The sequence below is a fragment of the Herbaspirillum sp. ST 5-3 genome (assembly GCF_004804275.1).
Classification (GTDB): Bacteria; Pseudomonadota; Gammaproteobacteria; order Burkholderiales; family Burkholderiaceae_D; genus Noviherbaspirillum.
Genome location: NZ_STGI01000005.1, coordinates 1 through 115,343 on the forward strand (window position 1 = coordinate 1; position 115,343 = coordinate 115,343).

At 61.5% G+C, this 115,343-nt stretch carries 96 protein-coding genes and 2 tRNA genes (1 of these 98 running past the window's edge); 33 read left to right on the plus strand and 65 right to left on the minus strand.

From position 1 onward, the window contains the following. From E6W33_RS11575 to E6W33_RS11585, 3 genes are all read left to right on the plus strand, one after another. A partial coding sequence (locus E6W33_RS11575) for an acyl-CoA dehydrogenase family protein (protein WP_282183692.1) occupies positions 1 to 435 on the plus strand: 435 nt, incomplete at its 5' end. Between the two features lie 326 nt (positions 436 to 761). Continuing rightward, positions 762 to 1,958: an acyl-CoA dehydrogenase family protein gene (locus E6W33_RS11580; protein ID WP_136417478.1), complete on the plus strand. Its 1,197-nt coding sequence runs from the start codon at positions 762 to 764 to the stop codon at positions 1,956 to 1,958. Positions 1,959 to 1,967: 9 nt separating this feature from the next. Continuing rightward, positions 1,968 to 3,101: an acyl-CoA dehydrogenase family protein gene (locus E6W33_RS11585; protein ID WP_136417479.1), complete on the plus strand. Its 1,134-nt coding sequence runs from the start codon at positions 1,968 to 1,970 to the stop codon at positions 3,099 to 3,101. Positions 3,102 to 3,557: 456 nt separating this feature from the next. Here E6W33_RS11585 and E6W33_RS11590 read toward each other — a convergent pair whose 3' ends face one another. Continuing rightward, the gene (locus tag E6W33_RS11590; protein WP_136417480.1) at positions 3,558 to 5,693 is read right to left on the minus strand and encodes a glycoside hydrolase family 18 protein; all 2,136 of its coding nucleotides are present in this window, start codon (positions 5,691 to 5,693) and stop codon (positions 3,558 to 3,560) included. A 351-nt stretch (positions 5,694 to 6,044) separates the two neighbouring features. Here E6W33_RS11590 and E6W33_RS11595 point away from each other — a divergent pair, with 351 nt between their 5' ends. The 3 genes from E6W33_RS11595 to E6W33_RS11605 all read left to right on the plus strand — a co-directional run bounded on the left by E6W33_RS11595 (position 6,045) and on the right by E6W33_RS11605 (position 13,248). After that, entirely contained in the window at positions 6,045 to 9,350 is a 3,306-nt protein-coding gene (locus tag E6W33_RS11595) for a carboxyl transferase domain-containing protein (RefSeq protein ID WP_136417481.1), read from the plus strand. A gap of 162 nt (positions 9,351 to 9,512) precedes the next feature. Next, positions 9,513 to 12,638, plus strand: coding sequence for a GGDEF and EAL domain-containing protein (locus E6W33_RS11600; protein WP_168798615.1), 3,126 nt, complete (start codon positions 9,513 to 9,515; stop codon positions 12,636 to 12,638). A 49-nt stretch (positions 12,639 to 12,687) separates the two neighbouring features. After that, positions 12,688 to 13,248 carry a DNA-3-methyladenine glycosylase gene (locus E6W33_RS11605; protein WP_136417483.1) on the plus strand — a complete coding sequence of 187 codons (561 nt, stop codon included), beginning with the start codon at positions 12,688 to 12,690 and terminating at the stop codon, positions 13,246 to 13,248. Positions 13,249 to 13,278: 30 nt separating this feature from the next. Here E6W33_RS11605 and E6W33_RS11610 read toward each other — a convergent pair whose 3' ends face one another. The 4 genes from E6W33_RS11610 to E6W33_RS11625 all read right to left on the minus strand — a co-directional run bounded on the left by E6W33_RS11610 (position 13,279) and on the right by E6W33_RS11625 (position 19,878). Continuing rightward, a complete protein-coding gene (locus E6W33_RS11610) occupies positions 13,279 to 14,559 on the minus strand; it encodes an HDOD domain-containing protein (protein WP_136417484.1) in 1,281 nt (426 codons plus the stop codon). A gap of 235 nt (positions 14,560 to 14,794) precedes the next feature. After that, positions 14,795 to 16,330: a hypothetical protein gene (locus tag E6W33_RS11615; RefSeq protein WP_136417485.1), complete on the minus strand. Its 1,536-nt coding sequence runs from the start codon at positions 16,328 to 16,330 to the stop codon at positions 14,795 to 14,797. 18 nt (positions 16,331 to 16,348) lie between these two features. Continuing rightward, positions 16,349 to 18,094: an alpha/beta fold hydrolase gene (locus E6W33_RS11620; protein ID WP_136417486.1), complete on the minus strand. Its 1,746-nt coding sequence runs from the start codon at positions 18,092 to 18,094 to the stop codon at positions 16,349 to 16,351. A gap of 14 nt (positions 18,095 to 18,108) precedes the next feature. Continuing rightward, positions 18,109 to 19,878, minus strand: a complete 1,770-nt coding sequence (locus E6W33_RS11625) for a GMC family oxidoreductase (RefSeq protein ID WP_136417487.1) — start codon at positions 19,876 to 19,878, stop codon at positions 18,109 to 18,111. 219 nt (positions 19,879 to 20,097) lie between these two features. Here E6W33_RS11625 and E6W33_RS11630 point away from each other — a divergent pair, with 219 nt between their 5' ends. Then, positions 20,098 to 23,442, plus strand: coding sequence for a hybrid sensor histidine kinase/response regulator (locus E6W33_RS11630; RefSeq protein WP_136417488.1), 3,345 nt, complete (start codon positions 20,098 to 20,100; stop codon positions 23,440 to 23,442). Between the two features lie 6 nt (positions 23,443 to 23,448). On the opposite strand, the gene E6W33_RS11635 is transcribed toward E6W33_RS11630, so the two are convergent. The 11 genes from E6W33_RS11635 to E6W33_RS11685 all read right to left on the minus strand — a co-directional run bounded on the left by E6W33_RS11635 (position 23,449) and on the right by E6W33_RS11685 (position 30,490). Further along, complete coding sequence (locus E6W33_RS11635) at positions 23,449 to 24,048, minus strand: class I SAM-dependent methyltransferase (RefSeq protein WP_136417489.1); 600 nt, start codon at positions 24,046 to 24,048, stop codon at positions 23,449 to 23,451. Positions 24,049 to 24,062: 14 nt separating this feature from the next. Beyond that, a complete protein-coding gene (locus tag E6W33_RS11640) occupies positions 24,063 to 25,142 on the minus strand; it encodes a tellurite resistance/C4-dicarboxylate transporter family protein (protein WP_211097318.1) in 1,080 nt (359 codons plus the stop codon). Between the two features lie 76 nt (positions 25,143 to 25,218). After that, positions 25,219 to 25,662, minus strand: coding sequence for a VOC family protein (locus E6W33_RS11645; protein WP_136417490.1), 444 nt, complete (start codon positions 25,660 to 25,662; stop codon positions 25,219 to 25,221). 27 nt (positions 25,663 to 25,689) lie between these two features. Further along, the gene (locus tag E6W33_RS11650) at positions 25,690 to 26,097 is read right to left on the minus strand and encodes a hypothetical protein (RefSeq protein WP_136417491.1); all 408 of its coding nucleotides are present in this window, start codon (positions 26,095 to 26,097) and stop codon (positions 25,690 to 25,692) included. 49 nt (positions 26,098 to 26,146) lie between these two features. Next, positions 26,147 to 26,506 (minus strand): DUF6463 family protein, encoded by a 360-nt coding sequence (locus E6W33_RS11655; protein ID WP_136417492.1) that lies wholly within the window; start codon positions 26,504 to 26,506, stop codon positions 26,147 to 26,149. Then, positions 26,503 to 27,600, minus strand: a complete 1,098-nt coding sequence (locus E6W33_RS11660; protein ID WP_247869622.1) for a dienelactone hydrolase — start codon at positions 27,598 to 27,600, stop codon at positions 26,503 to 26,505. Before E6W33_RS11660 ends, E6W33_RS11655 begins: the two co-directional genes overlap by 4 nt. A 204-nt stretch (positions 27,601 to 27,804) precedes the next feature. After that, positions 27,805 to 28,305, minus strand: coding sequence for a DUF3592 domain-containing protein (locus E6W33_RS11665; RefSeq protein WP_168798616.1), 501 nt, complete (start codon positions 28,303 to 28,305; stop codon positions 27,805 to 27,807). Between the two features lie 121 nt (positions 28,306 to 28,426). Further along, entirely contained in the window at positions 28,427 to 28,873 is a 447-nt protein-coding gene (locus E6W33_RS11670; RefSeq protein WP_136417494.1) for an SRPBCC family protein, read from the minus strand. 141 nt (positions 28,874 to 29,014) lie between these two features. Next, positions 29,015 to 29,557 (minus strand): hypothetical protein, encoded by a 543-nt coding sequence (locus E6W33_RS11675; protein WP_136417495.1) that lies wholly within the window; start codon positions 29,555 to 29,557, stop codon positions 29,015 to 29,017. Positions 29,558 to 29,724: 167 nt separating this feature from the next. After that, positions 29,725 to 30,138, minus strand: coding sequence for a hypothetical protein (locus E6W33_RS11680; protein WP_136417496.1), 414 nt, complete (start codon positions 30,136 to 30,138; stop codon positions 29,725 to 29,727). Between the two features lie 67 nt (positions 30,139 to 30,205). Beyond that, positions 30,206 to 30,490 (minus strand): hypothetical protein, encoded by a 285-nt coding sequence (locus E6W33_RS11685; protein WP_136417497.1) that lies wholly within the window; start codon positions 30,488 to 30,490, stop codon positions 30,206 to 30,208. Between the two features lie 150 nt (positions 30,491 to 30,640). On the opposite strand from E6W33_RS11685, the gene E6W33_RS11690 reads away from it, so the two are divergent. After that, positions 30,641 to 30,895 carry a phage integrase N-terminal SAM-like domain-containing protein gene (locus E6W33_RS11690; protein WP_136417498.1) on the plus strand — a complete coding sequence of 85 codons (255 nt, stop codon included), beginning with the start codon at positions 30,641 to 30,643 and terminating at the stop codon, positions 30,893 to 30,895. A gap of 64 nt (positions 30,896 to 30,959) precedes the next feature. On the opposite strand, the gene E6W33_RS11695 is transcribed toward E6W33_RS11690, so the two are convergent. Further along, the gene (locus E6W33_RS11695) at positions 30,960 to 31,379 is read right to left on the minus strand and encodes a hypothetical protein (RefSeq protein ID WP_136417499.1); all 420 of its coding nucleotides are present in this window, start codon (positions 31,377 to 31,379) and stop codon (positions 30,960 to 30,962) included. Between the two features lie 284 nt (positions 31,380 to 31,663). Between E6W33_RS11695 and E6W33_RS11700 the strand changes: the two genes are divergently transcribed. Together E6W33_RS11700 and guaD are read left to right on the plus strand one after the other, a co-directional pair. After that, the gene (locus tag E6W33_RS11700; RefSeq protein WP_136417500.1) at positions 31,664 to 32,965 is read left to right on the plus strand and encodes an NCS2 family permease; all 1,302 of its coding nucleotides are present in this window, start codon (positions 31,664 to 31,666) and stop codon (positions 32,963 to 32,965) included. A gap of 42 nt (positions 32,966 to 33,007) precedes the next feature. Beyond that, positions 33,008 to 34,348, plus strand: a complete 1,341-nt coding sequence (gene guaD / locus E6W33_RS11705) for a guanine deaminase (RefSeq protein WP_136417501.1) — start codon at positions 33,008 to 33,010, stop codon at positions 34,346 to 34,348. Here guaD and E6W33_RS11710 read toward each other — a convergent pair. The 4 genes from E6W33_RS11710 to E6W33_RS11725 form a co-directional block, all read right to left on the minus strand. After that, entirely contained in the window at positions 34,330 to 34,794 is a 465-nt protein-coding gene (locus E6W33_RS11710) for a hypothetical protein (RefSeq protein WP_136417502.1), read from the minus strand. The genes guaD and E6W33_RS11710 overlap by 19 nt on opposite strands. A 10-nt stretch (positions 34,795 to 34,804) precedes the next feature. Beyond that, complete coding sequence (locus tag E6W33_RS11715) at positions 34,805 to 37,615, minus strand: ATP-binding protein (RefSeq protein ID WP_136417503.1); 2,811 nt, start codon at positions 37,613 to 37,615, stop codon at positions 34,805 to 34,807. Positions 37,616 to 37,876: 261 nt separating this feature from the next. Further along, positions 37,877 to 38,341 carry a DUF2269 domain-containing protein gene (locus E6W33_RS11720; RefSeq protein WP_136417504.1) on the minus strand — a complete coding sequence of 155 codons (465 nt, stop codon included), beginning with the start codon at positions 38,339 to 38,341 and terminating at the stop codon, positions 37,877 to 37,879. Continuing rightward, positions 38,341 to 39,615, minus strand: coding sequence for an SDR family oxidoreductase (locus tag E6W33_RS11725; protein ID WP_348983160.1), 1,275 nt, complete (start codon positions 39,613 to 39,615; stop codon positions 38,341 to 38,343). The genes E6W33_RS11720 and E6W33_RS11725 overlap by 1 nt, the downstream gene beginning before the upstream one ends. Before the next feature lie 222 nt (positions 39,616 to 39,837). On the opposite strand from E6W33_RS11725, the gene E6W33_RS11730 reads away from it, so the two are divergent. Further along, a complete protein-coding gene (locus E6W33_RS11730) occupies positions 39,838 to 40,335 on the plus strand; it encodes a hypothetical protein (protein ID WP_136417506.1) in 498 nt (165 codons plus the stop codon). Positions 40,336 to 40,362: 27 nt separating this feature from the next. Here the strand turns inward: E6W33_RS11730 and E6W33_RS11735 are convergent. The 8 genes from E6W33_RS11735 to E6W33_RS11775 all read right to left on the minus strand — a co-directional run bounded on the left by E6W33_RS11735 (position 40,363) and on the right by E6W33_RS11775 (position 49,972). Further along, positions 40,363 to 40,458, minus strand: a tRNA-Sec gene (locus E6W33_RS11735). Positions 40,459 to 40,510: 52 nt separating this feature from the next. After that, the gene (gene selB / locus E6W33_RS11740) at positions 40,511 to 42,406 is read right to left on the minus strand and encodes a selenocysteine-specific translation elongation factor (RefSeq protein WP_136417507.1); all 1,896 of its coding nucleotides are present in this window, start codon (positions 42,404 to 42,406) and stop codon (positions 40,511 to 40,513) included. Beyond that, entirely contained in the window at positions 42,403 to 43,797 is a 1,395-nt protein-coding gene (gene selA, locus E6W33_RS11745; RefSeq protein ID WP_136417508.1) for an L-seryl-tRNA(Sec) selenium transferase, read from the minus strand. Before selA ends, selB begins: the two co-directional genes overlap by 4 nt. A gap of 24 nt (positions 43,798 to 43,821) precedes the next feature. Continuing rightward, positions 43,822 to 44,346 carry a UGSC family (seleno)protein gene (locus E6W33_RS27825; protein WP_282183693.1) on the minus strand — a complete coding sequence of 175 codons (525 nt, stop codon included), beginning with the start codon at positions 44,344 to 44,346 and terminating at the stop codon, positions 43,822 to 43,824. Then, on the minus strand, positions 44,343 to 45,779 hold the full coding sequence (locus E6W33_RS11760) for a thioredoxin family protein (protein ID WP_136417511.1): 1,437 nt from the start codon (positions 45,777 to 45,779) through the stop codon (positions 44,343 to 44,345). Before E6W33_RS11760 ends, E6W33_RS27825 begins: the two co-directional genes overlap by 4 nt. A gap of 48 nt (positions 45,780 to 45,827) precedes the next feature. Further along, on the minus strand, positions 45,828 to 47,075 hold the full coding sequence (locus E6W33_RS11765) for a branched-chain amino acid ABC transporter substrate-binding protein (RefSeq protein WP_136417512.1): 1,248 nt from the start codon (positions 47,073 to 47,075) through the stop codon (positions 45,828 to 45,830). A gap of 40 nt (positions 47,076 to 47,115) precedes the next feature. Then, entirely contained in the window at positions 47,116 to 48,804 is a 1,689-nt protein-coding gene (locus E6W33_RS11770) for a long-chain fatty acid--CoA ligase (RefSeq protein ID WP_247869623.1), read from the minus strand. Between the two features lie 205 nt (positions 48,805 to 49,009). Further along, complete coding sequence (locus E6W33_RS11775) at positions 49,010 to 49,972, minus strand: LysR family transcriptional regulator (RefSeq protein ID WP_136417513.1); 963 nt, start codon at positions 49,970 to 49,972, stop codon at positions 49,010 to 49,012. Between the two features lie 337 nt (positions 49,973 to 50,309). On the opposite strand from E6W33_RS11775, the gene E6W33_RS11780 reads away from it, so the two are divergent. Beyond that, the gene (locus tag E6W33_RS11780) at positions 50,310 to 51,887 is read left to right on the plus strand and encodes a sensor domain-containing diguanylate cyclase (RefSeq protein ID WP_136417514.1); all 1,578 of its coding nucleotides are present in this window, start codon (positions 50,310 to 50,312) and stop codon (positions 51,885 to 51,887) included. Between the two features lie 122 nt (positions 51,888 to 52,009). Here the strand turns inward: E6W33_RS11780 and E6W33_RS11785 are convergent, their stop codons facing one another. Together E6W33_RS11785 and E6W33_RS27015 are read right to left on the minus strand one after the other, a co-directional pair. Further along, positions 52,010 to 52,846, minus strand: coding sequence for a hypothetical protein (locus tag E6W33_RS11785; RefSeq protein ID WP_136417515.1), 837 nt, complete (start codon positions 52,844 to 52,846; stop codon positions 52,010 to 52,012). 136 nt (positions 52,847 to 52,982) lie between these two features. Next, positions 52,983 to 53,183, minus strand: coding sequence for a hypothetical protein (locus E6W33_RS27015; protein WP_168798617.1), 201 nt, complete (start codon positions 53,181 to 53,183; stop codon positions 52,983 to 52,985). A gap of 35 nt (positions 53,184 to 53,218) precedes the next feature. Here E6W33_RS27015 and E6W33_RS11790 point away from each other — a divergent pair, with 35 nt between their 5' ends. Next, a complete protein-coding gene (locus E6W33_RS11790; RefSeq protein WP_168798618.1) occupies positions 53,219 to 55,411 on the plus strand; it encodes a CHASE domain-containing protein in 2,193 nt (730 codons plus the stop codon). A gap of 3 nt (positions 55,412 to 55,414) precedes the next feature. Here the strand turns inward: E6W33_RS11790 and E6W33_RS11795 are convergent, their stop codons facing one another. The 9 genes from E6W33_RS11795 to E6W33_RS11840 all read right to left on the minus strand — a co-directional run bounded on the left by E6W33_RS11795 (position 55,415) and on the right by E6W33_RS11840 (position 65,392). Then, on the minus strand, positions 55,415 to 56,125 hold the full coding sequence (locus E6W33_RS11795) for a class I SAM-dependent methyltransferase (protein ID WP_136417517.1): 711 nt from the start codon (positions 56,123 to 56,125) through the stop codon (positions 55,415 to 55,417). Between the two features lie 72 nt (positions 56,126 to 56,197). Further along, positions 56,198 to 57,202 carry a TRAP transporter substrate-binding protein gene (locus E6W33_RS11800; RefSeq protein WP_136417518.1) on the minus strand — a complete coding sequence of 335 codons (1,005 nt, stop codon included), beginning with the start codon at positions 57,200 to 57,202 and terminating at the stop codon, positions 56,198 to 56,200. Positions 57,203 to 57,230: 28 nt separating this feature from the next. After that, positions 57,231 to 58,037 (minus strand): CoA ester lyase, encoded by an 807-nt coding sequence (locus tag E6W33_RS11805; RefSeq protein ID WP_136417519.1) that lies wholly within the window; start codon positions 58,035 to 58,037, stop codon positions 57,231 to 57,233. Positions 58,038 to 58,050: 13 nt separating this feature from the next. Continuing rightward, on the minus strand, positions 58,051 to 59,406 hold the full coding sequence (locus E6W33_RS11810) for an MmgE/PrpD family protein (protein ID WP_136417520.1): 1,356 nt from the start codon (positions 59,404 to 59,406) through the stop codon (positions 58,051 to 58,053). A 31-nt stretch (positions 59,407 to 59,437) separates the two neighbouring features. After that, positions 59,438 to 60,616, minus strand: coding sequence for a CaiB/BaiF CoA-transferase family protein (locus E6W33_RS11815; RefSeq protein WP_136417521.1), 1,179 nt, complete (start codon positions 60,614 to 60,616; stop codon positions 59,438 to 59,440). Positions 60,617 to 60,625: 9 nt separating this feature from the next. Beyond that, positions 60,626 to 61,786, minus strand: a complete 1,161-nt coding sequence (locus tag E6W33_RS11820) for an acyl-CoA dehydrogenase family protein (RefSeq protein ID WP_136417522.1) — start codon at positions 61,784 to 61,786, stop codon at positions 60,626 to 60,628. Between the two features lie 17 nt (positions 61,787 to 61,803). Further along, positions 61,804 to 62,664 carry a MaoC family dehydratase N-terminal domain-containing protein gene (locus E6W33_RS11825; RefSeq protein ID WP_136417523.1) on the minus strand — a complete coding sequence of 287 codons (861 nt, stop codon included), beginning with the start codon at positions 62,662 to 62,664 and terminating at the stop codon, positions 61,804 to 61,806. 562 nt (positions 62,665 to 63,226) lie between these two features. After that, a complete protein-coding gene (locus E6W33_RS11835; protein WP_136417525.1) occupies positions 63,227 to 64,135 on the minus strand; it encodes a LysR substrate-binding domain-containing protein in 909 nt (302 codons plus the stop codon). Positions 64,136 to 64,195: 60 nt separating this feature from the next. Continuing rightward, positions 64,196 to 65,392 carry an iron-containing alcohol dehydrogenase gene (locus E6W33_RS11840; RefSeq protein ID WP_136417526.1) on the minus strand — a complete coding sequence of 399 codons (1,197 nt, stop codon included), beginning with the start codon at positions 65,390 to 65,392 and terminating at the stop codon, positions 64,196 to 64,198. Positions 65,393 to 65,821: 429 nt separating this feature from the next. Here E6W33_RS11840 and leuA point away from each other — a divergent pair, with 429 nt between their 5' ends. Together leuA and E6W33_RS11850 are read left to right on the plus strand one after the other, a co-directional pair. Further along, the gene (leuA, locus tag E6W33_RS11845) at positions 65,822 to 67,519 is read left to right on the plus strand and encodes a 2-isopropylmalate synthase (RefSeq protein ID WP_136417527.1); all 1,698 of its coding nucleotides are present in this window, start codon (positions 65,822 to 65,824) and stop codon (positions 67,517 to 67,519) included. Positions 67,520 to 67,714: 195 nt separating this feature from the next. Then, complete coding sequence (locus tag E6W33_RS11850; protein ID WP_136417528.1) at positions 67,715 to 68,554, plus strand: universal stress protein; 840 nt, start codon at positions 67,715 to 67,717, stop codon at positions 68,552 to 68,554. A 31-nt stretch (positions 68,555 to 68,585) separates the two neighbouring features. Here E6W33_RS11850 and E6W33_RS11855 read toward each other — a convergent pair whose 3' ends face one another. The 5 genes from E6W33_RS11855 to E6W33_RS11875 all read right to left on the minus strand — a co-directional run bounded on the left by E6W33_RS11855 (position 68,586) and on the right by E6W33_RS11875 (position 77,881). After that, a complete protein-coding gene (locus E6W33_RS11855; RefSeq protein WP_136417529.1) occupies positions 68,586 to 71,798 on the minus strand; it encodes a DUF748 domain-containing protein in 3,213 nt (1,070 codons plus the stop codon). A 93-nt stretch (positions 71,799 to 71,891) separates the two neighbouring features. Continuing rightward, positions 71,892 to 72,599, minus strand: a complete 708-nt coding sequence (locus E6W33_RS11860; RefSeq protein WP_168798619.1) for a hypothetical protein — start codon at positions 72,597 to 72,599, stop codon at positions 71,892 to 71,894. Between the two features lie 68 nt (positions 72,600 to 72,667). Continuing rightward, positions 72,668 to 74,287 carry a chaperonin GroEL gene (groL, locus tag E6W33_RS11865; RefSeq protein ID WP_136417531.1) on the minus strand — a complete coding sequence of 540 codons (1,620 nt, stop codon included), beginning with the start codon at positions 74,285 to 74,287 and terminating at the stop codon, positions 72,668 to 72,670. A 24-nt stretch (positions 74,288 to 74,311) separates the two neighbouring features. Then, the gene (gene polX, locus E6W33_RS11870; protein ID WP_136417532.1) at positions 74,312 to 76,066 is read right to left on the minus strand and encodes a DNA polymerase/3'-5' exonuclease PolX; all 1,755 of its coding nucleotides are present in this window, start codon (positions 76,064 to 76,066) and stop codon (positions 74,312 to 74,314) included. Between the two features lie 3 nt (positions 76,067 to 76,069). Further along, on the minus strand, positions 76,070 to 77,881 hold the full coding sequence (locus E6W33_RS11875; protein ID WP_136417533.1) for an adenosylcobalamin-dependent ribonucleoside-diphosphate reductase: 1,812 nt from the start codon (positions 77,879 to 77,881) through the stop codon (positions 76,070 to 76,072). A gap of 286 nt (positions 77,882 to 78,167) precedes the next feature. Here E6W33_RS11875 and E6W33_RS11880 point away from each other — a divergent pair, with 286 nt between their 5' ends. Then, on the plus strand, positions 78,168 to 78,629 hold the full coding sequence (locus E6W33_RS11880; protein ID WP_136417534.1) for an RT0821/Lpp0805 family surface protein: 462 nt from the start codon (positions 78,168 to 78,170) through the stop codon (positions 78,627 to 78,629). 111 nt (positions 78,630 to 78,740) lie between these two features. Here the strand turns inward: E6W33_RS11880 and E6W33_RS11885 are convergent, their stop codons facing one another. Further along, positions 78,741 to 79,244, minus strand: a complete 504-nt coding sequence (locus E6W33_RS11885; protein WP_136417535.1) for a BCAM0308 family protein — start codon at positions 79,242 to 79,244, stop codon at positions 78,741 to 78,743. 306 nt (positions 79,245 to 79,550) lie between these two features. On the opposite strand from E6W33_RS11885, the gene E6W33_RS11890 reads away from it, so the two are divergent. Then, a complete protein-coding gene (locus E6W33_RS11890) occupies positions 79,551 to 79,877 on the plus strand; it encodes a hypothetical protein (protein WP_136417536.1) in 327 nt (108 codons plus the stop codon). Between the two features lie 75 nt (positions 79,878 to 79,952). On the opposite strand, the gene ftsH is transcribed toward E6W33_RS11890, so the two are convergent. Then, on the minus strand, positions 79,953 to 81,842 hold the full coding sequence (gene ftsH, locus E6W33_RS11895) for an ATP-dependent zinc metalloprotease FtsH (protein WP_136417537.1): 1,890 nt from the start codon (positions 81,840 to 81,842) through the stop codon (positions 79,953 to 79,955). 188 nt (positions 81,843 to 82,030) lie between these two features. Here ftsH and E6W33_RS11900 point away from each other — a divergent pair, with 188 nt between their 5' ends. From E6W33_RS11900 to E6W33_RS11915, 4 genes are read left to right on the plus strand one after another with little or no spacing between them, the layout of a single operon-like run. Further along, positions 82,031 to 82,504 (plus strand): YbhB/YbcL family Raf kinase inhibitor-like protein, encoded by a 474-nt coding sequence (locus tag E6W33_RS11900; RefSeq protein ID WP_136417538.1) that lies wholly within the window; start codon positions 82,031 to 82,033, stop codon positions 82,502 to 82,504. 12 nt (positions 82,505 to 82,516) lie between these two features. Further along, complete coding sequence (locus E6W33_RS11905; protein WP_136417539.1) at positions 82,517 to 82,996, plus strand: universal stress protein; 480 nt, start codon at positions 82,517 to 82,519, stop codon at positions 82,994 to 82,996. 9 nt (positions 82,997 to 83,005) lie between these two features. Then, entirely contained in the window at positions 83,006 to 83,671 is a 666-nt protein-coding gene (locus E6W33_RS11910) for a phosphoribosyltransferase family protein (protein WP_136417540.1), read from the plus strand. Further along, on the plus strand, positions 83,658 to 84,668 hold the full coding sequence (locus E6W33_RS11915) for a hypothetical protein (protein ID WP_136417541.1): 1,011 nt from the start codon (positions 83,658 to 83,660) through the stop codon (positions 84,666 to 84,668). The genes E6W33_RS11910 and E6W33_RS11915 overlap by 14 nt, the downstream gene beginning before the upstream one ends. A gap of 120 nt (positions 84,669 to 84,788) precedes the next feature. On the opposite strand, the gene E6W33_RS11920 is transcribed toward E6W33_RS11915, so the two are convergent. Then, positions 84,789 to 85,805, minus strand: a complete 1,017-nt coding sequence (locus tag E6W33_RS11920; RefSeq protein WP_136417542.1) for a ribose-phosphate pyrophosphokinase — start codon at positions 85,803 to 85,805, stop codon at positions 84,789 to 84,791. Positions 85,806 to 85,821: 16 nt separating this feature from the next. Here E6W33_RS11920 and E6W33_RS11925 point away from each other — a divergent pair, with 16 nt between their 5' ends. Then, positions 85,822 to 86,790, plus strand: a complete 969-nt coding sequence (locus E6W33_RS11925; RefSeq protein ID WP_136417543.1) for an acetyltransferase — start codon at positions 85,822 to 85,824, stop codon at positions 86,788 to 86,790. A gap of 26 nt (positions 86,791 to 86,816) precedes the next feature. Here E6W33_RS11925 and E6W33_RS11930 read toward each other — a convergent pair whose 3' ends face one another. Beyond that, positions 86,817 to 87,266: a CBS domain-containing protein gene (locus E6W33_RS11930; protein ID WP_136417544.1), complete on the minus strand. Its 450-nt coding sequence runs from the start codon at positions 87,264 to 87,266 to the stop codon at positions 86,817 to 86,819. A 150-nt stretch (positions 87,267 to 87,416) separates the two neighbouring features. Continuing rightward, positions 87,417 to 88,805, minus strand: coding sequence for a nicotinate phosphoribosyltransferase (locus E6W33_RS11935; protein ID WP_136417545.1), 1,389 nt, complete (start codon positions 88,803 to 88,805; stop codon positions 87,417 to 87,419). A 211-nt stretch (positions 88,806 to 89,016) separates the two neighbouring features. On the opposite strand from E6W33_RS11935, the gene E6W33_RS11940 reads away from it, so the two are divergent. Continuing rightward, the gene (locus tag E6W33_RS11940; protein ID WP_136417546.1) at positions 89,017 to 89,628 is read left to right on the plus strand and encodes an isochorismatase family protein; all 612 of its coding nucleotides are present in this window, start codon (positions 89,017 to 89,019) and stop codon (positions 89,626 to 89,628) included. Here the strand turns inward: E6W33_RS11940 and E6W33_RS11945 are convergent. The 6 genes from E6W33_RS11945 to E6W33_RS11970 all read right to left on the minus strand — a co-directional run bounded on the left by E6W33_RS11945 (position 89,625) and on the right by E6W33_RS11970 (position 95,649). After that, positions 89,625 to 90,209 carry a phasin family protein gene (locus E6W33_RS11945; RefSeq protein ID WP_136417547.1) on the minus strand — a complete coding sequence of 195 codons (585 nt, stop codon included), beginning with the start codon at positions 90,207 to 90,209 and terminating at the stop codon, positions 89,625 to 89,627. The genes E6W33_RS11940 and E6W33_RS11945 overlap by 4 nt on opposite strands. Positions 90,210 to 90,360: 151 nt before the next feature. Further along, entirely contained in the window at positions 90,361 to 90,552 is a 192-nt protein-coding gene (locus tag E6W33_RS11950; protein WP_136417548.1) for a DUF3460 family protein, read from the minus strand. 99 nt (positions 90,553 to 90,651) lie between these two features. Next, the gene (gene dnaK, locus E6W33_RS11955; RefSeq protein WP_136417549.1) at positions 90,652 to 92,574 is read right to left on the minus strand and encodes a molecular chaperone DnaK; all 1,923 of its coding nucleotides are present in this window, start codon (positions 92,572 to 92,574) and stop codon (positions 90,652 to 90,654) included. A gap of 61 nt (positions 92,575 to 92,635) precedes the next feature. Next, entirely contained in the window at positions 92,636 to 93,322 is a 687-nt protein-coding gene (gene grpE / locus E6W33_RS11960; RefSeq protein ID WP_136417550.1) for a nucleotide exchange factor GrpE, read from the minus strand. A 131-nt stretch (positions 93,323 to 93,453) separates the two neighbouring features. Further along, positions 93,454 to 95,292 carry a diguanylate cyclase gene (locus E6W33_RS11965; RefSeq protein ID WP_168798620.1) on the minus strand — a complete coding sequence of 613 codons (1,839 nt, stop codon included), beginning with the start codon at positions 95,290 to 95,292 and terminating at the stop codon, positions 93,454 to 93,456. Positions 95,293 to 95,573: 281 nt separating this feature from the next. Beyond that, positions 95,574 to 95,649, minus strand: a tRNA-Thr gene (locus tag E6W33_RS11970). A gap of 255 nt (positions 95,650 to 95,904) precedes the next feature. Here E6W33_RS11970 and E6W33_RS11975 point away from each other — a divergent pair. Then, on the plus strand, positions 95,905 to 98,160 hold the full coding sequence (locus tag E6W33_RS11975) for an ATP-binding protein (RefSeq protein ID WP_136417552.1): 2,256 nt from the start codon (positions 95,905 to 95,907) through the stop codon (positions 98,158 to 98,160). Between the two features lie 42 nt (positions 98,161 to 98,202). Here E6W33_RS11975 and E6W33_RS11980 read toward each other — a convergent pair whose 3' ends face one another. Both E6W33_RS11980 and pepN read right to left on the minus strand, forming a co-directional pair. Then, entirely contained in the window at positions 98,203 to 99,204 is a 1,002-nt protein-coding gene (locus E6W33_RS11980; RefSeq protein WP_136417553.1) for a class 1 fructose-bisphosphatase, read from the minus strand. A gap of 16 nt (positions 99,205 to 99,220) precedes the next feature. Further along, complete coding sequence (gene pepN, locus E6W33_RS11985; RefSeq protein ID WP_136417554.1) at positions 99,221 to 101,890, minus strand: aminopeptidase N; 2,670 nt, start codon at positions 101,888 to 101,890, stop codon at positions 99,221 to 99,223. A 151-nt stretch (positions 101,891 to 102,041) separates the two neighbouring features. Here pepN and E6W33_RS11990 point away from each other — a divergent pair, with 151 nt between their 5' ends. Then, complete coding sequence (locus E6W33_RS11990; RefSeq protein WP_136417555.1) at positions 102,042 to 102,386, plus strand: hypothetical protein; 345 nt, start codon at positions 102,042 to 102,044, stop codon at positions 102,384 to 102,386. Between the two features lie 113 nt (positions 102,387 to 102,499). Then, positions 102,500 to 103,132: a DUF4136 domain-containing protein gene (locus tag E6W33_RS11995; RefSeq protein WP_136417556.1), complete on the plus strand. Its 633-nt coding sequence runs from the start codon at positions 102,500 to 102,502 to the stop codon at positions 103,130 to 103,132. A 23-nt stretch (positions 103,133 to 103,155) separates the two neighbouring features. Here E6W33_RS11995 and E6W33_RS12000 read toward each other — a convergent pair whose 3' ends face one another. The 7 genes from E6W33_RS12000 to E6W33_RS12025 form a co-directional block, all read right to left on the minus strand. Further along, the gene (locus E6W33_RS12000) at positions 103,156 to 105,060 is read right to left on the minus strand and encodes a DUF1631 family protein (protein ID WP_136417557.1); all 1,905 of its coding nucleotides are present in this window, start codon (positions 105,058 to 105,060) and stop codon (positions 103,156 to 103,158) included. A gap of 35 nt (positions 105,061 to 105,095) precedes the next feature. After that, a complete protein-coding gene (locus E6W33_RS27830) occupies positions 105,096 to 105,227 on the minus strand; it encodes a hypothetical protein (protein WP_282183694.1) in 132 nt (43 codons plus the stop codon). A gap of 33 nt (positions 105,228 to 105,260) precedes the next feature. Next, entirely contained in the window at positions 105,261 to 106,235 is a 975-nt protein-coding gene (locus tag E6W33_RS12005; protein ID WP_136417558.1) for a quinone oxidoreductase, read from the minus strand. Between the two features lie 9 nt (positions 106,236 to 106,244). Then, entirely contained in the window at positions 106,245 to 106,640 is a 396-nt protein-coding gene (locus E6W33_RS12010) for a methylglyoxal synthase (protein WP_136417559.1), read from the minus strand. A gap of 9 nt (positions 106,641 to 106,649) precedes the next feature. Further along, the gene (locus tag E6W33_RS12015) at positions 106,650 to 107,429 is read right to left on the minus strand and encodes an SDR family oxidoreductase (protein ID WP_136417560.1); all 780 of its coding nucleotides are present in this window, start codon (positions 107,427 to 107,429) and stop codon (positions 106,650 to 106,652) included. Between the two features lie 8 nt (positions 107,430 to 107,437). Then, positions 107,438 to 108,349: a DMT family transporter gene (locus E6W33_RS12020; protein ID WP_136417561.1), complete on the minus strand. Its 912-nt coding sequence runs from the start codon at positions 108,347 to 108,349 to the stop codon at positions 107,438 to 107,440. 128 nt (positions 108,350 to 108,477) lie between these two features. Then, positions 108,478 to 110,025, minus strand: a complete 1,548-nt coding sequence (locus E6W33_RS12025; RefSeq protein WP_136417562.1) for a helicase HerA-like C-terminal domain-containing protein — start codon at positions 110,023 to 110,025, stop codon at positions 108,478 to 108,480. A 153-nt stretch (positions 110,026 to 110,178) separates the two neighbouring features. On the opposite strand from E6W33_RS12025, the gene E6W33_RS12030 reads away from it, so the two are divergent. The 7 genes from E6W33_RS12030 to E6W33_RS12060 all read left to right on the plus strand — a co-directional run. Beyond that, entirely contained in the window at positions 110,179 to 110,904 is a 726-nt protein-coding gene (locus tag E6W33_RS12030) for a YebC/PmpR family DNA-binding transcriptional regulator (RefSeq protein ID WP_136417563.1), read from the plus strand. Between the two features lie 162 nt (positions 110,905 to 111,066). Beyond that, a complete protein-coding gene (gene purD, locus E6W33_RS12035; protein WP_136417564.1) occupies positions 111,067 to 112,341 on the plus strand; it encodes a phosphoribosylamine--glycine ligase in 1,275 nt (424 codons plus the stop codon). Between the two features lie 161 nt (positions 112,342 to 112,502). Beyond that, a complete protein-coding gene (hemF, locus tag E6W33_RS12040; RefSeq protein ID WP_247869624.1) occupies positions 112,503 to 113,420 on the plus strand; it encodes an oxygen-dependent coproporphyrinogen oxidase in 918 nt (305 codons plus the stop codon). Next, the gene (locus E6W33_RS12045; RefSeq protein ID WP_136417565.1) at positions 113,411 to 114,067 is read left to right on the plus strand and encodes a nicotinate-nucleotide adenylyltransferase; all 657 of its coding nucleotides are present in this window, start codon (positions 113,411 to 113,413) and stop codon (positions 114,065 to 114,067) included. The genes hemF and E6W33_RS12045 overlap by 10 nt, the downstream gene beginning before the upstream one ends. Further along, positions 114,067 to 114,702: a ribosome silencing factor gene (gene rsfS / locus E6W33_RS12050; protein WP_136417566.1), complete on the plus strand. Its 636-nt coding sequence runs from the start codon at positions 114,067 to 114,069 to the stop codon at positions 114,700 to 114,702. Before E6W33_RS12045 ends, rsfS begins: the two co-directional genes overlap by 1 nt. A gap of 18 nt (positions 114,703 to 114,720) precedes the next feature. Next, positions 114,721 to 115,191, plus strand: a complete 471-nt coding sequence (gene rlmH / locus E6W33_RS12055; protein WP_136417567.1) for a 23S rRNA (pseudouridine(1915)-N(3))-methyltransferase RlmH — start codon at positions 114,721 to 114,723, stop codon at positions 115,189 to 115,191. Positions 115,192 to 115,205: 14 nt separating this feature from the next. Continuing rightward, on the plus strand, positions 115,206 to 115,343 hold the beginning of the coding sequence (locus E6W33_RS12060) for a Maf family protein (protein WP_136417568.1). The gene runs 483 nt beyond the window's last position; 138 of the gene's 621 nt are visible here — the first part of the coding sequence; it begins with the start codon at positions 115,206 to 115,208; its stop codon lies beyond the right edge, outside the window.

Here is a 115,343-nt window from a genome sequence, read left to right on the forward strand (position 1 = left end):
AATTCGGCGCGTTACGGCATTGCCTGGGGTGCGCTGGGTGCGGCGGAAGACTGCTGGTTCCGTGCCCGCCAGTATGTACTGGACCGCAAGCAGTTCGGCAAGCCTTTGGCGGCAAACCAGTTGATCCAGAAAAAGCTGGCCGACATGCAGACCGAAATCACGCTCGGCCTGCAAGGCTGTCTGCGCCTGGGCCGCATGAAGGATGAAGGCACCGCAGCGGTGGCGATCACCTCGATCATGAAGCGCAATTCCTGCGGCAAGTCACTGGACGTGGCGCGCATGGCGCGCGACATGATGGGCGGCAACGGCATCTCGGATGAATTCGGCGTGGCACGTCACCTGGTGAACCTGGAAGTGGTCAACACCTATGAAGGCACGCATGACATCCATGCGTTGATCCTGGGACGTGAACAGACGGGAATTGCGGCGTTTTAACTGCGATTGCAGTAACAAGATGAGATCGTGCCGGACAGTTGCCGCTTCTGACGCTGCCGAAAGAGCCTGGCTCAAATCGGATAAAGAAGCGAAACATGTCTGAGCCGCAGGCGAGTTGGTTTCGCTTCCCGATTTGAGCCAGGCTCTTTCGGGAACCCCGAAGGGGCAGCGGCTGTGCGGTCGCCTTCTTTGGCTTACTTTTCTTGGCGAGACAAGAAAAGTGAGCGGCTGCCGGGCCGCCCCCGGCAAGGTCTTGCGAAGAACCGACTTTATTGCATCACCAAAGAACCAGCCATCGCCGGAACAAAGAACAAACAGAGGAACATATGGACTTGAACTTCACTCCCGAGGAACTCGCCTTCCGCCAGGAAGTCCGCGAATTCGTCGCACAATCCCTTCCCGCGGACATTCAGCACAAAGTCCTCAACGGCCTGGTCCTTCACTCGGACGACTACGTCCGCTGGCAGAAGATCCTGCACGCCAAGGGCTGGGGCGGCACCGGATGGAAAAAGGAATTCGGCGGCCCCGGCTGGAGCACCACGCAGCAATACATCTTTGAAGAAGAACTGGCCGCCGCCGGCGCGCCGCGCATGGTGCCGTTCGGCCTGAAGATGGTCGCGCCGGTCATCATGCAATACGGATCGCCCGCCCAGCAGGAGCGCTTCCTGCCGAAGATTCTCGCCGCCGATGAATGGTGGTGCCAAGGCTATTCCGAACCGGGATCCGGCTCCGACCTCGCGTCGGTGAAGATGCGCGCCGTACGCGACGGGGATTTTTACATCTGCAACGGCCAGAAGACCTGGACCACGCTAGGCCAGTACGCCGACTGGATCTTCTGCCTGGTGCGCACCGATCCGGAAGCCAAGGCACAGCGCGGCATTTCCTTCCTGCTGATCGATATGAAATCGCCGGGCATCACGGTGCGTCCGATCATCACGATGGATGGCGCGCATGAAGTCAATGAAGTCTGGTTCGAACACGTGCGCGTGCCGGTCGAGAACCGCGTCGGCGAAGAAAACGCGGGCTGGACCTACGCGAAATTCCTGCTCGGCCATGAACGCACCAATATCGCCGGCATCGGCATCGCCAAGCGCGAACTGGCACGCCTCAAGCGCATCGCCTCGCTCGAAACCAAGAACGGCAAGCCGCTGCTGAAGGACCCGATGTTTGCGTCCCGCGTCGCGCAAGTCGAGATCGACCTCACCGCGCTGGAAATCACCAACCTGCGCGTGCTGTCGGCGGAAGCCGCGCATCGCGCTCCCGGTCCGGAAGCCTCGATCCTCAAGATCAAGGGCACCGAAATCCAGCAGGCCATCACCGAACTGCTGGTGCAGGCGGTCGGCCCCTACGGCCTGCAGCTGCGCCGCGAGGCCATGGCTGCCGGCTATCAGGGCGATGCGGTCGGGCCCTTCTATTCCGTGCCGCTGGCGGCAAACTACCTGAACATGCGCAAGCTGTCGATCTACGGCGGCTCCAACGAAATTCAAAAGAACATCATCTCGCAGATGATCCTCGGCCTGTAGGAGCACATCATGGATTTCACCTTTACCGAAGAACAACAGATGCTGGTCGATACCACCCGCCGCTTTATCGCGAAGGATTATGGATTCGAAGCACGCCAGAAAATCAAGGCAACATCGCCCCAGGGATTCAGCCGCGAGGTCTGGCAAAGTTTGGCCGACATCGGCCTGCTCTCGCTGAACGTCCCCGAGGCCGACGGCGGCCTGGGTGGCAGCCCGATCGACACCATGCTCGTCATGAACGCGGTCGGCGAAGGACTGCTGCTCGAACCCTTCCTCGCCAGCGCGGTGCTCGCCACGAAGACGCTTGCCTTGCTTGGCAATGAAACACAGCGTGGCACGCTGCTTCCCGCACTGGCCGCCGGCGAAAAAATCGCCGCGCTGGCGCACGAGGAACCCTCCACCCGCTATGACCGCATGGCAGTTGAAACGCGTGCCTTTCAGGTCGGCGACGGCTATGTCCTGACCGGCAGGAAGAGCGTGATCGCGCATGGCGCCTCGGCCGATGTGCTGCTGGTCACGGCACGCATCGCCAAGGCCGGCGAAACCGGCACGCTGGCGGTCTTCGCCGTGCCGCGCGAGACGGACGGCCTGCGCCATGTTTCCTACGCCACGGTCGACGGCGTGCGCGCTGCGGACGTGTGGCTGAATCAGGCCTACGTTCCCGCGTCGGCGATGCTCAATGCCGCTGACGATACCGAAGGCGCACTGGCACAGGTGCTCGACTTCGGCCTCGCCGCCGTCTGCGCGGAAGCCGTGGGCGCACTCGACAAGCTGCTCGCGGCAACGGTCGAATACGCCCGCAATCGCAAGCAGTTCGGCCAGCCGATCGGCAAGTTCCAGGCGCTGCAGCACCGCATGGCCGACATGGTGCTGCATATCGAACAGGCGCGCTCCATGAGCTACCTCGCGTCGGTGCGCTGCAACGATACCGATCCGGCCGTGCGCAACCGCGCGCTGTCGGCAGCCAAGGTCGTGATCGGCCAGGCCTGCCGCTTCGTCGGCCAGCAGGCAGTGCAACTGCACGGCGGCATGGGCGTCACGGATGAACTGGATGTCAGCCATTACTTCAAGAGATTGATGGCCATTGAAATGCAGTTCGGTAACACCGACCAGCACCTGGAGTCGTACGCGCAGCAGCTCTAACGAAGCGTCAAGACACGATCAAGTCGCGCCTAAAGGAAGACCTGTCTCCGCTGTGAGCTGCCGAAAACTTCACCGGCCAGGCGGAAAAAGAAGCGAAATCTGTCTGAGCTCCGAGCGCAGCGAGGGCGAGTTATTTCGCTTCCCGCCTGGCCGGTGAAGTTTTCGGGAACCCCGAAGGGGCAGCGAGCTGCGGTCGCCTTTTTGGCCTACTTTTTTGGCGAAGCAAAAAAGTAGGTGGCCCGCCGGGGCCAGTCCCGGCAAGCCCCCACGAAGTGACTTCGCCCTTGCATCACCGAAGAAAAACACAACAACGAACGCCTGTCGAATTCAATCACATGGGTTACAAAAAAGTTCAACCACATGGGTTACGCCTTCAAGTTCAAGTAGCCACGCTCACCGCCCCTGCACTCATCAAATCAGGCACGGCTTGATGCACTGATCCATCATGCAGGCGTGCTACGGCATGCTGAACCAGCTCTCATAGCTCGTCACCGAGAACCCTCCGAAACCCGCCCGGAATCCGAGATTGACGCGGGCCTGGTCCACCACATCCAGCAAGCTTTGTCTGCCGCACAGCCTGTCGTCGGCGGCCGGGCATCGCACCTGCAAGGCCAGTCTCACGCTCTTCCCGGCGGTCGCGGCATAGTCCAGTTCCGAGCTGGCACTGGAGATGATGCGATCCGCGGTATTACGATAATCCAGCATGACGGTGTAGTCGGTGGCATCGATCGTGAATTCGCTCAGCTTGCGCGTCTGTCCGTCATAGGTCAGCTGATAGGCCGGATCGTCATACCAGTACGCGATGTCGACGCTCACGGGAAGCGTGCCTGCGGGCAGGACGGCAGCGATATTGTCGCGAACCTTTTTCAGAAGCTGCAGGTACTGGCTTGCCGTCGATACATAATTTGTCTTCCATTCGCTCAGCAGGTATGGCCTGACGTCGAGATGCAAACCGGCCGGCGCAGCCTTTCCCTGTGCGATCAGATCGCTGGCGAATCTCGCCACGCGCAGCGCTGCGTCCACCGCCTGCTGATGATTCTGTTCCAATGCCCACTGGCTGTTCGCGGCCAGCAAGGTGATATCGATTCCTCGCGTCTTTGCATCGGCGATCAACTGCGCCAGCAGCGCCGGCTGTAACTGCAGCTGTGCCAGACCGTCGAAATAGACGTGATTGATGCGGTTATCCAGCGCGAACTGGAAGAATTTCTGCTTTTCGACCTCGTCCGTCAGATTGACGGAAGTTCGCACCGAAAACGGCCCGCGGTTGCCGATGCCGTAATTCATTGCGCTGAGCAAGTCGCCATTGTCCGCTCCGAGCTGCCAGGCATAGACGCCGGCCAATCCGCCGGTGACGGCGAATCGCGCTTTTTCCGAGGCGGCGCGAGGATCGTCGTAGCCGATATAGGTGCGTGTCTCCGGATTCCACAAAGCGTAGGCGTGCAAGCTGGAATCGTAGTTCACCTGATATCCGTTCTTGCCGTTGCCCTTGCGGTCGAGAAGCTTGGCCGCCAGCCAAGGGTAGACCTCGGTGCCGCCTTTTCCGTTGTAATTGGCATCGCCCGTGCCCTGGGTCACATCGACGATATTGGTGCAGTTTCCCCATCCGCGGCTGTAGGTGGCGACGCCCTGAACCAGTTTCGACGGCGGCACGCCGGCATTGATCAGGGTCTGGACACCTCTGTATGGCGTACTCGGATACAAGGGCGTGTGGTGGCCGATACCGGACCACGGGCCGTAGTAGTCATAGGTCATCGCAAAGAAGAAGTCGACGTATTGTTGCGCCCTCTGGTAATTGACCTTGCTGACGACATAGGTGCCGGTATTGACGGCTGACGTGAGCAGGTATTTCCGCCCGTTTGCCATGCCGAGCTCATCCAATGCATCGCGCAAGTCGCTCAGGAGATCGGCATACGACTCGCCGTCGCCAGGCGTTCCCAGCGCGCCGGCAGTCGGGCTTTCCCAGTCGATGTCGACGCCGTCGAAATACGGGTGTTCATCGAGGTAGGTCGTCACGGAATCGACAAATACCTCTCTCTTTGCAGCATCACCGGCCAGGTGATAGAACGGCTTGCCGCCGGAAGGGCCGCCGATGGATACCATCAGCTTCAGATTGGGCGACTTTTTCTTCACTTCGGAAAGCTGCGCGTATTGCGTGTTGCTCACATCGGTGACCGCAAGCGCGAAGTCCGGCTTGCCGTTGCAGGCATAGGCCGCATCCGTCGATTGATCCGGGCCGCAGATGTTAAGGAATGCGTACACCAGGTGGGTCAGGTTGTTTGCGGTCACGTTGTCGAGCTTGTAGCCGTTCGCGATCGCATAGCTCGGCAAATAGGCACCGACAATCTTGCCCGAAGTCTGGGCAAACGGCACGGACCTGCCTGGGAAAAAATCGTAGGCTGCATTGGAAAGAACGGCAGTACTCGTGCCGGTCGATGCCACAGTTACCGCAGTGGCAATTTTGTCAGCCTGTGCTTCGGGCCGGTTGGCGAGGGATTGATCCGAGCTGAAGCCCGAGGCGGCAGTATCGCCCTCCATTCCGCCGCCGCATCCGGTGACCGCCAACGCAAACAACAGCGTGCATAGTTTTTTCATGTCTCCCCCCTTGTCAGCCGCTTTTCGGAATTCGGTGCGTGCTGTCGGACGCTCGCACCATGATGACCAGCTTGTTCATGATTGTTTTGTAGCGTCAACGAGAGCCCGTCACGCAAAAGCTGCAAGCGAATGGTCGATCCGACGCGAATCATTCATCGGGGCCGGGCGGTACTTGACGATTTGTCATTCTAGGTGCCGTGCATGAGGTTTCAATATTGGCGCGCCAGTTTTGAGAAAAGTTGAGAATCTGGGGCAGACCAATCTCCCTAGTCAAAACCGTAGACAATAATCGCACGCCCGTGCTAAAACACACTCATCATTCCAGCAAAGACCCAGAGACAAGGATTCCACATGGCCGTCACACGCCTTCTGATCGCCAATCGCGGCGAAATTGCCATCCGCATCGCGCGCGCTGCCGCCGAACTCGGCATTGCCACCGTTTCCGTCTATTCCGAGGACGACGCGTCGTCGCTGCATGTGCGGCGCACGGACGAAAGCCGTGCGTTGAGCGGCGTGGGCGCGGCGGCTTACCTCGACATCGAACAGATGGTGGCAGTCGCCAGGGAAGCGGGTTGCGACGCAATTCATCCGGGTTACGGATTCCTCAGCGAGAATGCGCAATTCGCGCGGCGTTGTGCGGAAGAAGGCATCCTGTTTGTCGGTCCGGGCGCGCAGATTCTTGAACTGTTCGGCGACAAGACGCAGGCGCGTGCGCTCGCGAAGCAGCATGCGGTGCCGGTGGTGCGCGGAAGCGATCAGCCGGTGACGCTGGAGGAGGCACGCGCCTTCCTGGCGGAGCTCGGCGAGCGCGGTGCGATGATGATCAAGGCGGTCGCGGGCGGCGGCGGGCGTGGCATGCGCACGGTGCGAAACGACGCGGAAGTCGGCGAGGCTTATGCGCGTTGCCGCTCCGAAGCGCAGGCGGCCTTCGGCAGTGCCGAGGTGTATGTCGAACAGCTCGTCGCGCGTGCCCGGCATATCGAAGTGCAGATCGTGGGCGATGGCAGCGGCGAGGTCAGCCATGTGTGGGAGCGCGAATGCACGCTGCAGCGCCGCAACCAGAAGCTGGTGGAAATCGCGCCCAGTCCCACGCTGGATCACGCGCTGCGCGCACGCATCGTCGATGCGGCAGTCCGCCTTGCCACGGCGGTGCGCTACAGCGGCCTGGGCACCTTCGAATTCCTGGTCGACGCCGACGACCACGGGCCGGATGCGCGCTTCTATTTCATGGAGGCCAATCCGCGCCTGCAGGTCGAGCATACCGTCACCGAGGAAGTGACGGGCATCGATCTGGTGAAGGCCCAACTGCAACTGGCGGATGGCCATACGCTGCAGCAGCTCGGCCTGACGCAGCATGAGATACCGGCGCCGCGCGGCTTCGCGCTGCAGGCGCGCATCAACATGGAAACCATGGATGCCCAGGGCAACACGCTGCCCTCGGGCGGCACGCTGCGTGCTTTTGAGCCGCCATCCGGCCCTGGCATACGGGTCGACAGTTTCGGTTACAGCGGCTATGCGCCGAGCCCGCGCTTCGACTCGCTGCTGGCGAAACTGATCGCATCCACCAGCTCGGGGCGCTTTCCCGAGGTGGTGGCGCGAGCGTATCGCGCACTGTGCGAATTCCGCGTGGAAGGCGTGGAAACCAACATCGGTTTCCTGCAAAACCTGCTGACGCGGCCCGACGTGATTGCCAACCGCGTGCACACGCGCTTCGTCGAGGAACATATCGCGGCCCTGATCGAGCCGGAAGGCGGCGCGCACCAGAAGCTGTATGCGGTGGCGGCCGAGAGCAGCGAGGATGGCGCTACGGAGAGCCATGCCGCACCGGAGAACACCATTCCCATCGCCGCACCCATGCCGGGCTCCATTGTGTCGATCGAGGTCAGCGAAGGCGACGTGGTACATGCGGGACGCCAGATCGCCATCATCGAGGCGATGAAGATGGAACACATCGTATGCGCTGATGCCAGCGGCTTTGTGCGCAAGGTGAACGTCAGGATAGGCGATGTGCTGTTCCAAGGGCATCCGTTGGTGTACATCGAGCCGGCCGAGATCGATGCGCAGCATGCGGACGCAGCGCAGGAGATCGATCTCGATGCGATTCGCCCCGATCTCGCGGAAGTGCAGCAGCGGCATGCGATCGGCCTGGACGACATGCGGCCGGATGCCGTTGCACGCCGACGCAAGACCGGTCAGCGCACCGCGCGGGAAAACATCGCCGATCTGTGCGATGCGGACAGCTTTATCGAATACGGTGCGCTGGCCATTGCGGCACAGCGCCGCCGCCGCTCGCTGGAAGAGCTGATCCGGATCAGCCCGGCGGACGGCCTGGTGGCGGGCATCGGCAGCGTCAACGGCGGATTGTTCGATGACAGCAAGACGCGCTGCATGGTGATGTCGTACGACTACACGGTTTTTGCCGGCACCCAAGGCATGATGAACCACAAGAAGACCGACCGCATGTTCCAGCTCGCCGAGCAATGGCAATTGCCGGTGGTGCTGTTCGCCGAAGGCGGCGGCGGCCGGCCCGGCGATACCGACGCGATGCTGGTGGCAGGACTGGATGTGATGTCTTTCATCAATTTTGCCCGCCTGAGCGGACTGGTGCCGCGCGTGGGCATCGTTTCCGGCCGCTGCTTTGCCGGCAACGCGGCCTTCCTCGGCTGTTGCGACGTGATCATCGCGACGGAAAACGCGACCATCGGCATGGGCGGTCCGGCCATGATCGAAGGCGGCGGACTCGGTGTGTTCGAGCCCGAGGAGGTCGGCCCGGTCAGCATGCAGGCGCCCAACGGCGTGATCGACATCGTCGTCAAGGATGAGGAAGAAGCGGTCCGGGTGACCAGGCAATACCTGTCGTATTTCCAGGGCCGGGTGGACACCTGGGAATGCGCCGATCAGCGCAAGCTGCGCCAACTGATCCCGGAAAACCGTCTGCGCGTGTACGAAATCCGCAATGTCATCGAAACCCTGGCCGACAAGGATTCCGTGCTGGAACTGCGCCGTCAGTTCGGCCGCGGCATCGTCACCGCGCTGATTCGCATCGAAGGCCGCCCTTTCGGCCTGATTGCCAACAATCCGCAGCATCTGGGCGGTGCGATCGACGCCGAGGCCGCGGACAAGGCGGCGCGCTTCATGCAATTGTGCGATGCCTTCGACCTGCCCATGGTTTCCCTGTGCGATACGCCCGGCTTCATGGTCGGCCCCGACGCGGAAAAGACGGCGATGGTGCGGCATGTGTCGCGCATGTTCGTGACCGCAGGCAGCATCAGCGTGCCGTTTTTCACGATTGTCTTGCGCAAGGGCTACGGGCTCGGCGCGCAAGCAATGGCCGGCGGCAGTTTCCATGCGCCCTTCTTTACCGTCTCGTGGCCGAGCGGCGAATTCGGAGCGATGGGGCTGGAGGGTGCCGTCCGGCTAGGCTACCGCAAGGAACTGGAAGCGGTCGCCGATCCGGCCGAACGACAGGCAATGTTCGACAAGATGGTCGCGCAGTCCTATCAAAACGGCAAGGCCATCAACATGGCATCCTATCTCGAGATCGACGATGTGATCGATCCGATGGAATCGAGGCACTGGATCCTGCGCGGCCTGCTCTCGGCGCCGCCGGCCGCGCCGCGCACCGGAAAGAAGCGGCCCTGCATCGATACCTGGTAGCGGCACGCAAAAACAGTCTCTAAAAGCAAGAGGCACGCGAACGGCTTCGAAATGCCGCGGTCTTATTGTCAATGCCGCGGCCGAATTTCTCGGCGATGCCATTTCGCGATTTCCGGACACCACACGACGCCGGCGGTAGTGCTCGCCTCCATTGATCGGAACATGCTGACGCTGCCAGGAGATACCAACGGCAATAGCCAAAGCCACTCTCGTTTGGCTATCGGCATTTTTGTTGCCCTGCTGATCATCAGCGTGGTGGCCGGATTCCTGGTGTTCCGTCAACTTGTCGAAGGCGAGGAAAAACAAGCGGAGGAATCGCTTAACCACATCGCCGACCTGCAGGCCGCTGCAGTGTCAAGCTGGTTCCTGGAGCGCCTTGGCGACGCGGCCGTATTCGGCGGCGGCTCATTCCTTGGGGAAACGATCAACAACTGGGTCGCACGCGGCCAGCCGGACGACGACACCCGACACGCGGTGCAAAAACAATTGAAGGCGATCAAGAACACCTATAGCTATCTTGATGTCGCCATTCTCGACAACGAGGGGAACATCCGCATTTCGACCGGAAAGGACATCGAGCCGCTCGACCCGGTTGCGCGCGAGACCGTCCGGAAAGCCGTCTCCTCGAACACGACGGAGGTTTCCACCATCCATGCGCTCGGTGCTCCCTGGTTTTCCCAAGGTGTGCTCGACATTGCAACGCCTCTTTTGAACATCGATGCGCAGGGCGCGGCGGCGGCGTCCGTCCTGCTGCTGAGATCCAACGCAGACATGCATCTCGACTCCTGGGTACGCTCGACCCCGCTGCTGAATGCGCCGACCGAAGCTCTGCTGGCTGAGATACACGGCGATCAGGTAATTACGATCTCGTCCGGCGAAGGCACATCGCGCTTTCACTATCTGGACGCACTGCCGATAACGGTGCTGCAACTCGCTGCGGCGGCGCGCGCAGGCACAGGCCACGTTCTGCTGGCTGATGCATCCGGAGGAGAGGCGTTGGCCGTGGCACGCCGGATTGCCGGCATGCCCTGGTTCCTGGTGACGATGATCGACCGCAACGCTGCGCGAGCCAACGCAAGCCATTTCGCGTGGATCGTCGCCGGTGCCGGGCTCGGCATCGTGGCTTTACTGGGCACCGCAGTGCTGTTCTGGTGGAAGCAGCGGGAAAGCGCGTTGCGCCTGCGCGCCCTGCAAGCCACGACCGAAAAGAATTTGCTGCAGCGGCAATACGATTACCTGTCACGCTATGCGAACGACATGATCATTCTCGCCGACAGCAACAACCGAACCCTCGAAGTCAACGACAAGACACTGCAGGTGCTCGGCCGCACGCGCGCGGAATTGAGCGGCTTGCCCGTCGAGGAATTGTTTTTGCCATCCTGTCGTCCGGCGCTCGGCAAGGCTTTCGACAAGTTGCGCGAATCGGGCGGCGCCGTATTCGAAGTCGCTCAGCAAAGCGTCGAAGGCAAAATTGTTCCGGTGGAAGCCAGCGCGCGCGTGATCGAACAGGGGGGGAAACGCATCATCCAGCTCATCTGCCGCGACATTACCGAACGCAAACAGTCGGAGGCGGCGCTGCGTGAAAGCGAGGACCGGCTCAACGGCATTCTGGCATCGATACTCGATGTCGTGTGGTCGTTTTCAGCCGATCTGAGCAAGCTGATCTACATCAATCAATCCACCGAAAATGTCTATGGCTATCCGCCCTCGTCCTTCATGGTCCGGCCGCAACTCTGGTTCGACGCCGTCCATCCGGAAGACCGGGCACATGTCAGAAACGGCCTGCGCGCGCTAAGTGCCGATTTTCCCTTGTGCGATTGCGAATACCGCATCATGCACCGGGACCAAAGCATTCGCTGGATACATTGCCGCGGCCGGCTGGTGCTGGGCAACGACGGAAAGCCGGCGCGCATCGATGGCGTCAGCACCGACATCACGGAGCGCAAGAGCGCGGAGCAGCAGGTGCAAACGCTCGCCTACTACGACAGCGTGACCGCGCTGCCCAACCGCGCATTGCTGCAAGACCGCCTCGAACAAGCCATGCACATCGCCATGCGCAACCGCAACAAGGTGGCGCTGCTGTTCATGGATCTCGACAATTTCAAGAACATCAATGACTCGCTTGGCCATCATATCGGCGACATGCTGTTGCGTGAAATCGGCGAGCGGCTGCAGCAGTGCGTGCGGGAAGAAGATACCGTGGCGCGTATCGGCGGCGACGAATTCCTGGTCGTGCTTCCGAACATCGATCACGGGCCGCAGGCCGTGCAGGTGGCGGAAAAGATTCTTGCGGCGACGGCCAGGCCGTTCACGCTCCAGGAAAATCAGATTCACACGACAATCAGCATCGGCATCAGCGTCTTCCCCGACGACGGCAACACGCCGCACGAGCTGATCCGGCATGCGGATTCCGCGCTGTATCAGGCCAAGAGCCACGGCCGCGACAATTATCAGTTCTTTACAGAGGCGCTGAATCAGCAGATCACGCGCAGTTCCAACATCGAGCGCGAGCTGCGCCGCGCAATCGATCTAGGCGACCTGAGCCTGTGGTATCAACCGCAGATCGACGCCCGCGAAGGCCGCCTGATCGGGGCGGAGGCACTATTGCGATGGCGTCACAACGACGAGCAATTCCTGTCGCCGGCGGAATTCATTCCGGTGGCGGAAGAGCGGGGCCTGATCGGCAAGATCGGTGAATGGGCACTGCGCGAAGCCTGCGCCCAGTGCCGGCGCTGGCAGCTGGAAGGACTGCATCCAGTGCCGATCTCGGTGAATGTGTCGCCCATTCAGTTCCAGCAAAAAGGTTTTGCCGACCTGGTCACCAGCATCCTGAAGGAGGCGCAGCTCGATGCGAATTACCTGGAGCTGGAAATTACTGAAAGCTCCATCATGCGCCGCGCGTCGCTGGTTGCCACGCTGGCAATGCGCCTGCGTGACATCGGCGTACGGATCAGCATCGATGATTTCGGCACCGGCTACTCCAGCCTGAGCTACCTCAAGCAGATTCCGATCGACAAGATCAAAATCGATCGTTCCTTCATTTCCGACATGCTCAAGGATGACGACGACGACGCGATCACCTACGCGATCGTCAACCTCGCGCACAGCCTGAACCTGCGCGTGATTGCGGAAGGCGTCGAAACCCGGGCGCAGATCGATCGCCTGCGCTTCTTCGGCTGCGACGAGGTGCAGGGCCATTACTACAGTTCAGCCGTCTCCGCGCAGGTGTTCCAGGGCTTTCTGAGCGAGCGAAGATTCTTCGGCGAGAAGGAGGAGATCCGGCAATAAAACTGCTGGCGGAACACTTTCCTGTGCGCTCAGGACTACAATTGCGTGCATGAAGCGATACAAGAAACTGCCGCGTACCTTCTATGCGCGCGATACGGCGCAAGTCGCGCGGGATCTGCTGGGAAAGCATCTGGTGCATGTCGTCGACGGCGTGGAACGACGCGCGCGCATCGTCGAGGTCGAAGCCTACATTGGCGCGCACGACCTCGCTTCGCATTCCTCCAAGGGCATCACGCCCCGCACCGCCATCATGTATGGCCCGCCCGGATTCGCCTATGTCTATCTGATCTACGGCATGCATCATTGCATGAACGTGGTGACCGAACAGGAAGGCCATGGCGCCGCCGTTCTGCTGCGCGCGCTGGAACCGATTGCCAATGTCGACGGCAATACAAAGGGACCGGGCCTGCTGTGCCGCGCAATGGCAATCGACAAGCGCATGAACGGGCACGACTTGTTAAGCGAGAATTTCTTTATCGCCGAGCCGGAGACAAAGGAGTCATTTTCCATTGTGGCCGGCCCGCGCATCGGCGTGGCCTACGCCGCCGATTGGGCGGAGGCGCACTTGCGCTTCCATATCGAGGGCAATCCCTTCATCTCGCGCAAATAGCGGGAGGGCCGGTCTGGTGCGATACCCGGGCTAGTGCATGCACCGCGTCACATGATCGCTCCATTCGAACGCCGCCAGCTGGACCATGTACAAATCGTTGTATGACAGATTGAGTTCACGCGTCGCCTGCATCAGTTGCGCGTCGTTCTTGGTCTTCCACTCGGTATGCTCGGCCAGCGACAGCAACTTGCCGAAGTAGCCCTGGCGCCGCAGGAGCGCGTCGCCCACTTCTTCGACGACCGGGATCTGCTTCAGGATTTCCTCCAGGGGCATCGAAAACAAGGTGTCCATCAGGGACATGATGCCGACCGTGAAGCCGGTATCGGCGAAGCTGCGATTGCCCGGCCTGAGTTTCTGTGCCAGCAGTTCGATCAGCCGGCCGCGCGTGGTGGCCTGCGCCATCAGCGGCAGGACACTGCGGCCATGCACGCCCGGTTCGGCATACAACATGACTTGCAGCCAGCGCTGCAACTGGTCGCGGCCCAGCACCATCAGCGCCTGGCGGAGGGAATCGATACGGTGCGCGCTGATGGCAGGCGTATTGACCAGTCGCAGCAGATTCAGTCCGAGCGACACATGGCTCTTGATGCTGTGTTCGATGTCGGCATTGTCGGCGTCGGATGCGATCAAGGACATCAACTCGGTGATCGCCTGATGCGAGGGCGAGATTTTCCTTCCCTCCAGGATTTCCGGATTCAGGAAATAGTAGCCCTGGAAAAGATCGAAGCCGAGGTCGAGGCACATGCGGAACTGCTCGATCGTTTCCACCCGCTCCGCCAGCAAGCGTTTCTGCTGCGCCTTGAATGCGGCGCACAAACGGCCCAGATCTGCTGCACTGCGGCCGGTAATGTCGATGCGCACGCTTTCCACCATCGGCAGCAGCTTGTGCACGTATTCGTCGTCATCATTGACCACCAGGGCAAAACGAAAGCCGGCGGCGCCCAGCTCCGTCAGGCGCGCGATCACTTGCGGCGGCGGATTGCGCAGGGTGGCGATTTCCAGCACTACGTTCTGCGGCGGCAGGAACTGGAAAATGTCGCTCATCAAGGCGTCGGTGTCGATATACAGGATGCCGGTCAGGTCGCCGATCACGCGGGTCAGGCCGTGCTCGTAGACATCCGACAGCACCGATGCCGAAGCCGGCTGCTCCTCCGGCGCGGGGATCGGGGCGGCTGTCCCACAGAAGTTGCAAAACAGGAGTTCGTGCGCCGCAAGACTTTGCTGGCGGTCGACCACCGGGCGGCGGGCCATGAAAAACTCCGAGGCGAGCGGTATCCTGTGCGCGCTGTTGAACGTGACGCTGATACTCATGATGGATCCCACCTCTCCCTGCTGCATGACGGCTCCAGGCAGCATGTATCACTTGCTGATCCTTTGCCTACCGTCCATACCTTCACGATAGGCTAGAAATTGCTTCATTGCAACTACGCAAATGTCATGCGCACGGGTCTTGTATGAGATAACGTCACGCAACGCGCGGACTTGAGCGACGGAAGGTGCTTGTGCGGCGCAACAAGACGATGCGATCCATACTGCCTCGCAGTGCTTACCAGCTATCCATCCGATCGCCCCAGCTTGTCATGTCGCGTACATAAAAACGATAGGTATCGTCGGGCTTGTCCTCGGCCAGCTTGGCGAGGTCGAAAATGAACAAGGCGCGCCCGATGCCCCGGCGCCGATACCCGCGGTTACGCTTGGGCAGAATGGCATCGCGCCATGCGCCGAGATTGACGTAGGTATAGTTTTTCCCTTCCACGCGCGGCCGGGAAAACTGCAGGTCGGCCTCCAGCGCCACATGCGTGTGCCCTTCGACATGCAGGCGCAGACCGAGCTCGCGATACACGCGCTGGAACGCCGGCAGGGCAAGCAGCGTGCGCGTGGTGATATTCGATTCCGGTTCCTGCTGGCGCGCCATCAGACGCATCAGGAGCATGTCCAGCCAATACCACTTGAAGCGGCTCAGGATGGACAGGGTATACAAACCGAGTTTGGTCATGCCCCGCGCGCTTTGCCAGGTCGCGTCGTGCGCCATCCATGCCCGCAGGCTTTCGCGGAAACAGCGCAGCACCTGGTCATGCAGTCCTTGTGCGCCCGGTACTTCGCACGCCATGCGACGCGATTCGGAAAGCAGGCGCACCACCGCCGCGACCGATGGCCGGTACAAGTCCATTTCATCGAGCAGTTTGCCGATGCGGCGCGCGCCCGGCATGGCCTTGTCGAGCGTGCTCGTCACGCTCCAGATGAAGCGCGACAGCATGCCGGCCGCCACCGTGTCGCCGAAGCAGGGATCGCTGAAGGGCTGGTATTGCTCCTCGCGCCATTGCTGCGGCTGCCATCCCTGCGACGGGCGCCAGCGCTTCGTGGCGCGGCAATTGTCGGCGTCGCGCCACTGGCCATGCGTCGCCAGCAGGCGCAGCCCGCAATCGGCGAAATAGAACGGCAGCCTGGGGTACAGTTCCTCTGCCTTCGTGCCGAGCTGCATCGCCACCCAGGCACGATAGCTGTCCGGGATATCGAGTGCGGTCAGGCCGAGGCATTCTTCATAGAGCATCTGGCGCGCCGCATGCACGACCTGCAATTCCTTGTCGTGGTTGCCGACGATAGGCACGATGGTGACCACGATTCCGTTCTGGCGCAGCTTGTCGATGCTCGCGCGCATCCAGTAGAAAAAGCCGGAGTATGGCTGCCTGCTGTCGGCCGGCCGCTGGCGGGCATGGATGGCGACGATGTCGCGCATGACCGCCATCACCAGCTCCTCGAAACGCGGATGGTCACGATGCCAGGGATACACGCCTGCTGCCGCCCATTTGCTGCTGCGGATCAGATCGACTACATCGCCGTTGAGGATCAGCAGCAGTTCCTCGATGCGCTCGCCGGCCGGCGCGTCCGCCTTGTCGCCCGGATTGCATACCGCGAATTCCATCTGTTCGAAGAACATTTGCCAGTCGGTTTCCGATGCCGTCTGGTTGCCCACCGTGCAGTCGGTGCAATGGATATCGCTGATCAGGACACACAGCCGGTTCCTTTGCGCGGTCCCGGCTGGCCAGAGAATCATGCCCGGCGGCAGTTTCATTTCATTCATGGACTTGCTCTTTCAAATTCACGCGTGCGCATGCTCACGCAGGAAGTGAACGATGTGCGGAAAGATGTCGACCGCAACGTTCTTCCCCATGAAGACATCCTGGTGTCCATAGCCGGCGAAGACGTGCAACTTGTGGCGCCCCGGCACGAGTTTTTCCAGCCGTTCGTGACAGCGGATATTGGAATCGGCGAACACATGGTTGTCCTGCCCCTGCACGAAGAAGATCGGGGTTTTGATGTCCGCGGCGTTCTTCAGGTAGTCGTCCGGCAAGGCCGCGTAACGCGGATTGCCGGGATCGTACTTGACCGCCGTATGCCCGCTCCGGACCATCTTGAACACATGACGGTAGTAGTGCACCGCGGTTCCGCCGAACAGGTCGCCCAGGCGCTCGTGCGTCTCGGGCGCGATGTTGGCGTGATTGAAGACCGCCGGCCGGCCGCTGCCCCACATGAAGCTCAGCATGTGGCACTCGGGCGAGTCGCACTCGCCATGCACCAGATCGGCCGCCATGGCGATGATCTTGCCGATTGACCAGGCAGGCTGGCGACGCCAGCTCGGATTGAAATATTCGACACCAAGCAGATAATCCGACACCCACGGCCCGAAGCGCAGCTTGATTTCCGACCAGGCCGGCACATGCGGCGTGAGCGACACGCTGTTGAGCACCATGCTGGTGATGCCCTGTACCGTGCGTGCAAAGACCGCCATCGCGATCGTGATCGATCCGACGCAATGCGCGATCACATGCAAGCGCCTGTTCGGCCCGATATGACGGCGCAATTCGGAAATCGCCGCCGGATGGTCGAACAGGGCCACATCGTCGAAGTTGTAGGTCGAGCGCGCCAGGTTGTACGGAAAGCGGTTGCTGCCGCGCCAGTCGAGCGTCCATACGTCGCCGAAACCCTCGTCCAGCAAATGCTGCACCAGGTTGCGATGTTCCGGCATGATGAACATGTCGGTGGAATTGGTCAGGCCGGGAATGACCAGCACCACGTCGTCGCTGCTGGCGCGCAGGAAGCGCGTGAGCGTCAAGCCCAGCCCGTCGGCGGTGGAAAACGGATGCACGCTGATCGCCGCGCCGGTGACGCCTTCGGTGGTGAACTTCGGATAGCGGCGATGCGGCTGGTTGAGCGCGGGCGGCAGGTGCGGGCCATACACATCCCACAGCTTGCCGGCAAAGAATTCGCCGAACGCAACCAGTCCCTTGAGGCTGGTGTTGCCCTGCGCATCGGTCGCGCGCAAGCCACGCAGCACCTGCATGAAGTCGCCCAGGCCGAGGCTGATGATGCCGGTCACCCACAAGTCCGCCAATGCCGGCTTGGCCGGATCGATATGTCCGCGGAACACGTTCACAAACAGGGTCGTGGTGTCGTGCCACATGTCGAGGGGCGCATTGTGCTGCACCTGCTTTTCCCCCACGAACGTGATCGCCTCGCCTTGCGGGGTAGTGCAATACACCTGGTAATACATCACCTTGCGGTCGCGGTCGGCGGTATTGGGCATCAGGCGAAAGGTGCCCGACTGCACCGGGCAGATGCCGCCGAGAAGCGCGCAGTCGACATGGCCGGTCAGCGTACCGGCGTGATCCGGCGTGTGGAGGAAGGCATCGAGATCGGCGATGCTGACCGTCACATGCAAGGCCAGTGTATGGCCCGCCTTTTCACCATCCTCATAGCCATCGGTGAAAATCGTCGCTTCCGCGCTGACATAGCCCGTCATCACTTCGGCGAATTCGATCCTTACTCCATGCAAGTCGTTCGACATGATGCCTGCCCCTTTCAAAGACTCGCATCCGGTGCGATACCCGTCATCTCGTGCGCGATCCATTCCGAAAGCGCCGTGATGGTGGCCACCGGATTGGCGCCCAGTGCCGTCGGCATCAGCGATCCGTCGGCCACATACAGGCCGCGATAGCCGAACACCTGTCCGCGGCTGCCGTCGCGCGCACTGACCACGCCCTGCTCCGGCGTGTCGGCCAGTGCGCAACCGCCGAGCGGATGCACGGTCACATTGTTTTTCACCGGCCACAACCAGGTCGGCATCGGCAGGAAGGTGCTGGCGCCGATGAAGCGCGTGAAGCGCTGGCCGAGATCGAGGATGGCGTCGTACAGCGTACGATTGCTCTCCTGCGGCCACTCGACATCGAGGAAGCCGTCGCCGTTCAGGCGCAGCACACCGCGCGCATTGTCCAGCCCCATGCACAGCAGCACCGCGCTGTACTGCGACAGGTCATGCGCAAGCAGTTTCTGCATCAGGTAACCGACGCTGCTGTTCTTGCGGCCCGGATAAGCGCGGTCGAAGACGTACAACAGCAGTTGCTTGCCCGCCTGCCAGAGCTTCTGGATGGGGTTCATCACCGGCCCGAGAGCGGCCACGGCCCAGCTCAGTTGCGTTGGATAGCTCGCGTCTTCCATGACGAAGGCGCGCTTGCGGTCGAAATTGTCGAAAAGGTGGTGGTCAATGTACTGGGTAATGACCGGGCCATAGGTGGAATTGACTTCCTTCTTGCCGTCGATCGAAAACGCCAGGAAGTCGCCATTCCCTGAAAACTGCTGCCCCAGCCGCGACGAGATGCGCGGCAGGCTGCGATGCACGTTGCGACAGCGCAGCAGCAATTCGCTGGTGCCGAGCGCGCCGGCCGACAAGACCACGCGCTGCGCGGTGACGCTCTGCTCGCCGCCGTCGGCCGCATTGCGGTACACCACCCGGAAGCCATGCTCGCCATCGGCCGCCGGATCGTCCTGGCCGGCGGCATCCAGCGGAACGATGCGATCGACAATGGCCAGCGTGCGGACCTGCGCCTGATAGCGCTGCCGCGCCACGTGCAGGTAATTGTGATCGACCGAATTCTTCGCCTGCACGTTGCAGCCTATGTCGCATTCGCCGCAATACGTGCAGGATGTCTGCAGCGCACCGTAGCGATTCTGCTCCTGCACGCCCAGCGGAACCGTATCCTTGCTGCCTTCGTAGCTGTAGCCGTTGCCGAAGAAGACGCAGATATCGGCCATCCTCGAACTGAGCTTCGCCTCGCGCGCGAAGGCCTGGAATTGCTCGGTGCGCTTGACGTAGCGCCGGTCATCGGGGCCGCTTGCCGGCGGCACCGGCCGGGCGCCGAGCACCTGTTGGGCAATGTCGTAATACGGCATCAGCGTACTGCGGCGCACATTGCTCGGCCAGCCCTGTTCGAACACGGCTTCCGGCGGGCGCAGGAACACGTTGGCATATACCTGCGAACCGCCTCCATACACTGCGGCGGCGACGGTATCGATCTTGTCGAAATGCCGGATGTCAAACATGCCGTCCAGATGGCCGCGCTTCTCCTTGCGCTTGCGCACCGCGTGCGGACGGCGTGCCGTATCCCATTGGGGACACCAGAAGTTGTCCGCCATGTCGTGCGAGCTGCGCGGATAGCCGCCCAGCGGATACTGCTTGCCGCGCTCCAGCAGCAATACCTTGCCCGGCCAGCGCCTGGACAGGCGTGCGGACATGACCGCGCCGCCGAAGCCGCTGCCGATCACGACGGCTTCGTAATCCCGATCTGCACTCATCGATCGCTCCCCGATTGTGGTGGACCCCGATTTTTTGTGTTGGATGCCGGGGCCGTTTGTCTTTGTTATAGAAGGCGATGATATTTTATTTCTCGTAAGAAATGGTAACTTTTCGAGCGCTGGCTGTATTTGTGTGTTATCGGAACTGCGCAGCACGAAGGGATGCTGCTACGATAAGCATGTTTCTAGTTTGCAATCTCACTTTTCTGGGTGACCTGAATGCCGGATATTCATCGTTTGCTTCGCTGTCTGATTGCGCTGTGGCTATTGAGCCTGGCGGGCACCCTGCATGCAGCAGATTTACGGGTCGACGACAAGCCGACGTCCGCGCCGATCAATCTAACGCCGTACTGGTGGATCCTGGAAGACAAGGAGCGCGCACTCGATATCGGCGATGTTGTAACGCCCGATGTCGCAAGCCGCTTTGCCCAATCGACGCTGCACACCGATTCCATCAACTACGGCCTGCGCCACTCGGCCATCTGGCTGCGCATCACGCTGTCCAACAACAGCGGCCGGCAGATCGAACGCTTGCTCGAAGTACCCTTCCTCTATCTGCATGAAGTCGATCTCTACATGCCCGGCGAAAGCGGGTTTATCCACATCGCGACCGGGCACGCTCGGCCTTTCGCGCAGCGGCCGATCAATCATCGCAACTTCGTGTTTCCGCTGCACCTGCCGCCCAACAGCGAGACGACCTACTACCTGCGGGTCGCATCCGGCACCTCGCTCGATATTCCCGCCAAGTTGTGGGAGCCGCAGGAATTCGCGCACCAGAGTCTGCGCGAATACATCGGTCAGGCGCTGTATTTCGGCATGCTGCTGGCGCTCGGCCTGTACAACTTCCTGTTGTTTGCCTCGCTGCGCGACCGCACCTACCTTTACTACGTGCTGTTCGTCGCCGCCAACGCGCTTTCCATCGGCGCCTACAGCGGTCTCGGCTATCAGTTCGTATGGCCGGAGTCACCCCACTGGGCCATCATTTCGGGCATGATCGGCTTCGCGAGCACCGGCTTCACCCTGCTTTTGTTCCAGCGCAGCCTGCTGGCAACGACCACCACCGTGCCGATCCTGGACCGCGTCATCCGCGGCTTCCTTGCACTGAACGTGGTGCAGATGCTGGCCTTTGTATTCCTTCCGCATGACCAGATCATCCGGATCGGGATCATCATCGATGCGGCCAACATGCTGCTGGCGCTGGTGGTCGGCATTACCTGCCTGGCACGCGGTCAGCGCAGCGCACGCTTCTTCCTGCTGGCGTTCAGCTTCCTGGTATTCGCCGCGGTACTGACCGCGTCGCGCAGTCTTGGCATCAAGGGGCTGCCCAACTTCCTCGCGGTATACGGCATGCAGATCGGCTCCGCACTGGAAATGCTGCTGCTGTCGCTGGCGCTGGCGGACCGCTTCAATCAGATCCGACGCGACAAGGAAGTCGCGCAGCAGGAGCTGGTCGACAGCCTGAAGCGCAGTGAACGCGTGCTCGAGCATCGTGTCGCCGAACGCACCGCCGAGCTGTCGCGCACCAATCAGGATCTGCGCGAACATGAACGCGCGCTAAATGCGGCCAAGGAAGTCGCCGAGGAAGCCTCGCACATGAAGTCGGCCTTTCTTGCCAACATGAGCCACGAGATCCGCACGCCGATGAACGCGATCATCGGCATGGCCTATCTCGCCTTGCGCACCGACCTGACCGGCAAGCAGCGCGATTACGTCGAAAAAATCCATCACTCCGCCGAGTCGCTGCTGGGCATCATCAACGACATCCTCGACTTCTCGAAGATCGAGGCCGGCAAGCTCAGTATCGAGAAGGCCGACTTCCCCCTGCATCAGGTGCTGGCCAGCGTCAGCAATGTCACCCGCCAGGTCGCACTCGAGAAAGGCCTGAAGTACGTGTTCGACGTGGCGGAGGATGTGCCGCCCAACCTGTTCGGCGACCCGTTGCGCCTGGGCCAGGTGCTGATCAACCTGATGAGCAATGCCATCAAGTTCACGTCAAGCGGCCAGGTGCAATTGCGCTGCCGTGTTGTATCCAGTTATGCCGGCGGCGTCGAATTGCGCTTCGAAGTGGAGGATACCGGCATCGGCATCACGCCGGAACAGCGTACGCGCCTGTTCAGCGCATTCAGCCAGGCCGACGACTCGACTACGCGCAAGTATGGCGGCACCGGGTTGGGGCTGGCGATCAGCAAGCGCCTGGTTGAAATGATGGGTGGCAGCATGGATTTGCGCAGCGAACCCGGCGTCGGCTCGACATTCGGTTTTACCGTCCGTCTCGGCCTCGGCGCTCTGACCGCAACCGCGTCGCCGGACTTGCCCCAACGCCTGCTGGACTGCCGCGTGCTGGTGGTGGACGACAACCGCGCAGCGCGCGAAATCCTGACCGCGCTGATTGACGGCATCGGCCTGCAGTCGGATGCGGTCGGCAGCGCCGCCGATGCCCTGACCGCCATCCGTGCGACCGACGAACGCGCGCCGTACGACCTGGTGCTGACCGACCTCGGCATGCCTGACATGAACGGCATGGAACTGGCCAGCGCGATCAGAAACGCCGGCCTCCGGCACCCTCCCAAAGTCATCCTGGTGACCGCGTTCGGCCGCGAAGACGTATTGCGCCAGGCCGAAGGCGCACCGGTTGACGCCGTGTTGTTCAAGCCAATCGATCAATCCCTGCTGCACGATACTTTCGTGCAGGTATTCGCGGCCGGCGGCGTCGAATGCTGCAATGCCCGGCTGAAGCGCATCCTGCCGCGCTTCGACGGCTGCCGCGTGCTGGTGGTGGAAGACAATGAAATCAATCAGCAGATCGCACGCGAAATGCTGATGGCGACCGGCTTGCAGGTCGATATTGCAGGCAATGGCAAGATCGCGCTCGAAATGCTGTTTGCGGAGGAGCCTGGCACCTACGATCTGGTGTTGATGGATATTCAAATGCCCGAGATGGGCGGCCATGCCGCCACGCGCCGCATCCGCATCGATCAGCGCTTCGCCTCACTGCCGATCGTTGCGATGACTGCGCACGCCACCGACGAAGAGAAGAGCGCCTGCCTGAAAAGCGGCATGCAGGATCACATCACCAAACCGATCAATCCGGACCATTTCTACAGCACCCTGACCCGCTGGCTCACCGAGAGCAAACCGACTACTGCAAGGCCGGCGTCCGAAGATGCCGCACCGGCAAAGGCCCTCGGCCTTGTCGACACGCCGATCGACATCCCCGGCTTCAACACGGCCGACACGCTGGATCGGCTGGCCGGCGACATCGACTTGTACCATCGGGTGCTGGCCATGCTGGTGCCCAGCCTGGGGGCGGCGATCAACCAGTTCAATGCAGCGGTCGATGCAGGCAATCATGCGGGGATCAAATCGGTGGTGCACAGCGTCCGCGGCATGGCGGCCAACATCGGCGCTACCGCACTGACGCAGCTTGCGGCAGAGCTGGAACACACGCTGGGCGGTAGCACCGCGGAACCCGCGCAGCTCGACGCTTTCCGCGCGCTGTGCGAACAGTCGCTGCGCCTGGTGGAAGAAGGTCTGGCGCAACGAAAAGCGGCGCTGGCCGCGTGAAGGGAATCAGCTTCTCGCCGCCTTGCGCAGCACGACTTCCCACACGCACTTCGGTTTTTCATAGCGGTCGATGCTCATTTCTTCCACCGCCACATGCGTCCATTCCGCGCCAAACAGTGCATCAATGGCGGCGCGGTCGAAAAACCGCTTGCGGTCGCTGTAGCGGCCGTCGACCTGATAGTAGTTCGGCTCCAGCGCCTGGAAACCGGTCGCACCGTAGTGCACGTCCCTGGTGGAGTTGAGTCGGCAAAGCAGCAAGCCGCCGGGCGAGAGGCAGCGCAAGATCTCGCCCGCGATCCTGTAGGTATCGTCCCATCCAAAGTAATGCAGGCAAAGACTGGCGACAATGACATCGAAACTGCCATCGGCAAATGGAAACGGCTCGCGCAGGTCATGACGCACCAGCACCGGAGCGGGCGTAGCGGGCACGACACGAGCACACTCCTGCAGCGCCTCGGCCGAGATGTCGGTCCCGACCACGCGCAGACCCGCTTCGGCCAGCCGTGCGGTGTCGCGCCCTGTATTGCAGCCGAGTTCCAGCACGGTCGATGTCTTTTCCTTGATGAGCGGCAGCCATCGGTCCAGCCAGCGATCGGTTTCCTTCATCGGTCGGCGTCTTGTTAGTTGTTGCCTTCGGCTTTGGCGAGAACGCCGGCGCGGCGCAGCAGCTCAAGCGCCAGCCCGACAAACGCCGACGTCCATGCAACCAGCGCAATGTAGAGAAAAACGCGCGGCAGGAATTGCAGGAATCCGAATCCCATCGCCTCGATCATCTCCCTGGTGCTGGCGGAATACATCCCCAGCGGAAAAATCGCGCCCCAGTACAGCGGATCGTATTTCAGCGGAAAGCGACGGAAGACATAACGCCACAGGGCTAGCACCACCAGCATGGGAATCCACCAGGTTCCGGTTGCCCAGTAAAAGACCGTGAAACCCTTGATGAAGGGAAGCAGCGACAGCAGAAAAGGCGCGTCGGGCGCATTGATGATGAGCAGCGATCCTGCCAGCGTTGAAATCGCCATCGCGCCCATGTTGATCCAGTACGGCGGGGCCAGATCGCCCGGAGAAAAAGGGAACATGGTGTAGCGGTAGAAGATGAGCGACATCATCCAGATGTACAGCATGCCGCCCCACAGCCACATCGACAAGGCCAGAAAATTGATTTCGAGGCGATAGGGCTGATCGGCGTGCGCCGCAAGCAGCGCGCCCAGCACGGCGATGGATTGCGATGCCACCACTGCCAGCAGCCAGGCGCCACTGATACCCTTCTCCAGGCTAGGCTTGTTCTGCTTGATGGTGAAGCCCGCGAATATCGTGTACGTGAGCCCGACCCAGAGCGTGATCGCCGCGCCCCAGAGCACGGTGCTGACACGGTAATCTGCCCCTATCACCGCGAACTGGCTGCCGAGAATGCTCGTCGCGGCAACCGTCGTAAAGAACCCGGGGCCGCGCAGATGATCGATCATGTCGCCGAAGAAGCGGCGCGGATAGCGCACGGCCCGCAGTATGGTCAGGAGCCACAGCACGGCATAGACAAGGATATTCAGCCGGAACAAGGCCATTGCCAAGCCATGCATGCCGACGCGATAGGACGCCAGCGAAACGATGCCTGTTGCCATCGCCATGCCGAAATACGCCGGCGACAGGCCGGCTACATCGGCGAGGATTTCCGGTTTCTGTGTTTTGTCGTTATTCATCATGGGCGTGTCCCATTCTACCTCCTCATGCCGGGCATCAGGCGATCCGGCGATGCTGCATGGCGACATGCCTGTGCAATTACGACTGGACCTTGTCCCAGTGATCATGGCGCTCGCGCCGTTCCTGCCGGTAGTTGGTGATCTCCAGCCGGATGCCGTCCGGGTCGCGGAAAAATGTCGCCCAGTAGTCCGGCGCATATTCCGGATAGGGCGCGGCTTCACTGGCGTCGATCCCCGCGGCACGCAATTCCCTCGCGGCCGCCCTGACATCTTCCGGCGACTCGACTCTCAGACAGAGATGATGCAACCCCGGCGAATACGAATCGTGACCGTTTCCCGATCTCGCCGGGCGTATCACATAGCCGAAGTGCCGGTTGAAGTACTGCGCATGCGGATCGCCGCCGATGGCGAAGGTGTTCTTGCGAAAGCCGAGAACCTTCATCACACGATCGTAAAATTCCTCCGAGCGGTGCATGTCCGACACGGTAATGTAGATGTGGTCAATTCCAATGATGTCTGGCATAGGTCGGATAATGGCTGGAAGCGTGGATCAGATGATGCAATGCGAACGCGATGGATCTCCGGCCGAAGCCGCATCGTCTTCAATCTTCGAAAGAACAAATTCCTTGATATTGCGGGGAAGCGCCTGCGCAGCATGCTCGAACAACATGCCTGTCTTCTTGATGTCGCGCGGCGCGCCGCCTCTGAGCATCGGCGATGCCTTGTAGCTCAATGCCCCGTTTCCCTCGCCATCGTCGACAAGCATGTGCGACAAACCGCGGTCGCGCGTCCAGTGCAGCGCTTTCTCCGTACGCCCCTTGTCGTAGCAGAGCTGGAAGCCGTCAATATCTCCCTGCGCATCCATCCAGACGATCAGGTCCATCGTGTCGGAGGTGAACCACCTGCGCTTCCGATCGCCCGGAAGCTGTCGAACTTGTGTTATTTCCTGCAGACGCATTGTGCAAGCTCCAGGTCTGTTTGCCGCGATGTTCTGTCCACGCACATCCTCAGACAAGCCCATACACAGAAGCATTGAGCAGCGCCGAAACCAGCAGCGCTGCAATGAAGGGAGATTTTGGAAACGCAGCGACGCCGATCAGGGATGTCACCAAGGCATAAGCGCCGACAATCCGGAGCAAGGACAGGTCGCCGATTGCAACGGCATGCAGCGCCGCATGACCTGCGAGCATGAGCAAGGGCCCGAAGATCAGGAACCAGAATGCCGTGCGCCGCAGCTCCGGCGCATTGAACTTTCCGACAAAGCCAGCGGCAACTGCCGCCGCAAGCGGCGCCTTGAACGCGACGAGGCCGTAGGCAATATGTCCGATGCCGAGCACAAAGAGCGCCCATGCCATTGCATGAGTCATTTTGATTTTTCCCCATTCGATGTTGATGAACTCTTGAGACGCGACGATTGTGCAGACCCGGAAGCAAGCAAGTGACTCGAAAAAAACGCTGCGATCTTGCGATTGATTTCCGGCACGACAGACGCACGGTCAAAGCCAGGCGGATCGGAGACCAACGCACCGATCGATCCATTCAGGCCCGGTGGCAAAGGGGACAGCAGGGCTCCGTGCCCGCCAGTCTGCAGATCGGCCAGTCGCTCGCAAGGTGTGCAAGTCTTGAGAATGGCATGGCTGTGGTAGGTCGGATTGAGCCACTTGTCCTTTTGCGCAGTGATGATGCCAAGAGGAACAATCGGCGACTCAAGAGACGCAGGATCAAAGTCGGCCGCAAACGGGACGCCGGCAACAATGGCGGCAATACGAGGGTCGGTATGGGCGTACCAGGTTTCGTCCGTCAGTTTGAAGCCAAGGATCCAGCGAACAAGCCCGATCTTGATTCCGTCCAATACGCCGCCATTCAGCCTCATCGTCGGACCCGCACATGCCTGAAAGTCGTCACGCATGTGGACGTCGCAGTGCTGACGCAAGCGCGCCGGCGACCAGCGCCCTCCGGCCAGCACCAAAGCAGTATGCCCGCCAGCCGACATGCCGTACATGCCGACCTTCTCCAGATCGAGCATTGCGCGAAAGCGCGGGTCCGCCCCGACGCGATCGATGGCGCGCGAAACTTCGAGCGGACGCCGCTTCCAGCTCGGCGGTCCCGGCTCACTGTCGTCCTTGTAGTTGTCGGCGAAGTGCTCAGGCATCGCAACAATGAAGCCGGCCTCGACCAGCACACGCGCCAGGTCGGCATACACCCAGGGGGACGCCGGAGATCCATGCGAGATCACGACGAGCCGCTTGTTGCCGGCTGCAGGTACGCCGTCGAACGCGACGTCGAGGTCAAACCCGGCGCGATGCTGCAGCTTCGATTCGCTGGTCGACGGATAAAAGACCGTGACAAGACCGCTTTCAGCGTCCGCCGGAATGTCAGTCAGACCGACCGAGGCATGTGCAAGGCCAATGCAAAACAGCAGCGCGTGAAAGCACAAGCTTTTACCGATGGCGAGTCGCATGTCAGAGTTCACTGAAGGCTGGTTTGAAACGGGCTGGACACAGGTAGTTGCCTGCACCTCGGAGTTGCATAAAAAGCATCCCCGCATCTTGCCATGGCCGCGCTGTTATCACAATAAGGGGCGTGCACGGAATCATCCCTGAAGAGTGTTGCCCGCAGCCCGAGGAACACCTTCTTCCCGATCGCGCTATGGAGAAGCAGCGTGTTACATCCCGCTACGACGCTGGGATCCAGGCTTCGCGCGGAACAGCCTCAATGCCACGGGTAGAATAAGAAACACCAGTCCGAGTCCGAACAGAGTGATCATTTCCGTCCATGAAGAATGCGCCTCAAGAACGATCTCCCTAGGGTCGTCAGGAGAATGGAAAACCGCGACTTCCCGTCCCACAGGATAGCGGGCAACCATTTCGAACGTGTCGCCCTTCCCGTCGCCGAAGATGAAGCCGCCGTACCTGACGCGCGTCACGCAAAACTTCCCGCCATCGTCCTTGTACGTTCCGCAAATCTCCGGACGCCAATATGACGCACTCCTGGCGCCGCGCTTTTGGCTTGCATAGGATTTCGTGATGACTCCCGGTCGCGACGGCCACTTCTCCGCCTGCGCCTTCTTGAACATTTCGAAAGGTGCGACCCCGGTCGTGAACAGCCCGAAGACGATTCCAGCCAGGATTGCAACACCGATGATTTTTTCGAAAAACACGCTCACGATTTATCGCCGATTGGCATTGTGAATTGCCAAGTCATTTGCCAAATTGAGACCGGCGCAGCCATGCCGTAAAAAGTATCAGTACCAAGGTGCCAATACCGTACTTTCTCAAGATGCCCTGTCAGCCCGGAATCTCTGGTTCGACAAGTTTCGCCAACTGTGCAAGCGACTCTTGCCAGCCGAGATAGCACATCTCGACTGGAATGGCTGCAGGAATCCCTTCCTGCACAATGCTGATCTCGGTTCCGCAAGACACTTTCTTCAAGCTCACCGTCGTCTGCATTTCTCCTGGGAGGTTCGGATCGTCGAACCTGTCCGTATAGCAAATCTTTTCAAAGGGAAGCAGCTCACGATACTCGCCGCCAAAGGAGTGCCCTTGGCCCGTCCCAAAGTTCGCGAACGACATCCGGTAGGTGCCGCCGACCTTGGCGTCCATATGATGGACCTTGCAAGTGAATCCGTAGGGCGGAAGCCACTTGGCCATGGCATCGGCGTCCAGGAAGGCGCGATAGATGCGCTCGGGGTTTGCCCGGAGTACGCGGTGGAGACGGACGGTTCCTGTGCTCATGATCGGTTCTCCTTTCAATCTGCTATTGGGTAACTATTGGAATTGTCCCGCGGCATAGAAGGGCTGATGGGTGCCGGATGGCCTGAGGAAAGTGCATAGCGTTGAGATGACAAGCGCGTAGCGCCCCGATCGATTGTAGTGTCAGGGCGCGCGCTTGGACTCAACATAGGTACGCAGGTATCTGATGGTAAAACTGGCGCCGGATGCAGAGGAAGTTATCGCAACAGCGTAGTCCTTCGCACAGTCGCCCCATCGAGGGGTATCGACTTCGCACAGTTCAGAAATAACGGTGGTGGGCGCCAACGTCGTTTTATTGTGTAGAAGCGTCACAGTCGGGAATACATATACGCCATCGGCACCCTGTGGGTTTGAATTTGGAAAATCGGCACCGATGGCTATTTCTATTTCACCGCAGCGTTTGACAATTCGTTTGCTCCCGTTGCGATAGCCATCACGAGACCACTTGACCAATTTTTCACTAGAAAAGAACTCGGCAACCTCAGGCTTGCGTCCCGCGAGGTATGCGTCGATTTGGTCTGTATTTGATGGTGAGGTGATCAACAGGCTGGAGTTGGTAAGAAAGCACAGGAATACCAAGTCGCTGCCCGGGGGTACCGGAAGGGCTGACGTTTCAGCGAAAGCTAATCCAGGGAGGAAGGCTAGAAACAGAAAAAGGTGGCTCATGGTTGCGCCCTAACGAGACTGTAGGAAAAGTCGTTTTGCGGTTTTTTTAGCGGCGTAAGTCATTGATTCCCTTGGCTTGAGAATTAGCAAGAATGGCATTTTTGGACTTTTTCTACAGCCTCAACGATTCAGTTCACTGGCGCGAAGCGTCAGTGTGCAACGGTGAGTTAAATGACGGCATATGACGCAACTTCATTTTTATCCTCGATGACGATCTGGGTTCCATTCTCAAACCGAAATAGAACCTTGCTTCCCTCAAACGTCGCGGACATCTCATATGACCCGAGCCTCACGCCAACCACGCCGGCACCAGCCCCGACATCAACATGCGGATAGTTCCACGATTCCTCTTCCACTTCCCAGGGCTTCGGCTGTTCATTCCATTCACGCCAGAAAACCATATGCGGTTCAAAGTAAAGCCGATACCATGCGCCGTCAAATTTCAAGTATGTGACGTTTGCCGATGCCGCCGTTTCACCTTCGAACTCGTAGCCCTCGCAGATAAAACCTTCGCAAATCCGCCCCTTGAGATCGGGCGGAGTACCGACAATTTCGAGCTCAGGTGTAACGGACATAGTCATTTAACGCCGAGATGACGGGCGCTCTTTTGCGTCCCTGTCGATTGACATGTTAAAAAGCATAACGCTCTTATCCCGACACATACTGAAAAAGTGGTCCTAATGTAGCGAATGCGAGAACACCTATAAGGCGCCAAGTATGTGACGCAATCAAAAATATTCCGATAAAAATGACCACGCATGCAATTAATACGGCGAGCTTTAGAAATGCTCCGGCGATGAAGAAATAAAATGCCGCTTTACTGATGAAATAGCAGCCAGCGAAAAAGCCGACGACAAGACCGATGAGTTCCATGCCGGCCAGCCCTTCCGATACCCAACCGGAGCGATTTGATTTGTATGGACCGTCGATCATTTTGCTTTTTAACTTTTTAGTTATACGGACAGCACCTGTCTGTCTAACCAAACCGGCTGTCCGCCTATCCTCAACAGTCGATCCGGCGCAAATGCTTGTCGCGTGGTTGTTTTAACGACGTACTGCACAAAAACACAGTACTAAATAACCATGAAAGATGTCAGCCAGTCTATACCGGCCGTTGAAATAAACACAAGGCCGCCCAAGTTGCTCGATCAATTGCGACGGTGCATACGGGATAAACAGTACAACCTGCGAACCGAAGAAGCCTATGTTTATTGGACTCGCTGGCATATCAGGTTTCACGGCTTGCGCCATCCGGGTGAAATGGGCGCGGCTGAGGTGCAAGCGTTTCTTTCCTATTTCACGAATGAGAGGAAGGTCGCGGCCTCAACACACAATTAGGCGCTCTGCGCGTCGCTGTTTCTTTAGAAGCACTTACTTCAGATGGAGTTGCCCTGGCACGAGCTCACGCCAGCACCAGATGCTTCTGCTGTTCCGGCAGGAACTCGCGAATGTCGCGCGGTTTGCGGCGGCGCGGGTGATCGATCTCATCGCGCCGCAATGCCCTCGCCGCGCGCCAGATGAGGACATCGTCTTCATAGGGGCGCAGTGCCGCGGTCTTTTCCCACAGCACGCGACGGTGCGTGATGAAGTCCCAGCAGACTGGCGTCAGGCCGTCGAGCTTGCCTTCGGCTTGCAGCTTGAGGGCGATGCCCATGACGTTGCCGGCGTGCGGCACGTCTTCGGGGAAATAGATGGAATTGGCCCAGGCGCGCACGTCGCAGAAATCAAGTACCTGTCCGCGAATGGGCTTGTGCCACTGGTCGGGGTGTGCGTTCTGGTTCGGCCAGCGGCCAGCGCCTACCCATGTGCCTGTCTTGAACATCGCGTATCTCCTTCTCCGCCGGCGGCATGATCATGAGAGGCATTGCGTACTAACCGCAGCGCTGCTCCGAGCCACGCCAAATACTGTTCATATGTACAGTATATACCCATTTCCACCTTTGTCCATGCGGCTTGCAGGGCAGCGTGGCGGGATTTCAACATGGCACGGTCACGCATGCGCACGGTCCGCCGGAAAGCACGGCTGCCGAAACATCCCGACAGCGGCACTCTCGACAGAAATCGTGTCTAATATGCAGCGCGATCAACCCACGATAAGGAGAAAAAATGAGCGCGATGGATCGGTTCTTCAAGTTGACGGAACAGGGAACGGATGTGCGCACCGAGTTGCTGGCGGGGCTGACCACCTTTCTCACGATGGCCTATATCATTTTCGTGAACCCTTCCATTCTCGGCGACGCGGGCATGCCCAAGGATGCGGTGTTTGTTGCCACCTGCATTGCCGCAGCGCTCGGTTCGCTGGTGATGGGCCTGTACGCCAATTACCCGATCGCGATGGCGCCGGGCATGGGGCTCAATGCGTACTTCGCGTACGGCGTGGTGAAGGGCATGGGGTATAGCTGGGAGGCAGCACTCGGCGCGGTGTGCATTTCCGGCATCCTGTTCCTGATCGTGAGCGTGCTCCGCATTCGCGAAATGATCGTCAACGGCATTCCGCATTCCGTGCGCACGGCGATCACCGCCGGCATCGGGCTGTTTCTGGCCATCATTTCACTCAAGAACGCCGGCATCGTTGCCGCGCATCCGGCCACCTTTATCACCCTGGGCGACTTGCACAAGACGACCACCGTGCTGGCGATCATCGGCTTCTTCCTGATCGTTGCGCTGGATCGCCTGCGCGTGAAAGGGGCGATCCTGATCGGCATCATCGTGGTGACGATTTTGAGTTTCGTCTTTGCCGGCAATAAATTCGCCGGCCTCGTATCGGCTCCGCCCTCGCTCGCGCCGACGTTGTTCAAGCTGGATATTTCCGCCGCGCTGTCGATCGGCATCCTGAACGTGGTGCTGGTGTTTTTTCTGGTGGAACTGTTCGATGCGACCGGCACGCTGATGGGCGTGGCTACCCGCGCCGGTTTGCTCAAGGCGGGCAAGATGGATCGCTTGAACAAGGCCTTGATGGCCGACAGCAGCGCGATTGTCGCCGGTTCATTCCTCGGCACCTCGAGCACCACGGCGTACATTGAAAGCGCGGCCGGGGTGCAGGCGGGCGGACGCACCGGACTGACCGCCGTCGCGGTGGCGGTATTGTTTCTCGCCTGCCTGTTCATCGCGCCGCTGGCCGGCGCCGTTCCCGCGTATGCCACCGCGCCGGCGCTGTTCTTCGTGTCCTGCCTGATGCTGCGCGAACTGGCTGATCTGCAATGGGATGACACCACGGAAAGCGTGCCGGCGGTGATCACCGCCTTGATGATGCCGTTTACCTATTCGATCGCCAACGGCGTCGCATTCGGTTTTGTCTCCTACGCGGGCCTGAAACTCTTTACCGGCCGCGCGAAGGAAGTGCCGCTGATCGTGTGGATCATTGCAGCGATTTTCATTTTCCGTTACGTGTATCTCGGCGCTGAATAGTTGAGCTTGAGCGATCTTTTGCCAGGAAAACGGAGCGATACCATGACGTCGGATTCCACGGCATTCAGGGCCAGCATTCTGCATTTCACCGCGGACCCCGCGTTCGATCGCAATGCTTCCGTCTGGTATGAAGACGGATTGCTGCTGGTGAACGACGGGAGCGTGCAGGCGGTCGGCGATCATGCGCAATTGCGCGATAGCCTGCCCGCGGGTACGACGGTACAGGACTATCGCGGCAAGCTGATCGTGCCGGGCTTCATCGACACGCATATCCATTACCCGCAAACCGATGTCATCGCGTCTCCCGCGCGCAGCCTGCTGCCCTGGCTGGAGACGTATACCTTCCCTGCCGAACGCAGCTTCGATGACGCGGCGCATGCCCACGAGGTCGCGCGCTTCTTCCTGGATGAACTTCTGCGTTGCGGCACCACGACCGCGATGGTGTATTGCACCGTGCATCCTGCGTCGGTCGACGCGTTTTTCTCGGAAAGCGAACAGCGCGGCCTGCGCATGGTCGCCGGCAAGGTCATGATGGATCGCCATTGCCCGGCTTTCCTGAGCGATGCGGAGCAATGCAGCCTGCGCGTGAATGAAGACCTGATCGCAAAATGGCACCGGCGCGGGCGTCAGCTCTACGCGATCACGCCGCGCTTTGCCGCCACGTCGAGCGAGGCGCAACTGCAGGCGGCCGGCGAACTGGCGCGCGCCCATCCCGACGTGTTCGTGCAGACGCATGTCGCCGAGAATACCGAGGAAGTGGCATGGGTCAAATCGCTGTTTCCGAATTCACGCAGCTATCTCGATGTCTACGACCATTACGGCCTGCTGCGTCCGCGCACGATGCTCGCGCATTGCATCTGGCTGGACGAGCACGACCGCGCGCGCATGCGGGAGACGCAATCGGCGGCGGCGGTCTGCCCGACTTCCAACCTGTTCCTCGGCAGCGGCCTGTTCGACTTCGCGCTGGCCGATGCGGCGCGCATGCCGCTTTCGCTGGCAACCGATGTCGGCGGCGGCACATCGTTCTCGATGCTGCAGACCATGAACGAAGCCTACAAGGTGGCGCGCATGCGCGGCACGCATCTTCCCGCGCTGCGCATGTTCTACCTGGCGACGCTGGGCGGCGCGCGGTGCATGCAGCTGGAAGGCACGATCGGCAATTTCACGGCTGGCGCGGAAGCCGATTTCATCGTGCTCGATCCGCAGGCGACGCCGTTGCTGGCGCGGCGCACGGAACGCGCCGGAAGTCTGGAGGAAATGCTGTTTGCCTTCGCATTGCTGGGCGATGACCGGGCAGTCTTGGCGACCTATAGCGGCGGGCAGCAAGTGCATGCACGCAATGCGTCGCAACCAGGCGACAAAACTCAATCCTGTCCCACGTAAAACTGCAGCGAGTCCACGATCGGCGCGAAATAATTCAGCGAGGCCTCGTAATCGCCGCATCCGTAGTCATGAAACGCCGCTCTGATGACAACCGGCGGCGCCACCAGGATCTTGCCGACCACGCGATAGCTTTTTTCGGCGGCCAGGCAGTCGGTGATTGACACGCAGGCGGTGCCGGTGCCGCGGCTGACTTCGGAAACGATCTTCCATGCATAGCCAGCCATGTTCGTCAGTGCCTTCAGGTCGGCTTCGCGGAATGCTGCGGCAACCTCTTCGGCCGGGCGTTCGTCGTCCTCCGCCAGCGTCCACGTGGTGAGGTAGGCGCCCTTGGTGCCGTCGGCGGATTCAAGGTAGATCGATTTTCCGTCGTTGGACTCGCGCTGCGCCCAGTCGTCGGGCAGGCGCAACATCCAGAAATCGGTGTGGATCGTTTTAAAAGTCGTCATCTCGTTGATTTTATCCGTTGGCGTGCAGCACGACGGCCGACTGTGCCTCGTCCTGCTCGTGCAACAGGTCGCGCAAGCGGTCAAGGTCGATCGGCTTGGTGAGATGATGATCGAAACCGGCTTCGAAGGCGAGGTTTTTGTCTTTCTCCTGCCCCCATCCGGTGACCGCGATGAGCATGGCGTTCCGTTCCTGGGACATGCGGCGGATGCGTTGCGCCACTTCATTGCCGCTCAATCCGGGCATGCCGATATCGAGCAGCGCGACGTCCGGCTGGAATTCGGCATAACCAGCCAGCGCGCTCTCGCCGTCGTAGGCAATCCGGACCTCATGCCCCTGCAGGCGCAACAGTTCGGCCATGGTCTCGGCCGCATCGCGGTTGTCATCGGCGACGAGCACGCGCTTCCCCTTGACCTGCGCGGCCGGCAATACGGCGATATTGTCGAGTTCCGGCGCCACCGCCGCGCGTAGTGGCAGCCGCACGATAAAGCGGCTGCCCTGCCCCGGGCCGGCGCTGCTGGCCGCGATGCTGCCGCCGTGCAGTTCGACCAAGCCTTTCGCGAGCGCCAATCCAATGCCGAGGCCACCGCTCGATCTGTCCTGCGTCGAGCGCACCTGGGTGAACATGCGGAAGATTTCGTTCAAGGCACCAGACCGGATGCCGATGCCATTATCCGTCACGTTGATGGTGAGTTCGTCGCCCGTGCATTCGGCATGCAGGCGGATCGTTCCGCCGGGATCGGTGTATTTGGCCGCGTTGGTGAGCAGGTTGGCGAGCACCTGCGCGACCCGCAACTGATCGGCCTCGAACCAGACCGGCTCCGCCGGCAAATCGATCAGGAGACGATGCTGCCTGCCGTCGATGATCGGGCGAGCGGTTTCCACCGCCGCATCGACCACTGCTCCCAGTTCGGTGCGCGCCATACGCAGGTGGAGCATGCCGCGCGTGATGCGCGATACGTCGAGCAGGTCGTCGAGCAGCAGGGACATGTGCCGCACCTGGCGGTCGATCACGTCGTGGCTCCAGCGCTTCTGGGCTTCGGTGGCGTCGGACGAATTGGAAATCAGCGCCGCCTGGCGAATCGGCGCCAGCGGATTGCGCAGTTCATGCGCCAGCGTGGCGAGGAATTCATCCTTGCGACGATCGGCTTCCTTCAGCGCCTGCTCGTTCTGCTTGCGCTCGGTGATATCGGCAAACCACACCGCGACCGACCCCTGCAAGGGCGAGGCAACAATGTGGAACCAGCCGTCGGTGCCGTTGGTTTGTGCCTGGAACTCGAATTCGCGGGTTTCACCGGCTTCGGCAACGGCAACGAAGTTTCCGAACAGGCCGGGATCGTCCCAGGTGCCGGGCAAGGCTTCCGTGACGCGGCGTCCGACCAGCTCTTCCACCGGTTTGCCGGCAACGCGGGCGGCGGCGTGATTGACATAGGTCCATTGGAAATCGATGATCCCGCCGTACCGGTCCCGCACCGGCGCGAGGACATTGAAGGGAACAGCGGAGGATTCCAGCACGACGCGGAAGCGCTGATCGCTGGCCTGCGCGACGGCCTGCGCGCGTGCACGTTCGGTAAACACCGATCCCTTGCCGGCGCAGATATCGGCCATGCGCATCTCGCGCTCAGTCGGTTTGTATGGCACGGGAAAATAGATGGAAATGGCCCCCATCACCACGCCGCTGGCGCTGATCAAGGGCGTGCTGTGGATCGCGCGAAAACCTTCTTCACGCGCCAGCTCGCGCCAGGCTTCGAAGCATAGATCGGTCTCGGTGTCTTCGATAATCACCCTGCGTCTCTGCGCGCACGCGATGCCGCAGACGCCCTCGCTGACCGGGCCGGGGGACAGTTTTTTCAAATCCGCTTCGCTGAAGCCGACGCTAGCCCTGACCGTCAGGTAACCGCGCTCGAAATCGTACAGGGACAGCAGACCCTTCTCGCAACCATGGAATTCGGCGAGTGCCTCCAGGATGACCTGCAACTGGCTCTGCAAGTCGTCCAGCTCCAGCACCCGGCCGGCGAGGATGTGCAGACGCTGCAAGTCGGCCACTTGCTGGGTGAGCTCGGTCTGGGTGCGCTCCAGCAACGCGACCATGCGTTTGCGCTCGCTGATGTCGAGCGAGGCGCCGCGCAAGCGCAGAGGACGCCCGTTCAAATCCTTCTCGATATGAAGCTTGGTGAACAGCCAGCGCACCTGGCCGTCAGGCATGGTAACGCTGTGTTCGCGCGCATAGTTGTCATTGTTCGCTGCCAGTGCCTGCTTGAAGGCGAGACGCGCTTCCTGCAACTCTTCCGCGCGGAACATGGCATTCCATTCATCGAGCGACAGATGTCTTGCCTGGCTGCCGTCCGCCGGCGCGTGTCCCAGCAGTTTCTGCAAGGTTGCCGAGGCAAAAATGCTGCGACGGCCAAGATCGATCTCGAACAGGCCGACTCCGGCATTCTCTTGCGCAAGGCCGAGCAACTGTTCAGCCTCGGCCGCGCGGTGGGTCACCAATCGAAACCTGCCGCCTAGAAACACGAGAAATAGTCCTACGGCAAAATAAGCCAACATGACGGCGCGGTCGTTAAAGGCCGCGACCGAGAGCTGGCCGACCGGGTCAAGCAGCAGCGCACCGTTGATCATCCCGATCATCAGCACCGCGAAAGCAGGTCCGCGCCCCGCGACCATGGCGGTCACAAGCAGTGCCGGCAGGAAAAGCAGGAAAGGACTGCGCGCCCCGACCCAAGGCTGCAGCGCCCAATGCAAGGCCGCTGCCAAGCCGGACAGGCCGGCCGCAATCGCGTAGCGCAGGATGATGGATCTCTCCGGAAATGAAAATGCCATTGGCGTCTCGTTCTGACGGATTCGCAAAAACAGTCTACTCCAAGCTTATGTGTGCAACCAGACCGCTCTTGACGGCCGCGCCCCGACCCGGCAAGGTGCACGCGCTGAGCCCACCCATTTTTATCGGCGGAGTCGGTTTCAACGAATTTCAGCGAGGCTAACAGGGCCGGCCAACAAGGGTCTTGCGCTTGCGCGAAGGATCATCGAAAAAATCGAAACGGAAACCGTTTGCGAACACAATCGTCGTGCTTGCCTGCACGCTTACGCGGGCTTGGCGGCCATCAGGTAAAACACGATCAGAAAAGCGATGAACGCCGGGACTCCAAGCGCAACCCAGGTCCAGAAATAGCGCCAATAGGAGAACGCGAGCGGCGCCTTGCGTTCGACCGCCTCGCGCGCGAGCCGGCGCATGCGCATCTGCAACCAGACCACGGGCAGCCAGCACGCAACGGCGACGGCATACAAGGCGAGCGACCAGGCAATCCAGTGGGTGCGCATCGGCAGCCCGGCAAGTTGCATCATGTAAAAGCCCGTAAGCGGCTGTATGACCACGGTGGTTGTCGTGAATATCCAGTCGGCCAGCACGACCAGGCGCGTCACGACCGCAATCGCACGCAGGTCGCGGCTGAAACTCGTGAACAGGAGATAGAAAGCGGAACCCACCCCGGTGCCGAATAGCAAGGTGGACGACAGGATATGCAGCCATTTCACGGTCAGGTAATCCATCAGCGTTCCTCCACTTCCAGCAGGAGCCAGATAGCGGCAAGCATCGGAAGGTTTTTCAGCAGCGGCCCGTAAGGATGCAGCCAGAATTCCGGCAAGCGCCAGCTGATGATGATGCTATAGAAGACGATTACCGCAATCTGCGCCAGCCACAGCAGTCGGCGCCGGCGCCAATGCAGCGCCAGGGTCGCGATGCCGAACACCAGATCCAGCAGCGCCGCGCCATACAGCATCACAGGGGCAAGCATGCCGCTGATGCCGACACGCGCCAGCAGCGCATAGCTGTCGGCGACCGGATACACGCCGAGCGACACGATGCCTGTCACGATCCAGACCAGCGCGATCGACACGCGCAGCAGCGGCAACAACCAGCCGAGCTGCGCCTGCAGCCGTTCGGCGCGCATGTCGCGCCGGGCGATGAACTGCTTCGGGGCGCGCGGTTCATGACCGAGCAAGGCGGTGATTTGCGCCGGACTGGCGGTATTGCCGCGTTCGAGCATCTGCAAGGTTTCGGCATCGAGCAGGCTGCCCGGCAGGCGCGATGCGGCGGATGCGGCCGCACGCATGAAGCCGATCGGCACCGGCACGAAGCGCGCCCGGCCCATGCCCATCGCGCGACGCAGTGCGCCCAGAAAGCAACGCAGCGTGATCGCGCGCGGGCCGACCAGCGCGACGCGCGTGCCGCTGGTCGGCGCGCGATCCAGCAGCGCGATGATGGCCGCCACCAGATCGTCGATATGCACCGGCTGGATCGCCTGGCCGCCATTTCCCGGCAATCCGATCAAGGGCAGGCTTGCCAGCGTATTGAACAAGCGCGCGCTCGTGCCGCCGGGACCGTAGACCAGCGAGGGCTGGACGATCACCGCATGCACCGGCAAGCGGCTGAGGAAATCGTCGGCGCTCTTTTTGCTGCGGTGGTAGGCGCTCTGCGCATGTTCGTCCGCGCCGAGTGCGGAGATCTGTATCACCAGCCGCACCTGGCTGGCGGCGCAGGCAGCAAACAGCGCTGCCGGCGCGCGTTCGTGAATGGCCTCGAAGGTCTGCGCGCCACGCTCCCTGATGATGCCGACCGCATTGATCACCACATCGACGTCGCGCACGCGCGGCAGCCAGGTGTCGATATCGAAGTCGCGCGTGAAGTCGGCGCCTATAGTGCGAATCTGCTGATTCTCGCTTTGCCGCGCGTGACGCGACGCGCAGATGACCCGATGCTGCGACGCGACAAGCGCTTGCACCAGATGGCGCCCGATGAAACCGCTTGCTCCGGTAAGCAGCACGACCAATTTCGCGTCCTCCGTCTGCGGGAACCCCGCCTGTTTTTACGCGTCACATGGAAGAGTTCGAAAGTGTCTGCGAAACATCATTTTCGTATTTCCTGCCGTCAGTTGCGCAGGAGCGACTGCATGGTTTTCTGACGTCGCGACAAGATCTGTTCACACACAATACGACCGGCAAGCGGGTCGCGTAGTTCAGTCGCGGCCATGCCGCATGGAGAAAGCATGAAAAACTGGCGGGAAGCAATTCGCGATGGCGCCATCAGCGGCAGTATTGCCAGCCTCGTTTCGACAGCCGTGCTGGGCGGGCGCGGCCAACGCGATACCGGGACACCCTTTGCGCCGACCAATGCAATCAGCCACTGGATCTGGGGCGATGGTGCCGCGGAGCACGACGAACCGAGCACGCGCTACACCGGCATCGGTTATGTGATTCACCACGCCTCATCCACGCTGTGGGCCGTCATCTATGAGAAATGGTTTGGCGAAGCGGCCGAGCGCGGCGAAGTCGGCCGCGCGGTGGCTGGCGGCGCTGCGGTCGCCGGGCTGGCATGCTTTGTCGACTACAATCTGACGCCGCAGCGGCTGCAGCCGGGATTCGAAAAACGCCTGTCGACGCCATCGATGTTTCTGGTCTATGCGTCCTTCGGCATGGGGTTGGCGTTGCGCGGCCTGGCGACATCGCGTGCCCACCTGCTACCGCATATTTCGTCGTCGGATTAGCGCGGCATTCTCGCCCGGGCAAAGCAGTGGCGGAAGGGAGTGGGAGTCGAACCCACCAGACACGCCGTGCGCGTCTCGCCGGATTTGAAGTCCGGGCGCTCCACCGGGATACGATTCCCTTCCGTTTACTCACAACTCTTCAGTCCAGCCGAACCACTCTCACATATGCCGACGATCACGCGATCCGCCGCCGTCCTCCGGCAAAGCGTGTGACGCGAATGCGGTCGAGAAACTCCAACACCTCGATCGTCAGATTACGCCCTATGCCGGTGCGGTCGCGGTAGCTGGCCGCATCAAAACTGCCCTGCTCCGAATCGCCCGCGAGCTGTCGCGCCGCTTCCGCCAGTGCTTCCATCGTCGCAGGCAGGAAAAACCGGTTTTTGGCGACGCGAAGGAGATGGCCCAGCGCTGCAGCCCGCTCAAGAAACGCAAGCAACACGGCTTGCTCAATCTCCAGCATGCGCGCAAGCTCGCCGACAATCGGCGGCCGCAAGCCGCTCGCTTCCAGTAGCGTGCTCACCTTCGCCAGCAGCGCCGCATCGCCTTCCGACAAGCATGCCACATGCTGCGCAAGCGACAAACACAATCCTGCCCGCCGCAGCTTGTGCTGCCCGATCAGCTCCGCGAGCACGGCGCTTAACAAGGGCGAACGCGCCGGCACGCCCACGGCCGCTTCCAGTTGCGCCTCGGAGGGGCCGAGACTCTCCGGCTGCCGGCCGTGCCAGTCTTCCAGCACGGCCAGCACCTGCGCCTGCAGCGACCGCCAGCGTGCCGGCGAAAATCCGAGACGGACATCCGGGGCGTTGACGACATGGATGCCAAGTGCGGTCCGCAGCGCCTCCACTTCATCTGCGACAAGATTTCTCGCCAGCGCAAAGCGTTCGAGATCGACGCCTTCCGGCTGCGCATCGAGCAAGTCCTTCAGTGCCTGCGCGGGTTGCGGAATGCGCATCGCCGTCAGTTGCGCCAGCCGGGCCGCTTTTGCTCTTCCGCGTGAAAGGCCGAACGGATCGACCACCTCGCCGCCGGCGATCGTACGCTGCGCCGATTGGTCGCGCAACACGAAACGATCGCCATGCAGCGCCGCGACCGGCGCATCGAGCACCAGCTGTGCAAAGCCGCTCTGCCCCGGTGCTATCGCGCGTTCTCCCAGGACCGCGACACGCGCATTCGCGACCGCTGCACCGATATGCAAATGCACCGGTGTCCAGTGCGCCAGCGCACGCGCCTCGCTTGCCAGCACCTTGACGCAGACATCGAGGCGATCGCTCGGCGCATGCAGCGCCGAAGCGACCAGCCAGTCCCCGCGCCCGACCATTTCATGTCGCAGCTCGCTGCCTGCGATGTTGAGCGCGCAGCGCTCGCCGGCACGCGCCGCATCGGCAGGGAGATTCTGCGCATGAATGCCGCGTACGCGCACCGGGATGCCCTGCGGCGACGCGATCAACTGATCGCCGACCTTCACGCTCCCGGCCAGCACCGGCCCCGCGACCACCAGGCCGGCGCCTGGCAGGATGAAACTGCGATCCACCACAAGGCGAAAATGGCCGCGCGCGGTTTTCGCGGCAAGCGTGCGACCACTGTCCCGCAGGTGCTCGCGCAAGGCTTGCACGCCCTCGCCCGAGGTCGTCGCCATGGGAAAAATCGGCGCAGCTTCCAGGCCGCTACCCGCTAGCAGGCTTCGCACTTCTGCCTGCGCCGCGCGCACCCGCTCCGCGGACACCCGGTCGGTTTTGGTCAAGGCGATTGCGCCGCGTTGCATGCCGAGCAGTTCGAGAATCGCAAGATGCTCGACGGTCTGCGGCATCGGGCCATCGTCCGCGGCGACCACCAGCAGGGCGAAATCGATGGCTGCAACACCGGCCAGCATGTTGCGCAGGAAGCGTTCATGTCCCGGCACATCGACAAATCCGATACGCTGCCCGTGGCCGAAGTCGGCGTAGGCAAAGCCGAGGTCGATCGACATGCCGCGTTCCTTCTCTTCCTTCAGGCGATCGGTGTCCACGCCGGTCAACGCTCCGACGAGCGTGGTCTTGCCGTGATCGACATGGCCGGCGGTGGCGACGATCATGGCGCGGCCGCCTCCTTGAATCCCGCGACGAACAACTCTTCTTCCTCCAGGCAGCGCATGTCGAGCAGGAAAGCGCCGTCGGCGATGCGGCCGATCACCGGCACGGCGAGGCCGCGAAACGCGGCGGCAATCTGCTCGACTGCCCTTCCAGATGCACGTCCGAGGCGGTTCGGCAGAATGCGCAGCGCAAAACTCGGCAGCACATCGACGGGAAGCGAACCGCTGCCGATCTGACTGTGCACCGGCACCACATCAACCTCGGCGCGCCCGCGCAACCAGGCGCCGACCACGGGCCGCATGCGATGCGCCAGTGCCTCGATGTCGAGCGGCGAGCGCGCAAGCAGGCGCACGGCGGGAAGACGTTGCGCCAGCCGCTCCGGGTCGCCGTACAAGCGCAGCACCGTGGCCAATGCGGCGATGGTCATCTTGTCGCAACGCATCGCGCGTTTCATCGGATTCTTCTTGATGCGCGCAATCAGGTCGGCGCGGCCGACAATGATGCCGGCCTGCGGACCGCCCAGCAGCTTGTCGCCGCTGAAGGTGACCAGATCGGCACCATTGGCCAGGGTCTCGGCCGGCGTCGGCTCATGCGGCAGGCCGAAGCGCGCGAGATCAATCAGAGTGCCGCTTCCGAGGTCGACGACGAAAGGCAAACTCTTTTCCTTTGCCAGTTGCGACAGCGCGCGTTCGTCGGGCGCCGCGACAAAACCTTCGATGCGGTAATTGCTGGTATGGGCCTTGAGCATCAAGGCGGTGCGCGGCCCGAGCGCTTCCTCGTAGTCGCGCAGATGGGTGCGGTTGGTCGTGCCCACTTCACGCAGCTTGCAGCCGGCGCGCGCCATGATATCCGGCAGGCGAAAGGCGCCGCCGATCTCGATCAGCTCGCCGCGCGACACGATGGTTTCCTTGCGCAGCGACAGGGTGTTCAACAGCAGCAACACGGCGGCGGCATTGTTGTTCACCACGGTCGCCGCTTGCGCGCCGGTCAGCCGGCACAGCCACTGCTCGACGTGATCGTCGCGGTCGCCGCGCTGCCCGACGGCGAGATCGTATTCGAGATTGGATGCGCCGGACGCCACCTGCACCATGGCCTCGATGGCTTCCGGCGGCAGCGGCGCACGGCCGAGATTGGTGTGCAGGACCGTGCCGGTGAGATTGAAAACCTTGCGCAGGGACGGCGTGGTGTCGGCCAGGACCCGGGGAGAAATGCCTTGCGCAATCGCGTCGTCGCCCTGCGTCGCCGATTGCGCGCGCAATGCGGCAAGCTCGGCGCGCACCGCGTCGACGACCAGCGGCCTGCCGTGTGCTGCGATCAGGGCTGCAACGACCGGCCAGGCGAGCACGCGATCGACCGAAGGCAGGCGCACGCGCGGGAGTTCGGCCGCGCTCACACGCGCCTCCCGGCGACAGGTCGCTTAGGGCGCGGTGATCCCGCGCAGGATCGCCTCGATCGCTTCGTCGGCCAGCGCGCGCAGCTCATCGTCGCTGCGGTCCTGGATCGGATGCCGCACGAACACCATGGCCGGATCGAATCCGAGCACCTTGGATTGCAGGGCCGCTGCCTGCACGAATTCAGTAGACGCAATCGCGACTCCCGGAATGCCACGACCTTCAAGGTCTGCGATGTCATGCATACAGCACGACGTGCAGGAACCTCAGTCGGCCAGGCCTTCGATGACGAGATTGCATTCGGTCGCGATCTGCTGCTTGAGCGCGGTCGGCGCGGTGCGCGTGAAGGTCGGCTTGCGATAACGCTTGACGCTCACGCCGCGCGCACGCAATTGCTCGTCGACGCGGTCGAGGAACACATTGCCGCGTGCCTTGGAAATATCAAGGATGCCGACCGTCAGTCCGGCCAGCGAGGCGGGACGCGCCAGCAAGGCGCGCATCGCCGCCGCGCGCTCGGCGGTCGGGTCCAGCAGGATGGATGCTTCTTTCATACAGCGATCTCCTTGGTGACAGGGGTCGAACCAACCGGGCCTGACGCGGCCCAGCCGGCAATCACAGCAGAAAACAATCCGGCGGTGCCGCCGGCACGAACGATGAACAGGCCGCCGGGGCGGAATTTCGGCACGGTGCTCGCCGCCATCGACAGGGGCAATCCTTCCGCGATGCCGCCGGCGCCGACCACCATCTCTTCGCCCGGCAGTTGAAGCAGGCGCTCCAGTTCCTCGCGCAGCCGCGCCTTGGACCAGCCGGCTTCGATGAACACGCGGCTGTGCTCCGGCGATACCACCAGCACCGCGTCGCCCGCCATGGCCAGCTTCGGATGGTCGACCGCGCGCAGGCAGAGCGCGAAGCTGCGCGCCAGGGATTCCGGCGTGCGCGATTTCTGGTCGACGATGCCCTGCACGCCCTCGCCTGCAAACAGCGTCACCGTCGAGCGTCCCTTGGCAAAGCCGCGCTCAACCGAGAGCGGCTCCCATGCACTGTCTTCGGCCTCGGCGAAGCAGAATGAATACTTGCCCGGCGTGCCGAGCGTCGCGCGGTCCAGCTCGCCCGGACGCCCGCCGCCGACATTGCGGATGATGAGCTGCAAGGCACGTCCGATGGTGGCATTGGCGCGGTTGCCCTGCCCCAACGCATTCACCCCGGAATTCATGCCGATGGCGCGCGTGATCGGTCCGTTGACGATCACCATCGGCCCGGCGAACATCGTGGTGCACAGTATGCCATGCATGCCGAATTCGTCGGTCAGCGCCGCTTCCAGCGCGGCCAGCACCACCGGCATGTACTCGGGCTTGCATCCCGCCATGACGGCATTGATGGCGACCTTCTCGACGGTGCAGGCGACCAGATCGGGCGGCACGATGCCGACCACTTCGTCGGGCGAACGCGTGGTCCCGGCGAGCATGCGCAGCACGCGCTCGCGCGTCGGCGGCACCACCGGCAAGCCGTCGGTCCAGCCGCGCTCGAAGCATGCCTCCATCAGGTCTTCGCTGCCGGCGATCTCGATCGGCCGCGACGCAAAACGAACATTGCCGAAACGGATAGCCAGCTCCTCCTGCACGCCCGGCTCCAGCGTCTTCGATCCGCAGCCGGGCCGCAGCGCAGGCAAGTCCTTGCCGAGTTCGCTGCGCCCGGTGATCTTTTGCCAGTCTTCGCGATGCCAGCCGTAGCAGCGTTCCGCCTCCCGGCCATTCTCGAAGCGGATGACAGTCGGCACCACCTCGATGCCCAACCGGTAGGACGTTTCCAGGGTCTCGTCGTAAAACACGGCAGGACAGCCGGCCGCATAATCGGCGCTGTCCTGCACATACACGGTGAGCGGCTGTCCCGCCTGCGCCAGTTCATGCAGCAAAGGCTCCACCAGCGCGCATGTCGGGCATTCGCGCTTGGCAACAACGACAAGGCCATCGGTCGGATGATTCATCGGCAAACTCTCCTTGTGCGCATCCGTGGCGGGTGCAAACAATCCCGATTACCTGGACGGCCGCTTCATCTGGCATGAAGTCGGCTGCGTGGCGACATAGGCATCGATCTTCTTCTCGGTCTTCCAGCCATAGCCGGTATTTTCCTGATCGTACTTCACATCCTTGCCGTTGATCCTGGTCCAGGTATTGATGTAGATCGGTTGTTGCAACTGGTGGTCGGCCTTGCGCATTTCGACTTCGCCATTGAGCGTCTTGACCTTCATGCCTTCCATGGCGAAGGCGACCTTGACCGGGTCGGTGGAGCCAGCTTCCTTGATCGCCCTGGACATCATCGTAATGGCGCTGTGGGTCGACATCAGCCAGTAGTCGTCGTTGAACTTCTTCTTGAATGCATCGGCAATGTCCTTGCCGACAAAGGCTTCGTTGTTGATGTTCCAGTAGCTGACGTTCTTGACGTGGTCCGCGCCGGCGGAGCCCATGGCGAGCGGCACGCCGGTCGTGTAGGCGGTGTAGGTATAGAAATTCGCTTTCAGGTCGGCATCCTTGGCCGCCTTGATCAGCAAGGCCAGGTCGGCGCCCCAGTTCCCGGTGATGATGGAATCCGCGCCGGATGCCTTGATCTTCGCAACATAGGGAGAGAAATCCTTGACCGTGGCAATCGGATGCAGGTCGTCGCCGGCGATCTGGATGTCCGGGCGCTTGCGCCGCAGGTATTCCTTCGCCGCGCGGCTGACCTGATGGCCGAGTGCGTAATTCTGCCCGATGATGTAGACCTTCTTGATGTCAGGATTCTTGGCGATGAAGCTGGTGAGCGCTTCCATCCGCATGTCGGAATTCGGTTCGAAGCGGAAGTGCCAGAAGCTGCACTTGCTGTTCGTCATGTCGGGATCGAGCGCGGCGTAGTCGAGATAGACGATCTCCTTGCCGGGATTGCGTTCGTTGTGCTTGTTGATCGCATCCATCAATGCCAGCCCGACGCCGGAGCCCGCGCCTTGCGCAATGTAGCGATAGCCCTGGTCGATGATGGCCTTCAACTGGATCAGGGATTCCTGCGGACTTCCCTTGTTGTCGAAGCCGACGATCTCGAAGGTATTGCCGGGGCCGGCCCACTTCTGCTGGTTGGCGATGTCGGCGACAATCTGCCAGCTGTGCAGCGCATTCTGCCCGGGCGGCGCGAACGCGCCCGAGAGCGGATCGATAAAGGCGATCTTGACATTGTCGGCCTGCGCCGCGGGAGCCGCCAACGCGGCGCCAAGGGAAATTGCCAGCGCAAACCGGCGGATTGGGTTCTTCATGTTTCTTGCCTCCTGAGTTATGTCATTTTTTTAGACCAGCCTACGCGGCAGTGCGTCTCGCCTCGTCGTATAAATCCTTCTTCGACAGCTTGCCCACCGCAGTCTTTGGCAGCGCGTCGCGGAACTCCAGCGCCTGCACCATCTCGTGCTTGCCGAGATAGGGAGCGAGGAAATGCTTGAGTTCTTCAAGCGAGAAGGGCTTGGCGCCTTGCTTGAGCGTGATGAACGCCTTCGGATGCTGGCCGCGGTAGGGATCGGGCACGCCGATCACCATGACCTCGGCCACGGCCGGGTGCCTGTAAATGGCTTCCTCGAGATTGCGCGGATAGACGTTGAAGCCGCCGCAGAGAATCATGTCCTTGATGCGGTCGACGATCCACAGCGAGCCGTCCTTGTCCATGTAGCCGACATCGCCGGTGCGCAGGTAGCCGTCGGCAGTCATGACTTCGGTCGTCGCATCCGGACGTTTCCAGTATCCCTTCATCACGTTCGGGCCCGCGATGCAGATTTCGCCGCGCATGCCATAGGGCACGAGGTTCGAGGGATCGTCCACGCTGGCGAAACGGATCCGCACGCCCGGCAGCGGGACGCCGCAGGAACCCGCCTTGGTGGCACCGTTGCGCGGCGTGTTGGTGCCGACGCCGCATACTTCGGTCATGCCCCATCCTTCCTGCAGACGGCAGCCGGTCAGCTTCTCGAAGCGCTGATGCACTTCCAGCGGCAATGGCGCGCCGCCGGAATTGCTGAATTTGAGCGAGGAAAGGTCGAAGGCCTCGACGCCGGGCAGGCCGTTGATGGCGGTGAACATGGTCGGGACGCCGAAGAAGAGCGTCACCTTCTTCTCCGCGAGCTCGCGGACCGCCTGTTCCAGCTTGAAGCGCGGATGCAGGATCATCAAACCGGCCACGCGGATGCCCAGCAGCATATTGAAGGTGAGCGCATAGATGTGGAACAAGGGCAGCACCACCAGCAGACGTTCCGCGCCCTCTTCCAGCCCGTTCTCTCCGCTCAGGGACAGCAAGGCCTGGCTGCAGCCCGCCGTCAGGTTGGCGTGCGTGAGCATCGCGCCTTTCGACAGTCCCGTGGTCCCGCCGGTGTATTGCAGAACGGCGACATCGTTGTCAATGTCGGATGGCGAGACGGCACGATAAAGGCCGTCGTTGTTGCAGAGCTGCGCGAAGCTGATGCAGTGCCCGCCCCATGCCACCTCGGCGCATTCCTCCATGTCGGCCTCCGGCTGGCGCGAGGCGTCGCCCAGTTCCTGCATGGTTCCCACCACGATGCGCTTCAGGCCGGTCCTGCCAAGCAGCCGCTCGGCGGTCGGATACAGTGACTTCAGATCGAGCGTGAGCATGATCTCGGTTCCGCTGTCGTCGATCTTGTGCGCGATGACCTGCTCGGCGTCCAGCGGCGAGTAGTTGACGACGATGCCGCCGGCCTTGAGGATCGCGAAGAAACCGATCACATAGTGCGGCGTGTTCGGCAGGTAAAGCCCGACGCGCACGCCCGGCTCCACGCCCAGCATCTGCAGGCCTTTCGCCGCGCGGTCGACCAGTTGCAGCAATTCCCGGTAACTGAAGCGCCGACCGTGGAATTCGATCGCATCCTTGTCCGGGTAGCGCGCGGCGGCCTGTTCCAGAATCTGCTGGATCGGCATGGTCTCGATCTCGGCGTCCCATCGCGCATTGGACGGGTAGTTCGCAAGCCAGGGCATGTCTGACACTTTCATCTCCGCATACTGCTTCAGCCCGTGCCGGCGCTGCGCGCGTGGTGCACCGGGCCGGTTGACAGCAATGCTCCCTCGCCTGCGCAAGCCGCGCCCTGGGGAGCTTTCATGTTTGTGAAGCGCCAAGCTTAAGATGCGGCGCGCGGCGAATCCAATGATTTCGTTCGATGGAGCGATATGCATGCTGTGCATATCGCGTCGACAGTTGTCAGGAGGAAGTTGTTTCGGCGGATTCAGTGGACTCCGTGGACTGCGCGCTGTGCCCCTGCACTTCAGCCATGGTCAGCAGGATCTGTTCGCGCAGCCACCGGCATGCGGCGTCGCTGTCGCTGCTGATGTTCCAGTACAGGAACAATTCGAGATGCGGCACGGGAAAGGGCACCGGGAGCAGCTGATTTTGAACCGATTCGTTGGCCATGCTGGCGAAGCTGAACGGCATGGTCATCAGCATGTTGGTGCGGCTGACGATGCGGCAGGCGGCGCCGTAGTGCTCGCAGCGCAGTCGCACATGGCGCGTGAGGCCGCAGCGGCGCAGCGCCATGTCTTCCGCACTCAGTCCGCGCCGGCGCGAAGACACCTGGATGTGTTCCTGGCCCAGATAGGTATCGAGGTCGATCTTGCCACGGACGTCGGGATGGCCGCGGCGCGCCATCACGATCATCGGCTCGGACAGGATGGGTTTGAGGTTGATCGTCGGCGGCATCGGCAGCAGCAGGTCGACCGCGAGATCCAGCGATCCTTCCAGCAGGGCCGGTTCCACCCGTCGCCGGTCGCTGTAGAGGGTCGCGACCTCGATGCCGGGCGCGACCGGGCCGATGCGCTCCATGAGCAAGGGCAGCAGCAAGGAGTCGAAGGGATCTCCCATGGCGACAGTGAAGCGGCGCCGCGTGGTCGACGGGTCGAAGTGGACCGTGCGATGGAGCGTTCCTTCCATACGTTCGAGGGCATTGCGCACGTCGAGGATCAGAGCGCGTGCCAGCGGTGTCGGCTCCATGCCCCGGCTGCTGCGTTCGAACAGCGGATCATCGAACAATGTGCGCAGGCGCGCCAGCGCGTGGCTGACCGCCGGTTGCGACAGGTTCAGTTTGCGCCCTGCCGCGGTGATGCTGCCCAGCGTGAAAATCGCTTCAAAGACGACGAACAGATTGAGATCGACACGAGAAAGGTTCATGCTGCCATCCGCTGGTTCGCGACGGTTTCTACGGCTTGCACCTTGGGCGAGCGCCGTCGCTCCCCTCTAGCCTTGTTTTTCGACATTTGACGCCTTGCCTCCCAAGCAACTGCGCTGACAGGCGGATGTCCTGTTCGCTGTGTATTGTGCCGCAGCACCGAAAAACCTGCTGGGAGCATGCCAAAAAGCAAACGTCGTGCGGCAATTGTCATTATATGCACAATCTGCATATGTTGTGGTTTCCCGGCACTGTCGGCAGGTTTCGTACAGCTGTCCTGTGTCGCGCAGGGGGCGCCAGGCTGTACAATTCCCATACAGAAATAACGCGTGGACAAGCATGCTGAACGACACCGGCAAACGAATCGGTCACGCCTTCATTATTTTGATCGCTGTCGCATCCGCGGCCTACTTGTCCTATACCATCAGCCGCAAGGACGGGATCACCGACCTGAAGCAAGAGGCCGCATACCGTCTGGAACTCTCCAGCGCAAACCTGTTCGCGCCGACCGACAAGTTCAGCTATCTGCCGGAAGTCGTGGCCAGCCACCCGACCATCGTTGATGCGCTGCAGCATGAAAGTGATCCAGCCGCGCTTCGTCGGGCAAATCTTTTTCTCGAGCAGACCAACAGCAGCGCGAAATCCGCGGTGATTTACATCCTGGACAAGAAGGGACGGGTGATTGCCGCCAGCAACTGGCAGGAGCCGGAGAGTTTCGTCGGGCAGGACTACGCCTATCGTCCCTATTTCCAGGACGCCCTGGCAAACCAGAGCGGCCGATTCTACGGCATGGGCACCACCAGCAGGCGTCCTGGGTATTACCTGTCCCAGCCAGTCAGCATTGCCGGCAAGGTGATCGGCGTAGCCACCGTCAAGATCGACATGAGCGATATTGACCAGGGCTGGCGCAAGAGCCGGGAACAAGTCGTGGTGGCGGACGACAACGGCGTCATCTTTCTCAGTTCGCTGCCGGACTGGAAGTACCGCCCGCTGCATACATTGTCTGAAGCTGCCGAGAAAACGCTTGAACACACCCGTCAATACGAGACGGTATTGAAGCCGCCGCTACCCATGAGCCTGGTCGAGCGCTTTCCGAGCGGCGAACAGATCGTCAGCGTAAGCCAGGGCGATGACGCCGCAAACGAACCCCCGGTGCGCTATCTGCTCAAGTCCGGCACGATTCCCGGCTCCGACTGGAGCCTTCACGTGTTCGTGCCGATGGCGCAGGTCAATGTCGTCGCAACGCGGATCGCGCTCCTCACCGCCGGCGCGCTCTCCCTGCTGGCGCTCTCGCTTCTGTCTTTGAATCAAGTGCTGGAGCGGGCTCGCGAGCGCGAAAAATCGCGGCTGGCGCTGGAAGGTGCGCACCAGGCACTGGAGCAAAAACATCTCGAACTGCAAAAACTGAGCGAAGAACTGCGCATCACCTCGATCACCGATCCGCTTACCGGCGCGTATAACCGGCGATTCTTCTTCGAGTCGGTCCCCAAGCTCGTCAGCGCCGCCAATCGGCACGGTTTTCCCCTGTCCTTCATCACCATCGACGCCGATCACTTCAAGCGCATCAACGATATGTATGGACATCCGGCCGGGGACAAGGTGCTGCAGATGCTGACCACCGTGTGCAAGGAATCCCTGCGCGAAGCGGACGTGTTTGCGCGCTTCGGCGGCGAGGAATTCATCATGGCGCTGCCTAATACCGGCGCGGAGGAAGCGCGGACCGTTGCAGACCGGCTGCGTATCCTGGTGATGGAACGTCCGGTGGAAATCAAAGGCGACCTGCTGAAAATTACTGTCAGCTGCGGTGTATCGCAGTACCGCGCAGGGGAGCCAAACGCCGATCCGGCCTTGAAGCGCGCCGATGACGGTTTGTATCTCGCCAAAAGCAACGGCCGCAATCAGGTCGCGGTGTGTTGAGCCCTCGGGCAGGCGGAAATCTCCTGCTCTCTGGACTTCTGCAACTCTCAAGGCAATAAAAAAGCGCCCGACGTCGTTCGACGTGAGGCGCCAATTTCCCGCTTCGTGAAGGCGTGGGCGGTTCAGGCGTGGATGGCCGCGCCGCAGTATGCGCTCTGCTCAGCCTGCTTCGCGGCGGCTTTCTTGCCCGCAGCCGCGCCGCAATAGGCCGCCGTTTCTGCATGCTTGCCGACTGCGGCACCACAATAGGCTGTCGCTTCAGCCTGCGGCTGCGCAGGCTTGGCTGCTGCTGCGCCGCAATAAGCAGTCGCTGCTCCGCAATAGGCGGACGTTTCCGCCGGCTTGCCGGCCGCCGCACCACAGTAGGCACTCGCTGCTCCGCAATAGGCGGACGTTTCCATTTGCTTCCCGGCTGGCTTGCCGGCGGCAGCGCCACAGTAGGCGGCCGTCGCTCCGCAGTAGACAGTTTCTTCAGCATGCTTCTCGGCCGGTGTGCCGACTGCAGCGCCGCAGTAGGCAGAAGTCTGGTCGGCAGCAAGTCCGCAATAAGCGGCATTCCCGCTGCCAGGCACGCCGAATTCCTGCTCGTACAGGCGACGCGTCGCGTCTGCCGCTTTCACCTGGTTGGCTGCGTCTTCCTCTCCGCGCAGCCCGAAATAGGGGTAGTGATGAAGGAAATACCCAAAAACCTTGTCGCAGTCTTCGGCATATTTCATGGTATCGAGAATGTGGGCGTGCCAGAACTTGTCGACGTTCACGCTCGGGACGATGCTCTCCTCAGGAAATTTCACCACCAGCGAGAGGAAGCGTTTGTATTCCTGCTCGTAATGGTCGGCTTTCGCCTGCGTCCACCCGTATCCGTCCTCCTTGCTCATCAACTTGAACTTGATCGGATCGAGATCCAACGCAAAAATCGCTGCGACCGTTTTTTCTACTGCCATTTCAGTATTTTTCTTCATTGGTGCCGCCTTTCAATAACGATTAATGGAGACGTCACGCAGATGAAGCTTCGCATGCTGTTGCTTTTCCTCATCAGCGTGCGATTTACTCTAGCACAACAAAATATTGTCATACTTGTAACTTTATTGATCCAAGTCAAATTGGATACGCACCGGCTTTCGAATAGGTCATGATGCCGGTTACAAGGAAAACAGCGTTCATTGCGCCCTTGGCAAAGGTTTCGAGAAAAACAAACCGGAGGGAAAAAGTTATACACTCCGGTTTCGGCCAGCCCTGAAAGAATCGCAACTTTCGTGATGAAAGCTCACCCCTTTCCGCCACGGGAATGGTTTTCAAGCTTATCGTTGAGCAACAGAGTTTTTGATCGCCAGATGCGCATTTCCAAACGATTTTTCAAATCCCTTTTCTGTTCCACCGCGTGGTGGGCGGGATTGGCGATTTCGCTGGCGCTCTCGGTGCTGACGGCCAAGTCCGTCGACGAAAGCAACGAAACGCATTTTTCCTATCAGGCAAACAATGCGCAGCTCGCCATCAAGGCACGCATCCAGTCGTACATCGACGTGCTGCGCGGCGTCAGCGCCCTTTTTTATACAAGTGATCGGATATCCCGCGAGCAGTTTCACGCGTATGTCGAAAAGTTGAACCTCGAGCAGAGCTTTCCCGGAATCAAAAGCCTGAACTTTGCCCCGCGCGTGCTTGCGAAAGACAAGAAAGCCTTCGAGGCAGCCGTTCGCAATGACACCAGCATCGATCCGCAGGGCTACCCGGACTTTGCAATCAGTCCGGCGGGAGAACGAAGTGAATATCATGTGCTGACCTATCTCGAACCGATCGAGAGCAACCGCGTCGTGCTCGGTTCTGACATGTGGGCGCGCCCGGCAGTCGCAAAAGCGCTCGCCGCCTCACGCGACACGGGCCAGGTCACTTCTTCCGGCAAGCTGATTCAAATCAACGGCCCGTATCACCATATCGGCCTGGCGATGCGCATGCCGGTTTACCGGCGTGGCATGCCGCTCAACAACGTCGAGCAAAGGCGCGCCGCCTATTTCGGTTCGGTCGGAGCGGGCTTCGACGTGCGCATGCTGATGCTCGGTGCCGTCGACAAGAGCACGATGAACTATCTGCGCGTGCGCCTCTACGATATCGGACGCAACGACGAGAACCTGGCTCCAGGGACCACCGACCCGGCGCGCCTGCTGTTCGACAGCGCGGCACCGACTGGCGACAAGCACGCCCAGCCGCCTTCACTGACCGGCAATCTCTTTGTCAAGCGGGTGATCATGCCTGTCGGGCCGCGCATTTGGGAGGCAGAGTTCACGGCCAACAAGGCGCAGATGGCGGACGGATACGACTCCTATCTGCCCTGGCTGGTGCTGGCCGGCGCCCTGACCAGCACTGTACTGTTGTACTCCATCTATTATTCGCTGATGACCGCGCGTCGTCGCGCGGTCGAGCTGGCGCAGGAAATGACCAAGGACTTGCGCAATAGCGAGGCCAGCCTGGCCGAGGCGCAGCATATGGCGCACCTGGGAAGCTGGGTGCTGGAGCCGGGCAGCGGCAAGATGAACTGGTCGGCCGAGACCTATCGCATCTTCGGCGTCGATCGCCTGCTGGACGAGCCGCACTATGAATTTTTCCTGCGCCACATCCACGCGGAAGACCGCCACAAGGTGCGCGCCGGACTCGACCATTCGATCATCACCGGCGAAGAATTCACACTGGAGCATCGCATTACGCTGGCGGATGGCACGGTGCGCTGGGTGCAGACGATCTCGCGCCTCGGGCATGACGATCGCAACATGCTGCTGCGCGGCACCATCATGGATATCTCCGAACGCAAGCATACGGTCGAGGCGCTGAAGCGTTCGCAGGAGTTGCTGCGCGAATTGACCGCACACCAGGATCGCGTGAAGGAAGACGAGCGCAAGCGCATCGCCCGCGAGATTCATGATGAGCTGGGACAGACGCTGCTCGCCTTGCGCATCGATGTGTCGATGCTCGACGCGCGCACCGGCAAGACGCATCCCAGGCTCAATGAAAAGGTGCGCGGCGCACTCAATCATCTCGATGCGACGGTCAAGACGATTCGCACCATCATCAACAATTTGCGCCCCGCGGTGCTCGACCTCGGCCTGACGGCAGCGATCGAATGGCAGGTCGCCGAATTCCGGCGCCGCACCGGCATCGCCTGCGACCTCATCATCGGCGACAAGGAGTTCGTGGTCGACGACACGCGCGCCACCTCCCTGTTCCGCATCCTGCAGGAATCCCTGACCAATGTGATCCGCCATGCCAACGCGACGCGCGTGCTGATCGAGCTTTACCAGGAAGACGACCGCCTGGCGATGACCATCATGGATAACGGCGTGGGCATCTATCCGGAAAACCGCAAGGCGGCCAATTCCTTCGGACTGGTCGGCGTGGAGGAGCGCATCAATGCACTCAACGGCGAGTTCCGCATCCAGAGCGCGCCCGGCAGAGGCACCACGCTCACCATCTATATTCCGCTGGAAACGGAAGACGAGACGCTCGACTCCGCCCGCTTGCTCAACAGCGTGGAATAAGAGCTATTCCGCGCCCTTGCGCAGTAGGTCGACGCGCATCGGCGCGTGGAACAAGGCGCCCTCCGGCGTGACATGCCGCTCGAATCTCGTGCGCACTTCTTCATACAGTTCCGGCGACAGCACATGGCTGGTATGCGTCACCTTCAGGACGGCGCGTTCGAATTGCGCGAAGTCCTGGTAGCGTACCGGCGCCTGGAAGAAGATCTGCCGGATCAATGAGAGTTGCCGCGTTTCGACCGCGCGCCGGATGGCCGCGAAAGCCGCCTTGCGCACCTCTTCTTCATCATGAAACAGGCGCAGGATGTCGTTGAATGCGCCGGCAAAGATCGGCTCGGAAAGATAGGCCAGACCGCCCGGCTTGAGTACGCGGCGGATTTCCTGCAAGGCGCGATCCATCTTTTCCATCGGCACGTGATGCAGCGACTTGAACATCATCACGATGTCGAAGCTGGCATCCTCGGCCGGAATATCCTCCGCGCCACCGAGCGCAAAGCGGACATTGGGCAGGTCGGCGACCTGCATGTTCTTCTCGTGCTGGACGCGGTCGACCTCCAGCGCCAGTATCGACGCCGCCCTGCCGCCCTGCGCGATGAGGCGCGTCTTTTCTCCCTTGCCGCAGCCCAACTCCAGCACGCGCGCGCCTTGCGGCAGCACCTCGTTGACCAGCTGCATTTCGTCGCACACAAGTTCGATATGATCGGGAGCAAGTTGCATCGTATCCTCTATCTCTGAAACTTCACCAAGCGGCATGGCACGCAATAACATGCATGCCATCCACCCGGTATTTTACTTGTAGCCTAGGGCTGCGGCTTCCTTATACACCGCATCGATCAGGTCCTTGCCGATGCGGCCGGCCATTTCCTTGTGCACCGGCTGCAATGCCTTGCGCCACTCCGCCTTTTCCTTGTCGTTCAGCGTGTAGACCGTGGTCTTGCCGGATTTCTTGATCGCTTCCAGCGCCGCATCATTGTCAAGCTGGGAAATCGAGTTAGCGTATTTGGTCGCGCCGCGCATCGCTTCTTCCAGTTGCGCGCGAATGTCGGGCGGCAGGCCGTCCCAGAACTTCTTGTTCACGATCACGGCATAGCCGATATAGCCATGGTCCGAGACGGTCAGGTGCTTTTGCACTTCATGCATCTTTTGCGTGTAGACATTGGACGGCGTGTTCTCGCCGCCGTCGACCACGCCGGTCTGCATCGCCTGGTACACCTCGGAGAACGCCAGCATCTGCGGATTGGCGCCGAGCGCGCGCATCTGCGCGTCAAGCACCTTGGACGACTGGATGCGCAACTTCAGGCCCTTGAAATCGGCCGGCGTGTGCATCGGCTTGTTGGCGGTCATCACCTTGAAACCGTTATCCCAATAAGCCAGCCCGGTGATGCCCTTGGGTTCCAGCTTCTTGAACAGATCCTTGCCGATCTGGCCTTCGGTCACGCGGTACAGCACGGCCTTGCTCGGGAAGATGTACGGCAGGTCGAACACCTCGAATTCCTTCGCGCCCAGCGGCCCGAATTTCGATACCGACGGCGCGAGCATCTGCACTGCGCCGAGCTGCAGCGCCTCCATCTCTTCCTTGTCCTTGTACAAGGTGCTGTTCGGGTAGACCTCGACCTTGACGCGGCCGTTGGTGAGTTTTTCAGCCAGTTCCTTGAAGCGGTCTGCGCCCTTGCCTTTCGGCGTATCGTTGGCCACCACGTGGCTGAACTTGATCACGATGGGTGCTTGCGCCATGGCGCTTCCGGACAGCGCAAGCGCGGTCACGGCAATCAGTGTCAAACGGGTTTTCTGCATTATCGTCTCCTTCGTTATTGAAATACCGCTAGCGTCTTTCCACTTCGCTGACAATCTCCTCGGCCTTGCGGATCACCGGGAGATCCACCATCTTTCCGTCCAGTGCAACCGCCGCGCCTTGCGCATCGGCGGCTACCTGCAACACGCGTCGCGCCCAGGCGACGTCTTCCTCGCTCGGCAGGAAATGCCTGTTCACCCTCTCCACCTGCTTCGGGTGAATGCACAGCTTTCCGCCGAAGCCGAGCCGGCGCGCGCGTTGCGTGTCTTTGCGCAATTGCTCGGGATCGTCGAGGGCAGTGGTCACGCCGTCGACCGGCGGCTGAATGCCGGCGACGCGCGACACCAGGACCAGTTGCGAGCGCACATACAGCAATTCATCGACATCGCCGTCGATACCGGCATCGAGCTGGAAATCGATCGAACCGAACATGAGCCGCTGCACGCCGGGCGCCGTCGCCAGAGCGTGGGCATTCCATACGCCTTGTGCTGTTTCGATCAGCGGCAGCACGCGCTTTGCGCCCGCCGCGACCAGTTGCGCGATGTCCTGCGGGTTCTCCGCCTTGGGCAGCACGATCCCGGCCACACCGGGCAAGTCGCACAGGACGAGATCGTCCGCAAACCATTCGCTCGCCGCGCCATTGACGCGCACCAGCACCGGATGAGAAGGCGAAACCCAGGCTGCCACGGCGGCGCGCGCCGCCTGCTTGCCAGCGGGCGGTACGGCGTCCTCAAGGTCGATAATCACCGCATGCGCGCCGGCGGCACATGCCTTGTCGAAGCGCTCGGGACGATCGCCGGGAACGAAGAGATAGGAACGCGCCAGGGTCTTTTTCATGCTTTGTTCGCCCTCACGCAAAGAAGCGCTCGATCTTGCCCGGCTGCGCCAGGTTCCAGATGCGCCGGAACACCGCGCCCATCTCGTCTTCCGTCGCGGCATGACTGAAGTCCGCAAGATGCAAGGCCTTCTGCTCCAACTCTTCGCGGCTCAGCGTGTTGCCGGGGTCGCCCTTCGGCTCGTCGACGCGGCCATGCAAGCGGCGGCCGTCGACCGTCTCCACGGTGACTTTGCCGATCCAGCGCACCGGATAGGCGCTATCGACTTCGCTGTCGAGCTCCATGTGCACCTTGCCGCGGAATTCCGCGATGCGCGGGTCGTTATAAGCCTCCTCGAATTCCTTCAGCCCGGCGCGCTGGAATTGTGCAATCAGGCCGAGCACGGTTCCCATCGAAAACTTGGCCTGATGCACGGTCTGCGGGTTGACGACCGGACCGAGCACGTCGATCGCTCCCTGATGCACATGCGCGGTGACGCGCGCGACTTGCTGCGGCGCCAACTGGTGCTGCTGCATCACCTGCAGCAGCGCGTCGGCGGCCGGATGCGTATGACGGCAGGATGCATGGAACTTGAAGGAGGTTTCCGCCAGTGCCCAGCGTTCGCCGAGGCGATCCGTCAGTCGCGCCGGATCGGCATCGCTCGACATGCCGGCCGCCATGCCCTGCTTCCCTTCGAGAATATGTTTGGCGCCAGTGAAGCCATCCTTGGCAAGATAGGCCGCCATCAGTCCGGATGTTGCCGCATGCGCCGTGTGCAACTGCTTGGAATCGGCAGCGTCACGCAGGAACTCCCATAGTCCGGCGGCTTGCGTGCCTGCGGAACCAATTGCGTCGAGCATCTGCTCGGGCGTCAATTGCAGCAGGCGGCCGACTGCAGCAGCGGCCGCGACGCTGCCGGCCGTGCCGGTGGTATGGAAGATCCGGTAATGCGAGCGGCCGAGAAATTCGCCGACGCGGATGCCAACTTCATAGCCCGCCACCGCAGCGACGAGCAGATCGCGGCCGGAGCAGCCGAGCGATTGCGCGACCGCGAGCGCCGGCGGAAACACGACGGTCGCCGGATGAAATACCGAGCCGTTATGCACATCATCCTGCTCGACAAAATGCGATGCGGCAGCGTTGACCATGGCCGCGAACATTGGCGTGGTGCGGCGGCGCGAGATCAGCACTTCGGACTCGCCGTTGCTCGATGCCATCTGCAGGGCAAAGCGCTCAATGATTTCCACTGGCCGCGCGCCCTTGCCCGCCAATGCGGAGCCGAACCAGTCGAGGAACAAGTCTTCCGCGCGGCGCAACACATGCGCGGGGATGTCTTCAAAACGCAGGGTGGCGGCGAAGGCGGCAAGCGATTTGCTGGGGTGATTGCTCATGCGGTTACTTTCCTTGTTCGATGTGTCTGTCCTAGATCGCCTTCTCTTGCTTCAGTGCGGCAATCGCCTTGTCGTCATAACCCAGCTCAGCCAGGATCGCCTCGGTGTGCTCACCGAGTGCCGGTACGGCATCCATGCGCGGCTCGTACGCGTCGGGAACGCCGGGCGGCAGCAGCGCCGGAATCTTTCCGGCCGGTGTATCCACCTCGACCCAGCGCTGGCGCGCCTTCAGTTGCGGGTGTTGCCACAGGTCGTGCATGTCGTTCATGTGCGCGTTGGCGATCTGCGCGGCGTCGAGACGCTCGATCACCTGTTCCGCGGTCAGCCTGGAAAATACCTCGACGATGATCGCGCGCAGTTCGGCGCGTGCCGCGCTGCGGGCGGAATTCGTGAAGAAGCGCGGGTCCGTCGCCAGCGCAGGCTGCTGCAGCACCTTGTCGCAAAACACCATCCATTCGCGTTCGTTCTGAAGACCGAGCATCACCGTCTTGCCGTCGCCGGTCGGGAACGGGCCATACGGGTAAATCGTCGCGTGCGAGGCGCCCGCGCGCGGCGGCGGCTCGGCGCCGTCGTAGGCGTAATACAGCGGATAGCTCATCCACTCGGCCATGCCTTCCAGCATGGAGACGTCGATGTGGCAACCGCGTCCGGTCTTGCCGCGCTGGAGCAATGCCGCGAGGATGTTGGTATATGCGTACATGCCGGCGGCGATGTCGGCAATCGAGCAGCCTGCCTTGGCCGGTTCGTTCTTCGATCCGGTGATCGACAGGAAGCCCGCCTCGCTCTGGATCAGCAGGTCGTAGGCTTTCTTGTCGCGGTACGGGCCGTCGTTGCCATAGCCGGAAATGTCGCAGACGATCAGGCGCGGAAATTTTTCCTGCAAGGCTTCGTAGGACAAGCCGAGCCGCTCGGCAGCGCCGGGCGCGAGGTTCTGCACCAGCACGTCGGCCTCGCGCAGGAGCTTGTCGAGGATGACGCCGGCTTCCAGGTGCTTGACGTCGAGCGTCAGGCTTTCCTTGGAGCGATTGGTCCAGACGAAATGCGAAGCAAGGCCGTGCACGCGGGTATCGTAGGCCCGCGCGAAGTCGCCGACGCCGGGGCGCTCGACCTTGATCACGCGCGCGCCGAGGTCGGCCAGTTGACGCGTGCAGAACGGCGCGGCGATTGCATGTTCGAGAGTGACGACTGTGATTCCATCAAGTGGTCGCATGCTGACTCCTCAGAACGAACGCGGCAATCCAAGCACGTGCTCGGCAACATAGGACAGGATCAGGTTGGTCGAGATCGGCGCGACCTGATACAGGCGGGTCTCGCGGAACTTGCGTTCCACGTCGTATTCGCAGGCGAAGCCGAAGCCGCCGTGGTATTGCAGACAGGCGTTGGCCGCTTCCCAGGATGCGTCGGCCGCCAGCATCTTCGCCATGTTCGCTTCCGCGCCGCAGGCCTTGTGCGCGTCGAACAACTGGCAAGCCTTGAAGCGCATCAGGTTGGCCGCTTCCAGGTTGACATAGGCTTTCGCGATCGGGAATTGCACGCCCTGGTTCTGTCCGATCGGTCGGCCGAACACCATGCGCTCGTTCACGTACTTCGTGACCTTGTCGATGAACCAGTAGCCATCGCCGATGCATTCGGCGGCGATCAGCGTGCGTTCCGCATTCAAGCCGTCGAGGATGTACTTGAAGCCCTTGCCTTCCTCGCCAATCAGGTTCTCCGCCGGAATTTCAAGATTCTCGAAGAACAGCTCGTTGGTCTCGTGGTTGACCATGTTGAGAATCGGCTGCACCGACAGCCCCTTGCCGATCGCGTCATGCAGGTCGACGATGAAGATGGACATGCCTTCCGATTTCTTCTTTACGTCCGCCAGCGGCGTGGTGCGCGCCAGCAGGATCATCAGGTCGGAATGCTGCACGCGCGAGATCCACACCTTCTGCCCGTTGACTACATAGCGGTCGTCCTTCTTCACCGCCACCGTCTTGATCTTTGTGGTGTCGGTGCCGGTGGTCGGCTCGGTCACCGCCATCGATTGCAGGCGCAGTTCGCCGCTGGCGATCTTCGGCAAATACTTGCGCTTCTGTTCTTCCGAACCGTGGCGCAGCAGCGTGCCCATGTTGTACATCTGGCCGTGGCAGGCACCGGAGTTGCCGCCCGAGCGGTTGATCTCTTCCATGATCACCGAGGCCTCGGTCAGGCCGAGGCCGGAGCCGCCGTATTCCTGCGGAATCAGCGCGGCCAGCCAGCCTGCCTTGGTCAGCGCATTGACGAATTCCTCGGGATAGCCGCGCGCCTCGTCGATCTTGCGAAAATATTCCGCCGGGAATTCGGCGCACAAATCGCGCACCGCATCGCGTACATCCTGGTATTGATCAGTCGCTTGCAACATCGATTCTTTCCTTTGATTCAATTCTGTACTTGCACGAGCGTCGCGCTCGCATCCATGGTCAGCGCGCCCGTCGCATCCTTGGCCCACAACAGCACCGTCTTGCCGTCGTTGTCGAGCTTGCCGCACACGAAAAACGGCGCGGTGTCGAACAAGGGCTTGATGGCGCGGAAAGAGAACTGTGCGACCACAGCCTCCGGCAGGTTGCGCCGCAACAGGTCCATCAGCAGGGTCGCGATCAGCGGTCCGTGCACGACCAGACCTGGATAACCTTCCACTTCCGTCACATAGCGACGGTCGTAATGAATGCGATGGCCATTGAAGGTCAGCGCGGAATAGCGGAACAGCAGCACGTCATCCGGGCGGATCTCGCGCATCCAGTCGTGATCGTTGCGCGCCGCAATCGGCTTCGGTGCCGGATCATCGGGTTTCGGATTGTCGCGATAGACGATGTCATGTTCTTCCGTCAGCGCGACGCCGTCGGCATTGCTGATCTCATGGCGCACCAGCACGAACACCAGCGGGCCGGTGCGGCCTTCCTTGTAGCTGACGTCAACGATGCGCGACTCACGCGTGATCGCATCGGCCAGACGCAGCGGATGATGGAATTGCAAACGACCGCCCGCCCACATCCGGCGCGGCAGCGGCACCGGCGGCAGAAATCCGCCGCGCGCGGCATGTCCATCCGGCCCGAGCTCCGACTGGCGATGTACCGGCAGGAAATACAGCCAGTGCCACAGCGGCGGCAGCGCCTCACCCTTGCCCGGCGGCGCGTCGTCCCGATCGAGAGTCGCCGACAAGGCCGTGATCGGCGTACGGGTGATTTCATCGTGATACGTCTCGGTCCGGCCGAGCCATTCACGCAAATATGGCATGTCCATGAGCGTGTCGATTGCTGTCAATGGTTGGGAATGGGCGAGCGCAAAAGCGCCCCGCCGCTGGAATTCGTGCCTTTCATCATGACAATCGACGAAGAAGCGCGGATTGACGAAAGGACAGGCTTAGTCTGAAGGAAGTGCCCCAGGGGCACAATTTGGAAATCCGAAAGGCGGACTTTGGCTGGGATTAACCCTAGGGAAGGAAAAGAAAAAGCAGGTTGTCAAAACACAAAGAAAATGAAGACGCCATCAGACTCACGCCGCGCAAAGAGGCTGTTGCCTTTCCCGCTGTGAGCTGCCGGCAAATGGGGCGCCGAAGTGGATAAAGAAGCGAAACATGTTTGAGCCGAAGGCGAGTTGGTTTCGCTTCCCGCTTCGGCGCCCCATTTGCCGGGAACCCCGAAGGGGCATCTCACCGCGGTCGCCTTTCTTTGCTTACTTTCTTTGGCGAAGCAAAGAAAGTGAGCGGCCGCCGGGCCGCCCCCGGCAAGTCACAACGGAGAAAACAAGGCATTGCATCACCGAAGAGAGACAAGAAGAAAGAACGCCAGTGAAGGCCGAAACCTCATTCCCCCTGCCTCTCACTATCCTCCACCAGCATCTCCACCAAATCCCGCGCAAAATGCGGCAACAACTGCATGCTCCTCACGCAAATCTGCAACTTCCGCAACGCCCACTCATCGCTCAACTGAACGATCCGGATCGCCATCGTTTTCGCATGCCTCCGCGCCGCAGACTCCGGCAGCATGCCGATCCCCACATTCGCCTCCACCATCCGGCAAACCGCCTCGAAGTTGCCGACGCGAATGCGCGTCTTCATCGTCCTGCTCAATTCATCCGCCGCACGGTTGACGAAGGCATGGATCGCACTCGACTCGTGCAAGCCGACGTGATCGTAGTCCAGCGTATTCTCGAAGCTCGTCACATTCAAATGCGCCAGCGGATGCGCCAATGCGGACACCAGTACCAACCGGTCTTCGCGATAAGGCAGCACCTCCAAACCTTCGGTACGCACATTGCCGGCAACGATACCGATATCGGTCTTGCCTTCGCTCACCGCGCGCACGATGTCATGGCTGAGTCGCTCGCGCAAATCGACGCTGACATCAGGATGGCTCGCAAGGAAGGCCGGCAGTATCGCCGGCAGGAATTCGGTCATCGCCGTGGTATTCGCAAACACCCGCACATGGCCTTTCATGCCTTGCGCATATTCCTGCAGCTCGCTGCGCAGGTATTCGAGCTGCTGCAGGACCAGGCGCGCGTGATGCAGGAAAGCCTGCCCCGGCGGCGTGAGCGTGACGCCCTGGCTGGTGCGGATCAGCAGCTTCGCGCCAACGCTGTCTTCCAGGTTCTTGATGCGGGTACTGGCTGCCGGCAGCGACATGTGGGAACGTTCCGCGCCGCGCGTGAGGCTGTTTTCCTCGGCGATGTTGGCGAACAGGCGAAGGTCGGTCAGATCAAAATGGATGGCCATGGAAAATGAGGGATGATGTCATCCGGCTCTGAACTTGCGATTGGCAATACCGGTATTTTGTCACAGCCGTGCGAGCAGCAATTGCGCCAGCTCTTCGTAATTCAGCAGGATCGGATTGGTGCGCATGCTGCCGCCGCGGCAATTCTCGACTACCTTGTCGACCTGTTCCGCACTCATGCCGAATGCGCTGAGACGCGGCAGCTTCAGACGTTCCGCCCAGGAATGCAGAAGGCGCACCAGCATGTCGGCAGCGGCATTGTCGTCATTGCCTTGAACGCCCGACAACAGGCGCCCGACTTGCGCATATTTTCTCAGGGTGCGCGCATGCGGGTCGCGCGCGCGCAGTGCATGAATGTTCACCGCCGTCGCTTCCGCGACCAGCGTGCCGCAGGCGACGCCGTGCGGAATCGGAAAGTAGGCGCCCAGCGGTGCGGCCAATCCGTGCACCGAGCCGAGGCCGGCCTGCGCCAGCGTGATTCCCGAGAGCAGCGAAGCGTAGGCAATGGAAGACAAGCCTTCGCACCGATGCGGGTGCGCAGGGTCCCATGCTGTCCAGAAGCCATCTCGAAATGCTTCCAGCCCGGACCAGGCAAGCGCGTCGGTGAACGGGCTGGCGTTGAGCGATACATAGGATTCCAGCAACTGCGTAAAGGCATCCATGCCGTTGGCCGCGATCAGATTCTGCGGGCAGGATGCGAGCAGGTCAGGGTCGACAATCGCGACGCGTGCCACCAGCGCATCGTGGCGGAAGGATTTTTTGAAACCGGTATCGCCTTGCAGGCTGAGCACGGCATTCTTGGTCGCCTCGCTGCCGGTACCGGCGGTGGTGGGCACGGCGATGAAAGGCAGCGCAGGACCTTCATAGACCATGCCGTGGCCGACGCCCTCCAGATAGTTCATCACGGAATGTCCGCTGATCAGCAAGCCCGCGATGGCCTTGGCCGCATCCAGCGCACTGCCGCCGCCGACGCCGACCACGACCTGAATCCCGGCCTTGAGGTATTTCGCCACAGCCTCATCCACCAGGTGCGGCGAGGGCTCCTGGGTCACCTGCAGCCATTCCCACGCGATCCCTTTTGCTTTCAACGCGTCCTGCAACTGCTGCCAGTGCGGCGTGGACACGAATGACCTGCCGCCAGTCACCAGCAAGGCTTTGCTGCCGTACTGTGCGGCGACCTCGGCGGTTTCCTTCAAGCGCCCGGCGCCGAAGCGAATTTCGGGCAGGCGGGCAACGGAGAATGTCGGAATGGCTCTCATCGGTTTCTGCGTAGGGCTTGGGCAAGAATGGCACTATAGCAGGCTGTTGAAACGCAGGCTGTCGAAACGCACGAATCGCTTTCGAAAGGCTTGACACCTTTGCCTCCCTTGACTTAGATTGGTCGAATGTTCACGTCGCAGACCATCCTTCTTTCCTGCCTGGCAGCTCGCTCCGAGCTGGGTCTGCTACTGCGCGTCCCGCGCGCATAAAACTTCCCCCTTCCCTGTCGGCCCTCTGTGCACCTGTTCCAGAAACAGGATGCAAGTTCTTTGTCCAACTTTTGCGAGAAATGCCATGTACCTCTTTCATCCTGCTTTGATCACGCTACGACTACTGCCCGGTTGCCAGGCCACGCGTCCGTGGCAGCCTGGCAGCCACTTCGCCACCACCAGTCAAATTTATCGAAGTTGAATGCAATGGAGAACCGCATGTTGAAAAATCCCGCAAGCAAGTACCGATCCTTTTCCCCGATCAAACTCACCGACCGCACCTGGCCTGACCGTGTCATCAGCGCACCGCCGATCTGGATGTCGACCGATCTGCGCGACGGCAACCAGGCCCTGTTCGAGCCGATGAATGTCGAGCGCAAGATGCGCATGTTCCGCACGCTGGTTGCCATCGGCTTCAAGGAAATCGAAGTCGCCTTTCCGTCCGCCTCGGACACCGATTTTGCCTTCGTGCGCAGCCTGATCGAGAACAATGAAATTCCCGCCGATGTCACCATCGAAGTGCTGACGCAGGCGCGCGACCATCTGATCGAACGCACCATGGAATCGCTGCGCGGCGCGCGCCGCGCCATCGTCCATCTGTACAACGCGACCTCGCCGAATTTTCGCGAAACGGTGTTCGGCCTCGACAAGGCGGGCGTGAAGGAAGTCGCCGTCAGCAGTGCGCAACTGATCCGCCAACTCGCCGCACAGCAGCCTGATACGGAGTGGATTTTCCAGTACAGCCCGGAGACTTTCAGCGGCACCGAACTGGAATTCGCGAAGGAAGTGTGCGACGCCGTCGTGGACGTATGGGACGCGACGCCGCAACGCAAGGTGATCATCAATCTGCCCGCCACCGTCGAGCTGGCAACGCCCAACATCTATGCCGACCAGATCGAGTGGATGCATCGGCATCTCGCGCGCCGCGATTCCATCGTGCTGAGCGTGCATCCGCACAATGACCGCGGCACTGCCGTGGCGGCCGCCGAACTGGCGGTCATGGCCGGCGCCGACCGGGTCGAAGGCTGCCTGTTCGGCAACGGCGAACGCACCGGCAACGTGGACCTCGTCACGCTCGCGCTGAACCTGTACACGCAAGGCGTGCATCCCGGCCTCGACTTCTCGGCCATCAATGAAGTCGCGCGCACGGTCGAGCATTGCACCCAATTGCCGATTCATCCGCGCCATCCCTATGTCGGCGACCTGGTGTTTACCGCCTTCTCCGGATCGCATCAGGATGCGATCAAGAAGGGCTTCGCCGTGCAAGCGCCGGATGCGGTGTGGAATGTTCCCTACCTGCCGATCGATCCGGCCGATCTCGGGCGCACCTACGACTCCATCATCCGTGTCAACAGCCAGTCCGGCAAAGGCGGCGTTGCCTATCTGCTGGAAGCGGAATACGGGCTGGCGATGCCGCGCCGCCTGCAGGTGGAATTCAGCAGCGCCGTGCAGAAGCTGACCGACATGACCGGACAGGAAGTCAGCGCGCAGGATATCTGGACCTTGTTCCGCGAGGAATACCTGGAGTCGGTCGAGCCGCTGCGGTATGTGAGCCACCACTTGTTCGAACATGCGCAGCAGCAGGGCGTGGAGCTGACGGTGAAACTGTTCGAGCAGGAAATCACGCTGCGCGGCGAAGGCAACGGCCCGATCGACGCGCTGCTGCATGCCTTGCGCGTTCCCGCCAGACTGCACGCCTATGAAGAACGGGCAGTCGGACACGGCGCGGATGCGACTGCGGTTGCCTATGTGGAAGTCGTGGCGGATGGCATGCCGGGCAGCACCTTCGGCGTCGGCATGCACCAGAACATCGTCACCGCATCCGTCCTCGCCGTGATCAGCGGCATCAATCGTGCGTACGGCAAGCTGGAGCAAGGCGACAAGGCCGGATTCTTCCGGGTGCCGCAGGCAGCCTAAACGAAGCTGGGGCAGGAGACGCATCTCCTGCCCTGGGCTTGATATGAAATAAGTTCCCGCCAACTTGGTACCGTATCCGCCGGCCGCTTGATTGAAAAAACGCCGGACAGCGCATAGCTTGATAGTGGCAGCGCAATACCGGCGCGCAGTCTGTCCGGCAACATGCCGGCGCCCTCATTTCCGCGGGAGGAAAACATGCCCTACAAAACCATTCTGGTTCATGTGGATGGTTCCAGTCACCTGGACGCCCGAGTCAATATCGCAGCCAGCCTGGCGATCGCGGAAGGCGCGCACCTGGTCGGCGCGGCCGTCACCGGCGTCTCGAAAATTGCCTATGAATCGATGGCCTTCGGCCAGGTCGACCCCTATGTGGACAAGTACCTGAAGATCGCCCAGGACCGGGCCAACCATGCGCTCGATCGCTTCGAATCGCTCGCCAGTGCCGCCGGCGTCGCGTCCCGCGAGCGACGCCTGGTCGACGACGAGCCGCTGGGCGGCATCAGCGTGCAGGGACGCTACAGCGACCTCGCGGTGATCGGCCAGATCGATCCGGACGAGCCTTCGCCGATGCTGTACGGGAACTTCCCCGAGTACGTGGCGATGAATTGCGGATGTCCGGTGCTGATGATTCCGTATGCGACCGAACTGAAGCAGACCGGCGACAACGTGCTGATCGCATGGAATGCGAGCGCCGAATCCACGCGCGCGGTGCATAGCGCGATTCCCCTTCTGCGGCGCGCGAAGATCGTGCATGTGGCGGTACTCAATCCTTCCGAGCTGCCGGATGCGCACGGCGAGCAACCCGGCGCCGATATCGGCCTGTTTCTCGCGCGACACGACATCAAGGTGGAAATCACGCAGCAGAGGACGGAAATCGATGTCGGCGAAGCCTTGCTGTCGCTTGCCGCCGATCTCGGCTCGGACATGCTGGTGATGGGATGCTACGGGCATTCGCGCTTCCGCGAAATCCTGCTCGGCGGCGTGACGCGGACCATGCTGCAATCGATGACGATTCCGGTGTTCATGTCGCACTAAGATCACGGTGCCCGACGCACCGTGATCGGCCCTAGCGCAGCGAGAAATCCACGCCGCTTGCGCTGCCTCCTTCTGTGCCCACCTTGGGCGCCAGAATGAACATGCGATCGTCACTGACCTGGCCGTGACTGTGCAGCCAGGTCTTCACCGCCATCGCGCGCCGGTTGCCAAGCGTGACGAGATCGTCGTCGCTGATTTCCGCATTGGCGATCATCAGCTTCTCCATTTCTTCCACCGGCAGGCTCTTGGGCAAGCCCACCAGGTTGCGCGGCTTGGGGAATTTTTCATCGCGGTAGGCCCGGGTCAGCAGCTCGGGATATTCGCCGGCGCTGACCACCACGCTGCCCGGCTCGGGCGTTTCGCCGCGGGCTTGCAAGTCCTTCATCTTGAGCGCACGCACCTTGCGCGTGACGGATGCGCGCTTGAGGCCGTCGCGGTCGGCTTCGGGGTTCACTCTTCCGGCAATTTCCAGCTTCAGCGCCGGGCGGTCAGTCAATGCCTTGGACAAGGAGGTCAACTTGGCTTCCGCGGCGGGCGGGATGGCGGCGCTGCCGGGACCAAGAGCGAGCGAGGACAGCTCCTCGCCGCCGCCGAAGAGCGCGCCGATCAGTGCGAAAGGCTTGGTGACGGCCTTGGTGATGATGTTGACGATGACCTTGACGATGACGCCGCCAACGGAAAACTGCGGGTCGTCCAGCGAGCCGCCGATCGGCAGGTTGACGTCGATCACGCCGTTGCGGTCACGCAGCAGCGCCACCGCGAAATGCACCGGCAGTTTGGTCGCGGTCGGGCTGTCGACCTTGTCGCCGAAGGTAAGCTGATCGAGGATCAGGCGGTTCTCGGCCGAGAGAACGCGCTTGTCGACACGATACGCCGCCTCGAAGGACAGCTTGCCTTTCTCGATGCCGTAGCCGACATACCTGCCGGAATAGGCGGACAGCGGCGCCAGCTCCATGCCGCGCACGTTCGCCTTGAGATCGAGGAACAGATCGCCCTTGAGCGGATTGATGCGGCCGGTCACGGCCAGTGGCGCGTTGTTGACGTCGCCGTGAAGGTCGAGGCCGGCACTGCTGCCGGGGTCGGACGACAGCTCGGTCACGGCGCCGCCGAAATTATTGAGCGTCGCGCTGTAGTGCGGCTGGATGAAATTGTCGGTGAAGCGCACACGCCCGCCTTGCAGCGTCACTTTGCGGATCATGATCGGCGGCATTTTTCCTGCGGCCCGCGCCTCGCTCCTGGCGGTCGCTACCGGCTTTGCCGCCGGGGCTGCTTCCTCGGTCAGGCTCTTGTGGGCGCCGGACGTATCGCGCACGATGTCCTGCAAATTGATGCGGCCGCTCGGATCGATAATGACGCGCGCAAAAAAATCCGACAAGGCGAGCTGGTCCACTTTCACGGCAAGCGGTTCAAGGCGCAGGTCGATGCCGCCGGCGAACAGCGATTTCCAGCGCAAGAAATCGTTGCCGTTGAGCTTGTCGACGGTGGCGAGGTTGCCCAGCGTCATGTCGCCCTTGAAATCGCCTTTCCACGCGCCGCTTTCGGCTACATTCAAGGTGAGCTTGCCGTTGCCGCTCAGGGCCGCGCGCGTCAGGCGCAGGTTGATCCGGTCGGCGATGTAGGGCTGCAGGGGCAGCAGATCGACTTCCTTCGCCTTGAGTGCGAGGTCGGCCTTGAAGGGGGCGAGAACGATCCCGCCGCTCACATCCAGCCGGCCGCTCTTGTTGACGGCGGCTTTCAGATTCACATCGGCGGGCGTTGCGGATGCGGTCGAGAATCCCTGCACCGACAGGCTGAGCGGCGCCAGCGTGGTCACCGTGGGCTGCCCCTCGCTGCGATCTTCGAGGCGCGCGGTCCAGTTCTGCAGGTCGATGCGATCCACCTTGATCGCATAGGGCTTGTCCGCTCCCTGCCCGGATTTCGCCGCCGATTCAGACACCGGCGCAGCGGGTGCAGCAGCCTTGTCCTGGCGCAGCAGGAAGCCGGCGCTGCCCGACCTCACTTCGCCAACCGAGACGCTGCGCTGCTTGGTGTCGATGGCCATCTTGCGCAGCATCAGGTCCAGCTTCTCCACACCGGCATGCTTGGGACGCGATGCGTGCTCGTCCGTGTAACGCAGGCTTGCATCGCGGATTTCCAGCTCGCCGAGGGTGATGCCGGGCGTCGGTTTGCCGGTTCCGGATGGGGACGTGCCCGATGGCGCCGAGGCGGGCAGCAGCTGCAGCAGACTGAGCTGGCCATCGCGCTCGCGCGCCATATCGGCTTCCAGCCCTTTCAACAGCACGCGTGCCAGGTCGATGCGATTGCTGAACACGTCCGTATCATGCAGCGTCACCGTCAGTTCCGGCAGCTTGACGACCTGCTTGCCGTCCAGGGTGTTGACGCGCAGGGACTTCAGCGTCGCGCCGCCGCGCAGCAAGACGGTCGGGGCCGCGCCCTTCGGCTGGCGGAAGCTTGCGCTCAATTGCATGTCCAGCCGGGCGCCGGGCACCTTGAAGCGCGGCTTGAAAGGCAGGTACTCCAGGTAGCGCGTCAGGTCAAGGTCATGCAGGCCGAAATCCACCACCGCGTCGCGCGGATCGGCAAAGGGGCGTGCCTTGCCTTGCACCAGCAGCGGCGTGCCGTTGACGTTCGCGCTCAAGAGCGGTTCCACGAATACCTGCACCTGCGATGGAAGCGAGGATATGAAAGGCACGCCGAGCTGGATGTCGCTCACGGTGTGCGTGGTCTTGACCGGCTTGTCCTCGAACTCGATGCGGCCCTGTTGCAGCTGGATGTTGTTGACCGAAAAACGCGCCGGTTCCGGCGCTGGCGGCTGGCTTGCAATCAGCGCGAGGATATCGTCGATGTTGTAGCGATGCGCCTGCTCGCGCGCCAGGTGGACATAAGGCTTCGTCAGCAGCACTTGCTGCACGACCGGCGCCAGCCGCAACACGGACTCGGTGGCCAGATTGAGCGTCAGCGTCTCGAAGGAGGCGAACACGACATCGCTGCCCGGCTCGCGCAGTTTCAGGTCGCGGACGTTCACGACCAGCGTGAACGGATTGGCTTCGACCGCGCCGACCGTGAGCTGGCGATGCAGCTGTTCCGCGGCGATTTTTTCCAGTTTCGATTTGACGATCGCCGGCAGGATGGCAAAGCCGAACAGGCTGTACAGAAAAAGGGCGGCGCCCGCCGTGATGAGCGAACGGCGAACTGCGCGTTTGCCGAAGAAAGCCGGAAGATGCAGCGATGGGTGCGATGGCATGGCAGGCGGTGGTAGAAGAAGGAACGCCCTCCGATTTTAACAGTCCGCAGCGCGCCGGGTTTTGATCCCGGGAAAGACGAGTGTGACGGATTTTCAATCCGGATCGGCGCCGATTACCTGCTTGAGCGACAGTTCGAGCGCATCGGCGATGTCTGCCGCGGCGACATGACGGCCCAATTGCTCGGCGCAGGATGTGGTGCAGCGGGCCAGGGTCGCGGCATCCTCTTGCGGTCTTCCCATCGCCTCACACAGCGCTGCCCAGTCGGGGTTCTGCAGCAGCAGGCCGGCGACCAGCAGGATGCCGTTGCGCTTGCGCACCTGCGCGAAGCCGACGATCTTCCGCCCGTCGATCACCACCTCGCCCGGCGAGAGGCCGCCGAAGCAGGCCCATGCGACCGAGGAAGCGCGATTGTCCTGCTTCCATGCATGCGCCTCGTCAGGCGTGAGAACCTGCGTCGCGATGCCGATCGCGTCGAGCGCCGATGCATACACATCGCCGATCCACTGATAGCTTTTCGCCGTACTGAGCGTCACCAGCGGATGCGCCGCGGGAAGGACGACGGATGCGCTCAGCATCCAGGGGCCGACGAGCACCGCGCCGCCACCGGCGTCGCGCGCAATGACGTCAATACCGGCGGATGCGATGGCCGCCTCCGTTTGCATCATGGCATGTTGCGAGCGGCCGAGAACCACCGCAGGCTTGTCATAACGCCAAAGCCGCGCTTCCGGCGCGCGGACCTCCGTACTGAGCTTGTGCTGGTTCCAGTGCTGCTCTTCTCGATGCTGTTGTGCGTTCTGCATGGGGATGGTTCGGCTGGTCGGATGTCTGTGCAATGCAGGAAACTCTGCTGCAACCGACATTCTAGCGCTCACATTCCCAGTCCCGCCATTTCTCCGCCGTGTTCCACCGTGCCCGGGCGCTCGACGACGATGCAATCGGTGGTGAGAATCAGGCCGGCAATCGACGCCGCGTTTTGCAGGCCCAGGCGCGTGACCTTGGTCGGGTCGATGACGCCCATGGCCATCATGTCGCCGTATTCCTCGGTCGCCGCGTTGTAGCCGAAGCTGCCGGTGCCGGCGGCGACGTCTTCGACAATCACATCCGGGTCCTTGCCGGCATTCTTCAGGATTTGCCGCAAAGGTTCTTCCAACGCGCGATGCACGATCCTGGCGCCCGATTCCTGGGCCAGATTGCCCAGCTTGAGGCCGTCGAGCGCAGGTCGCGCGCGCAGCAAGGCCACGCCGCCGCCAGCCGAGATGCCTTCCTCCACCGCGGCGCGGGTCGCATGCAGCGCGTCTTCCACGCGCGATTTCTTTTCCTTCAGCTCGGTCTCGGTGGATGCACCGATCTTGATCAGCGCCACGCCGCCGGCCAGCTTGGCGGCGCGCTCTTCCAGGCGCGTGCGTTCGTAGGCGCCGGCAGATCGCTCGATCTCCTGCCGGATCTGCGCGATGCGCTGCTGTATCCTTTCCGGATCGCCCGCACCGCCGATCAGGGTGGTGGCATCGCGGTCTGCTTCGATGCGTCTTGCGTGGCCGAAGTCCTGAGGAGAGATTTTTTCGAGCGACAGGCCCGATTCTTCCGAGATCACTTTTGCGCCGGTGACAATGGCGATGTCTTCGAGCTGTGCCTTGCGGTTATCGCCAAAGCCCGGCGACTTGACCGCGCACACCTTCAATGCGCCGCGCAGGGAGTTGAGCACCAGCGTGGCGAGCGCATCGCCGCTGATATCCTCGGCGATCAAGAGCAGCGGCTGGCCCGCCTTGACGACGTGCTCCAGCGCCGGCAGCAAGGCATTGATCGAGGCAATCTGCTTTTCATAGATCAGGATCAGCGCATCATCGAGCACGGCGCGGCCTTTTTCTTCCTCGTTGATGAAATACGGCGACAGGTAACCGCGGTCGAATTGCAGACCTTCGACCACTTCCAGCTCGTTCTTCATGCCGCGCCCTTCTTCTGTCTTGATGGCGCCGTCGCGGCCTACGCGTTCCATCGCCTGCGCGATCATCTCGCCGATGGATGCATCGCCGTTGGAGGAGATGGTACCGACATGCACCGTTTCCTGATTCGAGCTGACCTTCCGCGAATTCTGTTTCAGGCGTGCGACCACGGCTTCCACGGCGGCGTCGATGCCGCGCTTGAGGTCCATCGGATCGAAGCCGGCGGCGACATATTTCATGCCTTGCTGCACAATGGCCTGCGCCAGCACCGTTGCCGTGGTGGTGCCGTCGCCCGCCATCTCCGAGGTCTTCGCCGCGACTTCGCGCGCCATTTGCGCGCCGACATTCTCGAACGGATCAGGCAGCGAGATTTCCCTCGCCACGATCACGCCCGAATTGATGATGGTCGGCGGGCCGTAGGGATTGCCAAGCGCAACCGTCCGGCCTTTCGGACCGAGCGTGACCTTGACGGCATCGGCCAGGATGTTCAGGCCGGCGCACAACTTGGCGCGCGCCTGTTCATGGAACAACAAGCTCTTTGCTGCCATTTTCATCTCCCTAAAGCGTCGATCTCAGGTTGACAACGCGGCGAGCCTGGTCCGGCCCAGCAACTCCATCAGCGCGCCGAGCGGCCGCGTGTTGAGTACATCCTTCTTCTCCAGCCAGCCGCGCCTTGCCTGCCCGACGCCGAAACGCAGGTCATCGAAATCGAACACGCTGTGCGCGTCCGAACCGATGCTCACGAGCACGCCCTCGCGCTTGGCTGCGAGGCAATAGGTGTCGGTCATGTCGAGGCGTTCCGGCTGCGCGTTCAGTTCCAGGAAACAGCCGCGCTCCTTTGCATGACGAATGATGCGCAGCATGTCGACCTCGTACGCGTCGCGCTCGAAGATCATGCGCCCGGTCGGATGCGCCAGCAGCGTGAAGCAGGGATGATCCATCGCGCGCAGGATGCGCTCGGTCTGCCGCTCGCGCGGCAGCGTGAACTTGCTGTGCACGGCGCCGATGACGATATCCAGTCGCGCCAACATGGCGTCGGGCATGTCGAGTGTGCCGTCTTCGTTGATGTCGACTTCTATCCCCTTCAGCAGCCTGATCCCCGACAGCTCCTCGTTGAGGCGATCGATCTCGTCGATCTGTTTCGCCAGGGCGCCGCTGTCGAGGCCATGCGCAACCCGCAGCTTCTGCGAATGGTCGGTGATGGCGAGATAGGCAAAGCCGCGCCGCTGCGCCTCCAATGCCATCTCGCGCAGACTGTTCTTGCCGTCCGATGCCCTGGTGTGTGCATGCAGGTCACCTTTCAGGTCGGTCAGGCCGACCAGCTTCGGCAAATGCCCGGCCTGCGCTGCTTCGATCTCGCCGCGGTTCTCGCGCAGTTCCGGCTCGATGTACGGCAGGCCCACGGCCTTGAAAACCGACGCTTCCGTTTCGCCGGCGATGCGGCGCTCGTTCGAGAAGAGGCCGTATTCGTTCAGCTTCCATCCATGCGCCTGCGCCAGTCGTCGCACCGCAATGTTGTGCGCCTTGGAACCGGTGAAGTAATGCAGCGCCGCACCGAAGCTGGAGTCGGCAACGACACGCGCATCGACCTGGATGCCTTGCCGCAGCAACACGCTGGCGCGCGTCGTGCCATGCGACTGAACTTGCGCAACGTCGCCAAACTCGACGAATCGCTGCAGCAGGCGGATCGGCCGCGCGGAGCTCATCACGATGTCGAGGTCGCCGACGGTTTCCTGCCTGCGCCGATAACTTCCGGCGATCTCGATCTGCCTGGCGTCCTCGCCTGCGCGCAGGTAGGCGACCAGGGCTTCCGCGATCTGGGCCGCCATGTCGATGCGGAAGCGCCTGGCCTTGGACAGTTTTGCCTGCACCGATTCGAGGATGCGTTGCTCGGCGCGCTTGCCGAATCCGGGGATGGTGCTGATCTCGCCGGCGCGTGCCGCCCGCGCGAGCTGGTCCAGTGTCTGGATGTTGCGCTCGTCGTACAGCGTCTTCACGCGTTTCGGCCCGAGACCGGGAACGGAGAGCAATTCATGGATTGCCGGCGGCAATTCCTGGCGCAGTTGTTCTCGCAAGGCGCAGGTGCCGGTGGCGACGATTTCGATGATCTTTCCGGCCAGGTCGGGGCCGATGCCCGGCAACTCCTTCAGGTCGCGGTTTTCTTCCACCATGGTCTGCACGCTCGGCGCGAGCGTGCTCAGCATGCGCGCCGCGTTGCGATAGGCGCGAATGCGGAACGGATTGTTGCCCTCGATTTCCAGCAGGTCGGCGATCTGCTGGAAGACGGCGGCGACGTCCGCGTTATGGACAAGAACCCGCTGTTCCATGGTTCATGGGCAGGATTTGTCGTTTGTCATCGTGAGCCCCTGCGTTGACAATACGCCGGCTTTTCCCGCTTGAGGACGGAACATGGTGCAACCCTTCAGGCCCAGCTGATACGCCTGTCCGAACAGGCCCATGCAGGCATCGAGATCCGCATCGGGGGGCAGATTGATCGTCTTGGAAATCGACTGGTCGACATAGCTCTGCAGTGCAGCCTGCATCCTGAGCTGGTCGTTCATATCGATGTCGCGCGATTCGATAAAGGACTCCGGCAGACGCGCATTCTCACCATGCAGCTTGCGATACAGCATCCATGCGTAGTCACGCACCGGCACCGAGCTAGTCGTGCCGTCTGCCTGCCTCACATTGCGGTGATAATGCATTGCATAAATCGGCTCGACGCCGCTGGACACATTGTTGGCCAGCAGGCTGATCGATCCCGCCGGCGCAATCGCGGTGAGATGACTGTTGCGTATGCCCTTGTGGCGAATCACCTCCACCATGTCGCGCGGCAGCGATCGCACAAAGGCGCCCTCGATGTATTTCTGCGGATTGCATTCGGGAAAAGCGCCGCGTTCCTGCGCCAGGTCGATCGATGTCCGATAGGCCGCGTGGCAAATCGTCTGCATGACAGTGCGCGCAACATCCAGTGATGCGCTGGAGCCGTAACGCACGCCAAGCATGGCGAGCGCATCGGCCAGCCCGGTGATGCCCAGCCCGATGCGGCGCGAGGCGTGCGCCACCTTTTCCTGCGCCTTGAGCGGGAAAGTCGACACTTCATACACATTGTCCAGCATGCGCGTCGCGATCGCGGCAGTGGCGGCGATGCCCTGCAGGTCGAGGCGCGGTTGCGAACCGAATGGATCGTTCACGAACTGCGTCAGGTTGATGGAGCCGAGATTGCACGCGCCATGCGGCGGCAGCGGCACTTCGCCGCAAGGATTGGTCGCGCTGATGGTTTCAGCGTAGTAGAGATTGTTCTCGCTCTCCACGCGATCGATGAAGATCACGCCGGGATCGCCGCATTCGAACGCAGCCTTCTGCAGACGTTCCCACAAGGCACGCGCCGACACGGTGCGCAGGACGATGCATTGCTCGGTCTCGAATGACCCCGACCATTTCCGTTCACATACCATTGCGCCGGCGGGTACGGCCCTGCCCGCAAGCGGAAACACCAGTTGCCACGGCTCATCCTGCTCCACCGCGCGCATGAATGCGTCGCTGATCAGCACCGACAGATTGAAGTGCTGCAGGGAATGCAGATCGCGCTTGGCATCGATGAAGCGTTCGATATCCGGATGGTCGCAGCGCAAGGTCGCCATCATCGCGCCGCGCCGGCTTCCGGTCGACACCAGCGTGGCGCATGCCTGGTCCCAGACCTGCATGAAGGACACCGGTCCGGACGCAATGTTGCCCGATCCCGCTGCCTGCATGCCGGCCGGCCGCAGCGTGGAGAAATCACAGCCGACGCCGCCACCAGCCTGTATGGTGAGCATGGTTTCCGCCAGCGACGAAAAGATACCGTCGATGGAATCATGCAAGGAGCCCATCACGAAGCAGTTGAACAGCGTAACGCGCCGCCCGCTGCCTGCGCCTGCGAGGATGCGGCCTCCCGGCAGGAAGCGGAAATGCGACAGTGCGGCTTCGAAACGCGCGCGCCATTCGTCGCGATGATGTGTCTCCGGGCTGGACAAGGCCAGCGCGACGCGCGACCAGGTCTGGGTGATGTCAGGCTCGCTGGCATGGCCGTCTTCGACCAGGCGATATTTGTTGCGCCATACCTGCGCCGCAATCGGTTCGGAAAACATGGTGATGGGCATGATGACCTCCACATGTGTGTGAGCGACGGGGATGAGATTCTCGACCAAAGTACTTGTTACAGCTTAGGTGCGCAACAGCCCGTATAAAAGTGATCTATCTCAAGGTTTTCGGAATTGGCGCATGCATCGCTTCGCCCTCTCGCCCTGCACCGGCAGCGCATGCCGACGAAGTTGCCCGCGACAAAGAATGGGGATGCACGAACACGTCTCCCTTAATGAGGGTCAACACGACATGGTCAATGGCGCCTATGCTGGATACGATATCCCTGACTGGAGGATTGCTCTCATGCATGCCAAACTCACCGGCATCACCATCCTGTGCTGCACCGTCGCGTTCGCCGGCTGCGCCGTGCCTCCGACCCAGGAGCAAAGCGGCATGGTCATCGGCGGCGTGCTGGGCGGTGCGCTCGGCTCGCAGGTCGGTGGCGGTCATGGCCGAACAGCGGCGACCGTGGTCGGCACGCTGCTGGGTGCCACCGTGGGCGGTTCGGTCGGCCGCTCGATGGATGACACGGATCGCCTCAAGGTCGCCCACTCGCTCGAAAGCGTGCGCACCGGTGTGACCTCGCACTGGCGCAATCCGGATACCGGCAATGAATATGCAGTGAAGCCGACACGCACGTATGAAAGCGCCGGCACGCCCTGCCGCGAATACACGGTCGACGGCCGGGTCGGCGGGAAAAAAGAGACGATCTACGGCACCGCCTGCCGCCAGCCCGACGGGAGCTGGCGAGCGGTCAATCAATAACACCACTGGATTGAACAGGCAGTTGAAAAACGTGGCGAGCGGGCCGAGTTTGGGTGTGCAGAACGCAGTAGCGCCCCAAATCGACCCGTACAGTCGTTTTTCGACAGCCTTCTAGTGCCGCCAGCGGACGCGGAGCAAGTATTCGTCCTCGTTGTACTGATATTCAAGTTCGCCCTTGTACGCATGATGCAAGGCGTCACCGATCCCGCGCGCGAGATGGATGTCCGTGGTCGTGATCATGAGCTGATTGTCCTGATCTTCGATGGCGATGATTCTCTGCAGCGGGTGGTCCGCCTTTTCGCGCGCCTCCAGATTGCGGGCCAGGCTGATCAATTCCTCGCGGTGCGCCTGTGCAAACTGCCCCTCGATGGATACATAGCCGGCAGGCAGTTTGTCGTGGATGCGGTGGCAGGCGGGGCATGTGGCCTGATGCGCGTTCGCCGGGGCGGCACTCCATTGCCAGCGGCCTTCGTGATACACCGCGCCGCAGTCCGCGCACACCGTCGGCTCCGCTAGTTTTTCCCGGTCCTGATAGGGATCCTTGATCTGGCCATCGAACATCTCAAGATGCCGTCCGGGTCGAAACGTGGATCCAGGTGGCTGTACCGATTTCATCACATTTCTCCTTTCAAGCGCAGCGCAGAAGACGGGGCCGTCCCGACTTCGGGCTGTCGCACATTATCCAAGGCGTCAGACAGTGGAATTTGCCGCGGCGTCGGGTGCGACGCCGGCAGCTCCACTTTCACTCTATATCTTTTTACGATCTGCGAACGCTGAAAAATCAAATCAAAGCGCGTTGTCGCGTCGCAACGCGGCACGACATCGCTGTTTTTCACATGGCATGTGCCACCGCAAACATTTTCAAGGGTATACAATCAAAGCGAGGACGCTTCACATCTACCGAGGGAGAAACCAGCCATCATGACAACTCCGGAAAACCAGCGCCCCGGCGCCACCAGCGCCGAACACCAGGAATTCAGCCTGGAGCGCATCAGCCGCCTCATAGCCGACCTTGAGCAGGAACTGGCCAAGGCTCCCATGGAAACCCCGCATGTGCAGGATCTGCGGGAAGAAATCGACACGCTCAAGCAAGTACTTGCGTCACCCGGCGAAGCGGAAGACCGGGTCGGTGAAAGCCTGCATGCCGTGCGTGACGCGCTGCAGAACGTCACGGCCAGAATCGAGGGAGAAGTGCTGAAGGACAGCCCCTACATCGCCGAAATCGGACGGATACTGGGCATGGTGTAAACCGCTTTGCTTTCCGGGAAGGATGATTTCTGTCCGGCATACCCTTTGTTGCAGATGCGGACCACGCGCAATGCGTCATCCGCCCTCGACAGAATCATTTTTCTCCGGCGTTCCCGCGATCAACTTGCTCAACTCTTCGCGATCGAGCGTTTCCTTTTCCAGCAATGCACGCGCCACCGTATCGAGCAGATTGCGATGCTGCGTCAGCGTGCCCTTCACCCGCATGTGCGCATCGTCGATCAGCCGGGCGATTTCCGCATCGATGATCTGGGCGGTATTTTCGCTGTAGGCTTTCTTTTCCTGCAAGGACGAAGGATACAGAAATGGCGCACGCGCTTCCTCGAAGGCCGCCAGCCCCAGCCTCTCGCTCATGCCGTACTGCGTCACCATGTGGCGCGCCATGTCGGTCGCCATCTGCAAGTCGTTCTGCGCACCGGTGGACACGTCGCCAAACGCCAGTTCCTCCGCCACGCGCCCGCCGAGGAAAACATCGAGCCGGTCCAGCAATTCCGCTTTCTTGAGCAGGTAGCGGTCTTCGGTCGGAAGCTGCTGGGTGTAGCCGAGCGCCGCGATGCCGCGCGGGATGATCGAAATCTTGTTCACATGATCCGCGTTGGGCCGCAATTCCGCGATCAGCGCATGACCGGCTTCGTGATAGGCGACTGTTTCCTTTTCCTTCGGGTTCATCACGCGAGTCTTCTTTTGCAGGCCCGCGACGATGCGGTCGATGGCTTCGTCGATGTCGTCCATGCCAACCTTTTCCTTGCCGTTGCGCGCCGCCAGCAGGGCAGCCTCATTGATCAGGTTGGCGAGGTCGGCGCCGGCGAATCCGGCGGTGCGCGCAGCCACCAACGAGAGATCGACGTCGGGCGACAACACGATGTGCTTGGCATGCACGGCCAGAATCTTTTCGCGTCCCTTGAGGTCGGGCCGGTCGAGCGCGATATGCCGGTCGAAGCGGCCCGGGCGCAGCAAGGCGGGATCGAGGATTTCCGGGCGGTTGGTGGCGGCCAGGATAATCACGCCCTTGTTGGTATCGAAGCCGTCCATTTCCACCAGCAACTGGTTCAGCGTCTGCTCCTGCTCGCTGTTGGCACCGCCCACCACGCTCATGCCGCGCGCCTTGCCCAGCGCATCGAGCTCATCGATGAAGATGATGCAGGGCGCCTTTTCCTCCGCCTGCGAAAACAGGTCGCGCACGCGCGCCGCGCCCACGCCGACGAACATCTCGACGAACTCCGAACCGCTGATCGAAAAGAAGGGCACGCCCGCTTCCCCCGCGAGCGCCTTGGCGAGCAGGGTCTTGCCGGTGCCGGGCGCACCCACGATCAGCACGCCCTTGGGTATCTTTCCGCCCAGCCTGCGGTAGCGCTCCGGATTCTTCAGGAATTCGACGATTTCCATCAGTTCGTCCTTGGCCTCGTCGATGCCGGCCACGTCGTCGAAGGTCACGCCGGTCTTGTTGGCGACATAGACACGTGCCTTGCTCTTGCCGATGTCGAACACGGACGACATGCCGGTTCGCTTGGCAAGGCCGCCCCACAGCCAGAAGATCAGGCCCAGAGGAATGATCCATGACAGCAAGGTGTTGAACCATTCACTCTTTTGCTGGCCGGTGAAGCGCACGCCTTGTTCCTGCATTTCCTCCACCAGTTGCGGATCAGCGACGCGCACCGTGATGAAGTTGCAGCCGCGATCACCCTTGCATTTCAACTGCGATCGGGTTTGCTCGGGCAGGATCTGGTCCAGTCCGTCGGCCTTGAGCGTGCCGGTGATCACGTCGTCGGCAACGTTTGCTTCGCTCACTTTCCCCGCATTCAGCAGATTTTTGAAATCACTGTAAGCGAGCTGTGTGCGTTCCGTCTGAAAGAGGGTTTGCATCAGGAGGAAAACGAGCGGCAAGAGCAGCAGATACCAGAGCGGTATGCGAATGTTCCTGGTGACATCGTTGCTCGGTTCTTGCATGGTGGCTCTTCCCTGTCCGGCGAGGCTCGCTTGCATTCAACTTACACCGTGCCACGCGGCTTCGCCTTTGACCAAAGTCAAGAAATTCCGGTCTCGCGCAGGTCGGCGGTATGCCGGGAAAACACGCACGATTAGAATGAATCGGATACTGTCTGCAGCGTGCATATCATCGCGATGGAGGGCAAGCAATGGGCATGACTCTCACTTCAACGGCATTCAGTGCCGGCGGCAGCATGCCGTCCATCCACACTTGCGACGGCAGAGATCTCTCCCCGCCCCTGAGCTGGTCGGGCGTGCCGGCCGAGGCGAAAAGTCTGGCCTTGATCGTCGACGATCCGGACGCGCCCGATCCCGCCGCGCCGCAAAGAACCTGGGTACATTGGGTCTTGTATAACCTGCCGACGGATGCCGCCGGGCTGCAGCAAGGCGCTACCGTGCATACCTTGCCGCAAGGCACGCGCGAAGGCAGCAATGACTGGAAGCGCACCGGTTACGGCGGCCCCTGCCCGCCGATCGGCCGCCATCGCTACTTCCACAAGCTGTATGCGCTCGACATCGTCCTGCCTGACCTGCACAAGCCAACCAAGGCGCAACTCGAACAGGCCATGCACGGGCACATCCTCGAACAAGCAGAATTGATCGGAACGTATCAACGCACGTAGAGGGAGACCTCGGTGAGTTACAAGAAGATTCTGCTGCCGACCGATGGTTCGGAAATCGGAAGCGCGGCCGCGCTCGCCGGCATCCGGTTCGCGGCGGAGCAAGGCGCAGAGGCCATCGGTCTCTTCGTCGCGCCGCCCTACGAATACGCCACGTCGGACAACTTGCCCGACGATGTTCCCACCGAGGAAGAGTATGAGGCGTCGATGCGCAGGAAAGGCAAATCCTATTTCGCCCACTTGCATGACACAGCCGCCGGATCGGGATTGAAGTTCACCGCTGTTGTCACGTTTGCGAAATCCACCCCGCAGGCGATCCTCGACGCTGCCGAAGAAAACCGCTGCGACCTGATCTTCATGGGATCGCATGGCCGCGGTGGCCGAAACCAGGCGCTGCTGGGCGACGTCACCCTGAGAGTCCTGACTGCATGCCGCATGCCGGTACTGGTCCACCGCACACAGGCGCGCCAAAACGAACGAGCTACTGAGGAATGAGGCACTGACATGCACTTTCACGATCAATTCGAGGACCGCATCCAGGCGGCGACACTGCTGGCGGAGCGACTGGGACACTACCGCGGACGCAATCCGCTGGTGCTGGCGATTCCGCGCGGCGCGGTGCCGATGGGAAAAGTGGTCGCCGACGCGCTCGACGGCGAACTCGATGTGGTGCTGGTGCACAAGTTCGGCGCGCCCTACGATCCGGAGTTCGCGCTGGGCGCCGTGGATGAAACCGGCTGGACCTACATCACGCCCGATGCGCAGCGCTATGGCGCGAACAGCAGATACGTCGCGGAGGAAAAGCAGCGCCAGCTCGAGGTACTGAAAAAGCGTCGCGCGCAATACACCCCCTGCCGCCCGCCGATCGATCCGAAGGGGCGCATCGTGATCGTGGTCGATGACGGCATTGCCACCGGTGCCACGATGATCGCCGCGCTGCATGCCACGCGCGCACGGGAGCCGGCCGAACTGGTCTGCGCGGTGCCGGTCGCCGCGCTCGACAGCCTGGAATATGTCAAGCCGCTGGCCGACAAGGTCGTCTGCCTGCTTCCGCTCACGCTCATGGGCAGCGTCGGCCGCTATTACCGCAATTTCCGCCAGGTCGAAGACGAGGACGTGATCGACGTGCTGACTCAAGCCGGCGCAGGCAAGCGCAATGATCTCGCTTGAATCGAAGCTCGCCTTCCTGCGGCAGCCCAGCAGCTATGCGGACTCGGTCTATCGGGTGGAAGCGATCGAGACGCACATGTCCTGGGTATTCCTGACCGATGGCCATGCCTACAAGCTGAAGAAGCCGGTGCACTACGACCTGCTGGATTTCAGCACGGTCGACGCGCGGCATTTTTTCTGCGAGGAAGAAGTGCGCCTTAACCGGCGTCTCGCGCCTGACGTCTATCTGGACGTGGTGCCGCTGGTCATCAACGAGCAGCGACATCTGGCGCTAGGCGGCGAAGGTGCGGTCATCGACTGGCTGGTCCGCATGCGGCGCGTGCCGGCCTCGCGCATGCTGGACTACATGCTCAAGACCAGGTCCGCGCAGGCCACCGACATGCAGCGGGTCGCGGCGCTGCTCGCGCGCTTCTACCGCGACTGCCCGCCGGTCGCCATCGACGCGGCCGAATACCAGCAGCGTTTCGAGCGCGACATCGATCACAACTGCGCCGTGCTGGCCACGCCTGCCTTCCGCCTGCCGGCGCGCCGCATCAAACGCATCTGCGCCGCGCAGCAGGCGTGGCTGGGCCGCAATGGCGCCCTGCTGGATGCACGCGTGGAGGGGCATCGGATCGTGGAAGGCCATGGCGATCTGCGCGCGGAGCATGTCTGCCTGGAGGATCCGCCGGTCATCATCGACTGCCTGGAATTCTCGCGCGAACTGCGCATCACCGACAGCGCCGACGAGCTGTCCTTCCTTGCGCTGGAGTGCGAACGGCTGGGCAACCCCGCGCTCGGCGATACGCTGTTGCGCGCCCATGCCGACCTGTCAGGCGACATGCCGCACGCCGGCCTGGTCCGCTTTTACCAGAGCGTACGGGCCTGCGTTCGCGCGCGCATCGCGATTTTCCATTTGAATGAAGAGCAGTTCCGCTATTCCGCCGAATGGCCGCGCCGCGCGATGGAATATCTGCAACTCGCGGAACAACATGCGGAAGCGGCCCATGTCTTATAACGCCCCAAGCAGGCTGTTGAAAAACGTGGCGAGCGGGTCGAGACTGGGACCGAGGAGCGCACGCATACGACCGGTACGCAGAGCACCGCAGGTCCCAGGATCGGCCCGCGCAGGTGTTTTTCAACGGCCTGCCAGCAGGTCGGTGACCGATCCGCCCTCGTGCATCCTGCGCATCGCTTCGGCGAACAGCGCAGTGCTGTCCAGCACGATCAATTTTTCCTTGAGCGGGCCTGCGTGCAGACGGAAAGGCGGCACCGTATCGACCACCACGATGCCATCCAGTGCGGCATCGGCCAGCACCGTTTCCGCGTCTGCCATGAACAATCCATGCGTGGCCGCCGCGATCACTTTTTTCGCGCCGCGTTGCCGGCAGGCCCGAGCGGTGCGCGCGATCGTGCCGCCGCTGCTGATCAGGTCGTCGATGATCAGTGCGACGCGACCGTCGACCTCGCCGACCAGCATCTCGCCGCTGACCACGCCCAGGCTGCGATGCTTTTCGGCAAAGGCCGCGCCGACCGGCTTGCCGATCGCATGCGACAGGCGCTGCCGGAAACTTTCGGCACGCTTGATGCCTCCGGCATCCGGCGACACCACGACCACCTCTTCCTTTTGCAATGCCGGCGCGAAATGCGCGACGAACAACTTGTTCGCCTCCAGGTTCTCGGTCGGGCAGCGAAAGGCATTCTGAAAGGCCGCGAGATTATGCACATCCATGGTCACCACCGCATCGCTGCCCACCGCCTCGAACAGCGCGGCGACATAGCGCGTCGTCACCGGATCGCGCGGCTGCGTTCTGCGGTCCTTGCGCGCGTAAGCGAGATAGGGAACGACGGCGGTAACGCGTCCGGCCGCGGCATCCTTGAGCGCCCCGATGAAGAACAGCAGGCGGCACAGCTTGTCGTTGCCGCTGTGCGTTGCATCGCCATACAGGGAGTGGATGACAAACACGTCGCGTCCGCGCACGCCGGTCAGCGGCCGCGCCTTGTGCTCGCCGTCCTCGAATCCGCGCTCCTCATGCGCGCTCAAGGCCAGGCCGAGATGCCGTGCAACCGCTTCACCGAAAGGGCGGCTGCCTTCGAGCGCGAAGATTTGCATGTCCGCCAGCGCCGCCGAAACCTGCAATGCGTGATTCACCATTTCCGTCACTCCTGATATGACCTGTTTCGATGTATTCAACGGCGACGCGGACGGCATGTGCGCGCTGCGCCAGCTGCGACTTTCGGAGCCGCGCGAGGCGATCCGCATCACCGGCCTCAAGCGCGAGATCGCCTTGCTGGAGCGTGTGGACGCGCGTTCGGGAGATGATGTCGCGGCACTGGATATCTCGCTCGACGTCAATCGCGCTGCGCTGCTGTCGCTGCTGCAACGCGGCGTACGGGTGCAGTATTTCGATCATCACGGCTCGGGCGATATCCCTTCGCATCCGGCGCTGCAGGCGCACATCGATCTTGCGCCGGCGGTGTGCACCGGCATGATCGTCGACCGCTATCTGGGCGGCAGACACCGGCTGTGGGCGATCGTCGCGGCCTTCGGCGACAACTTCGGCCGGGCGGCGCGCGGATTGGCCGCATCGCTCGCGCTGCAGCCGCAGCAGCTCGCCGCCCTGCAAGAACTCGGCGAATGCCTGAACTACAACGCCTACGGCGACATCGACAGCGATCCCGTGCTTCATCCCGCCTCCCTGTACACCCTCCTGGAGCGCTACGAGAGCCCGTTCCAGTTCATGCAAGCCGAGCCGGTCTTCGGCAAAATCAAGCAGGCGCGCCGGCACGATATCGAACTCGCTTGCCAGCTCCAGCCGCACACCGTTCTTCCCGGCGGTTGCGTGCATGTCCTGCCCGACGCCGCATGGAGCCGCCGCGTGCGCGGAGAGTTCGCCAATACCCTCGCCAACAACGACCCGCGACGCGCGCATGCTGTGCTCACGCCGAATGTGCGGGAAGGATTCACGGTCAGCGTGCGCGCCCCGCTCACCCGTCGGCAGGGCGCGCGGCAACTGTGCGTGCAGTTCGAGACTGGCGGTGGGCGTGCGGCAGCGGCCGGCATCACGCATCTGCCTCGCGACCGCCTGCCGGACTTCGTCAAGGCGTTCGAGCAGGCCTTCCCGCAGGACGCGAAATGAATTCGGCGACGCGCTGCAATGACCCGCTACTGGCGCACGCGCCGCTCGACGTCCGGCTGCTTTGCCATCACCCGCGACACCATCGCCAGCTCCACCGACAGCAGGTTGACGATGTCATCCGCGGTGACGATGCCGAACAGGGTGCCGTCTTCGCGCACCACCGGCAGCCGGCGGACCTTGAGGCTGCGCATCAGCTCCAGCGTCTCGAACAGGCCGGCGTTTTCGTCCACCGTCATCAAGGGTGAGGTCATCACGTCACCGGCCGTGATCAGCCCGAGGTCGATGCCCGGCGCCACCGCCTCGACCACAATATCGCGGTCAGTCACGATGCCCAGCGGCACGCGGGACTGCGCCTGCATGCCGGTCACAATCACATCGCCAACATGGTGCTCGCGCATCAGCTTGGCCACATCCGACACCGACGCCTTGGCGTCGCAGCAGATGACGTCAACGTTGCAAATCTCGCCTATCGGCATATCGTTTCTCCTTGCTTCCATCAATCGCTACGTGCGGCTGGCTTCCACCGCCGTGAATGGACCTGCACACAACGCCTTCCACCACGCGGCGATGCCGGACGGCACGGAAATGCGTTCAATTCTGCTGCGACCTTGTTTCATGCTGCACGCTCAACCCGCCTCCAGCCCCCATCTCTGCTTGTCGCTGTCGGCGCGGCTGCGCTGGATTTCATCCACCTGATGCGTGAGTTCTTGCAATGCCCGCGAAACTTGGAGCGGGTACGGCGAAGCCGGTTCCAGACTATGCAAGGCCAGCGGCAAGCGGGAGAGCTGCTCCTGCGCATACGCACGCATGACGGATAGCGGCGGCGACTGGTACTGCAGCGCGCCGCCGCGCATGACTGGCTTCAGCAGCGCCTCCCCGGCGACATCCTCGTCCGCCAGCGCCAGCACATCGCCCTCGAGGATGCCCTGTGCGGTGTAGTGGCGGTAGACCTGCTTGCTCCCCGGCCAGGTCATCTTGCCGAGAGAGCGCTTGCGGCAGGGCTGGCCGGCGTATTCCACCAGCTTGTACGCGCAATCGAGGAAGGGTGCGTCGGCGGAAGTGTTCATGCGGGTGCCGATGCCGAAACCGTCGATCGGCGCGTCGCCCTCCGTCAGTTCCTGCACCGCGTATTCATCGAGGTTTCCGCTGGCAAAAATACCGATCTCCTCGCAGCCGCCCGCATCGAGGATTTCCCTCACCCGATAGGCCAGCGTGCCGAGCTCGCCGCTGTCGAGACGCACCGCCTTGATGCGGATGCCCTCCTCTTCCTGCAGCCATTGGGCCAGCCGCACCACTTGCTCGGCGGCGGCTTCGGTATCGTAGGTATCGATCAGCAAGGTGGCGTTGTCGGGGAAGGCGCGGGCGAAGCTGGCGAAAGCATCTGTTTCCGATTCGTGCGCCTGGATGAAGGAGTGCGCCATCGTGCCGGACACCGGAATATCGAACAAGGCGCCCGCAAGCGTGGTGGCCGTTGCATCGAAGCCGGCAAGATAGCTGGCGCGCGCCGACAGCAGGCCAGCCTCTGCGCCATGCGCGCGCCGCAAGCCGAAATCGACAAGGCGCTTGCCGTTGGCCACATTCACCGAACGCGCCGCCTTGGACGCGACCATGGTCTGGAACTGCAGGAGGTTAATGATGCGGCTTTCGACGAATTGCGCTTCGCGCAGCGGTGCGGTAATGCGCAGGATCGGCTCCTCGGCGAAAAAGACCGTGCCTTCCGGCATTGCGTCCACATCCCCGGTGAAGCGGAATTCGGCGAGCGAGTCGATGTAAGGTGCGCTGAATTTTCCACTGGCGCGCAACCATGCGATGTCTTCATGGTCAAAGCGCAGCTCGGTCAGATAGGAAAGGACTTGCTCCAGTCCGGCCGCCATCAGGAAATTGCGCCGCTCGGGCAGCCGGCGCACGAAAAACTCGAACACTGCGGTCTCATTCATGCGCTGGGAAAAATACGCCTGCAGCATGGTGAGCTCGTAGAGATCCGTCAGCAAGGCGCTTTCACAATGGAGCTTCATGGTGGCAGTGCAAGAGAGGACCGCAGCGCGGAAGAATATCTCTAGTCTATTCCGCGCCGGAAGGAACCGCCATATCAATCCGGAAAATCGCCGGCAAGGTCTTCCTTCGCCTGATTTGGGTCAAGGATTCCGGTGCCGGGCGGAGTAAAACTTGAGTCTCCCCGCGTGCCGCGAAGCGCGGAAACGTCTTTCTGATGTGCAGGTATCGCCTATGCGTCCAGTCCATTTGGCTCCCCACGATGCGTTGCTGATTGTCGACGTGCAAAACGATTTCCTTCCCGCCGGAAGCCTCGCGGTGCCCGCCGGCGATGAAGTGGTCGCGGTGCTCAACCGCTACATCGCGCTGTTCACGCAGTCGCACCTGCCGGTGGTCGCGACGCGCGACTGGCATCCCGCCACGCATTGCTCCTTCAAGCCCTTCGGCGGCATCTGGCCGCCGCACTGCATCGCCGAAAGCCGCGGCGCGGAATTCCCTGCCGCATTGCAACTGCCGTCTGGCACGACCATCATTTCCAAGGCCACCGAGACGGACAAGGATGCCTATTCCGGCTTCGAAGGCACCGACCTCGCAGAGCGTTTGCATGCCGCCGGCGTGACACGCCTGTTCATCGGCGGACTGGCGACCGATTATTGCGTGCTGAACACGGTGTCGGATGCGCTGCAGAAACAATTCGAGGTCATGCTGTTGCTCGATGCCATACGCGCCGTCGAAGTGCGCCCGGGCGACGGCGGTGCCGCGATCCAGGAAATGCGACGCCAGGGTGCGCACCCGCTGACGCTCTCGCATCTGCACGCGATAGCGCGTACCAGTACTTTTGCCTAGTGCTTCTCATTCGGGCCGGTTGCCCGCGCAATCGTCTCCGCAGCCTGAATGATCTGGCTGGTTGCCGTGCTCATGCTGTCGCGCAGCGTATCGACCGCAAGCCTGGCATTCTTCGCCAACTGTTCGTAGCCCGAGTTCGCATTGTCGATAGCGGTCTTCATCATCGCGATTGTGCTTTCGGATCCGGGCGGCGTGTTCTTTGACGCTTCATCCACCAGGTTTCTCAAGGTGCGCGTGGTTTCCGCCACCTGAACGACTTGTGCCTCGGCGGCCCGGGCAAATTCCGCCTGCATGTTGGCGCTGATTTCCGCCAGCTGACGGCTGTAATCGATCGCTTTCTCGGCATTGGGCTGCGCCTGCGCGGCGGCGCTGGAAAACAGGTCCTGCGTATCTTTCGCGGCGCTGGTCTGCTTCACGGCTTCCGAGACTTCATCGAGTGAAGCCCGGGTGGCATTGAGATTCAGTTCGATGATTTTTTCCACGCCTTCAAATGCCTTGCTCGTCAGCGCATTGATCAGGCCGAGCTGAGCTTCGAAATTGGCGCGAGTGGCGGATGCAAGTTGCTCTGGAATCGACGGCATGGAATTTCTCCTCAAGAAAAATCGACGACTGCGCGCAGCGGACATGAAAGCACGAAACCACACCGCCAGCCTGCACAAGAATCCTGTTTGCTATTGTGCTCGTCGCAGGTGGCCGTCGCGTCTGATGCGCGACAAGCTTCGTGTGGGTCTCTTAGTCATAGATGTAGGGCTTCATCTTGACCTCCGAATGCATGGCCAGCTGCAATTCATCCGGAGAAACCGGCGGTTTGTCCCACAGTATCTTGCGGCCGTCGCGTTGCCCCTTGTCGATCTCCGGATGGTCCTGCTTCAGGTCGCTGAGAAAGGTCGAGAATTCCGATACGTAGTTGCGATAGTGTTTCATCGGTTTCACCTCCGATAAACCTGCTGCTGTCTTCGTTCATGAAACATGTGAGCATGGGCATGGCGGGAACGCAGCATCGCCTTCTCGCCGCACCCTTGCCTATTTCTTGACTTCCTTGAACTCGGCATCGACCACATCTTCGCCGCCCGCCTGCTGCTCGCTCGCGCCGGCGGCCGCAGCATCGGCCGCCTGACGCGCCTGCGTGTCGGCGTACATCGCTTCCCCGAGTTTTTCCGCCACGCGTGACAGCGCCGCCACCTTGGCGTCGATCGCCGCCTTGTCGTTGCCCTTCAAAACGTCGTCCAGTTCCCGAATGGCGGTTTCGATCTTCTCTTTCTCGCCGCCGCCAAGCTTTGCGCCGTGCTCTTCCAGCGCCTTGCGCGTCGAGTGCACCAGCGCATCGCCCTGATTGCGGCTTTCGGCCAGGGCGCGCAGGCGCTTGTCTTCTTCCGCATAACGCTCGGCGTCCCGCTCCATCTTGCGGATCTCATCCTCGGTCAGGCCGGAATTGGCCTTGATGGTGATCTTGTTTTCCTTGCCGGAAGCCTTGTCCTTCGCGCCGACATGCAGGATGCCATTGGCATCGATGTCGAAGGTCACCTCGATCTGCGGAATGCCGCGCGACGCGGGCGGAATGCCCTCCAGGTTGAATTCGCCCAGCAGCTTGTTGCCGCTCGCCATTTCACGCTCGCCCTGAAACACCTTGATGGTCACCGCCGGCTGGTTGTCTTCCGCCGTCGAGAACACCTGGCTGAACTTGGTCGGGATCGTGGTGTTTTTTTCGATCATCTTCGACATCACGCCGCCCAGGGTCTCGATGCCGAGCGACAGCGGGGTCACGTCCAGCAGCAGCAAATCTTTGCGTTCGCCGGACAACACCGAACCTTGTACCGCCGCACCGACCGCCACTGCCTCATCCGGATTGACGTCCTTGCGCGGCTCCTTGCCGAAGAATTCCTTCACCTTTTCCTGCACCTTCGGCATGCGCGTCTGGCCGCCGACGAGGATCACGTCATGCACGTCGGATGCCTTGATGCCGGCGTCTTTCAGCGCAATGCGGCAGGGCTCGATGGTCTTCTGGATCAGGTCCTCCACCAGCGATTCCAGCTTGGCGCGCGTGATCTTCATGTTCATGTGCACCGGCGCGCCGTTCGCCATCGCGATGTACGGCTCGTTGATTTCGGTCTGCTGGGTGGACGACAACTCGATCTTCGCGCGCTCGGCGGCGCTCTTGATACGCTGCAGGGCGATCGCATCCTTTCCGAGGTCGATGCCGTTGATCTTGTTGAATTCGTCGATGATGTAATTGATCAGCCGCTGATCGAAATCTTCGCCGCCGAGGAAGGTGTCGCCGTTGGTCGACAGCACTTCGAACTGCTTTTCACCGCTGATGTCGGCGATCTCGATGATCGAGATATCGAAGGTGCCGCCGCCCAGATCGTACACCGCGATCTTGTGCTCCGCCTTGGTGGTCTTGTCCAGGCCGAATGCGAGTGCCGCCGCGGTCGGCTCGTTGATGATGCGCTTGACATCCAGGCCGGCGATGCGGCCGGCGTCCTTGGTTGCCTGGCGCTGCGAATCGTTGAAGTAGGCCGGCACGGTGATCACTGCTTCCGTCACGCTCTCGCCGAGATAATCCTCCGCCGTCTTCTTCATCTTGCGCAGCACTTCCGCCGACACCTGCGGCGGCGCGAGCTTCTTGCCCCGCACCTCGATCCAGGCGTCGCCATTGTCGGCCTTGATGATCTTGTAGGGCATCAGGTCGATGTCCTTTTGCACTTCCTTCTCGTCGAACTTGCGTCCGATCAGGCGCTTGACCGCATACAGCGTGTTCTTCGAGTTGGTCACCGCCTGCCGCTTGGCCGGTGCACCAACGAGAATTTCGCCATCATCCTGATAAGCAACGACCGAAGGCGTGGTGCGCGAGCCTTCGGAATTTTCAATCACCTTCGGCTGCCCGCCTTCCATGATGGCGACGCAGGAATTGGTGGTACCGAGGTCGATACCGATAATCTTGGCCATGATTTCACCTCTTACGAATTAGTCCGATTCGCTATTGAATATATAAAGTCGAACCCTGTTTTCAAGACCCCGGGCCGGAAGCCGGCGGGCGCGGCCTTTCCTCCGACACCGTCACCAGCGCGGGCCGCAACAAGCGATCGGCAATCATGTAGCCCTTCTGCAGAACATTGACGATCGAGTTGGCGCCCTGCTCCGCAGGCACCACGGAAATCGCCTGGTGTTTCATCGGATCGAACTGCTCGCCGGGCGCCGGGCTGATTTCCGTCAGCCGGTTTTTCGTGAAGGCCGAGGAGAGCTGCTTCAGCGTCATCTCCACGCCTTGCTTGAATGAATCCACCGACGATGTATCGATATTGAGCGCTGCTTCGAGACTGTCCTTGACCGGCACCAAGGCTTCCGCAAAGTCCTCCACCGCGAACTTGTGCGCCTTGGCAATATCTTCCTGCGCGCGCCGCCGCAAGTTCTCCGCATCGGCCATCGCACGCAGCAGCGCGTCCTGCAGTTGCGCCGCCTGTTCTTTCGCTTCCGCAATTTTTCTGTCGAGCATGCTGTCGTCGCGCATCGATGCCGGCGCATCATCTTGCGTGCCGGGTTCCGGCGCGGGCGTCACCGGCTCGGGCGGCTGCGTTAAAGGTTCGCTGGCTGGCGTGACGGGTTCCGACGGCGGTGTGACGGGTTCCGATGGTGGCGTGATAGGTTCGCCTGATTTTTTCTGCGCCTGCTCTCGCAAATTCTCCTGCGTTTCCATGGAAAATCCTCCTGTGCGCTGAGTGGAAAAGTCGACACAGGTGATGACCCCGGAAGGCCGCCACGGTTCAAGAAACGGGGGATTTCAGCGCCACTGTTACACGTGCCGCAAGATGGAAGGCAACAAGCCGGTCAGAAATGGCAGACCTTGTTGCGCCCGCGGCGCTTGGCTTCATACAGCGCGCGATCCGCGTCGCCGATCAGCGCCCCGCTGCTCATGCCCGCCTCGGGCACCATGCTCGCAGCGCCGATGCTGACGGTCACCGGAATCTGCTTGCCTTCATATACGACCTGCAGCGACGCGACCTTGTCGAGGATGATCTTGCCGAGATGGATCGCGCCCGCAAGATCCGTATTCGGCAGCAGCACGGCGAACTCCTCGCCGCCATAGCGGAAAGCCTCGTCGCCCGGGCGGCGAATCAGCTCCCGGATAGCCTGCGCCATCTGCCTGAGGCAGGCATCGCCGCCGAGATGGCCATAGGTATCATTGATCTGCTTGAAGTGATCGATGTCCAGCATCAACAAGCTGATCGCCCGGCGCCCGTTGCGCGCAGATTGCCATTCCTCCTCCAGCACCGCATTGAAACATGCGCGGTTCTTGCACTCGGTCAAGGCATCGGTAAGACTGAGATCGCGCAGCTTTTCGCTCGCGACGGAAAGGTCCTTCAGCGCGCTGTCGAGTTCCTGCGTGCGCTGCTGCACGCGCACCTCCAGCAGCTCCGTCGCCTCCTTCTGGATGCGCACATTCTCATCCTTCAGCATGCGTATGCGCTGCGCGAGCGCCAGCGACAGCAGGATCACTTCCAGCGCCGAACCGATCTGCATGCCGTAGTCGATCAGGAACGCGCTCGGCAGAATGCCGAACTGCCTGAGGATGAAGATAATGCTCCCGATCAGCAGCGCAATCCACGCCACCATGAAATAGCGCGCCTGCCGCACGCGCAGCTTCAGGCTCAAGCCGCCGGCAAGCAGGATCAGCGCGAGCGCGACCAGCCCCAGGCCATTCGCCAGCCTGATCGCAATCCCGTAGCGCAGCACGAAGGTGCTTGCCGCCAGCGCCAGCGCAATCCAGAAAAATGCGCGGAACATCACGTCGAACTTCGGCAGATGCTCCTTCAGTTGCAGGAAGGCGCGCGTGAACTGGATCACGCCCGCCCCGACGAAAAAAAGAAGGAAGGGCGTCGCCTGATTTCCCCATCCCGGCGACTCCGGCCACAGATATTCGAAGGCCAGCCCGTTGAGCGACATCTGGAACACGATCCAGCCGCCGATGTAATGCAGGTAGTAGAGATAATTGATATCCCGGATGGAGAGGAAAATCATCAGGTTGTAGCCGAACATCGCCAGCAGGATGCCGTAATACAGACCCAGCCCGACCTGCTCCTCATGGTCCTTCGCGATGAATGCCTTCGCGCTCCACAGCATCAGCGGCATCTGCATCGAGCTTTCCGTCTTCACGCGCAGGAAAATCGTGGCCGCTTCACCGCGCGCCAGAGAAACCGGAAAGCTGAAATTGCGATGCTTGATTTCCCGCTGCGAGAACGGCATCGTGTCGCCGCTTCTGAGCGAGACGATGCGATTGCCGGGATAAACGAGATAGACTTCGATCAGATCCAGCAAGGGATATTGCACTTCCAGGATCCAGTCGGATATCGATGAATCCGCATTCCGGAGCTGAAACCGATACCAGTAGGCCGAGTCCGTAAAACCAAAGGCCAGCCGGTCGGACTCCGCACGTTTGAACGGCTTGCCCGCTTTCTCCCCCATGACATCGGCAATGCCCAGCCGCCCCGAGTTATCTTCGAGATAACTCAAATACCTTCCCGGCTCGTAGCGCCCGTTTCCCTCGCGCAGAACCAGCGCATCGGCTGTCGCGAGCCGGCTCAGCCCGAAGAAAAGCACAGCAAACAACAAGAGCAGACGACGTGCTCTCGTCCAGGCGTCGCGCAGATGAAGTGTCGACTCTCTCATGCTTGCCGTTACGTCAAGAACCGCTGGGCGAAGGCGGAAGAAGCCCGGAGGCAGGGGCATATGCCCGGAAAACGCACTGTTGGTCACCATTATTGACTGAAATCAATATTGAGATAAAGCAATAAATTTGAGGGGAGGCTCGGGGATCGGGTTCTTGCGGGGGAAGTGTTCCGGCGACGAGAAACTGCCACGGTGGCGGGCCCTGGTTGGCCTCGCCAGATTCGCCGGAGGAAGCCCAGAAACAAAAAGGGTTCGCAAAACTGCGAACCCTTTGCATTTTCTGGTGCTGATGAGAGGAGTCGAACCTCCGACCTACTGATTACGAATCAGTTGCTCTACCAACTGAGCTACATCAGCGAAAACGCGTATTCTATCAAGAAAAGTTACGAACGCGCTAGCGCGGCGTGCGGCATTGTCTCCGCAACCATCTGCTATGAACGTTTTCAGCGCCGAAAAATCCATGCCGTCGCACAAGGAATAAAGTTTCCAGACAGTCATCAACCAGAAAAAACGTGAGTAAAATGGTCAACAACTATTTTCCGCGCATCCGCTGCCGGGAAACAAGATGCCGGCTCCGAACGAAAAGCGGCCCGTCGTGGGGAGGAGGTCTCGATGAATGCAAACATGCTTGCTCATCGGCGCGCCGGTGCCGGCCCTACCCTTCTGTTCTTTGTCGCCCTCACCATTGCCGCCGTCGTCGGCCAGACCTGGTGGGTGATCCTGCAAGACCGCCAGCTCACGCTTGAATCGGAAAAAGCCAACGGTCTGGTGACCGTGCGGATTCTGGAAGAGCATGCGACCCAGACCTTGCAGGACGCCGAGCGCAAATTCAATGCGGTTACCGCCGCGATTCACGCGGCCAGCGAAGACGGTTTCAGCGAGGCAGTGGCCATACGCGAGGTGCATGCGCAGGGCCTGCAGGATTATCGCTACCTGAAGGCGATCCAGTACATCAACCTGAAGGGCCAAAGCTGGATCACCTCGCGCGACTATCCGTCGCACCGTGCCGATGTCGGCGACCGCGATTATGTGCGCTACCTGCTTTCCACGCCGAGCGACACGCGGGCGCGTCTCGGGCGTCCGTTCCAGAGCCCTTACGACAGCGAACTGGTGGTGCCGGTCGGCCGCAATCTCTATGCCCGCAACGGCCGGCATGTCGGCCTGATCAGCATCGATATCCGCCTTTCCTATTTCGCCGACGTATATTCGCGCGTCGCCAAAGACAGCAATGCGATGGTGTCGCTGCTGGCGAATGACGGTTTCATTGTCGTGCGCTCGCCCTTCGAGGCGCGCTACGCAAACCGAGACATCGCGCACTACGCCGTTTTGCAGCAATTGCGCGACGCGGACGTGGAAGGTTCGTTCGAGGACGACTCCCTGCTCGACGACGAGCTGCCGCGGCTGTATACCTACCGCAAGATCAAGGGCCTGCCGGTGACGACGGTGTACGGGCGCGACTTCGACAGCATTCTGGCCGACTGGCGTGTGCGCACGACCAACCGCATTGCATTCTCCGCCGCGATGATCGGCTTTATCTGCGTGCTCACTTTTTTCCTGATCGTCCATATCCGCCGCTTGCGCGAGTCGGAAGAATCGCTGCGCAACAGCGAGCACAAATTCGTCACTATTTTCCAGCGTTCGCCGGTGCCGCTCGCACTGGTCAGGCTGGCCAACGATCAATACGTGGAAATCAACGGCGCATGGACAGAACAATTCGGCTACGCGCGCGAGGAAGTGATCGGGCGAACCGCATTGGAAATCGGTGTGTGGGCCGCGCCGGCGGAGCGGCAGGCGCTGATCGATCAACTGGTGCGCGAAGGAGGCGTCGAACGGACGGAGGTGCGCTATCGCCACAAGGACGGACGCATCCTGGTTTGCCAGGTGTCGGGCAGGTTGTTCGAGACCGTGAACGAGCAGATGTTCATCTTTTCGCTGGTCGATATCACGCACCTGCGCACGATCGAACATGAGATTCGCGAGCTCAATGCCGAGCTGGAAGAGAGGGTGCGCGTGCGTACCCTCAATCTGGAGCAGGCCAATACCGAACTGGCCGATGCGCTGGCCTCGCTGCAAAACATGCAGCGCAAACTGATCCGCTCCGAAAAGATGGCGGCGCTCGGCTCGCTGGTGGCCGGCGTGGCGCATGAGCTGAACACGCCGATCGGCAATAGCGTCACGGTGGCGAGCACGCTGATGGAACAAACCGAAACGGTGCTGAGCGACGAACGCGCGGGCCGCTTGCGCCGCTCGCTGTTTGAACAATACCTGGCCAACGCGTCAGCCGGCACCGAACTCCTGCTGCGCACGCTCAGGCGCGCATCGGAACTGGTGAGCAGTTTCAAGCAGGTGGCCGTCGATCAGGCCAGCGATCAGCGCCGATGCTTCGACTTGCAGAACGCGTTGCAGGAAGTGGCGGTAACGCTTGCGCCTTCCTACAAGAAGACGCCTTACACGCTGGTGCTGGATCTGACGTCGGGCATCGAACTCGACAGTTATCCGGGGCCGCTGGGCCAGGTGATCACCAACTTCATCAACAATTCGCTGACGCACGCCTTCGAGGGACGTCCCAACGGAACGATGCGCCTTGCCACGCGCAAGCTGGATGATTCGCATGTGGAAATCATCTTCAGCGATGACGGCATCGGCATTCCCGAAGCGGACCAGAAGCGCGTGTTCGATCCCTTCTTCACAACCAAGCTCGGGCAAGGCGGGTCGGGACTGGGGATGAATATCGTCTACAACCTGGTGACCGGTGTATTGGGCGGGGAAATTGAGCTGCAGAGCAGGCCGGGCGCGGGCACGACACTGACGCTGGTGCTGCCGCTGCGTGCGCCGCAAACGGCGCGGACGGAATTGCAGACTGCATGATCGACCGGGAGAAATTTCACCCGGTCGATCATGCGGCGATGATTACTCGAAGTGGTAGCTCGTCACGCGCTCCACTTCGCTCTTCGATCCCAGGAACACCGCCACCCGCTCATGCAGCTTCTGCGGCTGGATGTCGAGGATGCGTTGCTTGCCGTTGGTCGCGGCGCCGCCGGCCTGCTCGACGATGAAGGCCATCGGGTTGGCTTCGTACATCAGGCGCAGCTTGCCCGGCTTGTCCGGTTCGCGCGCATCGGCGGGATACATGAAGATGCCGCCGCGATTCAGGATGCGGTGCACGTCGGCCACCATCGAGGCGATCCAGCGCATGTTGAAGTTCTTGCCGCGCGGACCGGTTTCGCCGGCCAGCATTTCGTCGATGTAGCGCTTGACCGGCGGATGCCAGTGACGGGAGTTGGACGCGTTGATCGCGAATTCCTTGGTCTCGGACGGGATCTTCATGTCGCGGTGCGTGAGCACCCATGAACCCATTTCACGGTCGAGTGTGAAGCAGTTCACGCCGGCGCCGGTGGTCAGGACCAGCACGGTCTGCGGGCCGTAAACCGCATAGCCCGCGGCAACCTGCTTCGCACCGGGTTGCAGGAAGGCGTCTTCGGTCGGCTCTCCCATGCCTTCCGGCGCTTTCAGCACCGAGAAGATGGTGCCGATGGAGACGTTGACGTCGATGTTGGAGGAGCCGTCGAGCGGATCGAACAGCAGCAGGTATTCGCCCTTCGGATAGCGGTTGGGGATGGGGTGGATGGTTTCCATTTCCTCGGAGGCCATCGCCGCCAGGTGGCCGCCCCACTCGTTCGCTTCGAGCAGCATTTCATTGGACAGAATGTCCAGTTTCTTCTGCACCTCGCCCTGCACGTTCTCGCTTTCTGCGCTGCCGAGGACCTCGCCCAACGCTCCCTTGCCGACTGCATGGCTGATGGTTTTGCAGGCGCGCGCGACCACTTCGATCAACAGGCGCAGTTCAGCCGGAATGCTGTTATGCAGGCGCTGCTCTTCAACAAGGTACTGCGTGAGGCTGATTCTTTTCATGGGTCTTTCCGATGAGTTAGTTGGCGAGGGACTTGGTGACGACTTCGAGCACGTCTTTCGACAGGGCCTTGGTTTCGGCGACTTTCTTCAGCGCGGCGTGCATTTTTTCCTGCAGGGCCGGTGCGTACTTGCGCCAGCGATCGAGGCTGCGTGCCAGGCGAGCGGCGACCTGCGGGTTGATGGCGTTGAGCGCAATCACCTGCTCGGCCCAGAATTCGTAGCCGCTGCCGTCGATCGCGTGGAACTGCGAGGGATTGGCGTTGCAGAAACTGAAGATCAGGCTGCGCGCACGGTTCGGATTCTTCAGCGTAAAGGCCGGATGCTGCATCAGTTCGCGTACGGCCTTGACGTCGGTGGTGCGCGCCGTGGCCTGCAAGGAGAACCACTTGTCGACGACCAGCGCCTCCTGTTCAAACTCTTCATAGAAGCGCTCCAGCGCCGCCACCTTGCCGGGCGCGCTGCTGTTGGTCAGCGCGGTGAGCGCAGCGATGCGATCGGTCATGTTGTTGGCGTGGTCGTACTGGTTCTGCGCGAGCTGGTGCGCGTCGGCATCGTCGAGTTCGATCAGGTAGGCAAGCGTGAGGTTTTTCAGGGCGCGCTTGCCGCACGATTCGGGATCGGGCGTGTAACTGCCCGGCGTGCGATTGGATTGATACGCGACCAGCCAGTCGACGCGCAAGGCACTGGCCAGCGAGCGGCGCAGGAACTGGCGCACCGCGTGGATGGCGTGCGGATCGATCACGTCCATCTGTTCGGCCACCACGGTTTCCGACGGCAGGATCAGCGCAAGTTCGCGGAACGCGGGGTCGAGCACGGTGTCGTTGAGCGTTGCGCGAAACGCCTTGTTGAGGACATTTTCCGCCAGCTCCGCGTCGCTGAGCGCGTGGTTTTCCAGCACTGCGGAGGTCAGCTTCAGCATGCGGCGCATCGCCAGGCGCTGCCCGGCTTCCCAGCGGTTGAAGGCATCGCTGTCATGCGCCATCAGGAAGGCGAGCTCGTTGTCGGTGTACTCGATATCGAGCACGACCGGCGCGGAAAAGTCGCGCAGCACCGATGGCACCGGCTGTTGCGGCACCTGGGTGAAACGGAAGGTCTGGCTGCGCTCGGTCAGTTCCAGCACCATGGTCGTCGGCGCGGCGCCGTCGTTGTTGATGCCTTCGCAATGCAGAGGCAGGTCATTGCCACGGCTGTCGAGCAGGCCGATTGCGATTGGAATATGCAGCGGCTCCTTGCTCGCCTGGCCCGGCGTCGGCGGGCAGGATTGCGTGAGCGTGAGCGTGCAGGTCTGCGCATCGACGTCGTATTGCGCTTCCACTTTCACATGCGGCGTGCCGGCCTGGCTGTACCAGCGCTCGAACTGCGACAGGTCGCGGCCGTTGGCGTCAGCCATGGCGGCGCGGAAATCGTCGCAGGCCACCGCCTGGCCGTCATGGCGCTGGAAATACAGGTCCATGCCCTTGCGGAAGCCTTCGCGGCCGAGCAGGGTCTGGTACATGCGCACTACTTCGGCGCCCTTTTCATAGACCGTGACGGTGTAGAAGTTGTTGATCTCGACATAGGAATCGGGACGCACCGGATGCGCCATCGGCCCCGCATCTTCCGGGAACTGCGCCTGGCGCAGCACGCGCACGTCCTCGATGCGCTTGACCGCGCGGCCGCTCGCCGAGCCGATCATGTCGGCGGAAAACTCCTGGTCGCGGAATACGGTGAGGCCTTCCTTCAGCGACAGCTGGAACCAGTCGCGGCAGGTGACGCGATTGCCCGTCCAGTTGTGGAAGTACTCATGGCCGACTACCGATTCGATGCCCGCGTAGTCGGTGTCGGTCGCAATGCGCGGATTGGCCAGCACATACTTGGTGTTGAAAATGTTCAGGCCCTTGTTTTCCATCGCGCCCATGTTGAAGTCGCCGACGGCGACGATCATGAAGCGGTCAAGGTCGAGTTCCAGCCCGAAGCGCTCCTCATCCCAGCGGATGCTGTTTTTCAGGGAATCCATCGCATGCTGGGTCTTGTCGAGGTTGCCCTCTTCCACCCAGACCTGCAGCAGCACTTCGCGGCCCGACTTGAGCGTATATTTTTCTTCCTGCCGAACCAGCTTGCCGGCCACCAGGGCGAACAGATAGGACGGTTTCTTGAATGGATCTTCCCATACCGCATAGTGACGGCCATCGCCCAGGTCGCCCTCTTCAACCAGGTTGCCGTTCGACAGCAGCACCGGGTATTTTTCCTTGTCGGCGCGCAGCATCACCTTGTATTTCGCCATCACATCCGGGCGGTCGGGGAAATAGGTGATCTTGCGGAAGCCTTCGGCTTCACATTGGGTGAAGAAATTGCCGTTGGACACGTACAGGCCCATCAGCGAGGTATTCAGGTTCGGATGGGTGACGGTTTCGATTTCCAGCGTCACCTCGTTCGGCGGATTGAAGATTTCCAGCGTTCCCTGCCCGAGCGTGTAGGCGCGCTTGGTCAAGGACTTGCCGTTCATGCGCAACTGCACCAGGCGCAAGGCTTCGCCGTACAGCAGAAGGCTCTTGCCTTTGCTGGCGGGGTTGCGCCGCAAGGTCAGGCGGGTGGCTACGCGGGTTGACTCGGGATCGAGGTCGAAACCCATTTCGACGGTCTCAACCAGGAAGCCGGGCGGCGTGTAGTCCTTGCGATAAATCGTCTGCGGAGTGTCTGTACGCATATGGGGGCTTGAATCAGAGGAAAATGGCGCAAACTGGTATTCTACCAACCCGTGGATAGAGGGTGTATTGACTTGTATTAGGCGGTGCTGCGTTCTTGCGCAAACGCATGTACCTCCATGGCCGGTCAAGCATCGAGAGGAGCCCCGCAGCATGAAGAAGTCATCCCTTGCGTTTTTAGCGGTCGGAACAGCCTTGCTGCTGGCCGCCTGTACACAAGAGCAACAAAACAAGATCAGCCGCTCGGTGCAGAACTGGACCGGAACCAACGGCGTGCTGGAGTTCTATGCCGGCGACAAGCTGGTGCGGCGCTTCATCCATATCGACAAGATCTCGACGGCCATGGGCACCGACGACAACAGGCCGCGCTCCTACCGCTACGGCTACGGCGTGCTGGACGAAAACTTCAACATGGTGGCCGATTCCGGCGAAAAGAAGGTCTACTTCGAAATCAGTGATTTCGGCTCGAATTACATCTTCTTTGAAAGTCCGCGCTGAGCGCCCATTGCCCCATTATTGACACAAAAGCGTTACAAAAACTTACGTAATTTTTTTGCCGCTGGTCTATTCTGAATTTGAATCAAAGAGCCTATGCACGCTGGAGAAAATCGATGAAAGCCTGGCTGATCGCCGTTGTCATGGCGGTAACTAGCGTCCTGGTAGCGGGCTGTGGCACCACCATCCAGAGCAATGTCACGGCCTTCCATGAATGGCCGGAAAGCCTGCCGGACAAGCACTACGTGTTCGAGCGCACCAAGGATCAGAACAATAACCTCGAATACCTCAACTACGAGAACCTGGTCCGCGCCGAGCTGAACCGGCTCGGATTCATGGAAGCCTCGCCGTCGGTCAAGCCGACGCTCAAGGTCGCCATCAGCTACCGCATCGATGGCCGCGACGTGCGCGAAGTCTATCCCGTGGTCGTCAACCCCAATCCCTACTGGTACGGTCCCGCCTGGTATGGCCCGCCCTGGCGCGGCTATTACAGCCCGTTCTACGATCCGTTCTGGTACGGCCCGCCCATGGTGGAACAACGCGTTTCGCAGTACCGCCTGTACACACGTCAGCTGCACGTCATGATCGCGCGCATGACGGACAACAAGCAGCTCTATGAAACCACCGTCGTCAGCGAAGGCACCAACGGCTCGCTTGCCGCGGTAATGCCTTACATGGTGCGCAGCGCGTTCGCGGATTTCCCCGGCAAGAGCGGTGTTCCGCATCGCGTGGAACTGAAAATGCAATAAGCGGCTCCGCCGCCCTCTGTCCGTCAGCTACCCACTATTTCCGCCAGCGCAGCCTGCAGTGCACGGCCGATCACGCCGCTCGTGGCGTGAATGCGGGTGCGGTCGGCGCACATGGCCTGTGCCAGTGCTTCATTCGTCAGCGCAAAGAGGAGCTGTCCCTGCCGCCCGGCGAACACGAAACGGCTGCGGCCCGGACTGATCCACATCAGCCGGCAATTCACTTTGCCGCCGTCATTGCGCACGAACTCCATCCAGCTGCCCGGCGCCAGGCTGTCGATCTGGCGCATGAAGTCGGCCAGCGCCGCTTCCTGCTGTTGCTGCGCGCGTTTGGCGAGCTGATGTTCGCTCGCCTTTTGCACGACGTTCATTCGCAGTTCGAGCTGATGGCGCGGCGTCAGTTCGGCCGGCATGCGCAAGGCCGAGGCGTGGCGCTCGGCGAGTTCGCTGAAAAACGCGTCGCGCTCTGCGCCTTCCCACTTGACCACATTGAGCCATGCATTGAGCATGGACAACAGCGCCGGCAGCCGCTCGACCAGATCCTTGCGTTCTTCCGGGCCGACCTTGGGCTTGACGCTCCAGATCAGGTCGTCCATGGCCTTGAGAACGTTAGTCAGCACCTCGGGTTTGGTGCTGCGCGTGCTGTAAGCAAAGCTAAGCACGCGCGACCACTGGTGTTGCAGAAATGTCTCGACAAACCCGGGCACCTCGCCGGTTTCGATCCGCGCGATCACATCTTCCTGCGCCAGTTGCTGCGCCTGTCCGATGTTTTCCTGTGTCGTCGCATCGGCGATCGCCTGATTCAACTTGCCCGCCAGAGCGTCATCGCCCTCGGTCGCAATCGATTGCAGTTCGGCGACGATCCTGTCGAAAGACGCCTCGCTGCCTTCCGGATCAACGCAATCCAGTACTTGCGCAATCCGCTCATGCAAAGGATCGGCGCTTCCCTTTTCAGGATCGCAGGCCAGGCCGGCCGTCAACACCGCATCGACCAGTCGCCGCGCCGGATGTGATTCACGGAAGAAGAATTCCTTGTCCGCCAGCGCCGCCTTGCGCAGCGGAACGCGCAGGACTTCGATCAGCTCGCGGACCGCGGGCGGGATGTCTTCATCGCGCCGCAATTGATCGAAAGCCTTGTCCAGCAATCCGACTGCACGCGCGTCGATGACGTTCAGGATGCCGTCCGGCGCCAGCCAGCGCCGCAGCTTCTCCTGCTCCGACGGCGTGAAGGAAAGTATCGGCGTGGTGCGTTTGCGTCGATATTCCTGTTCGGCGTCCGGCAAGACCTGACGGATCGCCAGTTCCTGGTTCAGCGCCTGCAGGATCGGCCCCAGTTGCAGGAATACCTCCGGCCGCATCTCCCGAAGCACAATACGCTGCGAGGCCGCATTCAAGTCAAACTTGCCCCACGCATTGCCGGCAGCCTTCAGGAAGATTTCGGCGCGAAACGGATTGGCTCGGATGCCGACCACTTCGGACTGCAGCCAATGGGCAATCCGCATGCCGAGGACGGCGAGTGCCTCCGCGTTGGCCGCATCGATGGCCTGGCTCAGGTTATCGATCAGCACCTTGCGTTCCATCGCGGCGAAGTCGACCAGCGACAAATCCATCGCGCCGCTTTCGAGCAGCGATTCGCCCTGCATGCCGGCCGCCTGCACGGCTTGCAGCAAGCTTTCCTGCAGACTCTCCGCAAGCAGACGATGAAAGGTGACGCGTTGGCGGTTCAGGTGCTCCGAGGCGCTGCGGCACAGCGCGGATTCATCCGAATCCTCGGCTTGCCCGGAGGTGGACAGTGCTTGCGCCAGGCGCGTGGTGAACCCATCGAACTGCGCGGCGCTCAGCCGCATGGCGGCAAACGCGAGCGTGTGCAGCAGCGCCATGCGATCAGGCGCGACGCCGGTCACTTCTCGCGGTGTTGTGTTGTCTGCCATGGTGCCGAACTTCGTTGCCTTTGCGCGTACGCTGTTCAGGAATACATTGCTTCCGAAGCGAAGGTAAGCACCACGATCAGCATCACGACGGCGGCGAGGACCAGCAGCAGGCGGCCGAACTTCGGCGTGCCTTCCGTCCCGGTCGCTTGTTCCGGTGGATGATTCATCGAATTCTCACGCTGCTCGTCCATGGCTCGCGCTCACGGCAGAAGAATGGTGGAGCCGGTCGTCTTGCGCGCTTCCAGGTCGCGGTGCGCCTGCGCCACGTCCTTCAGTGCATAGCGCTGGTTGACCTCGATCTTGACCTTCTTGCTCAGCACCATGTTGAACAGGTCGGCCGCCATCTTGTCGAGATCCTCGCGCTTGGCCGTATACGCAAACAGCGACGGCCGCGTGATGAACAGCGATCCGCGCGACGCCAGCTCGTTGAGGCTGAAGGGCGGCACCGGGCCGGACGCGCTGCCGAAGCTGACCATCATGCCCAGTGGTGACAGGCAATCAAGCGAACCGGTGAAGGTATCCTTGCCGATCGAATCATAGACCACGGGAACACCCTTGCCGCCGGTGATTTCCTTGACGCGCTCGACGAAGTTTTCCTTGTTGTAGTTGATGGTATGCGCGCAGCCGTGCGCCTTGGCCAGGGCCGCTTTCTCGTCGGAACCGACCGTGCCGATCATGGTCACGCCCAGCGCCCGCGCCCATTGGCAGGCGATCAGCCCGACTCCGCCGGCAGCGGCATGGAACAGAATGGTTTCACCGCCATGCAAGGGGAAGGTGCGATGAAACAGGTATTGCACCGTCAGGCCCTGCAGCATCATGGCGGCAGCCGTCTCGAAATCGATTCCGTCCGGCAGCTTGACCAGGATGGAAGCCGGCATCACACGCGCTTCCGCATACGCACCGGTCGGTCGCCCGGCGTACGCGACGCGATCACCTACCTTTACATGGGTGACGCCTGCGCCCACCGCTTCCACCGTGCCCGCGCCTTCCATGCCCAGGCCGGCCGGCAGCGGCTGCGGGTAGGCGCCGGTGCGGAAGTAGACATCGATATAGTTCAAGCCGCAGGCGGCCTGGCGCACGCGCACCTCGCCCGGCCCCGGCTCTCCCACCTCGACATCCACGTACTCCATCACTTCAGGGCCGCCGACTGCGTTGATTCGAATTGCCTTCGCCATGCTTGCTCCTCAAGTGTTGTGATTGTGATGATGATGCGGCACCATCTGCGCGAGCAGCAGTTTGGCCGACACGATATTGGTGGCACAGGGAATATTGTGCACGTCGCAGGCGCGCACCAGCGCGTTCACATCCGGCTCGTGCGGATGCGCGGTCATCGGATCGCGCAAGAAGATCACGCAGTCGATCCTGCCTTCGACCAGTTCGGCGCCGATCTGCAGGTCGCCGCCGAAGGGGCCGGACAGCTTGCGCTCCACCGTCAGCCCCACTTCATCATGCAAGCGCTTGCCGGTCGTGCCGGTCGCCACCAGGATGCACTGGCGCAGCAAATCGGCATGCTCGGATGCCAGTTCGACCATCTCGTCCTTCTTCTTGTCGTGTGCAATCAATGCAATTCGCTTCTTCACCGCAACCTCTCAAAACGTTCCAGGATAATTTCCGCCGTCCAGCAGGACGTTCTGCCCGGTCATGTAACCGGCATGCACGCTGCACAGGAAGGCGCACAGCGCACCAAACTCCGCCGGCGTGCCGAAGCGCTGCGCCGGAATCTGCACGCGACGCGCGGCGTACACCTCATCGATGCTCTTGCCGGATGAACCGGCGGCAGCGCCCAGCGTCTTCTTCAGCCGGTCGGTATCGAACTGTCCCGGCAGCATATTGTTGATCGTCACATTGTGGGCCACCGTCTTGCGCGCCAGGCCGGCCACGAAACCGGTCAAGCCGGAACGTGCTCCGTTGGACAGGCCGAGGATATCGATCGGAGCCTTCACCGCACTCGATGTGATGTTGATGATGCGACCGAAACGGCGCGACATCATGCCGTCGACGGTCGCCTTGATGAGTTCGATCGGTGTGAGCATGTTGGCGTCCAGCGCCGCGATCCAGTCGTCGCGCGTCCAGGTCCGGAAATCCCCGGTCGGCGGTCCGCCGGCGTTGGTGACGAGGATGTCCGGCTGCGGACAGGCGGCCAGCGCCTTCGCACGGCCGTCGGCGCTTGTGATGTCGCAGGCCACCGCCGTCACCGTCACTCCGGTCTTCTGGCGAATCTCGGCGGCGGTCGCTTCCAGCACATCGGCGGTACGCGCCACCACTGTCACATGCACGCCTTCGGCGGCCAATGCTTCCGCGCAACCGCGCCCCAAGCCCTTGCTGGCGCCGCAGACCAGCGCCGTTTTTCCCTTGATTCCCAGATCCATGCTGTTTCCTATGCCTTTTTCCTAGACAATAAATAAATTCCGGCAAGCACCAATGCTGTGCCGGCCAACTGAATCCCGGTGACGGGTTCCCCCAGGATCACTGCTCCCATGAACAAGGTCGACACAGGCCCGACCATGCCGGCCTGCGACGCGGTCGCCGCGCCAATACGGGCCACGGCGATCATTGTCAAAAATACCGGGAATACCGTGCAAAACACGGCATTCACCAGCGACAGCCAGTACACCGGCACCGGCTGCGTCAGCATCGAAACCGGGCGCAGCAGGAAAAACTGCACGATGCATGCCACGCAAGCCGAGCACATTGCATAAGCCACCAGCCGCATCGCGCCGACGCGCCGAACCAGATGGCCGGATTGCAGCAAGTACAGCGCATACAATACCGCACTCCCGAGCACGAATGCACTGCCGAGGCCGACATTGGCGCCGCCGAGTCTGACATCATGCAAAAAAACCAATACCGTGCCGAGATAGGCCGTGCCCAGCGCCAGCCATTCCAGCCTGGTGATTTTCTTGTGCAGGAAGAAGACCGAAATGAGCAGCACGAAGGAGGGCGTGAGAAACAGGATCAGGCGCTCCAGCCCGGCCGAGATGTATTGCAGCCCGATAAAATCGAAGAAGCTCGACAGGTAATAGCCGAGCATGCCGAGCACGGCAACCCAGGCGCGCTCGATGTTGGTCAGGGGCGTCGAAATCCTCGCCTGCCAGATCGCAATGGCGGCAAAGAACGGCAGCGAAAAGATCATGCGAAACGCGATCAGCGTCACGGCATCGACATGGTAGCGGTAAATCAGTTTGGCAACGATCGCCTTGGCGGAGAACAGGATCGCGCCGGCGATCGCGATGGCGAGCCCGGTGAGAAATGCCTGGCGCGCGGGAGATTGTGCGGAAGAAGAAAGCATCCGGCGATTTTACGCCGCGAATGATTTTCTTACATTTCACTGAAAAAACGGAACATATCGGTCCACGGAAGACACGGAAAACACGGAATGACTGTTTCCGTGATTTCTGTGCTTTCCGTGGACATCTTCTACTTCTTCATGATCGACCCCAGCACGCCGCGGATGATTTCGCGCCCGACCTGCGAACCGATGCTGCGTGCGGCCGACTTGACCATTGCCTCCACCATCGTGTCCTTGCGGCGCCCGACGCCGCTGCCGCCGAACAGGCCGCCCAGCGCATCCTTGAAGGTGTCGCCCAGCGACGGGCCGCTCGGCTGTGGTTGCTGCGGCTGCTGCGGTTGCTGTTGCTGCGTGCCGCCGTTGACCGGCGGCGCTTTCGGCGTTTGCGGCATCTCGGTGGCGACCCGGCCCTTCAGCTTTTCGTAGGCGGATTCGCGATCGACGACTTTTTCATATACGCCGGCAACGATCGAGCTGCGCATGATTTCACTGCGCTCGGCGTCGCTGACCGGGCCGATTTGGGAAGCCGGCGGCAGGATGAAGGCGCGTTCGACGATGTTCGGCCGCCCTTTTTCGTCGAGGAAGGACACCAGCGCCTCGCCGACGCCAAGCTCGGTAATCGCCTGCGCGGTGTCGAGTTGCGGATTGGGACGGAAGGTCTCCGCCGCTGCCTGCACCGCCTTCTGGTCGCGCGGCGTGTAGGCGCGCAAGGCATGCTGCACGCGGTTGCCAAGCTGCCCAAGCACGGTGTCGGGAATATCGAGCGGGTTTTGCGTCACGAAATACACGCCGACACCCTTGGAGCGGATCAGCCGCACGACTTGTTCGATCTTTTGCAGCAAGGGCTTCGGCGCCTCATCGAACAGCAAATGCGCTTCGTCGAAGAAGAACACCAGCTTGGGCTTGTCGAGATCGCCGACTTCCGGCAAGTGCTCGAACAATTCCGACAACATCCACAACAGGAAAATCGCGTACAGGCGCGGCGAGTTGAGCAGCTTGTCGGCGGCCAGGATGTTGACCACACCCTTGCCCTGCGCGTCGGTCTGCATGAAATCGTCGATGTTGAGCATCGGTTCGCCGAAAAAGCGGTCACCGCCCTGCTCCTCGATACCGATCAGACCGCGCTGGATGGCGCCGATGCTGGCGGCGGAAATGTTGCCGTATTCGGTTTGCAACTCACCCGCATGCTCGGCCACATGCTGCAGCATCGCGCGCAAGTCCTTGATATCGAGCAGCAGCAAGCCATGGTCGTCCGCGACTTTGAACACCAGTTGCAGCACGCCCTGCTGCACTTCGTTCAGGTTCAGCATGCGCGACAGCAAAAGCGGCCCGAGATCGGAAATCGTGGCACGCACCGGATGACCTTTTTCGCCGAAGACATCCCAGAAAGTGACCGGACAGGCGGACCAGGCTGGTTCTTCCAGCTTCAGCAGGTCGAAGCGCTCCTTGATGCGCGGCGTCGGCGAACCCGGTTTTGCCAATCCGGAAAGATCGCCCTTGACGTCGGCCATGAACACCGGCACGCCGATGTCCGACAAGGCTTGCGCCAGCGTTTGCAGGGTGACGGTCTTGCCGGTGCCGGTGGCGCCCGTGATGCAGCCATGGCGATTGGCGAGATTGGGCAACAGTACGAGCTCTTGCTGCTGGTGCTTGGCGATCAGAAGTGGTTTCGGCATTGTTCGGCGGGCTTTCCGAGAGGTTTTGACAGAGGGCGATATGGTAAAATTGTAGATTGGTTTTCGGCTCGGTACTCACTTATTTTGGATCAGATTCTGCGCCAAAATCCGTGATCCCGACCTTCTCTCGTTCATTTCCAAGAAAGATTTGCCATGGCTGGACACAGTAAATGGGCCAATATTAAGCACAAAAAAGCTGCAACCGATGCAAAACGCGGCAAGATCTGGACGCGTTTGATCAAGGAGATCACGGTTGCCGCGCGCATGGGCGGCGGCGACATCGCCAGCAACCCGCGCCTGCGTCTCGCGGTGGACAAGGCCGCCGACGCCAACATGCCGAAGGACAACGTCAACCGTGCGATCCAGCGCGGTACCGGCGGCCTGGATGGTGCGAACTATGAAGAAATCCGCTACGAAGGCTATGGCATCAACGGCGCGGCGATCATCGTCGATTGCATGACCGACAATCGTGTGCGCACCGTGGCGGAAGTGCGCCATACCTTTTCCAAGTTCGGCGGCAACATGGGCACCGAAGGTTCGGTCGCGTTCCTGTTCAAGCACTGCGGCCAGCTGTACTTTGCGCCGGGCACGAATGAAGATGCGCTGATGGAAGCCGCGCTCGAAGCCGGCGCCGAGGACGTGATCACTGACGAAGAAGGCGGCATCGAAGTCCTCACTGCCCCGAACGATTTCTCCGCGGTCAAGGATGCGCTGGAAAAAACCGGATTCAAGGCCGAAATGGCGGAGATCATCATGAAGCCCTCGACTGAAACCGTGTTCACCGGCGACGACGCGGTCAGGATGCAAAAATTGCTGGACGCCCTGGAGAATCTCGACGACGTGCAAGAGGTCTATACCAACGCCGTCATTGAAGAATAGCCTCCTCCGGCACAAGGCAACGCGGCCGGCCGGCAAGATGGCTTGCAGTGTTGCATTATGTGAGCCATCCAGGAAGTTAGCCTTTCGCTTTACCCGTTTCACAAGTAAATTAGGTAGTGCATGCAAAACGCTTGCACTACCCACTAACTGTTTTTGCACCTCATGAAAATTCTGGTAGTCGGCTCAGGCGGCCGCGAACATGCCCTGGCTTGGAAGCTTGCGCAATCCGAGCGGATCCAAATGGTTTATGTTGCACCGGGCAACGGCGGAACCGCGCTCGACGCACGCCTGGAGAACGTCGACATCACCGATCCGGTATGGCTCGCGCAATTCGCGATCAAGGAACATGTCGCGCTGACCGTCGTCGGTCCGGAAGTTCCGCTGGCGGCCGGCATCGTCAACATCTTCCGCGAACAGGGTCTGAAGATTTTCGGACCGACCAGGGAAGCCGCGCAACTCGAAAGCTCGAAGGACTTCGCCAAGGCCTTCATGAAGCGCCATCGCATTCCGACCGCCGATTACCAGACCTTCTCCGATGCCCAGGCTGCACGCAAGTACATCAACCAGAAAGGCGCGCCGATCGTGATCAAGGCCGACGGACTGGCCGCCGGCAAGGGCGTCGTGGTGGCGATGACGATCGAGGAAGCGCATGCGGCCGTCGACATGATGCTGTCGGATAACAAGCTCGGCGACGCCGGCGCGCGCGTCGTGATCGAGGAATTCCTCGCCGGCGAGGAAGCCAGTTTCATCGTGATGGTGGACGGCAAGCATGTGCTGCCGCTGGCCACCAGCCAGGACCACAAGCGTTTGAAGGATGGCGACGAAGGCCCGAACACCGGCGGCATGGGCGCCTATTCGCCCGCTCCTATCGTCACACCGTCGCTGCATGCGCGCATCCTGCGCGAAATCATCAACCCGACTGTGCTCGGCATGATGAAGGACGGCATTCCGTTTACCGGCTTCCTGTATGCCGGCGTCATGATCGACGCCAAGGGCAATCCGAAGACATTGGAATTCAACTGCCGCATGGGCGACCCTGAAACGCAGCCGATCATGGCGCGTCTCAAGACCGATCTGGTCGGCGTCATGGAACATGCGGTCAACGGCACGCTCGACCAGGTCGAACTGGAATGGGACCGCCGCACCGCACTGGGCGTCGTGATGGCCGCCGCCGGCTATCCGGAGGCGCCGCGCAAGGGCGACGTGATTACCGGCATCCCCGAGGAATCGTCCAACTGCATCACTTTCCACGCAGGAACTAACACGGTCGGCGGCAAGCTGGTCACCTCCGGCGGACGCGTGCTGTGCGTGGTCGGCTTGGGCGACAGCGTCCGTATTGCCCAGAAGAATGCCTATGACGTGGTCGACAACATCCACTTCGATGGCGCGCAATTCCGCCGTGACATCGGGTGGCGGGCATTGAAGCGGCATAGCTAGTTCTCACCCCGTCATCATCCTTGTTGCCCTCCCTTCCTGCCTGTGCAGCGAAGGGAGCAGCGGGTTGCCCAGCGTCAGTTGCGTCAATTTGCAATAAAATTCGTGCAAATCCGCGCTGCATTCGTGCACCAATTACCGATCAGCACTCATCGACTACACCCGTGACTATCTCGCCCGACACCGTCAGAACCTACCTCCTCGACCTGCAACTGCGCATCGTCGCCGCGCTCGAACAGGTGGACGGCAAGCAGTTCATTACCGACCAATGGGAACGACCGCATGGCGCAGGCCCGATTGCCGGCGGCGGCATTTCGCGCATTCTCGAAGAAGGCAATGTGCTGGAGCGCGGCGGCATCGGCTTTTCGCATGTGAGCGGGACCAGCCTGCCGCCGACGGCGGCGGCCAACCGTCCCGAGATTGCCGGCCGCAGCTGGGAAGCGATGGGCGTGTCGCTGGTGATGCATCCCCGCAATCCCTACGCCCCGACCTCGCACATGAACGTGCGTTTTTTCACCGCGACCAAGGAAGGCGAAGAGCCGGTCTGGTGGTTCGGCGGCGGCATGGACCTGACGCCCTACTACGGCTTTGAAGAGGACGTGAAGCACTTCCACCAGGCTTGCCGCGATGCGCTCGCGCCCTTTGGCAGCGACCTGCATCCGCGCTTCAAGAAATGGTGCGATGAATACTTCTACCTGAAGCATCGCAAGGAGCCGCGCGGGGTAGGCGGCATTTTCTTCGACGACTTCCACGAACTCGGTTTCGAGCAAAGCTTCGCCATGATCAAGAGCGTTGGCGACCATTTCATCGATGCCTATGTGCCGCTGCTGCAGCGTCGCAAGGACATGCCCTATGGCGAGCGCGAGCGCGATTTCCAGGCATATCGCCGCGGACGCTATGTCGAATTCAATCTCGTGTTCGATCGTGGTACCCTGTTCGGCTTGCAATCCGGCGGCCGCACCGAATCGATCCTGATGTCGATGCCGCCGGTGGTCAAATGGCGTTACGACTGGGCACCCGAGCCGGGCACGCCGGAAGCGAAGCTGTATACTGACTTCTTGCCGCTGCGGGAATGGGTGTGACGGGGCGCTGCATCGCCTTGCTGGGAGGCAGTTTCGACCCGGTGCACAACGGCCACGTCGCGCTCGGCAAGTATTTCGCCACCTTGCTGACGCCGGATGAGCTGCGTGTCATCCCCGCCGGAAAACCGTGGCAAAAGGATGGTCTGCACGCTTCTCCCGAACACCGTGTCGCGATGGTCAAGCTGGCCTTCGACCGCCTGCCGGTGCCGGTTGTGGTGGATCCGCTGGAAATCCTGCGCGGCAGTCCGACCTATACCATCGATACCCTGCGTGCGGTGCGCGAGGAACTCGGGCCCGAGGTTTCGCTCGCGTTCCTGATTGGCGCCGACCAGTTGCAACAGCTGCATACCTGGAAAGAGTGGCGGCAACTGTTTGATTACGCGCATATCTGCGCCGCTTCCCGGCCCGGCTTTGCCATGGATTCCGCCCATGTCCCTGCGGAAGTCAGCCGGGAATTCGCCCGGCGCGACGCAACACCGCAACAAATCCGCGAAACATCGCATGGATTGACCACTATCGCGACCAATCTGGCCGTCGATATTTCCGCAACCCATATCCGGGCAGCACTGGAACGGGGCGAGCGGGCCGACGCGCTGATCCCGCCCGGGGTGCTAGACTATATAAAACAACACCACCTTTATACCTAATGGACATCAAAAAACTGCAAGCCATCGTCATCGACGCCCTGGAAGACGTCAAGGCCCAAGACATCCGCGCCTACGACACCGTACACCTGACCAGCATGTTCGACCGCCTTGCGATCGCTTCCGGCACCTCCAACCGCCAGACCAAGGCACTGGCCGCGTCAGTGCGCGACAAGGTCAAGGAGCATGGCGGCAACGTCGTCAGCATCGAAGGCGAAGAAACCGGCGAGTGGGTACTGGTCGATCTGGGCGACATGGTGGTGCACATCATGCAACCGGCGATCCGAGACTACTACCGCCTGGAAGAGATCTGGGGCGACAAGGAAATCAAGCTCGGCGCCGCCAAGCGCATTTCCAAGCGCACCGCTTCCGAAGAGACGGAAGAAGCACCGAAGAAGCGTTCCCGCCATCTCGCCGCAAGCCAGACCACGGTCGACGACGAGCCGAAGAAGCCGGCGCGCAAGACCGCGGCAAAGACGGCGACCAAGCCGGCAACGAAAACAACGGCCGCCAAGTCGCCCGCCAGGAAAACCGCGAAGACTCCCGTCGGCAAGACCGTGAAGGTTGCCGCCGCCAAGACCGCCGCGCCGAGAAAGACGGCGACCAAGCGCGCCAGCACCAAAAAAGCTGCCGAATAAGCACGGCGGGCGGCCTCCATGCAGCTCGTTATCGCGGCGGTCGGCCACAAGATGCCTGCCTGGATCGAGGATGGATTCGGCGAATATGCCAAGCGCATGCCGCCGGAATGCCGTCTCCAGCTCAAGGAGATCAAACCGGTCGAGCGCTCCGGCAGCCGGACCGCCGAAACCGTGATGGCGCAGGAGCGCGCAAAGATCGAAGCCGCCATTCCGAAAGGTTCGCGCGTCATTGCACTGGACGAGCGAGGCAAGGATCTGACGACCATGCAACTTTCGCAACTTCTGACGCAGTGGCAACAAGACGGGCGTGATGTTACATTCGTGATAGGCGGCGCGGATGGGCTGGATGCCGGATTCAAGGCGTCCGCCGATATGCTGGTCCGGATATCCAGCCTGACCCTGCCGCATGGAATGGTGCGCGTCCTGCTCGCGGAGCAGTTGTACCGCGCCTGGTCAATTACCCAGAATCACCCGTACCACCGCGTTTAAACTCGCAAGGCTTCATGAAATCGGCAAACCAAAAGATTTACCTCGCGTCCAAGAGCCCTCGCCGCCGCGAGCTGCTGCGCCAGATCGGCGTCGACTTCGAACTGCTGTTGCTGCGCGATCAGGCGCCGCGCGGGCCGGAGGTCAGTGAAGAG

Excerpts from the sequence above, each read along its gene's own strand:
- E6W33_RS11580 (WP_136417478.1), top strand. The coding sequence starts at position 762 with ATGGACTTGAACTTCACTCCCGAGGAACTCGCCTTCCGCCAGGAAGTC.
- E6W33_RS11585 (WP_136417479.1), top strand. The coding sequence starts at position 1,968 with ATGGATTTCACCTTTACCGAAGAACAACAGATGCTGGTCGATACCACC.
- E6W33_RS11590 (WP_136417480.1), bottom strand. The coding sequence starts at position 5,693 with ATGAAAAAACTATGCACGCTGTTGTTTGCGTTGGCGGTCACCGGATGC.
- E6W33_RS11595 (WP_136417481.1), top strand. The coding sequence starts at position 6,045 with ATGGCCGTCACACGCCTTCTGATCGCCAATCGCGGCGAAATTGCCATC.
- E6W33_RS11600 (WP_168798615.1), top strand. The coding sequence starts at position 9,513 with ATGCTGACGCTGCCAGGAGATACCAACGGCAATAGCCAAAGCCACTCT.
- E6W33_RS11605 (WP_136417483.1), top strand. The coding sequence starts at position 12,688 with ATGAAGCGATACAAGAAACTGCCGCGTACCTTCTATGCGCGCGATACG.
- E6W33_RS11610 (WP_136417484.1), bottom strand. The coding sequence starts at position 14,559 with ATGAGTATCAGCGTCACGTTCAACAGCGCGCACAGGATACCGCTCGCC.
- E6W33_RS11615 (WP_136417485.1), bottom strand. The coding sequence starts at position 16,330 with ATGAATGAAATGAAACTGCCGCCGGGCATGATTCTCTGGCCAGCCGGG.
- E6W33_RS11620 (WP_136417486.1), bottom strand. The coding sequence starts at position 18,094 with ATGTCGAACGACTTGCATGGAGTAAGGATCGAATTCGCCGAAGTGATG.
- E6W33_RS11625 (WP_136417487.1), bottom strand. The coding sequence starts at position 19,878 with ATGAGTGCAGATCGGGATTACGAAGCCGTCGTGATCGGCAGCGGCTTC.
- E6W33_RS11630 (WP_136417488.1), top strand. The coding sequence starts at position 20,098 with ATGCCGGATATTCATCGTTTGCTTCGCTGTCTGATTGCGCTGTGGCTA.
- E6W33_RS11635 (WP_136417489.1), bottom strand. The coding sequence starts at position 24,048 with ATGAAGGAAACCGATCGCTGGCTGGACCGATGGCTGCCGCTCATCAAG.
- E6W33_RS11640 (WP_211097318.1), bottom strand. The coding sequence starts at position 25,142 with ATGATGAATAACGACAAAACACAGAAACCGGAAATCCTCGCCGATGTA.
- E6W33_RS11645 (WP_136417490.1), bottom strand. The coding sequence starts at position 25,662 with ATGCCAGACATCATTGGAATTGACCACATCTACATTACCGTGTCGGAC.
- E6W33_RS11650 (WP_136417491.1), bottom strand. The coding sequence starts at position 26,097 with ATGCGTCTGCAGGAAATAACACAAGTTCGACAGCTTCCGGGCGATCGG.
- E6W33_RS11655 (WP_136417492.1), bottom strand. The coding sequence starts at position 26,506 with ATGACTCATGCAATGGCATGGGCGCTCTTTGTGCTCGGCATCGGACAT.
- E6W33_RS11660 (WP_247869622.1), bottom strand. The coding sequence starts at position 27,600 with ATGCGACTCGCCATCGGTAAAAGCTTGTGCTTTCACGCGCTGCTGTTT.
- E6W33_RS11670 (WP_136417494.1), bottom strand. The coding sequence starts at position 28,873 with ATGAGCACAGGAACCGTCCGTCTCCACCGCGTACTCCGGGCAAACCCC.
- E6W33_RS11675 (WP_136417495.1), bottom strand. The coding sequence starts at position 29,557 with ATGAGCCACCTTTTTCTGTTTCTAGCCTTCCTCCCTGGATTAGCTTTC.
- E6W33_RS11680 (WP_136417496.1), bottom strand. The coding sequence starts at position 30,138 with ATGACTATGTCCGTTACACCTGAGCTCGAAATTGTCGGTACTCCGCCC.
- E6W33_RS11685 (WP_136417497.1), bottom strand. The coding sequence starts at position 30,490 with ATGATCGACGGTCCATACAAATCAAATCGCTCCGGTTGGGTATCGGAA.
- E6W33_RS11690 (WP_136417498.1), top strand. The coding sequence starts at position 30,641 with ATGAAAGATGTCAGCCAGTCTATACCGGCCGTTGAAATAAACACAAGG.
- E6W33_RS11695 (WP_136417499.1), bottom strand. The coding sequence starts at position 31,379 with ATGTTCAAGACAGGCACATGGGTAGGCGCTGGCCGCTGGCCGAACCAG.
- E6W33_RS11700 (WP_136417500.1), top strand. The coding sequence starts at position 31,664 with ATGAGCGCGATGGATCGGTTCTTCAAGTTGACGGAACAGGGAACGGAT.
- guaD (WP_136417501.1), top strand. The coding sequence starts at position 33,008 with ATGACGTCGGATTCCACGGCATTCAGGGCCAGCATTCTGCATTTCACC.
- E6W33_RS11710 (WP_136417502.1), bottom strand. The coding sequence starts at position 34,794 with ATGACGACTTTTAAAACGATCCACACCGATTTCTGGATGTTGCGCCTG.
- E6W33_RS11715 (WP_136417503.1), bottom strand. The coding sequence starts at position 37,615 with ATGGCATTTTCATTTCCGGAGAGATCCATCATCCTGCGCTACGCGATT.
- E6W33_RS11720 (WP_136417504.1), bottom strand. The coding sequence starts at position 38,341 with ATGGATTACCTGACCGTGAAATGGCTGCATATCCTGTCGTCCACCTTG.
- E6W33_RS11730 (WP_136417506.1), top strand. The coding sequence starts at position 39,838 with ATGAAAAACTGGCGGGAAGCAATTCGCGATGGCGCCATCAGCGGCAGT.
- selB (WP_136417507.1), bottom strand. The coding sequence starts at position 42,406 with ATGATCGTCGCCACCGCCGGCCATGTCGATCACGGCAAGACCACGCTC.
- E6W33_RS11760 (WP_136417511.1), bottom strand. The coding sequence starts at position 45,779 with ATGAATCATCCGACCGATGGCCTTGTCGTTGTTGCCAAGCGCGAATGC.
- E6W33_RS11765 (WP_136417512.1), bottom strand. The coding sequence starts at position 47,075 with ATGAAGAACCCAATCCGCCGGTTTGCGCTGGCAATTTCCCTTGGCGCC.
- E6W33_RS11770 (WP_247869623.1), bottom strand. The coding sequence starts at position 48,804 with ATGAAAGTGTCAGACATGCCCTGGCTTGCGAACTACCCGTCCAATGCG.
- E6W33_RS11775 (WP_136417513.1), bottom strand. The coding sequence starts at position 49,972 with ATGAACCTTTCTCGTGTCGATCTCAATCTGTTCGTCGTCTTTGAAGCG.
- E6W33_RS11780 (WP_136417514.1), top strand. The coding sequence starts at position 50,310 with ATGCTGAACGACACCGGCAAACGAATCGGTCACGCCTTCATTATTTTG.
- E6W33_RS11785 (WP_136417515.1), bottom strand. The coding sequence starts at position 52,846 with ATGAAGAAAAATACTGAAATGGCAGTAGAAAAAACGGTCGCAGCGATT.
- E6W33_RS11790 (WP_168798618.1), top strand. The coding sequence starts at position 53,219 with ATGCGCATTTCCAAACGATTTTTCAAATCCCTTTTCTGTTCCACCGCG.
- E6W33_RS11795 (WP_136417517.1), bottom strand. The coding sequence starts at position 56,125 with ATGCAACTTGCTCCCGATCATATCGAACTTGTGTGCGACGAAATGCAG.
- E6W33_RS11800 (WP_136417518.1), bottom strand. The coding sequence starts at position 57,202 with ATGCAGAAAACCCGTTTGACACTGATTGCCGTGACCGCGCTTGCGCTG.
- E6W33_RS11805 (WP_136417519.1), bottom strand. The coding sequence starts at position 58,037 with ATGAAAAAGACCCTGGCGCGTTCCTATCTCTTCGTTCCCGGCGATCGT.
- E6W33_RS11810 (WP_136417520.1), bottom strand. The coding sequence starts at position 59,406 with ATGAGCAATCACCCCAGCAAATCGCTTGCCGCCTTCGCCGCCACCCTG.
- E6W33_RS11815 (WP_136417521.1), bottom strand. The coding sequence starts at position 60,616 with ATGCGACCACTTGATGGAATCACAGTCGTCACTCTCGAACATGCAATC.
- E6W33_RS11820 (WP_136417522.1), bottom strand. The coding sequence starts at position 61,786 with ATGTTGCAAGCGACTGATCAATACCAGGATGTACGCGATGCGGTGCGC.
- E6W33_RS11825 (WP_136417523.1), bottom strand. The coding sequence starts at position 62,664 with ATGGACATGCCATATTTGCGTGAATGGCTCGGCCGGACCGAGACGTAT.
- E6W33_RS11835 (WP_136417525.1), bottom strand. The coding sequence starts at position 64,135 with ATGGCCATCCATTTTGATCTGACCGACCTTCGCCTGTTCGCCAACATC.
- E6W33_RS11840 (WP_136417526.1), bottom strand. The coding sequence starts at position 65,392 with ATGAGAGCCATTCCGACATTCTCCGTTGCCCGCCTGCCCGAAATTCGC.
- leuA (WP_136417527.1), top strand. The coding sequence starts at position 65,822 with ATGTTGAAAAATCCCGCAAGCAAGTACCGATCCTTTTCCCCGATCAAA.
- E6W33_RS11850 (WP_136417528.1), top strand. The coding sequence starts at position 67,715 with ATGCCCTACAAAACCATTCTGGTTCATGTGGATGGTTCCAGTCACCTG.
- E6W33_RS11855 (WP_136417529.1), bottom strand. The coding sequence starts at position 71,798 with ATGCCATCGCACCCATCGCTGCATCTTCCGGCTTTCTTCGGCAAACGC.
- E6W33_RS11860 (WP_168798619.1), bottom strand. The coding sequence starts at position 72,599 with ATGCAGAACGCACAACAGCATCGAGAAGAGCAGCACTGGAACCAGCAC.
- groL (WP_136417531.1), bottom strand. The coding sequence starts at position 74,287 with ATGGCAGCAAAGAGCTTGTTGTTCCATGAACAGGCGCGCGCCAAGTTG.
- polX (WP_136417532.1), bottom strand. The coding sequence starts at position 76,066 with ATGGAACAGCGGGTTCTTGTCCATAACGCGGACGTCGCCGCCGTCTTC.
- E6W33_RS11875 (WP_136417533.1), bottom strand. The coding sequence starts at position 77,881 with ATGCCCATCACCATGTTTTCCGAACCGATTGCGGCGCAGGTATGGCGC.
- E6W33_RS11880 (WP_136417534.1), top strand. The coding sequence starts at position 78,168 with ATGCATGCCAAACTCACCGGCATCACCATCCTGTGCTGCACCGTCGCG.
- E6W33_RS11885 (WP_136417535.1), bottom strand. The coding sequence starts at position 79,244 with ATGAAATCGGTACAGCCACCTGGATCCACGTTTCGACCCGGACGGCAT.
- E6W33_RS11890 (WP_136417536.1), top strand. The coding sequence starts at position 79,551 with ATGACAACTCCGGAAAACCAGCGCCCCGGCGCCACCAGCGCCGAACAC.
- ftsH (WP_136417537.1), bottom strand. The coding sequence starts at position 81,842 with ATGCAAGAACCGAGCAACGATGTCACCAGGAACATTCGCATACCGCTC.
- E6W33_RS11900 (WP_136417538.1), top strand. The coding sequence starts at position 82,031 with ATGGGCATGACTCTCACTTCAACGGCATTCAGTGCCGGCGGCAGCATG.
- E6W33_RS11910 (WP_136417540.1), top strand. The coding sequence starts at position 83,006 with ATGCACTTTCACGATCAATTCGAGGACCGCATCCAGGCGGCGACACTG.
- E6W33_RS11915 (WP_136417541.1), top strand. The coding sequence starts at position 83,658 with ATGATCTCGCTTGAATCGAAGCTCGCCTTCCTGCGGCAGCCCAGCAGC.
- E6W33_RS11920 (WP_136417542.1), bottom strand. The coding sequence starts at position 85,805 with ATGGTGAATCACGCATTGCAGGTTTCGGCGGCGCTGGCGGACATGCAA.
- E6W33_RS11925 (WP_136417543.1), top strand. The coding sequence starts at position 85,822 with ATGACCTGTTTCGATGTATTCAACGGCGACGCGGACGGCATGTGCGCG.
- E6W33_RS11930 (WP_136417544.1), bottom strand. The coding sequence starts at position 87,266 with ATGCCGATAGGCGAGATTTGCAACGTTGACGTCATCTGCTGCGACGCC.
- E6W33_RS11935 (WP_136417545.1), bottom strand. The coding sequence starts at position 88,805 with ATGAAGCTCCATTGTGAAAGCGCCTTGCTGACGGATCTCTACGAGCTC.
- E6W33_RS11940 (WP_136417546.1), top strand. The coding sequence starts at position 89,017 with ATGCGTCCAGTCCATTTGGCTCCCCACGATGCGTTGCTGATTGTCGAC.
- E6W33_RS11945 (WP_136417547.1), bottom strand. The coding sequence starts at position 90,209 with ATGCCGTCGATTCCAGAGCAACTTGCATCCGCCACTCGCGCCAATTTC.
- E6W33_RS11950 (WP_136417548.1), bottom strand. The coding sequence starts at position 90,552 with ATGAAACACTATCGCAACTACGTATCGGAATTCTCGACCTTTCTCAGC.
- dnaK (WP_136417549.1), bottom strand. The coding sequence starts at position 92,574 with ATGGCCAAGATTATCGGTATCGACCTCGGTACCACCAATTCCTGCGTC.
- grpE (WP_136417550.1), bottom strand. The coding sequence starts at position 93,322 with ATGGAAACGCAGGAGAATTTGCGAGAGCAGGCGCAGAAAAAATCAGGC.
- E6W33_RS11965 (WP_168798620.1), bottom strand. The coding sequence starts at position 95,292 with ATGAGAGAGTCGACACTTCATCTGCGCGACGCCTGGACGAGAGCACGT.
- E6W33_RS11975 (WP_136417552.1), top strand. The coding sequence starts at position 95,905 with ATGAATGCAAACATGCTTGCTCATCGGCGCGCCGGTGCCGGCCCTACC.
- E6W33_RS11980 (WP_136417553.1), bottom strand. The coding sequence starts at position 99,204 with ATGAAAAGAATCAGCCTCACGCAGTACCTTGTTGAAGAGCAGCGCCTG.
- pepN (WP_136417554.1), bottom strand. The coding sequence starts at position 101,890 with ATGCGTACAGACACTCCGCAGACGATTTATCGCAAGGACTACACGCCG.
- E6W33_RS11990 (WP_136417555.1), top strand. The coding sequence starts at position 102,042 with ATGAAGAAGTCATCCCTTGCGTTTTTAGCGGTCGGAACAGCCTTGCTG.
- E6W33_RS11995 (WP_136417556.1), top strand. The coding sequence starts at position 102,500 with ATGAAAGCCTGGCTGATCGCCGTTGTCATGGCGGTAACTAGCGTCCTG.
- E6W33_RS12000 (WP_136417557.1), bottom strand. The coding sequence starts at position 105,060 with ATGGCAGACAACACAACACCGCGAGAAGTGACCGGCGTCGCGCCTGAT.
- E6W33_RS27830 (WP_282183694.1), bottom strand. The coding sequence starts at position 105,227 with ATGAATCATCCACCGGAACAAGCGACCGGGACGGAAGGCACGCCGAAG.
- E6W33_RS12005 (WP_136417558.1), bottom strand. The coding sequence starts at position 106,235 with ATGGCGAAGGCAATTCGAATCAACGCAGTCGGCGGCCCTGAAGTGATG.
- E6W33_RS12015 (WP_136417560.1), bottom strand. The coding sequence starts at position 107,429 with ATGGATCTGGGAATCAAGGGAAAAACGGCGCTGGTCTGCGGCGCCAGC.
- E6W33_RS12020 (WP_136417561.1), bottom strand. The coding sequence starts at position 108,349 with ATGCTTTCTTCTTCCGCACAATCTCCCGCGCGCCAGGCATTTCTCACC.
- E6W33_RS12025 (WP_136417562.1), bottom strand. The coding sequence starts at position 110,025 with ATGCCGAAACCACTTCTGATCGCCAAGCACCAGCAGCAAGAGCTCGTA.
- E6W33_RS12030 (WP_136417563.1), top strand. The coding sequence starts at position 110,179 with ATGGCTGGACACAGTAAATGGGCCAATATTAAGCACAAAAAAGCTGCA.
- purD (WP_136417564.1), top strand. The coding sequence starts at position 111,067 with ATGAAAATTCTGGTAGTCGGCTCAGGCGGCCGCGAACATGCCCTGGCT.
- E6W33_RS12045 (WP_136417565.1), top strand. The coding sequence starts at position 113,411 with ATGGGTGTGACGGGGCGCTGCATCGCCTTGCTGGGAGGCAGTTTCGAC.
- rsfS (WP_136417566.1), top strand. The coding sequence starts at position 114,067 with ATGGACATCAAAAAACTGCAAGCCATCGTCATCGACGCCCTGGAAGAC.
- rlmH (WP_136417567.1), top strand. The coding sequence starts at position 114,721 with ATGCAGCTCGTTATCGCGGCGGTCGGCCACAAGATGCCTGCCTGGATC.